The organism is Mesorhizobium sp. M0587, assembly GCF_040320945.1.
GTDB lineage: Bacteria > Pseudomonadota > Alphaproteobacteria > Rhizobiales > Rhizobiaceae > Mesorhizobium.
On the sequence record NZ_JAMYQP010000003.1, the window covers coordinates 1 to 113,934 of the forward strand.

106 protein-coding genes, 2 pseudogenes and 1 riboswitch (1 of these 109 only partly in view) are annotated in these 113,934 nt (G+C 63.5%); of the genes and pseudogenes, 50 read left to right on the forward strand and 58 right to left on the reverse strand.

What is annotated here, in order from left to right:
• Positions 1-216, forward strand: a 216-nt coding sequence (locus NKI49_RS03335; protein WP_352695530.1) for a hypothetical protein, incomplete at its 5' end; no start/stop codon positions are given.
• A 104-nt stretch (positions 217-320) separates the two neighbouring features.
• Here NKI49_RS03335 and NKI49_RS03340 read toward each other — a convergent pair.
• Together NKI49_RS03340 and infC are read right to left on the reverse strand one after the other, a co-directional pair.
• Positions 321-947, reverse strand: coding sequence for a methyltransferase family protein (locus NKI49_RS03340; protein WP_352599773.1), 627 nt, complete (start codon positions 945-947; stop codon positions 321-323).
• A 297-nt stretch (positions 948-1,244) separates the two neighbouring features.
• Positions 1,245-1,781: a translation initiation factor IF-3 gene (infC, locus tag NKI49_RS03345; protein WP_010912915.1), complete on the reverse strand. Its 537-nt coding sequence runs from the start codon at positions 1,779-1,781 to the stop codon at positions 1,245-1,247.
• A 218-nt stretch (positions 1,782-1,999) separates the two neighbouring features.
• On the opposite strand from infC, the gene NKI49_RS03350 reads away from it, so the two are divergent.
• From NKI49_RS03350 to NKI49_RS03365, 4 genes are all read left to right on the forward strand, one after another.
• Positions 2,000-2,764 carry an alpha/beta hydrolase gene (locus tag NKI49_RS03350; RefSeq protein ID WP_352599775.1) on the forward strand — a complete coding sequence of 255 codons (765 nt, stop codon included), beginning with the start codon at positions 2,000-2,002 and terminating at the stop codon, positions 2,762-2,764.
• Between the two features lie 2 nt (positions 2,765-2,766).
• Positions 2,767-3,909 (forward strand): benzoate/H(+) symporter BenE family transporter, encoded by a 1,143-nt coding sequence (locus tag NKI49_RS03355; protein ID WP_352599777.1) that lies wholly within the window; start codon positions 2,767-2,769, stop codon positions 3,907-3,909.
• Positions 3,910-4,026: 117 nt separating this feature from the next.
• Positions 4,027-4,509, forward strand: coding sequence for a DUF2852 domain-containing protein (locus NKI49_RS03360; RefSeq protein ID WP_352599779.1), 483 nt, complete (start codon positions 4,027-4,029; stop codon positions 4,507-4,509).
• Between the two features lie 202 nt (positions 4,510-4,711).
• Positions 4,712-5,470 (forward strand): M48 family metallopeptidase, encoded by a 759-nt coding sequence (locus tag NKI49_RS03365; protein WP_352599781.1) that lies wholly within the window; start codon positions 4,712-4,714, stop codon positions 5,468-5,470.
• Between the two features lie 90 nt (positions 5,471-5,560).
• Here the strand turns inward: NKI49_RS03365 and NKI49_RS03370 are convergent, their stop codons facing one another.
• Complete coding sequence (locus NKI49_RS03370) at positions 5,561-5,779, reverse strand: hypothetical protein (RefSeq protein ID WP_352599783.1); 219 nt, start codon at positions 5,777-5,779, stop codon at positions 5,561-5,563.
• 112 nt (positions 5,780-5,891) lie between these two features.
• On the opposite strand from NKI49_RS03370, the gene NKI49_RS03375 reads away from it, so the two are divergent.
• The 5 genes from NKI49_RS03375 (at position 5,892) to NKI49_RS03395 (ending at position 11,226) form a co-directional block, all read left to right on the forward strand.
• Positions 5,892-6,551, forward strand: a complete 660-nt coding sequence (locus NKI49_RS03375) for a phosphoribosylanthranilate isomerase (RefSeq protein WP_352600132.1) — start codon at positions 5,892-5,894, stop codon at positions 6,549-6,551.
• Positions 6,552-6,637: 86 nt separating this feature from the next.
• Positions 6,638-7,858, forward strand: coding sequence for a tryptophan synthase subunit beta (gene trpB, locus NKI49_RS03380; RefSeq protein ID WP_352599785.1), 1,221 nt, complete (start codon positions 6,638-6,640; stop codon positions 7,856-7,858).
• A 62-nt stretch (positions 7,859-7,920) separates the two neighbouring features.
• Complete coding sequence (gene trpA, locus NKI49_RS03385) at positions 7,921-8,760, forward strand: tryptophan synthase subunit alpha (protein ID WP_352599787.1); 840 nt, start codon at positions 7,921-7,923, stop codon at positions 8,758-8,760.
• A gap of 96 nt (positions 8,761-8,856) precedes the next feature.
• Positions 8,857-9,780 carry an acetyl-CoA carboxylase, carboxyltransferase subunit beta gene (gene accD / locus NKI49_RS03390; protein ID WP_352599789.1) on the forward strand — a complete coding sequence of 308 codons (924 nt, stop codon included), beginning with the start codon at positions 8,857-8,859 and terminating at the stop codon, positions 9,778-9,780.
• 120 nt (positions 9,781-9,900) lie between these two features.
• Positions 9,901-11,226 carry a bifunctional folylpolyglutamate synthase/dihydrofolate synthase gene (locus NKI49_RS03395; protein ID WP_352599791.1) on the forward strand — a complete coding sequence of 442 codons (1,326 nt, stop codon included), beginning with the start codon at positions 9,901-9,903 and terminating at the stop codon, positions 11,224-11,226.
• A gap of 263 nt (positions 11,227-11,489) precedes the next feature.
• On the opposite strand, the gene NKI49_RS03400 is transcribed toward NKI49_RS03395, so the two are convergent.
• The 13 genes from NKI49_RS03400 to NKI49_RS03460 form a co-directional block, all read right to left on the reverse strand.
• Positions 11,490-11,771 carry a cupin domain-containing protein gene (locus NKI49_RS03400; RefSeq protein WP_352599793.1) on the reverse strand — a complete coding sequence of 94 codons (282 nt, stop codon included), beginning with the start codon at positions 11,769-11,771 and terminating at the stop codon, positions 11,490-11,492.
• A 136-nt stretch (positions 11,772-11,907) separates the two neighbouring features.
• Positions 11,908-12,231, reverse strand: coding sequence for a thioredoxin (gene trxA, locus NKI49_RS03405; protein WP_352599795.1), 324 nt, complete (start codon positions 12,229-12,231; stop codon positions 11,908-11,910).
• A 72-nt stretch (positions 12,232-12,303) separates the two neighbouring features.
• The gene (addA, locus tag NKI49_RS03410) at positions 12,304-15,822 is read right to left on the reverse strand and encodes a double-strand break repair helicase AddA (RefSeq protein ID WP_352599797.1); all 3,519 of its coding nucleotides are present in this window, start codon (positions 15,820-15,822) and stop codon (positions 12,304-12,306) included.
• Positions 15,819-18,953, reverse strand: coding sequence for a double-strand break repair protein AddB (addB, locus tag NKI49_RS03415; protein WP_352599799.1), 3,135 nt, complete (start codon positions 18,951-18,953; stop codon positions 15,819-15,821). The genes addA and addB overlap by 4 nt, the downstream gene beginning before the upstream one ends.
• Positions 18,950-19,678: a nucleotidyltransferase family protein gene (locus tag NKI49_RS03420; RefSeq protein ID WP_352599801.1), complete on the reverse strand. Its 729-nt coding sequence runs from the start codon at positions 19,676-19,678 to the stop codon at positions 18,950-18,952. The genes addB and NKI49_RS03420 overlap by 4 nt, the downstream gene beginning before the upstream one ends.
• Complete coding sequence (tsaE, locus tag NKI49_RS03425; RefSeq protein ID WP_352599803.1) at positions 19,675-21,186, reverse strand: tRNA (adenosine(37)-N6)-threonylcarbamoyltransferase complex ATPase subunit type 1 TsaE; 1,512 nt, start codon at positions 21,184-21,186, stop codon at positions 19,675-19,677. Before tsaE ends, NKI49_RS03420 begins: the two co-directional genes overlap by 4 nt.
• An 8-nt stretch (positions 21,187-21,194) precedes the next feature.
• The gene (locus NKI49_RS03430; RefSeq protein ID WP_352599805.1) at positions 21,195-23,750 is read right to left on the reverse strand and encodes a sensor histidine kinase; all 2,556 of its coding nucleotides are present in this window, start codon (positions 23,748-23,750) and stop codon (positions 21,195-21,197) included.
• A gap of 198 nt (positions 23,751-23,948) precedes the next feature.
• Positions 23,949-25,349, reverse strand: a complete 1,401-nt coding sequence (gene ahcY, locus NKI49_RS03435) for an adenosylhomocysteinase (protein ID WP_352599807.1) — start codon at positions 25,347-25,349, stop codon at positions 23,949-23,951.
• A 181-nt stretch (positions 25,350-25,530) separates the two neighbouring features.
• On the reverse strand, positions 25,531-25,827 hold the full coding sequence (locus NKI49_RS03440) for an HPr family phosphocarrier protein (protein WP_352599809.1): 297 nt from the start codon (positions 25,825-25,827) through the stop codon (positions 25,531-25,533).
• The gene (locus NKI49_RS03445) at positions 25,824-26,225 is read right to left on the reverse strand and encodes a PTS sugar transporter subunit IIA (RefSeq protein WP_010912939.1); all 402 of its coding nucleotides are present in this window, start codon (positions 26,223-26,225) and stop codon (positions 25,824-25,826) included. Before NKI49_RS03445 ends, NKI49_RS03440 begins: the two co-directional genes overlap by 4 nt.
• Positions 26,226-26,389: 164 nt before the next feature.
• Positions 26,390-26,854, reverse strand: coding sequence for an HPr kinase/phosphorylase (locus tag NKI49_RS03450; RefSeq protein WP_502899495.1), 465 nt, complete (start codon positions 26,852-26,854; stop codon positions 26,390-26,392).
• Complete coding sequence (locus NKI49_RS03455) at positions 26,851-28,635, reverse strand: sensor histidine kinase (protein ID WP_352599811.1); 1,785 nt, start codon at positions 28,633-28,635, stop codon at positions 26,851-26,853. The genes NKI49_RS03450 and NKI49_RS03455 overlap by 4 nt, the downstream gene beginning before the upstream one ends.
• A gap of 74 nt (positions 28,636-28,709) precedes the next feature.
• The gene (locus tag NKI49_RS03460) at positions 28,710-29,411 is read right to left on the reverse strand and encodes a response regulator transcription factor (protein ID WP_010912942.1); all 702 of its coding nucleotides are present in this window, start codon (positions 29,409-29,411) and stop codon (positions 28,710-28,712) included.
• Positions 29,412-29,756: 345 nt separating this feature from the next.
• On the opposite strand from NKI49_RS03460, the gene NKI49_RS03465 reads away from it, so the two are divergent.
• The 6 genes and pseudogenes from NKI49_RS03465 to NKI49_RS03490 all read left to right on the forward strand — a co-directional run.
• Positions 29,757-31,367, forward strand: coding sequence for a phosphoenolpyruvate carboxykinase (locus NKI49_RS03465; protein ID WP_352599814.1), 1,611 nt, complete (start codon positions 29,757-29,759; stop codon positions 31,365-31,367).
• An 81-nt stretch (positions 31,368-31,448) separates the two neighbouring features.
• A complete protein-coding gene (gene arfB, locus NKI49_RS03470; RefSeq protein WP_352599816.1) occupies positions 31,449-31,886 on the forward strand; it encodes an alternative ribosome rescue aminoacyl-tRNA hydrolase ArfB in 438 nt (145 codons plus the stop codon).
• A 91-nt stretch (positions 31,887-31,977) separates the two neighbouring features.
• On the forward strand, positions 31,978-32,451 hold the full coding sequence (gene lysM, locus NKI49_RS03475) for a peptidoglycan-binding protein LysM (protein ID WP_352599818.1): 474 nt from the start codon (positions 31,978-31,980) through the stop codon (positions 32,449-32,451).
• A 266-nt stretch (positions 32,452-32,717) separates the two neighbouring features.
• A complete protein-coding gene (locus NKI49_RS03480; protein ID WP_352599820.1) occupies positions 32,718-33,347 on the forward strand; it encodes an alpha-ketoglutarate-dependent dioxygenase AlkB family protein in 630 nt (209 codons plus the stop codon).
• A 57-nt stretch (positions 33,348-33,404) separates the two neighbouring features.
• Positions 33,405-34,625: a glycosyltransferase family 87 protein gene (locus NKI49_RS03485; RefSeq protein ID WP_352599822.1), complete on the forward strand. Its 1,221-nt coding sequence runs from the start codon at positions 33,405-33,407 to the stop codon at positions 34,623-34,625.
• A gap of 21 nt (positions 34,626-34,646) precedes the next feature.
• Positions 34,647-34,926: pseudogene (locus NKI49_RS03490) on the forward strand (molybdopterin-binding protein); the annotation flags it as partial.
• Between the two features lie 89 nt (positions 34,927-35,015).
• Here the strand turns inward: NKI49_RS03490 and NKI49_RS03495 are convergent.
• The 7 genes from NKI49_RS03495 to NKI49_RS03525 form a co-directional block, all read right to left on the reverse strand.
• Entirely contained in the window at positions 35,016-36,491 is a 1,476-nt protein-coding gene (locus NKI49_RS03495) for a nucleotidyltransferase family protein (RefSeq protein ID WP_352599824.1), read from the reverse strand.
• Positions 36,488-37,165, reverse strand: a complete 678-nt coding sequence (locus NKI49_RS03500; protein WP_352599826.1) for a glycosyltransferase family 2 protein — start codon at positions 37,163-37,165, stop codon at positions 36,488-36,490. The genes NKI49_RS03495 and NKI49_RS03500 overlap by 4 nt, the downstream gene beginning before the upstream one ends.
• Position 37,166: 1 nt before the next feature.
• Positions 37,167-37,922 carry a glycosyltransferase family 2 protein gene (locus NKI49_RS03505; protein ID WP_352599828.1) on the reverse strand — a complete coding sequence of 252 codons (756 nt, stop codon included), beginning with the start codon at positions 37,920-37,922 and terminating at the stop codon, positions 37,167-37,169.
• Complete coding sequence (locus NKI49_RS03510) at positions 37,919-38,962, reverse strand: serine kinase (RefSeq protein WP_352599830.1); 1,044 nt, start codon at positions 38,960-38,962, stop codon at positions 37,919-37,921. The genes NKI49_RS03505 and NKI49_RS03510 overlap by 4 nt, the downstream gene beginning before the upstream one ends.
• Positions 38,963-39,004: 42 nt before the next feature.
• Entirely contained in the window at positions 39,005-39,436 is a 432-nt protein-coding gene (locus tag NKI49_RS03515; protein ID WP_352599832.1) for a PqqD family peptide modification chaperone, read from the reverse strand.
• Between the two features lie 126 nt (positions 39,437-39,562).
• Positions 39,563-40,663 (reverse strand): FAD-binding oxidoreductase, encoded by a 1,101-nt coding sequence (locus NKI49_RS03520; RefSeq protein ID WP_352599834.1) that lies wholly within the window; start codon positions 40,661-40,663, stop codon positions 39,563-39,565.
• Between the two features lie 100 nt (positions 40,664-40,763).
• Positions 40,764-42,011, reverse strand: coding sequence for an aromatic ring-hydroxylating oxygenase subunit alpha (locus NKI49_RS03525; RefSeq protein ID WP_352599836.1), 1,248 nt, complete (start codon positions 42,009-42,011; stop codon positions 40,764-40,766).
• Positions 42,012-42,123: 112 nt separating this feature from the next.
• A riboswitch (cobalamin riboswitch) is annotated at positions 42,124-42,326 on the reverse strand.
• A 491-nt stretch (positions 42,327-42,817) separates the two neighbouring features.
• Here NKI49_RS03525 and NKI49_RS03530 point away from each other — a divergent pair.
• The 4 genes from NKI49_RS03530 to NKI49_RS03545 all read left to right on the forward strand — a co-directional run bounded on the left by NKI49_RS03530 (position 42,818) and on the right by NKI49_RS03545 (position 43,872).
• Positions 42,818-43,018: a DUF680 domain-containing protein gene (locus NKI49_RS03530; RefSeq protein ID WP_352599838.1), complete on the forward strand. Its 201-nt coding sequence runs from the start codon at positions 42,818-42,820 to the stop codon at positions 43,016-43,018.
• Positions 43,019-43,085: 67 nt separating this feature from the next.
• The gene (locus tag NKI49_RS03535; RefSeq protein WP_352599840.1) at positions 43,086-43,292 is read left to right on the forward strand and encodes a DUF680 domain-containing protein; all 207 of its coding nucleotides are present in this window, start codon (positions 43,086-43,088) and stop codon (positions 43,290-43,292) included.
• 70 nt (positions 43,293-43,362) lie between these two features.
• A complete protein-coding gene (locus NKI49_RS03540; protein WP_352599842.1) occupies positions 43,363-43,572 on the forward strand; it encodes a DUF680 domain-containing protein in 210 nt (69 codons plus the stop codon).
• A 63-nt stretch (positions 43,573-43,635) separates the two neighbouring features.
• On the forward strand, positions 43,636-43,872 hold the full coding sequence (locus tag NKI49_RS03545) for a DUF680 domain-containing protein (protein WP_027023902.1): 237 nt from the start codon (positions 43,636-43,638) through the stop codon (positions 43,870-43,872).
• 76 nt (positions 43,873-43,948) lie between these two features.
• Here NKI49_RS03545 and NKI49_RS03550 read toward each other — a convergent pair whose 3' ends face one another.
• The 5 genes from NKI49_RS03550 to NKI49_RS03570 form a co-directional block, all read right to left on the reverse strand.
• A complete protein-coding gene (locus NKI49_RS03550; protein WP_352599844.1) occupies positions 43,949-45,061 on the reverse strand; it encodes an ABC transporter ATP-binding protein in 1,113 nt (370 codons plus the stop codon).
• A gap of 28 nt (positions 45,062-45,089) precedes the next feature.
• Positions 45,090-46,754 (reverse strand): beta-galactosidase BglA, encoded by a 1,665-nt coding sequence (bglA, locus tag NKI49_RS03555; protein ID WP_352599845.1) that lies wholly within the window; start codon positions 46,752-46,754, stop codon positions 45,090-45,092.
• A gap of 4 nt (positions 46,755-46,758) precedes the next feature.
• A complete protein-coding gene (locus NKI49_RS03560) occupies positions 46,759-47,913 on the reverse strand; it encodes a carbohydrate ABC transporter permease (protein ID WP_352599846.1) in 1,155 nt (384 codons plus the stop codon).
• A 1-nt stretch (position 47,914) separates the two neighbouring features.
• Positions 47,915-48,928, reverse strand: coding sequence for a carbohydrate ABC transporter permease (locus tag NKI49_RS03565; protein ID WP_352599848.1), 1,014 nt, complete (start codon positions 48,926-48,928; stop codon positions 47,915-47,917).
• Between the two features lie 211 nt (positions 48,929-49,139).
• On the reverse strand, positions 49,140-50,495 hold the full coding sequence (locus tag NKI49_RS03570) for an ABC transporter substrate-binding protein (RefSeq protein WP_352599850.1): 1,356 nt from the start codon (positions 50,493-50,495) through the stop codon (positions 49,140-49,142).
• Positions 50,496-50,565: 70 nt separating this feature from the next.
• On the opposite strand from NKI49_RS03570, the gene NKI49_RS03575 reads away from it, so the two are divergent.
• Positions 50,566-50,862, forward strand: coding sequence for a hypothetical protein (locus NKI49_RS03575; RefSeq protein ID WP_352695533.1), 297 nt, complete (start codon positions 50,566-50,568; stop codon positions 50,860-50,862).
• Complete coding sequence (locus NKI49_RS03580) at positions 50,859-51,881, forward strand: LacI family DNA-binding transcriptional regulator (protein ID WP_352599852.1); 1,023 nt, start codon at positions 50,859-50,861, stop codon at positions 51,879-51,881. The genes NKI49_RS03575 and NKI49_RS03580 overlap by 4 nt, the downstream gene beginning before the upstream one ends.
• Positions 51,882-52,023: 142 nt before the next feature.
• Here the strand turns inward: NKI49_RS03580 and NKI49_RS03585 are convergent, their stop codons facing one another.
• The gene (locus tag NKI49_RS03585) at positions 52,024-52,932 is read right to left on the reverse strand and encodes a LysR family transcriptional regulator (RefSeq protein WP_352599854.1); all 909 of its coding nucleotides are present in this window, start codon (positions 52,930-52,932) and stop codon (positions 52,024-52,026) included.
• Between the two features lie 102 nt (positions 52,933-53,034).
• Between NKI49_RS03585 and NKI49_RS03590 the strand changes: the two genes are divergently transcribed.
• A complete protein-coding gene (locus NKI49_RS03590; RefSeq protein WP_352600136.1) occupies positions 53,035-53,547 on the forward strand; it encodes a DUF8737 domain-containing protein in 513 nt (170 codons plus the stop codon).
• Here the strand turns inward: NKI49_RS03590 and NKI49_RS03595 are convergent.
• The 13 genes from NKI49_RS03595 to puuE form a co-directional block, all read right to left on the reverse strand.
• Positions 53,537-54,979, reverse strand: coding sequence for a S8 family serine peptidase (locus NKI49_RS03595; protein WP_352599856.1), 1,443 nt, complete (start codon positions 54,977-54,979; stop codon positions 53,537-53,539). The genes NKI49_RS03590 and NKI49_RS03595 overlap by 11 nt on opposite strands.
• Positions 54,969-55,637 carry an anti-sigma factor gene (locus tag NKI49_RS03600; RefSeq protein ID WP_352599858.1) on the reverse strand — a complete coding sequence of 223 codons (669 nt, stop codon included), beginning with the start codon at positions 55,635-55,637 and terminating at the stop codon, positions 54,969-54,971. The genes NKI49_RS03595 and NKI49_RS03600 overlap by 11 nt, the downstream gene beginning before the upstream one ends.
• Entirely contained in the window at positions 55,634-56,200 is a 567-nt protein-coding gene (locus tag NKI49_RS03605) for a sigma-70 family RNA polymerase sigma factor (RefSeq protein WP_352599860.1), read from the reverse strand. The genes NKI49_RS03600 and NKI49_RS03605 overlap by 4 nt, the downstream gene beginning before the upstream one ends.
• A gap of 221 nt (positions 56,201-56,421) precedes the next feature.
• Entirely contained in the window at positions 56,422-57,261 is an 840-nt protein-coding gene (locus tag NKI49_RS03610; protein ID WP_352599862.1) for an alkaline phosphatase family protein, read from the reverse strand.
• Positions 57,262-57,421: 160 nt separating this feature from the next.
• Positions 57,422-59,092, reverse strand: coding sequence for an ABC transporter ATP-binding protein (locus tag NKI49_RS03615; protein WP_352599864.1), 1,671 nt, complete (start codon positions 59,090-59,092; stop codon positions 57,422-57,424).
• Positions 59,092-59,916 (reverse strand): ABC transporter permease, encoded by an 825-nt coding sequence (locus NKI49_RS03620; protein WP_352599866.1) that lies wholly within the window; start codon positions 59,914-59,916, stop codon positions 59,092-59,094. Before NKI49_RS03620 ends, NKI49_RS03615 begins: the two co-directional genes overlap by 1 nt.
• Before the next feature lie 10 nt (positions 59,917-59,926).
• Positions 59,927-60,886, reverse strand: a complete 960-nt coding sequence (locus NKI49_RS03625) for an ABC transporter permease (protein WP_352599868.1) — start codon at positions 60,884-60,886, stop codon at positions 59,927-59,929.
• 16 nt (positions 60,887-60,902) lie between these two features.
• Positions 60,903-62,489 carry an ABC transporter substrate-binding protein gene (locus NKI49_RS03630; protein ID WP_352599870.1) on the reverse strand — a complete coding sequence of 529 codons (1,587 nt, stop codon included), beginning with the start codon at positions 62,487-62,489 and terminating at the stop codon, positions 60,903-60,905.
• Positions 62,490-62,643: 154 nt separating this feature from the next.
• Positions 62,644-64,629, reverse strand: a complete 1,986-nt coding sequence (locus NKI49_RS03635; protein WP_352599872.1) for a CocE/NonD family hydrolase — start codon at positions 64,627-64,629, stop codon at positions 62,644-62,646.
• A gap of 95 nt (positions 64,630-64,724) precedes the next feature.
• The gene (locus NKI49_RS03640) at positions 64,725-65,318 is read right to left on the reverse strand and encodes a nucleoside deaminase (protein WP_352599874.1); all 594 of its coding nucleotides are present in this window, start codon (positions 65,316-65,318) and stop codon (positions 64,725-64,727) included.
• On the reverse strand, positions 65,315-65,821 hold the full coding sequence (locus tag NKI49_RS03645; RefSeq protein WP_352599876.1) for an ureidoglycolate lyase: 507 nt from the start codon (positions 65,819-65,821) through the stop codon (positions 65,315-65,317). Before NKI49_RS03645 ends, NKI49_RS03640 begins: the two co-directional genes overlap by 4 nt.
• Positions 65,818-66,681, reverse strand: coding sequence for a bifunctional allantoicase/(S)-ureidoglycine aminohydrolase (locus NKI49_RS03650; protein ID WP_352599877.1), 864 nt, complete (start codon positions 66,679-66,681; stop codon positions 65,818-65,820). Before NKI49_RS03650 ends, NKI49_RS03645 begins: the two co-directional genes overlap by 4 nt.
• A 10-nt stretch (positions 66,682-66,691) precedes the next feature.
• A complete protein-coding gene (gene puuE / locus NKI49_RS03655; RefSeq protein ID WP_352599880.1) occupies positions 66,692-68,110 on the reverse strand; it encodes an allantoinase PuuE in 1,419 nt (472 codons plus the stop codon).
• Positions 68,111-68,330: 220 nt separating this feature from the next.
• Here puuE and uraH point away from each other — a divergent pair, with 220 nt between their 5' ends.
• The 4 genes from uraH (at position 68,331) to xdhC (ending at position 73,671) form a co-directional block, all read left to right on the forward strand.
• A complete protein-coding gene (gene uraH / locus NKI49_RS03660; protein ID WP_352599882.1) occupies positions 68,331-68,705 on the forward strand; it encodes a hydroxyisourate hydrolase in 375 nt (124 codons plus the stop codon).
• Between the two features lie 3 nt (positions 68,706-68,708).
• Positions 68,709-70,193, forward strand: coding sequence for a xanthine dehydrogenase small subunit (gene xdhA, locus NKI49_RS03665; RefSeq protein ID WP_352599884.1), 1,485 nt, complete (start codon positions 68,709-68,711; stop codon positions 70,191-70,193).
• Positions 70,193-72,532 (forward strand): xanthine dehydrogenase molybdopterin binding subunit, encoded by a 2,340-nt coding sequence (gene xdhB / locus NKI49_RS03670; protein WP_352599886.1) that lies wholly within the window; start codon positions 70,193-70,195, stop codon positions 72,530-72,532. The genes xdhA and xdhB overlap by 1 nt, the downstream gene beginning before the upstream one ends.
• Positions 72,533-72,594: 62 nt before the next feature.
• On the forward strand, positions 72,595-73,671 hold the full coding sequence (gene xdhC, locus NKI49_RS03675) for a xanthine dehydrogenase accessory protein XdhC (RefSeq protein WP_352600138.1): 1,077 nt from the start codon (positions 72,595-72,597) through the stop codon (positions 73,669-73,671).
• On the opposite strand, the gene NKI49_RS03680 is transcribed toward xdhC, so the two are convergent.
• Positions 73,646-74,566, reverse strand: coding sequence for a LysR family transcriptional regulator (locus NKI49_RS03680; RefSeq protein ID WP_352600140.1), 921 nt, complete (start codon positions 74,564-74,566; stop codon positions 73,646-73,648). The two genes, xdhC and NKI49_RS03680, sit on opposite strands and share 26 nt — an antisense overlap.
• A 139-nt stretch (positions 74,567-74,705) precedes the next feature.
• On the opposite strand from NKI49_RS03680, the gene NKI49_RS03685 reads away from it, so the two are divergent.
• The 4 genes from NKI49_RS03685 (at position 74,706) to NKI49_RS03700 (ending at position 79,136) form a co-directional block, all read left to right on the forward strand.
• A complete protein-coding gene (locus NKI49_RS03685) occupies positions 74,706-75,923 on the forward strand; it encodes a urate hydroxylase PuuD (protein WP_352599888.1) in 1,218 nt (405 codons plus the stop codon).
• 1 nt (position 75,924) lies between these two features.
• The gene (guaD, locus tag NKI49_RS03690; RefSeq protein ID WP_352599891.1) at positions 75,925-77,238 is read left to right on the forward strand and encodes a guanine deaminase; all 1,314 of its coding nucleotides are present in this window, start codon (positions 75,925-75,927) and stop codon (positions 77,236-77,238) included.
• A 76-nt stretch (positions 77,239-77,314) separates the two neighbouring features.
• On the forward strand, positions 77,315-77,821 hold the full coding sequence (locus NKI49_RS03695) for a heme-degrading domain-containing protein (RefSeq protein ID WP_352599893.1): 507 nt from the start codon (positions 77,315-77,317) through the stop codon (positions 77,819-77,821).
• Between the two features lie 49 nt (positions 77,822-77,870).
• On the forward strand, positions 77,871-79,136 hold the full coding sequence (locus NKI49_RS03700) for a glycerate kinase type-2 family protein (RefSeq protein ID WP_352599895.1): 1,266 nt from the start codon (positions 77,871-77,873) through the stop codon (positions 79,134-79,136).
• A gap of 9 nt (positions 79,137-79,145) precedes the next feature.
• On the opposite strand, the gene NKI49_RS03705 is transcribed toward NKI49_RS03700, so the two are convergent.
• From NKI49_RS03705 to NKI49_RS03730, 6 genes are all read right to left on the reverse strand, one after another.
• Positions 79,146-79,817, reverse strand: a complete 672-nt coding sequence (locus tag NKI49_RS03705; RefSeq protein ID WP_352599897.1) for a UdgX family uracil-DNA binding protein — start codon at positions 79,815-79,817, stop codon at positions 79,146-79,148.
• Between the two features lie 62 nt (positions 79,818-79,879).
• Positions 79,880-81,280, reverse strand: coding sequence for a glutamine synthetase family protein (locus tag NKI49_RS03710; protein WP_352599899.1), 1,401 nt, complete (start codon positions 81,278-81,280; stop codon positions 79,880-79,882).
• A gap of 11 nt (positions 81,281-81,291) precedes the next feature.
• Entirely contained in the window at positions 81,292-82,674 is a 1,383-nt protein-coding gene (locus NKI49_RS03715; protein ID WP_352599901.1) for an aspartate aminotransferase family protein, read from the reverse strand.
• A gap of 150 nt (positions 82,675-82,824) precedes the next feature.
• Positions 82,825-83,799 carry a WD40 repeat domain-containing protein gene (locus tag NKI49_RS03720; RefSeq protein WP_352599904.1) on the reverse strand — a complete coding sequence of 325 codons (975 nt, stop codon included), beginning with the start codon at positions 83,797-83,799 and terminating at the stop codon, positions 82,825-82,827.
• Between the two features lie 141 nt (positions 83,800-83,940).
• Positions 83,941-84,129, reverse strand: coding sequence for a type II toxin -antitoxin system TacA 1-like antitoxin (locus tag NKI49_RS03725; protein WP_352599906.1), 189 nt, complete (start codon positions 84,127-84,129; stop codon positions 83,941-83,943).
• Positions 84,130-84,132: 3 nt separating this feature from the next.
• Complete coding sequence (locus NKI49_RS03730; protein WP_352599908.1) at positions 84,133-85,188, reverse strand: CobW family GTP-binding protein; 1,056 nt, start codon at positions 85,186-85,188, stop codon at positions 84,133-84,135.
• A 265-nt stretch (positions 85,189-85,453) separates the two neighbouring features.
• Here NKI49_RS03730 and NKI49_RS03735 point away from each other — a divergent pair, with 265 nt between their 5' ends.
• Together NKI49_RS03735 and NKI49_RS03740 are read left to right on the forward strand one after the other, a co-directional pair.
• Complete coding sequence (locus NKI49_RS03735; RefSeq protein ID WP_352599910.1) at positions 85,454-86,038, forward strand: intradiol ring-cleavage dioxygenase; 585 nt, start codon at positions 85,454-85,456, stop codon at positions 86,036-86,038.
• Positions 86,039-86,371: 333 nt separating this feature from the next.
• Positions 86,372-86,842 (forward strand): MarR family winged helix-turn-helix transcriptional regulator, encoded by a 471-nt coding sequence (locus tag NKI49_RS03740; protein ID WP_015314298.1) that lies wholly within the window; start codon positions 86,372-86,374, stop codon positions 86,840-86,842.
• 16 nt (positions 86,843-86,858) lie between these two features.
• On the opposite strand, the gene NKI49_RS03745 is transcribed toward NKI49_RS03740, so the two are convergent.
• A complete protein-coding gene (locus NKI49_RS03745) occupies positions 86,859-87,731 on the reverse strand; it encodes an AraC family transcriptional regulator (protein ID WP_352599913.1) in 873 nt (290 codons plus the stop codon).
• A gap of 51 nt (positions 87,732-87,782) precedes the next feature.
• On the opposite strand from NKI49_RS03745, the gene NKI49_RS03750 reads away from it, so the two are divergent.
• The 5 genes from NKI49_RS03750 to NKI49_RS03770 all read left to right on the forward strand — a co-directional run bounded on the left by NKI49_RS03750 (position 87,783) and on the right by NKI49_RS03770 (position 91,898).
• Positions 87,783-88,190: a DUF2000 family protein gene (locus NKI49_RS03750; protein ID WP_352599915.1), complete on the forward strand. Its 408-nt coding sequence runs from the start codon at positions 87,783-87,785 to the stop codon at positions 88,188-88,190.
• A gap of 198 nt (positions 88,191-88,388) precedes the next feature.
• A complete protein-coding gene (locus NKI49_RS03755) occupies positions 88,389-89,273 on the forward strand; it encodes a DMT family transporter (protein ID WP_352599917.1) in 885 nt (294 codons plus the stop codon).
• Positions 89,274-89,338: 65 nt separating this feature from the next.
• Complete coding sequence (locus NKI49_RS03760; RefSeq protein WP_352600142.1) at positions 89,339-90,361, forward strand: LacI family DNA-binding transcriptional regulator; 1,023 nt, start codon at positions 89,339-89,341, stop codon at positions 90,359-90,361.
• Positions 90,358-91,356, forward strand: coding sequence for a 2-hydroxyacid dehydrogenase (locus NKI49_RS03765; RefSeq protein WP_352599919.1), 999 nt, complete (start codon positions 90,358-90,360; stop codon positions 91,354-91,356). The genes NKI49_RS03760 and NKI49_RS03765 overlap by 4 nt, the downstream gene beginning before the upstream one ends.
• A 143-nt stretch (positions 91,357-91,499) precedes the next feature.
• On the forward strand, positions 91,500-91,898 hold the full coding sequence (locus tag NKI49_RS03770; protein WP_352599921.1) for a hypothetical protein: 399 nt from the start codon (positions 91,500-91,502) through the stop codon (positions 91,896-91,898).
• Here the strand turns inward: NKI49_RS03770 and NKI49_RS03775 are convergent, their stop codons facing one another.
• Positions 91,899-92,672: a gamma-glutamyl-gamma-aminobutyrate hydrolase family protein gene (locus NKI49_RS03775; RefSeq protein WP_352599923.1), complete on the reverse strand. Its 774-nt coding sequence runs from the start codon at positions 92,670-92,672 to the stop codon at positions 91,899-91,901.
• 263 nt (positions 92,673-92,935) lie between these two features.
• Between NKI49_RS03775 and NKI49_RS03780 the strand changes: the two genes are divergently transcribed.
• On the forward strand, positions 92,936-94,045 hold the full coding sequence (locus NKI49_RS03780; RefSeq protein WP_352599925.1) for a TRAP transporter substrate-binding protein: 1,110 nt from the start codon (positions 92,936-92,938) through the stop codon (positions 94,043-94,045).
• Between the two features lie 206 nt (positions 94,046-94,251).
• On the opposite strand, the gene NKI49_RS03785 is transcribed toward NKI49_RS03780, so the two are convergent.
• From NKI49_RS03785 to NKI49_RS03800, 4 genes are all read right to left on the reverse strand, one after another.
• A complete protein-coding gene (locus NKI49_RS03785) occupies positions 94,252-95,274 on the reverse strand; it encodes a zinc-dependent alcohol dehydrogenase family protein (protein WP_352599927.1) in 1,023 nt (340 codons plus the stop codon).
• A 19-nt stretch (positions 95,275-95,293) separates the two neighbouring features.
• Positions 95,294-97,075, reverse strand: coding sequence for a TRAP transporter large permease (locus NKI49_RS03790; RefSeq protein WP_352600144.1), 1,782 nt, complete (start codon positions 97,073-97,075; stop codon positions 95,294-95,296).
• Complete coding sequence (locus tag NKI49_RS03795; protein ID WP_352599929.1) at positions 97,075-97,659, reverse strand: TRAP transporter small permease subunit; 585 nt, start codon at positions 97,657-97,659, stop codon at positions 97,075-97,077. Before NKI49_RS03795 ends, NKI49_RS03790 begins: the two co-directional genes overlap by 1 nt.
• A 173-nt stretch (positions 97,660-97,832) precedes the next feature.
• On the reverse strand, positions 97,833-98,738 hold the full coding sequence (locus NKI49_RS03800; RefSeq protein WP_352599931.1) for a branched-chain amino acid ABC transporter permease: 906 nt from the start codon (positions 98,736-98,738) through the stop codon (positions 97,833-97,835).
• 145 nt (positions 98,739-98,883) lie between these two features.
• Here NKI49_RS03800 and NKI49_RS03805 point away from each other — a divergent pair, with 145 nt between their 5' ends.
• The 10 genes from NKI49_RS03805 (at position 98,884) to NKI49_RS03850 (ending at position 111,068) form a co-directional block, all read left to right on the forward strand.
• On the forward strand, positions 98,884-99,492 hold the full coding sequence (locus NKI49_RS03805; RefSeq protein WP_352600146.1) for a CGNR zinc finger domain-containing protein: 609 nt from the start codon (positions 98,884-98,886) through the stop codon (positions 99,490-99,492).
• Entirely contained in the window at positions 99,485-100,024 is a 540-nt protein-coding gene (locus tag NKI49_RS03810; RefSeq protein WP_352599933.1) for a hypothetical protein, read from the forward strand. Before NKI49_RS03805 ends, NKI49_RS03810 begins: the two co-directional genes overlap by 8 nt.
• A gap of 181 nt (positions 100,025-100,205) precedes the next feature.
• The gene (locus NKI49_RS03815; protein ID WP_352600148.1) at positions 100,206-103,724 is read left to right on the forward strand and encodes an indolepyruvate ferredoxin oxidoreductase family protein; all 3,519 of its coding nucleotides are present in this window, start codon (positions 100,206-100,208) and stop codon (positions 103,722-103,724) included.
• Positions 103,725-103,867: 143 nt separating this feature from the next.
• Entirely contained in the window at positions 103,868-106,183 is a 2,316-nt protein-coding gene (locus NKI49_RS03820; protein WP_352599935.1) for a putative bifunctional diguanylate cyclase/phosphodiesterase, read from the forward strand.
• Positions 106,184-106,574: 391 nt separating this feature from the next.
• Positions 106,575-107,264, forward strand: a complete 690-nt coding sequence (locus NKI49_RS03825; protein WP_352694224.1) for an N-acyl amino acid synthase FeeM domain-containing protein — start codon at positions 106,575-106,577, stop codon at positions 107,262-107,264.
• 90 nt (positions 107,265-107,354) lie between these two features.
• The gene (locus NKI49_RS03830) at positions 107,355-107,504 is read left to right on the forward strand and encodes a DUF3096 domain-containing protein (RefSeq protein ID WP_081689377.1); all 150 of its coding nucleotides are present in this window, start codon (positions 107,355-107,357) and stop codon (positions 107,502-107,504) included.
• A 148-nt stretch (positions 107,505-107,652) separates the two neighbouring features.
• Positions 107,653-107,877 carry an aa3-type cytochrome c oxidase subunit IV gene (locus tag NKI49_RS03835; protein WP_352599939.1) on the forward strand — a complete coding sequence of 75 codons (225 nt, stop codon included), beginning with the start codon at positions 107,653-107,655 and terminating at the stop codon, positions 107,875-107,877.
• An 87-nt stretch (positions 107,878-107,964) separates the two neighbouring features.
• Positions 107,965-109,239: a Re/Si-specific NAD(P)(+) transhydrogenase subunit alpha gene (locus NKI49_RS03840; RefSeq protein ID WP_352599941.1), complete on the forward strand. Its 1,275-nt coding sequence runs from the start codon at positions 107,965-107,967 to the stop codon at positions 109,237-109,239.
• Positions 109,239-109,664, forward strand: a complete 426-nt coding sequence (locus NKI49_RS03845) for a proton-translocating transhydrogenase family protein (protein WP_032919126.1) — start codon at positions 109,239-109,241, stop codon at positions 109,662-109,664. The genes NKI49_RS03840 and NKI49_RS03845 overlap by 1 nt, the downstream gene beginning before the upstream one ends.
• A 6-nt stretch (positions 109,665-109,670) precedes the next feature.
• Positions 109,671-111,068: an NAD(P)(+) transhydrogenase (Re/Si-specific) subunit beta gene (locus NKI49_RS03850; protein ID WP_352599943.1), complete on the forward strand. Its 1,398-nt coding sequence runs from the start codon at positions 109,671-109,673 to the stop codon at positions 111,066-111,068.
• 56 nt (positions 111,069-111,124) lie between these two features.
• Here the strand turns inward: NKI49_RS03850 and NKI49_RS03855 are convergent, their stop codons facing one another.
• Both NKI49_RS03855 and NKI49_RS03860 read right to left on the reverse strand, forming a co-directional pair.
• Positions 111,125-111,616, reverse strand: a complete 492-nt coding sequence (locus tag NKI49_RS03855; RefSeq protein WP_352599945.1) for a LysR substrate-binding domain-containing protein — start codon at positions 111,614-111,616, stop codon at positions 111,125-111,127.
• 319 nt (positions 111,617-111,935) lie between these two features.
• Positions 111,936-112,181, reverse strand: a pseudogene (locus tag NKI49_RS03860) (LysR family transcriptional regulator); the annotation flags it as partial.
• A gap of 55 nt (positions 112,182-112,236) precedes the next feature.
• Between NKI49_RS03860 and NKI49_RS03865 the strand changes: the two are divergent.
• Positions 112,237-113,082 carry an NAD(P)H-dependent oxidoreductase gene (locus NKI49_RS03865; RefSeq protein ID WP_352599947.1) on the forward strand — a complete coding sequence of 282 codons (846 nt, stop codon included), beginning with the start codon at positions 112,237-112,239 and terminating at the stop codon, positions 113,080-113,082.
• Positions 113,083-113,151: 69 nt separating this feature from the next.
• Here the strand turns inward: NKI49_RS03865 and NKI49_RS03870 are convergent, their stop codons facing one another.
• A protein-coding gene (locus tag NKI49_RS03870; RefSeq protein ID WP_352599949.1) for a hypothetical protein crosses the window boundary here: on the reverse strand, positions 113,152-113,934 show its 3' portion. Its footprint extends 135 nt past the window's final position; the window shows 783 of its 918 coding nt (coding positions 136-918); its start codon lies off the right edge, out of view; the stop codon is at positions 113,152-113,154.

Here is a 113,934-nt window from a genome sequence, read left to right on the forward strand (position 1 = left end):
CGCGTCGTCGGCAACGACAACACCGTCGCCTTCGGCCGCTTGCGGCTGCAACTGCCGCCGAGCCCGATCCGCCACCACTTCGTCAAGGCCAAGGTCAAGGTCAGGCGGTATCCCGACGGCGATCTCGCCGTCTTCCACGGCCCGCGCCGCATCGCAAGCTATCGACCCGACGGATCACCGTATGATCCAGACTCCGAACTCAAAAATGCAGCGTGAACCGCTTCGACGCCAAATCAGAAGCGGACAGATGATGTGCTACCAAAACCGGACATCTTGATTAGCTTCCGACACACCTGCATGGATGCGACCTCTGCCCCCGGTCAGGGCAGCGTGAACAACACCGGCAAAACACCCGACTGCTGGGCGCCGTCGATCAGTTCGAAAGCCGGCAGCGCGACGAGAAACACCAGCCCGTCGAGCATCGTGGTCAACAGCAAGCGCGGCTTGAAGCTGCCGGTATCGCCCTCCTGGTACAGTGAGAGCTTCGGGAAAAAGCGCGGCACCCTCGCCAGGTAGGCCTGGTATGGCGCGCCGAGCGCTTCCTTGAGGAACTTCTCCTCGCGCAGGATCACGATGTGAAAGGCGCCGGCGCACAGCAGCGCGAACAGGATGATGCCGGAAAACGAGCCGATCTGCGCGCCGACGCCGGCCGCGGCCACGGTCGAGAACACATAGAGCGGGTTGCGGGTGATCGAGTATGGCCCGCCCGTCACCACTTCGGAAGATTTGCGCCCGCCTATGTAGAGCGTCGCCCAAAGGCGCCCCACGATGCCGAGAAAAATCAACAGCACGCCGAACATCTCGATGGACTCGTGCACCAGCGTTTCGGGAGGGAAGGCCGATTGCCCGAACAGCAGCGCCGCGAACAGCACCGCCACGAGCACGGCAAGCACGATCCTGCGTATCTGCTGGTAGTTACCCAGCCCGTACTTGAATTCTTTGTCCAAGATTGGAATCCGATCGTCGAGGAGCCTAATGCATGTCGCCCAAAAATGGCCCCGATTTTGGGAGGACGACATGCATAAAAACAGAGCCGGCGATCGCAGCTGTGGCCAGGAAGCGGCGTCCCGCCGATCGCCGGGACGCCGTGTAACACAATTCAGGCGAATTTGGAGCGCGGTGCCACGCCTAACCCTATCGTGATCCAAGCAGATCCGCAAAAGTGCCGCACGGTTTTGCGATGAGAACCTGCGGCACTGAAGAAACCTGCGCGGACGACGCGTGGCGAAGTGAGCGTAGCCTGCTTAGCGCGGTGCCAGAACCATCATCATCTGGCGACCTTCGAGCTTCGGCTCTGCTTCGACCTTGGCGATGGTAGCCACTTCCTCGCGCACCTTGTTCAGAAGCTGCATGCCGAGCTCCATATGCGCCATCTCGCGGCCACGGAACCGCAGCGTCAGCTTGACCTTGTCGCCTTCCTCGAAGAAGCGGCGAACCGCCTTCATCTTGGTCTCGTAGTCATGGCTGTCGATGTTCGGGCGCATCTTGATCTCCTTGATCTCGATGACCTTCTGGTTCTTGCGTGCCTCGGCCGCCTTCTTCTGGTTGGCGTATTTCAACTTGCCGAGATCGAGGATCTTTACGACGGGGGGAACCGCATTGGGCGATATCTCGACGAGATCGAGCCCTGCCTCCTCGGCGAGCAGCAATGCGTCGTTGATGGAAACATCGCCACGGTTCTGGCCTTCGGCGTCGATAAGCTGGACCCGGGGAACCCGGATGTCACGGTTGGAGCGCGGGCCATCCTTGGTCGGCGCCGCTGCTTTGAAAGGTCTGCGAATGGTCGTGGTCTCCTTGGCCGTTTCGTTCAGGATTTGCAAGTTTTGATGCGTGGACGCGCAATGTGGTGAGCGCGCGGGCGGAGTCAATAGCACAGCATTGACAGGAAATCACCTGATCGCTGGCCTGCACCAAACAAAGAATGGATGCGAGCACTTTTCGCCACGCCACCGGCTGTGCCACAAGAGCCCGCACCAAAGGACGGCGCGAGGAAAAAGCCATGACTGCCCCTGCCTTTCTGGATGTCGACGGATCGAGTATCGCGGTGCGCCATATGGCGGGCTCGGCGCCTGGCGTCGTCTGGCTCGGCGGCTACAAGTCGGACATGCTGGGCACGAAGGCCGAGACGCTTGCGGACTGGGCGGGAAAAGAAGGCCGCGCCTTTCTGCGCCATGACTATTCGGGCCACGGCGAATCCGGCGGCGCCTTTGCCGATGGCACGATCTCGAAATGGCTTTCGCAGTGCCTTGCGGTATTCCGGCATTTCACGCAGGGCGATCAGATCCTGGTCGGCTCGTCCATGGGCGCCTGGATCGCGCTGCGCATGGTGCAGGAATTGCGCAAGGCAGGCGACACCAGCGTCGTCGGCCTGGTGCTGCTGGCGCCGGCGCCGGATTTCACCGCTGAACTGGTCGAACCGGTGCTGACCGAGGCGCAGAAGCGCGACCTCGCTGGAAAGGGCTACTTCGAGGAGCCGTCCGACTATTCCGCCGAGCCTTATATCTACACGCGCGCGCTGATCGAGGACGGCCGCGACAACCTTGTGATGACGGGTCCGATCGACACCCATTGCCCGGTTCACATCCTGCAGGGACTGGCCGATGCGGACGTGCCGGCGAGTCACGCCTTGAAGCTGGTCAGCCTGCTGCCGGCCGACGACGTGACATTGTCGCTTATCCCCGACGGCGACCATCGCCTGTCGCGGCCGCAGGATCTCGACATGCTGGTGCGCGTGGTAGGCGACATGGTCGGGCGAGGCAGGTGAGAATGCGCCTTTCCATTCCGGTATCGGCCTTCGTCGCCGCGATCGTCGGCTTCGGCGGCACCTTGGCCATTGTCATCGCCGCCGCCAAGGCGGTCGGCGCGACACAGATCGAGACGGCGAGCTGGGTAACCACCATTTGCCTCGCCATGGCGATCGAATGCCTGTGGCTGTCATGGCGCACGAAGATGCCTGTCATCACCGCCTGGTCGACACCGGGCCTTGCGCTGATTGCGGCATCGAGCGGCTTTTCGATGGGCGAAGCCGTCGGCGCCTTCATCGTCACCGGTATCCTTTTGATCGCCACCGGGCTGTTTCGGCCATTGACGAAACTGATCTCGAGGATACCGCCCTCCGTTGCCTCGGGCATGCTGGCCGGCATCGTCGTCATCTTCGCCCTCAACGCGGTCAAGACCGTTCCGGTCGATCCACGGCTGATCTTGCCGCTGATCGCGGTCTTCTTCGTCATCCGCCTGTTCAATCCGGCGCTTTCTGTGCTGGCGGTTCTGGTCGGCGGCGGCCTCGCAGCCTTCCTGACCGGCCGTGTCGGCGGCCTGCCGGCACCGGAACTGTCGACGCTGACGCTGATTGCGCCTGATTTCACCGCCAAGGCGATCGTCGGCCTGGCGCTGCCGCTCTATCTCGTCACCATGGCCTCGCAGAACCTGTCGGGTCTCGCCGTGCTGCGCGCTGCCGGCTACCACCCGGAGCCCGGCCCGCTGATCGGCGTCACCGGCCTGTTTTCGCTACTGTCGGCACCGTTCGGCGGCTCGACCACCAATCTGGCGGCGATCTCGGCGGCGATCTGCACCGGGCCGGACGTCCACCCCGATCCCGCCGAGCGCTGGAAGACCGGGCCCTTCTATGCGCTCGCCTATCTCGTCTTCGCTATTTTCGGCGCTTCGCTGGTAGCGATCTTCACCGTCCTGCCGCAGAGCCTGATCGTGCTGGTTGCGGGTCTCGCGCTGATGGCATCGCTCGCCAACGCGCTGTCGATCGCGCTGAAGGAAGAGGGTGATCGCATGGCCGCCACCGTCACCTTTGTCGTCACCGCGTCAGGGCTGACGCTGTTCGGCGTCGGCGCGGCGTTCTGGGGCCTGATTGCCGGGCTGGTCGTGCTTTTCCTCGATACGATCAAAAAGCAATAATCATTTCATAAGCTTGTCCGGTTTTAGCGAACATTGTCTTGAATCGCCGTTTTCTCCTTCCCATTTCGATTCCACGCAGCCGGTCCTGGCTGTCTCCAACCGAAGGAATGGGAGAAAATGAACACATCTGCATTGATCCGCCCGGCTTGGACGCCGGCAACCATCGCGCTGATGGTGATCGGCTTCATGGTGTTCTGGCCGCTCGGCTTCGCCATGCTCGCCTACATCATCTGGGGCGACCGGCTCGACGGCTTCAAGCGCGACGTCAACCGCGCGACGGACGGCATCTTCGCCGGCTGCCGCCGCGGGTCTGACAAGGCCGCCCGCTGGGGTCACGGCTCCGCCCGCACCGGCAACGTCGCTTTCGACGACTGGCGCGAGAAGGAGCTTGAGCGCCTTGCCGAGGAACGCCGCAAGCTCGACGACATGCTGACCGAGTTCGACGACTACGCCCGCGAATTGCGTCGCGCCAAGGATCAGGACGAGTTCGACCGCTTCATGGCCAACCGCAACAAGTCGACGGCAGCGACGAAGAGCGGTCCGAGCGCAGGCACGACGCCGACCAAGCGCGGCAAAGGCTCGAACCTGCTTGACGACTGACGCATAGACCCGAAAATCGTATCGAGTTTCGGAAAGTACGATGCGTAGGTTCTAAGGTGTTGGAGCATACTTCGTGCGTCCAATCGGATGCACGTCGCTCTAATGGCCGGGCGACAGGCCAAGATATAATGACGGCGTCGCGCAAGCGGCGCCGTTTCTTTTTTGTTCTATTCGTTTTTCTCGAATCGCGTATCGTCCGGCCATGACCCTCGGATTCTTCCGCAATCTGACCAAGCCTAAACCCACGCCCGTCGTCGAGCGCGAATATTGCGTCGCCGGCCGCACGCTGCCGCTCAAGATCGTCGAGAGCGCCAGGGCGCGGCGCCTGACCCTGCGCATCGATTCCGGCGGCCAGGGGCTGCGCATCACCGTGCCGCCGGGTCTGCGCCGCGGCGAGGTGGAAAAGTTCCTCGACCGCCATCAGGACTGGCTGGAGCAGCGGCTGGCCAAGGTGCCGACGCGGCCGCAGGTGCGGCCGGGCATCAAGGTCCCGGTGCGCGGCGTGCCCCACCGCATCGTCCATGAACCATCGAAACGCGGCACCGTCACCGTGTCGCGCGATGAGCGCGGTCCGCTGCTGATCGTGCATGGCGAGCGCATACACCTGCCGCGCCGCGTCGCCGATTTCCTCAAACGCGAGGCCAAGCGCGAAATCGAGAAGCTGGTGGTCAAACACACCGAGGCGATCGGCAAACGCGCCAAGGCGATCCGCTACAAGGACACTTCCAGCCGCTGGGGGTCGTGCACCTCCGACGGCAATCTGTCGTTTTCCTGGCGCATCATGATGGCGCCGCCGCCGGTCATAAACTATCTCGTCGCGCATGAGGTGGCCCATCTCAAGGAGATGAACCACGGCCCGAAATTCTGGAAACTATGCGAGAAACTCTGCCCCGACACCGACCGCTGCAAGGACTGGCTGAAGCGCAATGGCGGCGCGCTGCAGGCGATCGTGTTCGAGTAGCGTGGGGAAGGCGCGTCGAAGGCTCTGCCCTGCTGCAAACGTGGAGATTGGCGAGGTCACGCGAAGGCGCGGTAGCCGCCCAGGAGAATCTCAATCGTCATTCGCCGCGTTGAGTTCCTCCGGCCGCAGCCCTTCTTCGCTATGGTGCGGCCACGGCAGGAAATTCCGGTCGAACGCATCGCTGCCGAAATAATCCAGCGCCCGATGCGCTTCGGCGCCGTTGAATGCCGCCTTGTCCATCAGATGCGCGATCACCTCGCGCGCTTGCGCGATCTTCTGCCTGAGTTCGGCAACGGTTCTGTCGGCCATGATCGTGCTCCCGCCTTGCATCCAGTCTATCGATAGGTAGGGCCTTTGGCCTTGCCCGGCAAACAGTATGCTTTTTCTCGACTCTGCCTCGATTTCATGCCAATCCCCCGCCATGGCGCTCGACATCAAGATCTGCGGCTTGAAGACCGACCAGGCAATGGCCGCGGCACTCGCCGGCGGCGCCAGCCATGTCGGGTTTATTTTCTTCGCGAAAAGCCCTCGCTTTGTCGAGCCGGTGGAAGCCGGCCGTCTGCGCCAAGCGGCGCGCGGCAAGGCCAAGGCGGTGGCTGTCACTGTCGATGCCAGCGATGCCTTCCTGGCTGAGATCGTCGAAAGAATGCAGCCCGACACATTGCAGCTGCACGGTTCGGAAACGCCGCAGCGTGTGGCCGAGCTGAAAGCCCGCCATGGCCTGCCTGTCATGAAGGCGCTGCCGCTCAGCGAAGCCGCCGATCTCGAACGGATAAAGCCGTTCATCGGCGTTGCCGACCGGTTCCTGTTCGATGCCAAGCCGCCGAAAGGCTCCGAGTTGCCGGGCGGCAACGGCGTTGCCTTCGACTGGCGCATTCTCGCCGGCCTTGACGCCGGCGTCGATTACATGCTTTCCGGTGGGCTCAACGCCGCCAATATCGGCGATGCCCTTCGGCTTGCCAGCCCGCCCGGAATAGACATTTCCTCAGGCGTGGAGAGCGGGCCCGGCGTCAAGGATCCGGCGCTGATCGAGCAGTTTTTCCGGGCCGTCAGGGCAGCACGCGACAATCGCGCCGCCTGACCGGCTCAAACCAGAGCATGCCCCGGAAAGTGGGAACCGGCTTTCCGACTAGGACATGCCCACACATCAAGGCCAGGAGATCGGCGATGAACAAGCCGGCGACACCCAATTCCTTCCGCACCGGACCCGACGAACAGGGCATGTTCGGCATATTCGGCGGTCGTTTCGTCGCCGAAACGCTTATGCCCTTGATCCTCGACCTGGAGCGGCACTGGAACGAGGTCAAGAACGATCCGGATTTCAGGGCTGAACTCACCGACCTTTCGACCCACTATGCCGGGCGGCCGTCGAAGCTTTATTTCGCCGAGGGCCTTACCAGGCATTTGGGCGGCGCAAAAGTCTATCTCAAGCGCGAGGACCTGAACCACACCGGCTCGCACAAGATCAACAACTGCCTGGGCCAGATCCTGCTCGCCAAGCGCATGGGCAAGAAGCGCATCATCGCCGAGACGGGGGCCGGCCAGCATGGCGTTGCTTCCGCCACCGTCGCGGCCCGCTTCGGTTTCCCTTGCGTGGTCTATATGGGCGCCACCGACGTCGCCCGCCAAAGCCCCAACGTGTTCCGGATGAAGCTGCTCGGCGCTGAAGTGCGGCCGGTCACTTCAGGTCACGGCACGCTGAAGGACGCCATGAACGAGGCGTTGCGCGATTGGGTGACCAATGTCGAGGACACTTATTACCTCATCGGCACCGCCGCCGGCCCGCATCCGTACCCCGAACTGGTGCGCGATTTCCAGTCGGTGATCGGCACCGAGGCGCGGGCGCAGATTCTCGAACAGGAAGGCCGGCTGCCGGACACCATCATCGCCGCCGTCGGCGGCGGCTCCAACGCTATCGGCCTGTTCCATCCTTTCCTCGACGACAGGCAAGTCCGCATCATCGGCATCGAGGCGGGCGGCCGTGGTCTCGACGGCATCGAGCATTGCGCCTCGATGAACGCCGGCGCACCGGGCGTGCTGCACGGCAACCGCACTTATTTGCTGCAGAATTCCGACGGCCAGATCATGGACGGCCATTCGATTTCGGCCGGACTGGATTATCCCGGCGTCGGCCCGGAGCATTCCTGGCTGCGCGACTCGGGCCGCGTCGAATATGTGCCCATCCTCGACGACGAGGCGCTGGAAGCCTTCAAGCTGACGACGCGCGTCGAAGGCATCATTCCGGCGCTCGAATCGGCGCATGCCATCGCGCATGCGGTGAAGATCGTGCCCGCCATGGACAAGGACCAGATCGTCATCGTCAACCTGTCCGGTCGTGGCGACAAGGACGTGCATACGGTGGCCTCGATGCTGGGCATGGAGATCTAGGCCCTTTGGACAGTTTCGATTTGGGAGTTGACTATGAGCAAAATTCGTCCAAAGGGCCAAACATGACCACCCGCATCGACCGCCGCATGGCGAAGCTCAGGAACGAAGGCCGCCCGGCGCTCGTCACCTATTTCATGGGTGGCGACCCGGATTACAGCACCTCCTTGTCGATCATGAAGGCGCTGCCGGCGGCAGGCTCCGACATCATCGAGCTTGGCATGCCGTTTTCCGACCCGATGGCCGACGGCCCGGCTATCCAGGCGGCTGGCCTGCGCGCGCTGAAAGGCGGCCAGACGCTAGTCAAGACGCTGAAGATGGCATCGGAGTTCCGGACCGGCGACAACGAAACGCCGATCGTGCTGATGGGCTACTACAACCCGATCTACATCTATGGCGTCGACCGCTTCCTCAAGGACTCGATCGCCAGCGGCATCGACGGGCTGATCGTCGTCGACCTGCCCCCGGAAATGGACGAGGAACTATGCATCCCGGCGCTGAAGGCCGGCATCAACTTCATCCGGCTGGCAACGCCGACCACCGACGACAAGCGCCTGCCCAAAGTGCTGCAGAACACGTCCGGCTTCGTCTATTACGTGTCGATGACCGGCATCACCGGCTCGGCGCTCGCCGATACCGGCAAGGTGGCGGCGGCGGTGAGGCGCATCAAGAGCCATACCGACCTGCCGGTCTGCGTCGGCTTCGGCGTCAAGACTGCCGAGCAGGCCCGCGTGATCGGCGCCAATGCCGATGGCGTCGTCGTCGGCACCGCGATCGTCAATGCGGTCGCCAATGTGCTGGGGCCGAAGGGCGAAAAGACCGCTGACCCGGCCGAGGCGGTCGCCACGCTGGTCAGCGGCTTGGCGCAAGGCGTGCGCTCTGCCCGCCTTGCTGCTGCCGAATAGTTCTCCTAGATCGGGATTGTGCATGCCGTCGTTCCAAAGCCGGGTCCGCCGTTGGACGGTAGGCGCTAACTCTTCGTCAGGACAGGAGCCGAAGCGATGAACTGGATCACCAACTACGTTCGCCCGAAGATCAATTCGATGCTCGGCCGGCGCACCGACATGCCCGAGAATCTCTGGATCAAGGATCCGGAAACCGGCGAGATGGTGTTCCACAAGGATCTGGAATCCAACCAGTTCGTCATCCCGTCTTCCGGCCACCACATGAAGATCTCGGCCAAGGAGCGGCTGAAATACTTTCTCGACGACGGCAAGTACGAGCAGCTCGAAAACCCCAAGGTCGTGCAGGACCCGCTGAAGTTCCGCGACGAAAAGCGCTATACCGACCGCCTGAAGGACGCCAAGGCCAAGACCGGCCTGGAGGATGCGATCGTCAACGCGGTTGGAACTGTCGAAGGCCTGCCGGTGGTGGTGACGGTGCAGGACTTCGCCTTCATGGGCGGCTCGCTCGGCATGGCGGCGGGCGACGCCATCGTCCACGCTTTCGAGGTCGCCTTGCAGCGCAAGCGGCCGCTGATCCTGTTCGCCGCCTCCGGCGGCGCCCGCATGCAGGAAGGCATCCTGTCGCTGATGCAGCTGCCGCGCACCACAATCGGCGTCGACCGGCTGAAGGAAGCCGGCCTACCCTATATCGTCGTGCTGACCAACCCGACCACCGGCGGCGTCACCGCTTCCTACGCCATGCTGGGAGACGTGCACATCGCCGAGCCCGGCGCGCTGATAGGCTTTGCCGGACCGCGCGTCATCGAACAGACGATCCGCGAGAAATTGCCCGACGGCTTCCAGCGCTCCGAATATCTGATGGAGCACGGCATGGTCGACATGGTGGTATCGCGGCTTGAGCTGCGCGAAACCATCGCGCGCCTGTTGAGGATATTGCTCAAGATGCCGGGCGAGCAGAAGCCGGAGCCGGAAATCCTGCCACTGGCCGTGGCCTCCGCGGAAGCACGGCCGCAGGCCTGAGGCGACACGAAGCGCCGCGAACAGCGATTGCGCCAGATCTCCGGCGCGCTGTAGCTTTGATTGGCATGGTTCTCCCCGAAACCGATTCTGGTTTGCGGAACCATGCGTTGGGATTCTGCCATGACCACGCTTGCCGCCGACCGCGAAATCGAAGCCCTGATGGCGCTTCACCCGAAAGGCTTCGACCTTTCGCTCGATCGTATTTCGCGGCTGCTGAAACGGCTTGATAACCCGCAGGACCGGCTGCCGCCGGTGATCCACATCGCCGGCACCAACGGCAAGGGCTCGTGCGCGGCGTTTTCGCGTGCATTGCTCGAGGCGGCGGATTGCCGGGTGCATGTTCACACCTCGCCGCACCTAGTCAACTGGCACGAGCGCTATCGGCTCGCCGCCGACGGCGGCGGCAGGCTGGTCGACGATCGCGTGTTCGCCGATGCCATCGCCCGCGTCGCCCGGGCCAATGAAGGTGAGACGATCACTGTCTTCGAGATACTCACCGCCGTGACTTTCCTGCTGTTTTCCGAACACCAGGCCGATGCCGCGATCATCGAGGTTGGGCTTGGCGGCCGTTTCGACGCCACCAATGTCATCGAGGAGCCGGCCGTATCGGTGATCATGCCGGTGTCGCTCGACCACGAGGCCTATCTCGGCGACAGGGTCGAACTGATCGCCGCCGAAAAGGCCGGCATCATCAAGCCTGGCTGCCCGGTGGTTATCGGCGCGCAGGAAAGCGAGACGGCGCTACAGGTGCTGATCGAGACCGCCGAGCGGCTGGAGTGTCCGACCTTCGTCTATGGCCAGGACTTCCTCGCCTATGAGGAGAATGGCCGCATGGTTTACCAGGACGAGGACGGTCTGATGGACCTGCCGCCGCCGCGGCTGCCCGGCCGCCACCAGTTCGCCAATGCGGCTGCGGCGATCGCCGCCGTCAAGGCGGCCGGCTTCGAGATCAGCCATCGCGCCGCCGAAAAGGCGATGACCAAAGTCGCCTGGCCCGGCCGCATGCAAAAACTGGTGCAGGGCCGGCTGACGGAGCTGGCGCCGAAGGGCGCCGACATCTGGCTCGACGGCGGCCATAATCCCGGCGCCGGAGTGGTCGTTGCCGAGGCGCTGGCCGAGCAGGAAGAAAAGAACCCGCGCCCGCTCTTCCTCATTTCCGGCATGATCAACACCAAGGACCAGAGCGGTTATTTCCGCGCCTTCAAGGGCCTTGTCCGGCATGTCTACACGGTGCCGGTGAGCCAGAGCGATGCCGGTGTGCCGAATGACGAACTGGCGGTCCGCGCCACGGAAGCCGGGCTGACGGCCGAGCCGGTGAGTTCCGTCGCCAGTGCGCTGATGCTGCTGCGCGACACCTGGGATGGCCCGCCGCCACGAATTCTGATCGGCGGCTCGCTCTATCTGGCCGGCGCGGTACTGGCCGAGAATGGCACCCCACCGACATGAGGCGCGGAGCGCCGTAACAGCCCTTGTGCGAGGTGCTTCATAGCGCCCGTCGCCGCCGCCCCTCATTACCCTGCCGGGCATTTCTCCCCGTATAGTGACGGGGAGAAAAGTCGCTGTTGTCTTCGATTTCGCCGATTGTCAGCGTTGCAAAAAAGAGCGGCGAGATGCAGCCAGCCCCCTTCTCCCCGTTCTTCACGGGGAGAAGGTGCCGGTAGGCGGATGAGGGGCAGCGCGGCGTCTGATGTGTGACCGCAGCACGGCTCTCACTTCAACTCGATCTCGATAAAAGCGTATTCGCCTTCATTGGCGTTGATGACGTCGTGCTCGACGCCCTCCTTGCGGAAATACGGCGCGCCCTTCTTCATCTCGGCAATGGATTCGCCGTCCTTGGTCAAGAGCTTCACCTTGCCGTCCATCAGCGGCACCACGACGTAGTCGTGGCCGTGGCGGTGCCAGCCGGTGTTGTCTCCCGGTGCGAAGCGGTATTCGGTGACGATGACACGCTCATTGTCGATGAAGACGGTGGCCTTGGCGGATCCGGTCATATCGCGTTCTCCCTGCTTCTGCGTGCCAACAGAAGACATGCGGTGCCCGGGCGTGAGGGCCAGAGCGCCGCAGCGATGACGCCAACAAAAAGCCCGGCGCGATTGGCCGGGCTTGATATCGGGAATTTCGGAAGGATCAGGCGAGACTGCCATTGATCCAGTGCGACAGCGCGGTCTTCGGCGCCGCACCAACCTTCATGTCGGCCACTTCGCCGCCCTTGAAGATCATCAGGGTCGGGATCGAGCGCACGCCGAACTGTGCGGCGAGCTCGGGATTCTCATCGATGTTCAGCTTGGCAATCTTTATCTTGGCGCCAAGTTCAGTGGCGATATCTTCGAGCGCCGGGGCGATCATCTTGCAGGGACCGCACCATTCCGCCCAGAAATCGACCACGACGGGCACGTTGGCGTTAAGCACATCGGCTTGGAAATTGCTCTTGTCGACCTTGACGGTTGTCATCGGAAATCCTTTCGAACGTTTTGCCGCACCAAATGTGGTGGTGGTCGCGCCCTTCTTCAAGCAGGTCTTGTGTCACGCTCCCGTGAGTCGGGCAAGGGCGTCATCCATAGCCTGGGCCGGCAGCTCGATCAGCCGTGGCGCTTCGGTGAACAGCAAGGCCGCCTTCACCTCCCGTCCGGGATAAAGCGGCTGCAGCAGGGCCCGATAGAGTGCGAGCTGCAGGACATAAGCCGGCGCAACCTCGGCCAGAGCGACGGGCGCCGGGCGGTTGGTCTTGTAGTCGACGATCGATACCGAGTCCGATGTTACCGCCAGGCGATCGATCTTGCCGGAGATGGAGCGCGTTCTGCCTTTCACCTCCAGGCTGCCCATGATGGCGACCTCGGCGCGCGACGATGGCGCAAACAACTGGCCGAAGCGGGGGTCGGCAAGGATGGCGGCGACCGAAGCCAGTGCTCTTTCCCGCTCGCCGCTGGGCCATTGCGCACCGGCGCGGGCGAGATAGCGTTCCGCGGCGCCCTCGCGCTCGGGCTCGGCCATGCCCGGCAACATCTGCAGCAGCTTGTGCAGGGCAAGCCCGCGCAGCACGGCAAAACCAGGCTCGGCATCGGCGTCCAGCACCGGGGAAGCCTTGTCGACCACCGCCTCCTTGCCTTCTTCGATCAAAGCCGAGGCGCCGGAGGGCGACAGCGGCCGCGGCAAGTCCTCGAAAGGCGGCAAGGGCCGGAACAGGCTTGTCGGCACGGGTGCGAAAACGTTCGTCGGTTGCGCCTGCTCGCCTGAGACCAGCGGTGCCGGCGGCAGCTTGGTCACGTGGAAACGATGCACGGGTTCACCGCCGGCGGGATGGGCACGCTCTTCGCTCTCCGGCGCGCCAACCAGCGCGCGGCTGACGATCGAATGCCAGGTTCCGGTGTTCGGCGCCCGCTTGCCATGATAGCCGCAGACGATCAGCCGGTCCTCGGCGCGGGTCATGCCGACATAGAGCAGCCGGCGGTATTCGTCGTCGGCGAGTTCCCGTGCCCGCACGGCCGCCGCCTTCGAAAAGCCGTTGGCGACATCGGTCGCCGAGCGCCAGAGATAGCCCTTGCCGTCCCAGTATCGGCCAGATCCGTCGAAAGGCATCAGGCGCGGCAGATGCTGATCGCTGAATGGGGCGGAGCCGCCATCGACCAGGAACACGACGGGCGCCTCCAGGCCCTTGGCGGCGTGCACTGTCATGACGCGAACCTCGTCGCGCGTCTGGTCCATCTCGCGCTTGATCTCGGGGCCGGCGTTCTCCAGCGTCGACAGGAAGGCCTCCAGCCCCGGCAGGCCGGTTCGTTCCTCTGCCAGGCAGAAACTCAGGAACTCGTCGAGAATATCGCCGGCTTCGGGCCCGAGCCGCGCGATCATCTTCCGGCGAACGCCGTCGCGCGCCAACAGGCCGGCATAGAACTCGAACACCGGCTTGAAAGCGGCTTCGCTCGTCCAGATGTCGAGCTGGGCAATGACCGACGCCAACGCTTCGCTTTCACTGGCGTGCTGGCGCAGGGACGTCATCAGCGATCGACCCGGCGGCCGCTGCGCGGCAAGCATGAAAAGCGTCTCCTCCGGCACGTCGAAGATCGGGCTGCGCAGCACGGCGGCCAGCGACAGGTCGTCCTGCGGCTGGATGAGGAGATGGCCGAGCGCGATCAGGTCCTTGACGGCGATATGCCCCGGCAGGCTCAGCCGGTCGGCGCCAGCCACGGGAATATCCCGGCGTTTGAGCGACCGGGTCAGAGCGTGGACGAAGCTGTCGCGCTTGCGCACCAGCACCAGCACGTCGCCCGGTCGCAGCCGCGTGCCGCGACCCTCGATGATCTCGCCGGCGGCGATCCAGCCGGCAATGGTGGCGGCGACATTCTCGGCAACGCGCACAGCCGGCGCATGGGCATGATCGACGGCCTGGGTCCAGTCGTCCGGCTCGTCGACGACATCGGCACCGATCGACGGCCAGACCTCGACATAACCCGGCGCATCGGTGCGGATCGCCTTGTGGCTCAGCGGATCGGGGTCATGGCTGATGCCCCGCCGCACCGTGGGATCGGCAAAGACGCGGTCGACGGCCGCCAGAACGTCGTCGGTCGAGCGGAACGACCAGGTCAGCTTGAGGTCGGCGAAGGAGGCTTTGGCGTCGCGTACCCGTCCCGCAAACAACAGCCGGCTATCGGCAAAGGAGTCCGGGGCCGCACCTTGGAACGAATAGATCGACTGCTTCTCGTCGCCGACGGCAAAGACGGTGCGATGGACCCTGTCGCGCGCGCCGAGGCCGGCGAAGAACTCCTCCGCCAGTCGCTTCACCACTTCCCACTGATCCGGGCTGGTGTCCTGCGCCTCGTCGAGCAGGATGTGATCGATGCCCTGGTCGAGCTTGTACTGCACCCAGGGCCCGGCGTCGGGCCGTGCCAGAAGATTGACCGTGCGGGTGATCAAGTCGTTGAAGTCGAGAAAGCCGCGGCCGCGCTTCAGCATTTCGTAGCGGGCGATCAGCCAGTCGGCGATGGTCAGCGCGGCGACAGTGCCTTCCAGCATCCGGAACAGGGCCAGCCGGTCGACGGTTTCGATGATCGTGCTGGCCGCCGAGAGATAGCGCTCGGCCAGATCCGGCAAACGGTCGGTCAGCGCCTTCTTGAACGCCTTTGCCGGATCGTAGGGGCCGCCATCGGTCTTGAGGAAGGCTCTTGATAGCAGCCGCAGGCGACCGATGGGGTCGCCCTCTGAGAAGGCCTGGCGCGCATAGGGCAGGATGTTGTTCAGCACCGATCTGGCGTCGGTGGATTCGGCCGCTTGGGCGAAGCCGGCGAAATAATCGGGCAGAAAACCGGGCAGCGGCCAAGCCGAGGCCGCTATGCCTTCGGCGGTCTGGCCGGGATGGAAATGGAATTCATCGAACACGGCCTGGAAGCGCGTGCCGTCGCGGCCGGCGGCGTCGATGAAATTGCGCAAGCCGTCGCGCTTGCGCACGATTTCGCTCAGCAGGGCGTCGAGGCCGGCCTCGCCGCCACGCTCGAGCACGATGGCGAACGCCTCGGCCAGGTCCGCATTGCCGGCACTCGTGCCGGAGATCATCTCGCGGCGGGCGGCGGCAAACAGCGACGCTTCCATCTGGCCGTCGAGCATCTCGAAATGGGCAGGGATGTTGGCTTCCAGCGGGAACTGGTGAAGCACGGATTCGCAGAAGGCGTGAATGGTCTGGATCTTCAGCCCGCCGGGCGTTTCCAGCGCCTCGGCGAACAGGCGGCGGGCACGGCGCATGATCTCCGGATCGGGCCGGCGGCCCTCCAGCGCCTCGATCTTCGCGGCAAGGTCCGCGTCACCAAGTGCCGTCCACTCCGACAATGTCGAGAAGACCCGGTTCGACATGTTGGCGGCCGCGGCGCGCGTATAGGTCAGGCACAGGATCTTCGACGGATCGGTGCCGTTGAGCAGCAGCCGGATGACGCGCTGGGCCAGCACATGGGTCTTGCCGGATCCCGCATTGGCCGACACCCAGGCGGAATTGCCCGGATCGGCGGCGCGGGCCTGGCTGTTCGCGGTGTCGCTCGGGATGGGATAGGCCTTCTTCATGCCTCCCCTCCCTCATCGCCGGCATCGCCGCCGGCGGACCATTCGAGCACGCGGGCAAGATGGTCGTAGTCGCCATCGGTCTCGCCTTCGCGAAACGGCAGCGCGCGCGACAGATAACCGGTCGCCGGATCGGCATAATGGATCAGCAGCTTTTCCAGCCGCGCCCAAGCCTCCTCGGCAAGATCGCTGGCAGTTCTTGGCTGGCGATTGTGTTCGAGGATGGACTCTTCGAACACCTCGCCATTCGGCTTCAGCCGAACGAACGCCAATTGCGACGGCTCGCGCGCGCCTAAATCCTTGAAGGCGCCGCGCCTGAGCAGCGCACCCTCCAGCGCCAGTTGCGGCGCAAGCAGCGTGTGCGCCTGTGCCTTGGAGGGCGAGGAGCCGGTCTTGTAGTCCAGTATGTCGGCCATGCCGCCGGCCAAAAGGTCGACCCGGTCGGCATAGCCCGACAGCGTCACGCCGGACTGGCCGACGACGGTCTTGCCGGCCCTTTCCTCGGCATGCCGCCGCACGACGGCAGCAGCACGGGTGCGCTCCCATTCGATGATGTTGGCGGCGAGTTTCTCGAAGCGCGGCCACCACACCGCCTCGACATCGGCCGGAAGGGCGGCTTCGGCAAAACAGGCGCGGCCGGCTGATATGAGGCCGTCGAGCGCGTCGGGCGTGCGAGGATCGGCCACGCTGCCCGAGAACAGATGCAGGATGGCGTGGAACAGCGTGCCGCGCTCGGCGGCGCCGGGGTCGCGGATGATCGGATCGAGCGGCATCAGGCCTAGGTTCCGCCTTGCGTAAACGGCGTAGGGGTCGCGGCGCAGCGTCTCGATCTCGGTGACCGAGAAATGGGTGGGGCGGACTGGCAGTGGCGGCTTCGGCTGCGGCCGCGGGGCGAAGTCCCGCTTCGGCCCGGTGTCGAGCGCGCGCGCCCAGGCCAGCAGTTCGTCGCCGCGCCGGCGCAGTTGCGCCGCCTGGTCGTTGCCTATGAAGGTGAGCAGGCGCTGCAGCCAGCGCGATGGCACGGCGGGCGCGTCGCCAGCACGCGCCGAGCGGGCCAGGATCACCTTCTTCGCGCCCATCGCCATCTGAAAGTCATGCGCGGCAAGGCCGATGCGCCGCTCTGGCGGTTCGAGATCGATGCCGGTCTTCATCAGCCGCGACATGAAGCGGTCGCTCTCCGGCTTGCGCGGCCACACGCCTTCGTTGAGTCCGCCTATGACCAGCGTGTCGACGCTCTGCAGCCGCGCTTCCAAAGCGCCCCAGATGGCGATGTTCCTGTCGGTGCCCTGGGCCGGCTTGACCGTCTCGGGCGCGATCAGCGCGTCCATCACATCTGGCCATTCGCTCGCCGCGAACGACAGCGGCGCGGAAGCCGCGACCAGCCCGCGCAACAGTTCGGCGAGCTTTTCGCCGGCGTCGCCGGCATAGAGTTCGCCAAGGCCGCCATCCCCGGTGCGTCCGAGATTTTCGAGTGCGATAACGCTGGCTTTGACCAGCGCGGCAAGATCGGCACCCACCTGCCCGCGAAACGCCGTCAGTGGCGCCAGGGCTTGCGTCAGGCGTGCGAGGAGGTTCCGCGCGTCTTCGATGGAGCGCACGGTCAATCGGGCAAACCAGAAGGGCGGCCGGCTGTCATCGCCGAGGCCGGTGAGACGGGTTTCGAATAGTTCCGGCAGCGAAACGATGTCCGGGCGCCCGGTGCCGCCGCGCAGCGCCACCAGTTCGGTCAGTTCCGCCGCACCGCGAACGCTTGCGCGTTCGAGGCCGAGGCCGAGCAGCGGGTGTTTGAGCAGCGACAGCAGGCTAACCGGATCGCCTGGCCGGAACACTGCCTCGAGTGCCAGCCGGAGCAGGCTTGCCGCCGGCGTGTTGGCCAGCGGCATGCCGCCGGAATCGTCGGCAACGACGCCGAAGCGCTGAAGCTCGACCGCGACGCGGCGCGCCAGGGCGCGATCGCCGGTGACGAGGGCAGCCCTTTGGCCGGGTTGCTCGACCGCGCGCTTCAGCGCGACAGCGATCGCGACGGCCTCATTGCGCTCGCTGGCCGCTTCGAGCAGCGTCACGTCGGCCAACGCGTCGGCGACATCGGGCGCTGAAAAACTGTTCCGCGTCTCGGCCCACAGCTCGGTGGTCTCGGCCGGCCGGAGCGCTTCGCCGACCAGGGCCGCGCGAAGCGCAAGCCGCGGTTCGGCCGCGCCGACTTCCTCGACATCGCCGCGTAGCACGCCGATCTTGTTGATCAGTTTGGCCAGGCCATATTGCGGATGGCCAAGCACCGCCGGACGTGCGCCAGGCGCGGCAATGGCCTGGAAGGACGCTTCGTCCAGCGTCCGGTCGAGACCAGGCAGCACGATGGCGCCTGCGGGCAGGCGGGCGATCGCGGCAAGCAGTTCGGCCGTGGCGGGTATCGAACCGGTCGATCCCGCGGCAATGACTGGCCCGGCAGGCGGATTACACCGCAGCCGCGCCGCTTCGGCCCGGATCAGCGCGCTGCGATGCGCGGCCGGATTGGAACGGTCGCGCTCCTCGAGAAATCGCGGCCAGGCATCTGTGACGATGCCGAGGAATTCGAGCGTCACCTGCCACCAACCGGCAAGGTTGCCGGTCACCAGCGCCGTGAGCCTGGTCCAGTCCGAACCTTCCGTCTCGATCTCGTCCATCAGCGCCGCGAGATCGCGCGCCAGCCAGATCGCGTCGGCGGTAGAGGCCGGGATGACGATTTCCTCCGAAAAAAGGGCCTCGACATGTGCCGGCAACCGGCGTTTCCAGGCTCGCACCAGCGGCGTCAGCAGCAACAGGCGTTCGGTCGCCGCGATCGGCGGCGCAAGATCGATTGCCGCCGATGGTTCGGTCTCGAATGCGGCCTCATCCTCATCGAACTCGCCGAGCGGACGAATGACCGGCAGGATCGCCGAACCGCCGCCGCCTCGCGACGCCAGGCTGTCGACGAAGACACCGCGCAAGGCACGCGCGGCCCGTCGCGTCGGGACGTAGATGGTGACATCGGCCAGGGCGAGCGGATCGCCGTCGAAACGAAAACCAGGAATCAGGCGGCCGGCAAGCAGCGCCTCGGCAAGCGTCGGCAGAAACGGCGCTCCAGGGGGAATTGAGAAAACGCGGCTTGAGCCGCTCATTGTGACTCGGCTAGCGCGCCGGCGACCGCCGCTTCCGCGAGCGCAATGGCGTCGGGAGTGCCGACGGTGATCCAGTGGCCATGCATCGGCATGCCGAACAGGCGGCCGGCGGCAATGGCTGTGTCGAAATAGGCATTGAGCGAGTGCGGTCCGGCCGGTGCGGCCCCGAACAGGTGCGGATGGATGATTGCCGCCCCGGCATAGATCAGCCCCGCCGGATCACCTTTCGAACGGCGCAAGGCGCCATCCGGCGCCACCAGGAAATCGGTGCTGCCGCAGTGTCCGGTCGCCTGATGGAGATCCGCCAGCATCAGCAGAATATCCATTTTCGTCGCGTCCCATGCAAGGGCGAGGCGCTTGAGATTGAGAGGACCGTGGTCGATCCAGAACGTGTCGGCGTTGAGGATGTAGAAGGGCTGTTCGCCCAGTTCCGGCAATGCCTTGACGATGCCGCCGGCGGAATCGAGCAGCTGTGCACTCTCGTCGGAAATGATGATCCGTGGCGCGCGGCGCGCCGCGACATGGGCGACGATCTGTTCGGGAAAATAGTGGACGTTGATCACCGCCGTGCCGACGCTGGCCGCGGCCAGGCTGTCGAGGCTCCAGTCGAGCAAGGTCTTGCCGGCGATCCTGACCAGCGGCTTGGGAATGGTGTCGGTGATCGGCCGCATGCGCTTGCCAAGCCCGGCGGCGAGCACGATCGCGGTGTCCGGTCCTGCTGTCACAGCGCGCGCTCCTCAAGCAATCCATGCGCGTTGTAGAAATCCCGCAGGCTGGCCAGAGACGGATGGGACAGCGCCCGCCGCAGATAGTCGCGGATGCGCGGCAGGTGCTTCAGATAATAAGGCTTGCCGTCGCGCTTTTCGAGGCGGACGAAGATGCCCAGGATCTTGGAATTGCGCTGCGCCGCCATGATTGCATAGGATTCCAGGAAACCTGCCTGGTCGAAAGCCCCCGCTGCGTGGCGCGCCTCCATGTAAGCGTCGAGCGTCTGCTTTTCTATCTCGGGCGATATGGTGACGCGGGCATCCATGGCCAGTGATGCCACGTCATAGGCTGACGGGCCGATGAGCGCGTCCTGGAAATCGACGATGCCGAGGCGGTCATGCCCGGAGCGATCGCCGCGCCAGATGATGTTGGGCGAATGGAAATCGCGCAGCATCAGCGTGTACTCGCGGCCTTGCAGCCGATCGAAAAGCGCGTTCCATTCCTTGGCGTAGCCAGTCCGTAGATCATCGCTCGCTGGATTACCCGATATGGCCGGCACGTACCAGTCGACCAGCAGGTCGGCCTCGATCATCATCGCGTCACGGTCGAAAGGCGGCACATCATGGAAGCGCCCCGGTCGCGCTTCCAGGCGTTGCGGCCATGTCAGGCCATGCATCATGGCCAGCAGTTCGGCCGCCGCGGCGTAGCGCTTCGCCAGCGGCTCGCCGTCCTTGCCGAGAAACCCTTCTGAACCAAGGTACTCGAGAAGCAGGAATCCCTGGTCCTGGTCCTCGGCGTGGATTTCCGGAACGCTGACGCCGCCGGCCTTCAAGGCACGGTCGATGGCGACGAAGGCGGACACCGATTGCGCGGTGTGGGCGATCACGGCATAGGGTTTGCCGTCGCGGACCGGCGGCCCGAGCACCAGCCGCGGCGAGTTCATCAGCACACGCTGTCTATGACCGGCAAGCGATACGATTTCGTACGATCGGGCCGAGGCATCGCCGATGAAATGGCGGCGCCGCGCTTCGCCCCAGCCGGCGCCCTCGAGAAAGCCGCGCATCGCCAGCGAGCGCGCCGCGCGCTCGAAGGCAGCGCCTTGCCCCGATACTCTCGCCAGCCGGCCCTCGCCTTGCTGGACGAGTTCGATGAGAACGGTCGTCTTCGGCAGATAGGCCTCTGCCCGCTCCGGCCATTCGACCAGGGCCGCGCCTTGCGCCAGCGCTTCGTCGAAACCCAACTCGTCGATCTCGCTCGCCGAGCCCAGGCGATAAAGGTCGAAATGATGGACCGGGATGCGCGTGTCGTAGCTCTGCACCAGCGTGAAAGTCGGGCTCGGCACGTCGAGGCCGGCCTCGTCGGCCAGCGTCCTGATCAGCGCGCGCGCCAGCGTCGATTTGCCGGCACCGAGATCGCCCTTGAGCGCCAGCACGTCGCCGGCGCGCAACGACAGCGCGAGATCTTCGCCCAGCCGCGCTGTCTGTGTCTCATCAGTGAGCAAACGCTCCAGCACAAAGCTCGTCATCGAACGCGCTACTCGGCCGCGGCGCGGATGCCCGGCATGTCGGGGAAGGTACAGATGACGGTCGTGCCCTTGTCCTTGCCGGTTTCGATGCGAACGCCGCCGCCATGCAGTTCGACAAAGCTCTTGACGATCGACAGACCGAGGCCGGCGCCGCGCCTGCGGCCGCCATTGGCGCGCGGCTCGAAACGGCGGAACACCGAATCGAGCACATCAGGCGGCATGCCGGGGCCGTCGTCGTGAACCGAGAATTCGACACCGTCCGCCAATTGGCGGCATGCGAGCCGGATGGTGCTTGCCTCCGGTGCGTAATTGGCGGCGTTGCTGAGCAGATTGTATAGGATTTGGCGGATGCGCGTTTCGTCGCCGTGGAAAGTCTTCGGCGCCGCGGCGGCGTCGACTTCAAGCCGGATCGAATGCTCCTCCAGCCGGTCGGCTATCAGTTCGGACGCGGCGGTTATGGTGCGGTCGACATGCACCTCGGAAATTTCCAGCTGCATGATGCCGGCATCGACGGTGGCGAGGTCCAGAATGTCGTTGACGATGGTCAGCAGCACCGAGGAGGACGAGCCGACATGCTCGACATACTCACGCTGCTTCTGCGTCAACGGACCGGTCGTCGGCAGCGAAAGCAGTTCGGTAAACCCGATGATGTTGGTCAGCGGCGAACGCAACTCGTAGGACACGTGCTGGACGAAGTCGTTCTTGAGCTGGTCCGACTTTTCCAGCGCCTCGTTCTTGTCCTTGAGCGCACGCTCGACATGGACGCTGTCGGTGACGTCGACGAAGGTCATCATCACCTGCCCGTTGGGCAGCGGAATCACGGCGTAACGCAGCACGGTGCCGTTGTTGAGCTCGGTTTGGCCGTGGCGGTCGCGGCGCTCATCGTCGAACCCGGTTATGGCGGCGACGAAACCGGGCCAGGGGCTGTCGGCAGCCTGCCGGTCGCAAAGATCGCGTATCGTGGAAACGTGCACATTGGGCTTGGCGGCTTCCGCGCCCAGCCTCCACAGCGTCGCAAAGGCCGGGTTGGATAGCCGCAGCCTGCCATCGGGGCCGAACACCGCCACGCCTTCGGCGAGATTGTCCAATGTTTCGCCCTGGACCCGGACTGCGGTCTGGTAGCGGCTTTCGAGGTCCATCTTCTCGGTCAGGTTCTCGAACACCCAGGTAACGCCGCCCTTGGGCTGCGGGTTGGCGACGACGCGAATGGTCTTTCCATCAGGCAGATGCCACCAGTGCTCCTGCGATTCGACCGCGCGGTAGGCGCCGAGTAGGCCTTCCTTCCAGCGGCGCCATTCGGGCTGCTCGGCGATCTTGCCTTCGCTGCGCAGCCGGTCGAGCAGCAGGGCGTTGTCAGGCCCGCTGTGCAGGAAACCGCTGTCGAGCCCCCATAGTTTCTGGAATGCCTGATTGAAGAAGCGCAGCTTCTCGTCGGTGTCGAAAATGGCGACCGCGGTGTTGAGCTGGTCGAGCGTGTCGGCGTGGCTTCGCACGGTCCGCTCATATTCGCCGCGGATCGTCTCGATGGCGCTGGTGTCGCTGGCAAGGCCTGCCGAGCCGTCCGCGCCGGCGAAATCGGTCACCGCGAACACGCGGCGGTCGCCTTCGATCACGGTGGAAAGCGACTGCTCGAATACCGGATGCGATTTGTGTTGGGCGGCGATTGCGTCGCGCGCCTGGCCGCCGAGGAATTCCTTGGCGTCACGGACGGCGGCTTCCGCGCTTTCGGCTTCGACCGCGTCGGCATAGGCGCGGTTGACCCATTTCAGGCGCCCGTGCTCGTCACGCAGCCATGCCGGCATCTTCAGCGCCTCGAGCAGGCCGATCATGGTGTCGTGCTCGGCGGCCAGCCGCTGGTTATCGAGTTTCAGCCGGGCCTGGCTGCGCTGTGTTTCGGAAAGCGAAACGAACCGCACCAGCACATGGGCAGCGCTCTTGCGGCCGTGCACTTCGAGCGGAGCGCCGGCCTGCGATTCGATGACGAGATCGAACGACCTGGCATTTTCCCGCAAGGCCGCAATGGCGTGCTCCAGCGCCGCCGCCGAGCGCGGCATCAGCCAGCGGCCGAAGGCGAGAAATGCAGCCCGCTCCTCCGGAGCGCCGCTTTCGACGGGCAATGTGCCGATGAGTTCGGGCTTCTTGTTCTCCGAGGCCCAGACGACCACGCGCTGGTCGCGCAGATTGAGCAGCGCCTCCGAACGGCGCAGCGCCGCGTTGACATCGGCGATGCGGCTCCTCAGTTCGACATTCTCGGCCGAGGTGCGGGCCCGTTCGCGGATCAGGACGATGGCCGACAGGAATGCCGCGCCCATCACCCCGACGAAGACGGCAAGCTGCATGACCTCGACCGTACTGACCGAAGGGTTCGGCGCCGCTACGCCGGCGTTCTGAGCATGGGTCACCGCACAAAGGAACGGACTGGCCAGCGTGGATCCGGCAAGCAACAGGCCCGCACGGCCGCGCCATGAAAGGCGCCCGCCCTGGGTGGCGGAGCCAATGGTCTCCGAATCGTCATGGCCGCCGGAAACGGCCCGTCCCGCTCTGTGCGGGTGTTGCCCCGGCATGTCTTGGTCCTCTCCGCCGCCTGAATGCAAGACCGCCCTGACACGCGCTTTTCGGTTCCCTTTCGGGCCGGAAGCGTCGCGAATCACCTGACAATAAACCCTCGCCGAATCGCCGTGAAGGCTGATCGCGCGCAAAAATAAAGCCGGGCGAAAAGTCAATCGCCCGGCGTCAATATCTAGTGGCAAATGTACGCTTGGTTAATAGCGGTAGTGTTCCGGCTTGAACGGGCCCTGGGGCGTGACGCCGATATAGGCGGCCTGTTCACCCGACAATTCGGTCAGGCGGGCACCCAGCTTGTCGAGGTGCAGGCGCGCGACCTTCTCGTCGAGATGCTTGGGCAGCACATAGACCTGGTTCTGGTACTGATCGGACTTGGTGAACAGCTCAATCTGGGCCAGCACCTGGTTGGTGAAGGATGCCGACATGACGAAGCTCGGGTGGCCGGTCGCGTTGCCGAGGTTGAGCAGGCGGCCCTCGGACAGAAGGATCATCCGCTTGCCATCCGGGAAGGTGATCATGTCGACTTGCGGCTTGACGTTGGTCCACTTCAGGTTGCGCAGCGACGCGACCTGGATCTCGTTGTCGAAGTGGCCGATATTGCCGACGATCACCATGTCCTTCATCGACCGCATATGGTCGAGAGTGACGACGTCCTTGTTGCCGGTGGTGGTGATGACGATGTCGGCGGTCGGTGCCGCGTCTTCCAGCGTCACGACCTCGAAGCCGTCCATTGCCGCCTGCAATGCGCAGATCGGATCGACCTCGGTAACCTTGACACGTGCGCCGGCGCCCTTGAGCGAGGCCGACGAGCCCTTGCCGACATCGCCATAGCCGCAGACGACCGCGACCTTGCCGGCCATCATCGTGTCGGTGCCGCGGCGAATGCCGTCGACCAGCGATTCCTTGCAGCCGTACTTGTTGTCGAATTTGGACTTGGTGACCGAGTCGTTGACGTTGATGGCGGGGAAGGGCAGCAGGCCCTTCTTCTGCAGCTGGTAGAGCCGGTTGACGCCGGTGGTGGTTTCTTCGGTGACGCCGCGGATGGCTTCCTTCTGCTTGGTGAAGAAGCCGGGCGAAGCCTTCAGGCGCTTCTTGACCTGCGCGTAGAAATACTCCTCCTCCTCGCTCTGCGGATTGGACAGTACGTCCTCGCCGGCTTCGGCGCGGGCGCCGATCAGGATGTACATGGTGGCGTCGCCGCCGTCATCGAGGATCATGTTGGAGAGGCCGCCGTCGGCCCACTGGAAGATCCGGTCGGTGTAGTCCCAATATTGTTCGAGGCTCTCGCCCTTGACGGCGAAGACCGGGATACCGGTCTCGGCAATGGCCGCGGCCGCATGGTCCTGGGTCGAAAAGATGTTGCAGGAAGCCCAGCGGATGTCGGCGCCGAGCGCCTTGAGCGTCTCGATCAGCACCGCCGTCTGGATGGTCATGTGCAGCGAGCCGGTGATGCGCGCGCCCTTGAGCGGCTTCTTGGCGCCGAATTCCTCGCGGCAGGCCATCAGGCCCGGCATTTCGGTCTCGGCGATATCGAGTTCCTTGCGGCCCCAGCCGGCAAGCGAGATGTCGGCGACCACATAATCCTTGGTACCCGTCATGGCAGTGCTCCGATGCGATTGTTCTTGCTGCGAACTGGTTGCGGATGCGCCCGCGCCAACAGGCACGTCAAAGGGCGCGAATTGCCGGCCTGACTAGCAGATCACGCTTGGGAGGACAATGGGATATAAAGAAATCTTTATCCCTGCATGTCTCTCGAAGATGCTTTGGCGGTGCAGGAAGTCAGCTTTCCTCGCCGAAGCGGGAGGCTACCAGCTGCTCCAGGGCGTCCATGACCTCCTGGGCCTCGGGCCCGCTGGCGGTGACGCGAATCGAGTAGCCTGGGCTTGCCGCAAGCATCATCAGGCCCATGATCGAGGTACCGCCTACCCTGACGCCATCCTTCTCGACATGGACCGAGGCGTTGAAGCCGCTGGCGAGCTGGACGAACTTCGCCGAGGCGCGCGCATGCAAGCCGCGCTGGTTGACGATTGGAAACTCCCGGACGATCTGGTCTTTTTCCGGGGGCAGTGCGTTCATTTGCTGCTCAGAAGCTGGCTGGCGACGTTAATGTATTTACGGCCCGCGGCCTGCGCCTCGTCGAGCGCGGCCGCCATGTTGTCGCCCTTGCGGATCGAGGACAGCTTGATCAGCATCGGCAGGTTCATGCCGGCGATGACTTCCGTGCGGCCGGACTCCATCACCGAGATGGCAAGGTTCGAGGGCGTGCCGCCGAACATGTCGGTCAGCACGATGACGCCCGCCCCGGTATCGACACGGGCGACGGCATCGACGATATCGCGCCGACGCTGCTCCATATCGTCATCGGCGCCGATCGCCACGGTTTCGAAATTGTCTTGTGGCCCGACGACATGTTCGACGGCATGTCGGAACTCGGTGGCCAGTTGACCGTGCGTTACAAGCACGAGTCCGATCATTCTTTAGTGGCTCCCGTCATCGCCGCTTCACAGGCGCATTTTATGCTCGCCAGCCATTCCAGGCGGCGGGAGCGCTATCTTGTCGACGCGCGGCCCGTTGACAAGCCCAAAATTGCGCCCGCCCACGCCATTTTGACGCATTGCAGCAAAAAACCCCGGGCGGATCATAGAAAAGGCGCCATCGGCAGCCGCGCCATCACTGCTGGCAAGGCAGCAGTGACATTGCGTTGCACCAGGTCGATGCGTTGCACCGCGTAGCCGGCGATGCTGTCGCTGGCATCCTCCTGAAAGCGTGCGGTTTCATCCGCCGGCAGCAGGCGCACATGCAGGTCGACGACGCAGGCTGGTTCGAACGGCAGGCGCCGCGGACCCAGCCCCGGCACCTCGATGAGGCCTTCGATCGTAGCGGGCGCGCGGCACACCAGCCGCCCTGCGTGCGCCTCCACGAAAAGCTGATCGTCGCCGACCAGCCGCGCGAACAGTCCCTGCCGGTGGCAATGATCGATAAGTGCCAGCGCCAGCGTCGTCTTGCCCGAACCGGATGCGCCGGTGACCAGAATGCCGCGCTCGCCGATCAGAAGCGCCGTTGCATGGATATTTTCAGGCCGCACGACTGGACTGGCGATCACGCTTCGGCCGGCAGCGTCACGACAAAGCGCGCACCCTTGATCTCGCCGGGCTTGGTACCGGGTATGTTTTCGGCCGTCAGCGTGCCGCCATGGGCCTCGACGATCTGCCTGGATATCGACAGGCCAAGGCCCGAATTCTGGCCGAACGCCTCGCCGGCCGGCCGGTCGGTGTAGAAGCGCTCGAAGATGCGATCGATGTTGTCGGCCCGGATGCCGGGACCATTGTCGTCGACGGTGAGGATGTTGAACTTCCCGGCGCGCGCCAGCGACAGCGTGATGTGGCCGTGGTCGTCGGGAACGAAGGAGCGGGCGTTCTCGATCAGGTTGGTGATGACCTGGCCGATGCGCAGATCATGGCCGACGACAAAATAGCCTTTGACGCCCTGCGGCAGCTTGGCGACCCTGAGTTCGATCTCGACGGCCTTCTTGTGCCGGGTCGTCTCGCGCGACACGGCGACGAGATCGGTGACGAATTTCTTCAGATCCACGGTTCCCGCGTCTTCGCGCGCCAGCTCCGCGTCGAGACGGGAAGCATCGGAAATGTCGGTGATGAGACGATCCAGCCGTTTGACGTCGTGCTGGATGATCTCCATCAGACGCGCGCGGGAAGTATCGTTTTTCGCCAGCGGCAAGGTTTCCACGGCGCTACGCAGCGAGGTCAGCGGGTTCTTCAATTCATGCGAGACATCGGCGGCGAAGCTTTCGATCGCCTCGATGCGAGCGTAGAGCGCGTTGGTCATGTCACGCACGGCGATCGACAAATTGCCGATCTCGTCCTGCCGGTCGGAGAAATCAGGGATTTCCTCGCGGTTCTTGACGCCGCGCCGTACGCGCACCGCCGCCGCCGCCAGCCGCCGCAGCGGGTTGGCGATGGTGGAAGCCAGCAGCATGGACAGGATAGCGGTGACCAGAGCCGCGATGCCGAAGACCCGCAGGATCGCCTTGCGCTCGGCGGCGACGATCTTGTCGATGTCGCCGCCTTCGGTCGACAGCATCAACACGCCGAGAACGGCACGGAAGCGCTGGATCGGCACCGCCACCGAAACAATCTGCTCGCCTTGCTCGCTGATCCTGACGATGGTGGACGGGCTGCCGGTAAGCGCCTTGACCACTTCCGGGAAGGCGGCGCCGGTGCCGCCCGGTTGTTCGTGATAGACGGGCAGGTCGGTGTTGCGGAAGAAGTCGAAGATGAACTTCTGGATGCGCTCGACAAGGTCGGGTTCTTCCTCCTCGACCGGCGGCAGGTCGTAGCGAAGGATCTGGCCGCGCGAATAGAGATGGCGCGAATCGAGCAGCAGGTTGGCATCGCGGTCATAGATGCGCGCACGCGTCCTGGTCGGCGAGATAAGCCGCCTCAACACTGGCGCGACGCGTTCCGGATTGATCGGAAAATCCAGATTGTCGAGCTGATCGGAGCCGGGGCCCAGGCTTTCGCCGGCTTGCAGCTCGAGCAGTTTTTCAGGATCGATGCTGATCGAATCGGTTTCGACCGTCGCCGATGCCGCGATCGCCCCGGCGATGATCTCGCCCTGGGTCATCAGGCTTTCGACGCGGGCGTCGATCAGCCCGTCGCGGAAGGTGTTCAGATAGAGAATACCGGTGACCAGGACGGCCAGTCCGGCAAGATTGAGGAACAGGATGCGCCGCGTCAGGCTGGAAAAGATGTGATGGCCGAGGAAGCGGCGCATCGGCACCGTGATCTTCGAAACGAAGGACGGCATGATGCGCGACGGCCGCCTGGCAGCGCCCGCCGGTCTGCTTCGCTGTGCTTCAACTGCCATCGAATAGCAGCTCCCGCCTAGTCTTCGTTATGATACATGTCGTTGTCCCGAAACCAGGGGTGACATGCATCAACTCACGCTTCGCGGAACCGATATCCGACTCCGTAAAGGGTTTCGATCATCTCGAAGTCGTCGTCGACGGCCTTGAACTTCTTGCGCAGCCGCTTGATGTGGCTGTCGATCGTGCGGTCATCGACATAGACCTGCTCATCATAAGCCGAATCCATCAGCGCATCACGACTTTTTACGACGCCGGGCCGCTGCGCCAGCGAATGCAGGATCAGGAATTCGGTGACGGTGAGCGTCACCGGTTCGCCTTTCCAGGTGCAGGTATGGCGCTCCTGGTCCATGACGAGTTGGCCGCGCTCGAGCGAGCGTGCCTGCTGGCTGGGCGCCTTTGCCGCAGCCTCGCGGGCGCTGGCACGGCGCAGTACGGCGCGCACCCGCTCGACCAGCAGGCGCTGCGAGAACGGTTTGCGGATGAAGTCGTCGGCGCCCATCTTGAGGCCGAACAGTTCATCGATCTCGTCATCCTTGGAGGTCAGGAAGATCACCGGCAGGTCGGACTTCTGGCGCATCCGGCGCAGAAGCTCCATGCCGTCCATGCGAGGCATCTTGATGTCGAGAATGGCCAGGTTTGGCGGTCGCGCCGCCAGGCCTTCCAGCGCGGACGCACCATCCGTATAGGTCTCGACACGGTACCCCTCGGATTCAAGGGCGATCGACACCGATGTCAGAATGTTGCGGTCGTCATCGACAAGCGCGATTGTTGCCATTTCTAGCGGCTCCCTCATGAGCTGTCCCTTCTTTCGTCGAGAAGGGGCTTTTGCAGGACAAATTAGGTACAAAATGTGGCATAGGCCTTGCCCGGTGTCACGGGCGGTGTGCCGGCGGCCACAATCCTACCTCGACACGGATTGGACGAACGAACGCTGCCAATCCTTTGGGCAACCGCGAAACTTTTCGCACATATAAACGATTTAAACAACTTTCAAAATATTTAAATCGATTAATGATTTGATATCATTTGCCTTTTCTGGTTCTGACCATCTTAGCTCGCTTGGTGGGCATGCTGGAAATGCGCCGGCAAAGATGCGGCAAATCGAAGAAAGGGGACACCAATGTCGGAAGTCGGCAAACGCAATTTGGCTTGCGCGATCGATCATATCGGCCTGAAGACCACCGGCGTGGTGCGCTACAATTTCGGTGCGGCGGCCCTTTACGAGGACTCGATCCGGCGCGGCGAGGCGCGGTTGACCGCGCACGGCGCGCTTGTCGCCGAGACCGGACAGCACACCGGCCGCTCGCCCAAGGACAAGTTCGTCGTCCGCGACGCCGCCACCGAGCCGCATGTCTGGTGGGACAACAACAAGGCGATCTCGCCGGCCCAGTTCGATACGCTGCTCGCCGATTTCGGTGCCCATGCCGCCGACAAGGATCTTTACGTGCAGGATCTCATTGGCGGTGCCGACGAGGAGCTGAAGCTCCCCACCCGAGTGGTCACCGAATTCGCCTGGCATTCGCTGTTCATCCGCAATCTGCTCATTCGTCCCGACGCAGCCGAACTCGAGCGGTTCGTGCCCGAGATGACGATCATCGACCTGCCGTCCTTCCGCGCCGATCCCGCCCGCCACGGCAGTCGCACCGAAACGGTGATCGCCGTCGATCTCATGCGCAAGATCGTGCTGATCGGCGGCACCTCCTATGCCGGCGAGATGAAGAAGTCGGTGTTCACCATGCTCAACTATCTCTTGCCGCAAAAGGGCGTGATGCCGATGCACTGCTCGGCCAATGAGGGGCCAAATGGCGACGCAGCCATCTTCTTCGGCCTGTCGGGCACCGGCAAGACAACGCTGTCGGCCGATCCGTCGCGCACGCTGATCGGCGACGACGAGCATGGCTGGGGACCGCACGGCATCTTCAACTTCGAAGGCGGCTGCTACGCCAAGACGATCAAGCTTTCGGCCGAAGCCGAGCCCGAAATCTTCGCCACCACGCAGCGCTTCGGCACGGTGCTGGAAAACGTCGTGCTCGACGCCGATGGCGTGCCGGACTTCAACGACGGCCGGCTCACCGAGAACACGCGCTGCGCCTACCCGCTCGACTTCATTCCCAATGCCAGCAAGACGGGACAGGCCCATCATCCCAAGAACATCATCATGCTGACCGCCGACGCCTTCGGCGTGATGCCGCCGATCGCCCGGCTGACCCCGGCGCAGGCGATGTATCATTTCCTCTCGGGCTACACCGCCAAGGTGGCTGGAACCGAAAAGGGCGTGACCGAGCCCGAAGCGACGTTCTCGACCTGCTTCGGCGCCCCGTTCATGCCACGCCACCCGTCGGAATACGGCAATCTGCTGCGCGAGCTTATTGCCCGCCATGGCGCCGATTGCTGGCTGGTCAACACTGGCTGGACTGGCGGTGCTTACGGCACCGGCAGGCGGATGCCGATCAAGGCGACGCGCGCCTTGCTTGCGGCCGCGCTCGACGGCTCGCTGAACGCAACCGAGTTCCGCACCGACGCCAATTTCGGCTTCGAGGTGCCGGTGGCTGTTCCGGGGGTGGACAGCACCATTCTCGACCCGCGATCGACCTGGGCCGACAAGGCTGCCTATGACCGTCAAGCGGCAAGGCTGGTCGGCATGTTCGCCGTCAATTTCGAAAAGTTCGAGAGCCACGTCGACGCCGTCGTGCTGGGGGCAGCGCCGCGCATGCAGGAGGCGGCGGAGTAATCGCCACGCCGCTCAGCACTATTGGGGGCCCGGTTTCGATCGGGCCTTTTCTTTTTTGATCCGCCGCGCCATGACTGCGCCATGACCTCGGACGACAAGATCATCATTGCCGACGACGCGGTGATCCACCCAGGCGACCTGCACGAGGATTTCATCCGCTCGTCGGGTCCCGGTGGCCAGAACGTCAACAAGGTGGCCACGGCCGTGCAGCTGCGCTTCGATGCGCAGAACGCGGCCGGCCTGTCGGAGCGCGTGCGCGCCCGCACGATCAAGCTTGCCGGCCAGCGCGCCACCAAGGACGGCGTCATCGTCATCGAGGCCGGGCGCTTTCGCACACAGGAGCAGAACCGGGCCGATGCGCGGGCGAGGCTTGCGGCGCTGGTCGCCAAGGCCGCGGAACCGCCGCCACCGCCGCGCAAGAAGACAAGGCCGTCGAAAGGCGCGGTGGAGCGGCGACTGAAGAGCAAGGCCGGACGCGGCACGATCAAGAAGCTGCGTGGCCGGATAGAGAACGATTAAGCATCGCGAAGGCTGCACTGGGCGGGTGCCTTCCAATTCTGGGTTGCAGGTGGCAAGCTGGCGGTACCCACCACAGCAACGGAGATCGCAGATGGGAATGTTCGATTTCGTCAAGAGCGTCGGCAAGAAACTCGGCATCGGCGGCGACGAGGAAGCCGCACCCACGGCCGACACGCTCAAGAAGGAACTCGATTCACACAAGCTCGGCACCGATGGCGTGCAAGTTGTGGTTCAGGGTGATACGGCGGTGCTAAAGGGCGTGGTCAAGGACCAGTCGATCTTCGAAAAGGCGGTCATCGCTGTAGGCAACACGCTGGGCGTCTCCAAGGTGCAGGCCGACGAATTGCAGGTCGCGCCGGACGCCGGCAAGGCGGCAAGCCCGGCTAAGGAGCCGACCTTCTATACCGTGCAGAAGGGCGACAATCTCTGGAAGATCGCCGAGAAGAGCTACGGCAAGGGTCAGGGCGCCAAGAACACGGTCATATTCGAAGCCAACAAGCCGATGCTGACCCATCCCGACAAGATCTATCCGGGCCAGGTCCTGCGCATTCCCGAACTTGGCTGAAGCGGATCGCACCGAAGCAGCGAAATCGACGCGCCGCGCATCCGAAAGGACGCGCGGCGTTTTTGATTTTACCGCGGGCGCTTCGACAAAGCGGTGATGTTGCGGTCCTGACCCATGTAGCAATAGCCGCTGTTGCACGCCGTTGCGCGCTCATAGCGCCGATCCCACGTCAATATCTCGGTGAGACCGGCGAGTGCTTTCGGGTCGCCGTTTTCCTTTGATGGTGGCATGTTGCGGCCCGAACCATTCGCGAGGTGAGCCAACCCATGCTCGTTCTGTCCAAGGGCGTTCGCCACATGCCGGCCTATCTGTCCCGCACTGCCCAGGAGGGGCTGGTCGAGAACGTGAGAAGCATTGTGCAACAGGCGCCGCTGTTTGTGCCGGCCATGCCGCGCACCGGCAAGGAAATGAGCGTGCGCATGACCAATTGCGGTCCGCTCGGTTGGGTCACCGACAAGGAAAGAGGCTACCGCTATCAGCCGACGCATCCGCTGACCGGACTGCCATGGCCGCCGATCCCGGAGAGCCTGCTAGATCTCTGGCGGCAGGTGTCGGGCTACCAGCATCCGCCGGAGGCATGCCTGGTCAATTTCTACACGGCGGACGCAAAAATGGGCCTGCATCAGGATCGCGACGAGACCGATTTCTCAGCCCCCGTCGTCTCTGTCTCGCTGGGTGACGAATGCCTGTTCAGGATCGGCCAGACGACGCGCGAGGGCGGCACCAAGTCGTTCAGGTTGAAAAGCGGCGACGTGGTCGTGCTCGGTGGCGAGGGCCGCCTCTGCTTCCACGGCGTCGACCGCATCTACCCCTCGACCTCGGCGCTGCTGAAAAATGGCGGGCGGATCAATCTCACATTGCGGCGGGTGACGAAGCCGGACGAAGGCTCCGCATAAGCCGATCTTAACGCGCATCCCTTATCAGGGCCGGCAGGGTTTTTGGAAAACACCGCAATGGCACTGGTCAATCAGACTGCCCCCAGCCAATCCGATCTGCGCTTCGGTGCCTTGGTGCTGTGCACCGGAATCCTGATTGGGTTGCGCTACCACCTCGCTTTGTGGACCTTCGACGAGCACGGCTTCTCCGAACTCAGCGACCGCCTGCCCTACTGGGATTTCTCCAACCTGTGGGCCGGTGGACGCATGGCGCTCGACCGTCATGTCGCGTTGCTGTTCGACGTCGACGCCTACCGCGCGACGCTGCGACAGATGTTCTCGCCCGACCTTCCCAATCAAGAATGGAGTTATCCGCCCAGCATCCTGATCTTCGGCATGCCGCTCGCCTTACTGCCAATCTTTTCGGCCTATTTCGTCTGGACGTTCGGTACCATCTTTTGCCTGTGGCTGGCGGTGCGGCCGCTGAAACTGGCCACATTTGCCGAAGCGGCCATCCTTGTGTGCCCGGCCGTGTTCATCAATGCCATCTTCGGCCAGAACGGCGCCTTGACCACCGCGCTTCTCATCGGTGGCTTGGCGGTTGTACCAAGGCGGCCGATCCTGGCCGGGGTGCTGTTCGGGTTGTTGACGGTCAAGCCGCATCTCGGCATTCTGGTTCCGTTCTGCCTGCTGGCGAGCGGCAATTGGCGCGCCATCGCCGCCGCTGTCCTTTCATCGGCTGCGCTGTTCGTCCTGACCGGCGCCATGCTCGGATTTGACGTCTGGCGGCTGTTCTGGACCGAAACCCGTCCCTTGATGACCGCAATACTGGAGGCGCAATATCCCCAGTCTTACCAGTCCAATGCCGCAACCATGTTCTTCCTGGCGCGCGCATGCGGGTCGAACTTGACGGTGGCTTACGCGATGCAGGCTGTCGCGACAATCGCCGCGATCACCGCCGCCATTTGGATCTGGCTGCCCCGGCGGCAAGTCGACCATGGCGAAAGGGTGGTCCTTACCGTCGTGCTGGCGACGGTGGCGACGCCTTACGGCTACAGCTACGACACTGTAGGCCTAGCCATTGCGGTCGCTTATTTGTTCTCGACACGCGCCAATATACCTCGGCTTTTCCTGGCGTTTATTTGGCTCTATCCTGCCATCGCTCATCTGGTGAATGGTGCCGGGCTGGGGATTGGCGTGCTGGTGCCGTTGTCCCTGTCGGCATGGATGCTCGTCGGCATAAGTGCCCGCGAACGTGGGAACGTTGTTTCAGAGGCGCCGGGAAGCCACACACGCTAGTTGCAGCGAGGAATTACCGCAATGGTCCCCCGAGGCTTCTTTTCGGGACGGCGTCCGCCAACGGATAGCGATGCGCGCATCCCGCCCGGCCAACATCTCGAGCAGGGATTTCCGGTGCTGTCGGCGGGACCGACGCCACATCTGCCCACCGAGGATTGGACGTTCACGTTGAAGCACGGGCCGAGACCGGTCAGGAAATGGAACTGGGCCGAGTTCAACGCTTTGCCGCTGACCAGGATGACGCGCGACATCCATTGCGTGACCGCGTGGACCAAAGTTCGATACGGCATGGCAGGGCGTCTGAATGGAAACGGCTGGTTCGGGAGACGTGTCGCCGCCGCTTTTTTCACAATCGCGCGGCACGGGTCGGGATGCGGCGGCGCGGCGTTGTCAGCGCAGCGGTGAAAAGATCGCCGAGACCAACTGGAACGGCAGTGCGCCGTAGGCGGCGACGGTCGCCTCATCGTGCCATTGCCGGAATTGCCGGGAGGGTCTCGCCTCAAGAGTCAAGGCGTGCTTCTCGCCGTCAAGCGTCACCTTGCCGCGAAAGTGCAGCACCCGTTCTCCACCGGACCGGCTGATGGCCATGGCGCGCAGGCGCGCAAAATGGTGATCATCGGCGTTGATCTCCATTTCGATGCGGCGGCGGACCGGTGGAACGCTGATCCTGACCGTGATGTCCAGCATCATGTCTCCTGCCGTCGGCGGGCAGGGCATGGCTTGTGAGAACACCGATAGCGACGCTGCTTCGGCTGGCTCGTTGCGGGCTGGCCTGCCGCGCCAGGCCTTGGCTGGCGGATCCTGCCGCAGCCGGCCGCTCTTTCGCCGCAGCCGCAATTGCTTGGCAAGGCCACGCGACAGCCAGACCAGCCTGCCGAAATCGGTCCGTGGCTTGGCTTGCAGCACTCCCGACCAGCGCGAAAGGCCAGCGTGGTCGGCCATCTCGATGACCGTGACCAACATCGTCTCCGGCACTGGAACACCGATCTCAAGCGCCAGATAGGACAACGCCACCGCTGCCGCGACGGCTAGGCCGCGCCTGGCGACGACGTCAAGGAACACATCCCAGTCGACATCGCCGCCGCGCAGGGCCACCGCGCAGTCCACCAGCCAGTCGCTATGCGTGTGGGCGTCGAGCCCGCCATGCCCGATGGCCAGCGCGATGCGGTCGGCCGGCGACGGTACCAGCACGTCGACGCCGCTGAACTCGGCTGCAACCGCCCGCCGCCAGATCGCCAGGTCGTCTTCGTGGCTTTGCTGCGACCCGTCATAAGCGAGCTGGTGCAGGTCGATGTCGCCAAAATTGCTCTTGAAAAAATTCATCGAGCGTAGCGACGCCAGTCTTGTCCGCAGATATTGCGGGCTGACACCGGTGGCGATCTGCCACTCGCGGTCGCGCAGGACGTCGAAGGCCGTTTGCAGGTCCTGCGGGCGCACCAAGATGTCGATGTCGTGCGCCACCCGGCCACGCTGCGCCGCTGTGTCGAGGGCGATCCGGCTGGCGCCCTTGATCAGCATCACCATGCATCCGGCGTCCGCCATTGCCTTCAGCGCCGGTTCGGCTTCACGCATCGCCATGCGGGATCTGGTCCACAGCATCTTCTGCAGGCCGACGAGACGCGGGTAGGCGGTATGGCCGGCCAATTTCCTGCCGAACCTGTCGGAGACGGCAGCCAGCAGCCGGTGTTCCCGGAAGGAGACGAGATCGATATCGTTCGCGTCAAGCCAGAGCGTGGCGTAACTTGCGGCGGCGTCCTCATTGGCAAGCAGCGCCGCCTTGAGCAACTGGTCGAGTCCACCCGTCGGCCAGGACCAGCCATAGTCCGGAAAGCGGCGGCCGATGCGGCGAATTGGCTTGGCCTTCAACGGGTGCCTGCCTTGTTCTGCGCTCGCCGCTGCATGGCGAGCCTTGCTACCTGGAGGTAGCCGCGGTCGCGTGCCGGATCGCGTCCGTATGACAGGCTGCCTGGCCTTATGCGCCGCAAGGCCAGCACCTCATCCATCATGCCGAGAACGAAGCCTGCCTCCCTGGCGCGGGCGATCCAGTCGATCATCTCGCCACGGCCCCCTGGCGGATCGACCACGGGGCCGATGGCGTCGGCCACGTCACGGCGGATTACCATGGTCGTCCGCGCCCAGCCGGGCAAGGCGGCGGCCTCGGCCGCGTCGGGCCGATCGTCGCGGAAGGTCCGCCAGTGACAGAAAACCGCCGACGTTGCCGGAGCTTCTGCGAAATGCGCCAGCTGCCGCTCAATCTTGTTCGGCAGCCACAGATCGTCCGCATCGAGCGTGGCGATGAACGGCGTCGACAGGGCCGCGATGCCTCGGGTCGTGGCGCTGCCAGGTCCGGCGTTTTCTTGCCGCAGCAGGCGTATTGGCATACCGAGAGCATGGATCATCCCGGCGAGATCATCGGTCGAGCCGTCGTCGACGATGACGATGTCATCGGGCTTCACCGTTTGCGCCATCACCGAGGCCAGTGTCTCGGCAATGGTTGTGGCCGCGTTGAAAGCTGGAATGATGACGCCATAGCCAGGCATGTTACATAAAGCGCCAGTCTGCGAGTTCCTTGAAATCGAAGATACCCTCGACCCTGTGCAAGGAAGGATCGGCCTTGCGCCGTTTCATCGACTTGTGAATGGCACGCATGAATTCCCGCAGTGCCGTATCGGCTTGCTTGGTCATGTTTCCCGGATGACGTCTGTAGTAAAGCGCGACCGTATCGGGCATGACGAATTTGGGGCCGCTTTCGAAGACGCGCAGCAGAAAGTCGGTGTCCTCGGCCTGCTTGAACGCCTCGTCGAAGGCGCCGATGCGCTCGATCAGCTTGCGGCTGAAGATGCCCGCCGCCGACAGGTGGATTCCCCGCACCGTCATGCAATGGCTGTCGGCGGCTGGTTGCAGCGTGTCGTCGTCGATGCCGTCGACCAGCATCATCCGCGAGTAGGTCAGATCGAGGCCGGGATCGCCGGCAAAACAGGCAAGGTCCGCCCTGAAGCGCCCGGCCGGCGAAATATCGTCCGAATCGAGGAAAGACACGAAGTCTGCGTGCCGCGGCAATTGCAGCAGACCGGCGTTGCGCGCCTTTGTCACTCCGCCATTGGTTTGCTGGACAAGACGGATGCAGGGAGCCTCCTCGATCAGCGACCGGATAACCGCGGCCGAGCCGTCGGTGGAACCGTCATCGACGACGATGATGTCGAGGTCGGCTGCGTCGCGTTGCCTGAGCAGGGAGCGCAACGCCGGGCCGACATGATCTTCACGATTGTAGACCGGCATGATCACGCTCAGCTTCATGCTGTGCCCCGCATCATGAAATCCGCGATCGTACCGGCTATCTCCTGCGGCTCTGTCCCCAGCGACAGCTGGTAGCACGGCAGAAGGCGCGTTAGATCGCTGAAAAATCGGAAGCCACTTTCGCGCTCGCCCGGCATCTGGGCGATACCGGACGGTGCCAGTGCAATCATGGCTTCCTTTCGCGACAGCGGCATGATCGAACTGATCCTGCCTCCGCTGATATGTGGCACCACCAGAGCGGTGATGTCCAGATTTGACGGCATCGGCCGGGCCGCTATGTCGCCAATGTGGAACTGATGCTTGCCTTGCCAGTTGAGCGGGCCGTACGACGTCAGCCTCCGGTCCAGTCCCAGGCGACGAAAACCGTCCGGATCCTGTTTGAGCGTGGCGAACAGGGGATAGGCGGTCACTGCCGCGGCCATGCCGATCAGCACATAATCGTCGCCGACACTGTCCAGCCCGTTGAGCAGCCCGGCGACGACCGTTCCCGATTTTCCGGCCCCACCCGAACCGGCAAGCAGGATGCCCTTGCCATCGATGCCGAGCGTTCCTGCATGGGCGAGCCGCATGCCGCGGGCCGCATATTCCCAATGCAGGAAGGCCCGCAGCGGCGCACCCGGCTCCCAGGGTGGGAAGGCGTCGGCCGAGGCCATCAATTGCACGCCAACGCCACGTTGCGGATCGTAGAACTGCCAGAAATCCAGATCGTGAAAATAGTTACCACGCAATCCTGCCTCGGCCAGCCGGCCGGCGAAAGCATGAGGAGTAAAAAACGCCCGGCCCCAACCTGCCGGTGCGGGGACGCCCTCTATTTGCGGATCGGCGACGAAAATGCTGCATTTGCCGGGTCCGGCAACCGGCGCCCGAACGAAGGCCTGTTCGACGGCGCTCGCCAGGACTCCCGCGCCCATATGTGCCGTCATCTCCAGCCGGGGCAAATGAACCTTGCGAGTGACGTGATAGCCGCCGGCCGCGCTTTCCGCTGCCGCCAGCACGTGGCGCGCATAGTCGGGCAGGGTTTTCAGCGTGATGCTAGACATGATCGCCCGGCCCCCGTGGTCGCCTGACAAGGCGTGAGCCGTTCAGGTTGCCTGCTTGACCGCCGGCCAGCCGACGGGCTCTTCCACCTCGTGGATGGGGTCGACCAGGATCAGGTCGGCGAGGTCGTCATGGATCTCGACATGGAGCGGGTCGCCGGCACGGGCCAAGTCGGCGAGCAAGGTCTCGGAAGGCATCTGCGCCGGTGCATCGGCGGCAAGTGCGAGCAAGCCGAACTCGAGGAGTTGCGCAACGAACCGGCCGATCTCGGAGGCGGTCACCTCTCCAACTCGGGTCGCCGCTCCGATCAACTGAACGGGCGGTACGCCGGATGACAGCGCCTCCCAGATCCTGCTGCCGGAATCGGAGAAACCAAAATACTTGCCATTCGAGAGGTCGAGCACCACGGCTTCGCCGTCGAAAGATTCAAAGACGATGTCGCTGCTCGCGACCGTGTAGACGTCGGAATGACCCATCGGTGTTGTCCCGCCCTGCAATTGCCACCGCCAACCCGCCGGCTGGTGCGACTGCTTCCCCTACAACGCCTGTAAACACCGGGTTCTTTCTTGGCAAGGCACGGGCTCGGTTCGGGTGCTCGCCGCTTACGCCTCGATTTCCAGCGCCGACAGCGGCTTCGAGCAGCACGCCAGGATGAAGCCATCGTCGACCTCGTGATCGAGGATGCCGCCATTGTGGCTCATCTCGACAGCGCCGGAGACTTTTTTCACCTTGCAGGTTCCGCACAGGCCGAATTCGCAGGCGGCGGGAATTCGCACGCCCGAGGCGCGCGCCGTCTGCAGCACGGTCTGGCCGGCGACGCAGTCCGCATCGACATCCGAAAGCGTGAACCGGATCGGCGTCACGGCCTCGACAGGGCCGGCAGTACCGTCTTGCGCCGGTGCTGTGAACGGTGCCGGGATTTCCTCCACCATCGGCGCGGCAAAGCTCTCCTGGTGATATTTCGTCATGTCGAAGCCGGCTGCCTCGAGCATGCCGCGTACCGCACGCATGAAGGGGTCGGGACCGCAGCAGAAGATTTCGCGCTCACGGAAATCGGGCGCCAGCAGCGGCAGCCGGATCGCGTCGATCCGGCCCATATGCCCGTACCAGCCCTCGCGGCTAGACCGCTCTTCGATCATGAAGCCGAGTGACAGGCCCGGCATATGCCCGCCGAGCAGTTCGAGCTCCTTGCGAAAGATGATCTCTTCCGCGCGCCGCGCGCAGTTGACGAAGCCGACGTCGGTCCATGGCGCGCAGTCGTTCAACCAGCGCAGCATCGACATCATCGGCGTTACGCCGGAGCCGGCCGAGATGAACAGATATTTGGCCGCCGGATGGCTGTGCAGCGAAAAGTCTCCGGCCGGCCCGTAGGCCTTGACGTGCGAACCGGGCTTCAAATGCTCGAACATCCAGCGTGTGCCGACGCTGCCGGCCTGCGCCTTTACCGTCACCGCGATCGAGAACGGCCGTGACGGTGAAGACGACAGCGTGTAGGTGCGCATCAGCGGCCCATCGGCGGTCGGCAGCTCCAACGTCACGAACTGGCCCGGCTTGTAGCGGAACCAGGTCTGGTTGTCGGAACGGAAGGTGAAGGTCTTCACGTCAGGCGCCTCGTCGCTGACGCCGATCACTTCCAGCACCTGCAGCCGGTCGTTCCAGGGTGCCATCTGGTGGAGATGACGATAGAGGCCAAGGTCCGTCATCGCATTCATCCTCTTGTCCCTTGTGTTCCGTGCATCGCTTGATCCCAAGACGCTGCGTTTTTGCAGCCAAGCGTGTCCGCTTGGCTCCAAAAAAAATGCTCTAGGCGACGCTACGCAGGGCCGGCCTGCCATCGCCGGCCAGGCGCGGGCCGATGAACGACGAATACCATTCGACGAACTGGATGACGCCACCTTCGTGCAGTTCCGAATAGGGACCGGGCTCGTAGGCCGGCGACAGAATGCCGAAGGCGTTTTCCTCGACGATGCGGCGGTCCTGGTCGTTGGTCTCCGTCCAGACATGGGTGAGTTCGGCGAGATCGTAGTCGACGCCTTCGACCGCATCCTTGTGCACCAGCCATTTCGTCGTCACGGCGGTTTCCGTGGCACTGATCGGCAGCACGCGGAAGGTGACGGCGTGGTCGCCGAGGATGTGGTTCCAGGTTGTCGGATAGTGGTAGAGCAGCAAGGAACCGATCCGATCGGTGGCAACGCTGTCTGACAGGTTCTTCTTGACCGCGCGCTTGCCCGTCATCGTGTAGCTGACGGCATCGCGCAGCAGCGGCGCGCGGGTGGCGCGGTATTGCCCGGCCGGATCGATGCGGAACTTGCTCGGCAGGCCGGCCGCCTCGCATTTCGCCCAGTGCGCCAGCATTTCCGGGTCGCTGTCGGCGCCTTGCACGCCGGTCACCGTAGGCGCTTCCGGAAACGTCTTGCAGAGTTCGGGATGGTTGCCGGCGCAGTGGTAGCACTCGCGGTTGTTTTCCCAGACCAGCTTCCAGTTGCCTTTCTCGACGATCGTACTCTCGAAGGCGACTTTTGCTTCGCTGAGCCGGTGCGGCTTGAGATAAGGCTCTATCATCGCCCGCATCGGCGCGAAATCCGCCGGCTCCTTGGCCAGGCAGATGAAGATGTAGCCGGCCACGCTCTCGCAGGCGACCGGCTTCAGGCCGAACTGGCTCTTGTCGAAACCGTCGGCCATCTGGCGGGCGAAAAGCAGGCGCCCATCCAACTCGTAGGTCCACTGATGATAGGGGCAGACCAGCTTGGCGGCCGTGCCTTTGTCGGAGTTGCAGACGCGGCTGCCGCGATGGCGACAGGAATTGTGGAAGGCGTTGATCTTGCCTTGCTGGTCGCGGACAAGGACGACCGGGTAGTCGCCGATCTGCGCGGTGATATAGCTGCCCGGCTTCGGCAGTTCGCAGTCATGGCCGATGAACAGCCAGTCGCGATACCAGATCAACTCCATGTCGAGCTTGAAGAAATCGGGGTCGGTGTAGAAGGGCTGCTCGAGCGAGAAACCGCCTCTGCGGTTCTCCAGCAGCCTCAGCATGTCGTTGCGCACATCCATGTCCTGTCCTCGCGTTAAGGACTGACTATGGTGGTGATGGAGGAAGGATTGGACGCAGGCCAGGGGCGAGCCGGCATGAATCATCCGCCTCTTGACCGCCCACCGCGATCAGTCGAGTCTAGAAATCTCGGCTGGTTTCCGGGCTCTGGAGTTGTCCTTGCGGACGATCGCGACACCTTCCCAGGCTTGCACCCAGTGGTCTCCCGTTGCGATTTGAACTCCACCACCGTTGCGGGGGCAGCGCCGGATTCTGACCGGCTTCCCAATTCTCCGCCCCGTCGTCACGAAGCGGCACCTGAGATGGCGCGATCTAATCACGACACGCGTCTTGGCGTCGGCACGAAAACGACATCGCATCCATGCGGCGCGACACGCATAAGCGATAGTTCGATCGAGGATCGGGGCTCTTGAAATCGTCTCATCGCCGCCCCGCCGGGGGGTCGGGTTTCGATCTTTGGCAGAAGCAAAAAGGGCTAACGGTTTCGAAAAGTGACTATTAGCAGCGCCTAAAATCGAACCGAACGGTTCGTTTCTGTTGACGGTGCGTGCAGGACGGTGTGAACACTCGGCCTCCGACACAGTTGGTGATGGGAGTGGAGCTTTCATCTAATCATCTGATATTTAACCGAAAAAATCGCAAGTAGAAGGTTTTGGCCCAGTTTCAAGAGGTGGATTCATGGTCCAGTCGGAACAACTTCGTGATTGGCAATGACCAGATGACTTTCCCACATCGGGGCTGTCCGAACGACGCGATTTCCTCCCAAGACACGCCGCTAGACGGACGGGAAAATACTGGAGTACCTAAAATGAAAAAAATTGTCCTCACTGCCGCCGCCCTTCTGGCCATTTCCGGCAGCGCCTTCGCCATTGGTAGCGACCACTATGGTTCGAACGCCCCGGCAGCCACTGCTGTCGACAGCTCGTACACCGCTTCGGTCAAGAAGTCGGAACCGGCTGCTCAGACGCCTGCTCAGGGCAGCGACCGCAACCTCTTCGGCAACAACTAACAACCGATTCCCAGCAGGTGACCGGCTCGCCCGCCGCCCTGGTGAAACCAAATTCAGGAGACTTGAAATGAAGAAGATCATTCTTGCTGCCGCCGCCGTTCTGGCGATCTCCGGCAGCGCCTTCGCCGATGGCGGCAATTATGGCTCGAACGGCGCCAACCAGCCCGCGGTTACTTCGACCGACAGCTCGTATACGGCTTCGACTCAGAAGTCGGCTCCGGCTGAAAAGCAGCCCGTCCAGGGCGCCGATCGTAACCTCTTCGGCAATAACTAACAGCCAACTCCCCGTGGACGGCGTGCTTTGCCCGCCGCCCCGGTGGAACTTGAAATTCAGGAGACTTGAAATGAAGAAGATCATCCTCGCTACCGCCGCCGTCCTGGCTATCTCGGGTAGCGCTTTTGCCGGCAGCGACAACTTTGGCTCCAATGGCGCCAACCAGCCTGCCACAACCGCTGTCGACAGCTCCTATACGGCTTCGACCAGCAAGTCGGAGCCGGCCACGCAGGCGCCTGTCACCCAGGGCAGCGACCGCAACCTGTTCGGCAACAACTAACATCTGACCGCAAGGCGGCGGCTTTGCCGCCGCCTTGGATTAGCGAATACGGAGTATCAAAAAATGAAAAAGATTGTTCTCACTGCCGCCGCTCTTCTGATTGCCGCCGGCAGCGCCTATGCCCGCAACGACAACGTTGGCGGCACCGACATCAACAAGCAGGCGACCGTCAACGTCGACACCTCGCACACGGGCTCGATCCGCAAGAGCGAGTCGCCCGTCTACAAGCTGCTCAATTCGGCGGGCGACGTACCGAAGTCCGCCCCTCAGGGCAGCGACCGGAATCTCTTCGGCCGCTAACAGCCGAAGCTGATTTCCAAAAAAAAGCGGCGGGCCTGGGCTCGCCGCTTTTTCGTTATCGGGACGTGGTTCCGTCTCAGGCCGCTTTCGCTTCCGCTTCATGAAGCGCGAAGGACCGCCCCTCGGTGTCGAATATATGCAGGTCCTCGCCATTGGCGCTCAGCCGCAATGTCGAGCCGCGCTTGACCTCGACATTGCCAGGCAGCTTGGTCACCAAGGGCAGATCGGCGCGGCCGATATCGATGTAAACGAGCTGAACCTCGCCGAGCTGTTCGACATAGTCGACCGTCCCTTCGAACAGATAATCGCCACCGCTGGCGATGATCAGATCCTCCGGCCGCACGCCGAAGCTTACCGCCGTCCCCTTTGCCGAAGCAGGCGTCGAGATCGGCACGGTTGCCTTGCGACCGCCGACATGGCTGACGATTGTCGCGTTTCCGGTCCTTTCGATGGTCGCCGGCAGGATGTTCATGGCCGGTGAGCCGATGAACTGGGCGACAAACAGATTGCCTGGCTTCTTGTACAGATCCATCGGCGTGCCGACTTGTTCGATATGGCCATCCTTGAGCACCACGATGCGATCGGCCAGCGTCATCGCCTCGACCTGGTCGTGGGTGACGTAGATCATCGTCGTGTTGGGCATCGATTCCTTGAGCTTGGCGATCTCGATACGCGTGGCGACGCGCAGTGCCGCATCGAGGTTCGACAGCGGCTCGTCGAACAGGAACACTTTCGGATTGCGCACGATGGCGCGGCCAATGGCGACGCGCTGGCGCTGGCCGCCCGACATCGCCTTGGGCAGGCGGTCGAGATATTTGGTCAGCTGCAGGATTTCCGCCGCCTGGCGCACGCGCCGGTCGATCTCGGCCTTGCTCTCCTTGCCGATCTTCATCGAGAACGCCATGTTGTCATAGACGGTCATGTGCGGATAGAGCGCATAGGACTGGAACACCATGGCGATGCCCCGCTTCGAAGGCGGCACGTCGTTCACCACCTCGCCGTCGATCCTGAGTTCGCCGGAGGTGATCTCCTCGAGGCCGGCGATCGAGCGCAGCAATGTCGACTTGCCGCAGCCCGACGGGCCGACGAAGACGATGAACTCGCCAGATTTGATATCGAGGTCGATGCCGTGGAGAATGTTGAGATTGCCGTAGGACTTCTTCACTTGTCTTAGCGTGACATCGGCCATGATTTCCCTCCGAGTGATTTCCTCAAATTCAGTCGATACGCCCGAACCAGGCGCCGTAGCCGCCGAGGCGGACGGAACCGCCGCCGGACTGTCCCGGGAATCCATGCCCGGACAAAGGTTGCAGCGATCGGCCGCCAAGGTCAACCTCGGCCGGCCTCGCGCCAAGGTTGAAGACGCAGACGACCTGTTCATTGCCCGCCTGGCGGGTGAAGGCAACTGTATCGCCCTCGCTTTCGAAGAAGGTGATATCGCCCTTGGCCAGCGCTGGATGGGCGCGCCGGAAGGTCAGGAAGCGCCGGTAATGTTCCAGCAGCGACGCTTCATCGCCCTGCTGGACATTGACCGCTTGCGACAGATGCTTGGCAGGCACCGGTAGCCAGGGCTTTGCCGAGGAGAAGCCGCCATTCGTGGCGCTGCCATCCCACACCATCGGCGTGCGGCAGCCGTCGCGGCCCTTGAATTCCGGCCAGAAGCGGATGCCATAGGGGTCCTGCAGATCCTCGAAGCGAAGGTCGGCTTCGCCGAGCCCGAGTTCTTCGCCCTGATAGATGCAGACCGAGCCGCGCAGCGACATCAGCAGCGCCGAGATGACCTTGAGATAGGCGGCCGGGTCGGCCTCGTTAGCGGCCCAGCGCGAAGCCGGGCGCATCACGTCATGGTTGGAAAAGGCCCAGCAAGACCAGCCGTCGCTGGCCGCCTTGCCGAACGCCTCCAGCACCGAGCGGACCTTGGCCGCGCTGATCTTTTCCGGCGCCAGGAAGTCGAAGGCATAGCACATGTGGACCCGCTTGCCGCCGGCGGTGTAGGCGGCCACCACGTCCAGCCCGCGTTGCGAATCGCCGACCTCGCCGACCGCCGCCGCCGCCGGATACTCGTCGAGCAGGGCGCGAAACCGTTCGAGGAAGCCGAGGTTTTCCGGACGGCTCTTGTCGTAGATGTGGTCCTGGTAATTGTAGGGATTGACCGCGGGTGCGGTCTGGTCGTTGCGTTCCTCGGGCGGCAGCGGCGGGTTGTTTTCCAACCCCTGGCTGTGGAAGTAGAAATTGATGGTGTCGAGCCGGAAGCCATCGACGCCGCGCTCCAGCCAGAAGCGGGTGACGTCGAGCAGCGCGTCCTGGACCTCGCGGTTGTGGAAGTTGAGGTCCGGCTGCTCGGCAAGGAAATTGTGCAGATAATATTGCTGGCGGCTGGTGTCCCATTGCCACGCCGATCCGCCGAAGATCGACAGCCAGTTGTTGGGCGGCGTACCGTCCGGCCGGGCGTCCGCCCAGACATACCAGTCGGCTTTCGGATTGGTGCGGTTCGACCGGCTTTCCTTGAACCACGGATGAATGTCGGCGGTGTGCGACAGCACCTCGTCGATCATCACCTTGAGGCCCAGCCTGTGCGCTTCCGCCGTCAGCGCATCGAAGTCGGCAAGCGTGCCGAACATCGGATCGACATCGCAATAGTCCGAGACGTCGTAGCCGAAATCCTTCATCGGCGACTTGAAGAACGGCGAAATCCAGATGGCGTCCGCGCCGAGCGCGGCGATGTAGGGCAATCGCCCGATAATGCCCTTGAGGTCGCCGATGCCATCGCCGTTCGAATCCTGATAGCTGCGCGGGTAGATTTGGTAGATCACCGCACCTCGCCACCAGTCGCGGTCGACGGCGAGATCGGGCTTCGAACTGGCCTTCAAAGCGGATTGCATTGTCTCAGCCTCCTTTCACCGAGCCGGCAAGCAGCCCGCGAACGAAATAGCGCTGCAGCGAGAAGAACACGAGCAGCGGCACGATGATGGTCACGAAGGCCGATGTCGTCAGGATCTCCCAATCGCCGCCGCGTGAGCCAAGCAACGCATTGAGCTTGGCGGTCAGTACGATCTGGTCTGCTTCCGTACCCAGGAAAACCATCGCCACCAGCAGATCGTTCCATACCCACAGGAACTGGAAGATGGCGAAGGAGGCCAGCACCGGGAACGACAGCGGCAGCACGATCTTGACGAAGATCTCGAAATCGCTGGCGCCATCAATGCGCGCCGATTCCATGATCTCTCGCGGCAGCCCGGCAATGTAGCTTCTGAGCAGGTAGATGGCGAAGGGCAGGCCGAAACCGGTATGCGCCAGCCATATGCCGAGATAGGTTTTCGACGGCATGCCGAAGAAGGCGCCGACGCCGTTGTAGAGTTTCAATAGCGGGATCAGCGACATCTGCAATGGCACCACCAGCAGGCCGATGATGACCGCAATCAGCAGCGCGCGGCCGGGAAAGCGCATCCAGGCCAGCGCATAGGCGGCAAAGGCCGCGATCAGGATCGGGATGACCGTCGCCGGTATGGTGACGGTCAGCGAATTCATGAACGAGCGGCCGATGCCTTCGGAAAACAGCACCGTGCGGTAGTTGTCGGTGGTGAATTTCGGTGGTGCCGACGAGGCATAGTAGACACGCTGGCCGCGATCGCCTTCGAATGCCTTGGGCGATTGCATGACGAAGCTGCCGTCGGCATTGAGCTGCAGGGTCACGCCGTCGCCGAGATCGGCTGACGTGCCGGCGGAATACTGCGTTGGCGCCGCCGACTTGACGCCGAAGGCGCTGATGTCGCGCTTGGCCCCATCGCCGAAGATATTGCCCTCGAGGACGAACTTGCCGTCCTTCTCGACCTGCGCCGAGGCAGCGGGCAGGCGGCCGGCTTCCGTCTGGGTGGAACTGGCGAACGAGTTCCACCAGCCCGAGGCGATGATCTGGTTCTTGTCGCGCAGCGAGGAGACCAGGATGCCGAGTGTCGGGATGGTCCAGATCGTAACGAAGACCAGCACCGCGATGTGGACGCCGAAGCGGCTGGCAAAGGAATTTCCGGTCGCGACGGCCATCTCAGTGTCCCCCCGTCTCTTTATTGGCCTGGCGGATATTCCAGACCATGATCGGAATGACCGCGATCATGATGATGATGGCGATGGTGGCGCCGCGGCCGAAATCGCCGCCGCCGCGGAACATCCAGTCGAACATCAGATTGGCCAGCACCTGACTGTTCCATTGGCCGTTGGTCATGGTCAGCACGATGTCGAACACTTTCAGCACCAGAATGGTGATCGTGGTCCAGACGACGGCGATGGTGCCCCAGATCTGCGGCACCATGATCTTCCAGAAGATCTGGAACGGGTTGGCGCCGTCGATGACGGCGGCTTCCAGCGTTTCCTCGGGAATGCCGCGAAGCGCCGAGGACAAGATGACCATGGCAAAGCCGGTCTGGATCCAGATCAGGATCACCATCAGGAAGAAATTGTTCCAGAACGGCAGCGATATCCAGACCTGCGGCTGGCCGCCGAAATGCTGGATGACGGCATTGAGGATGCCGATCTGCGTCTGGCCTTCGCCGCGGTACTCGTAAATGAATTTCCAGATGACGCTGGCGCCGACGAACGAAATGGCCAGCGGCAGGAAGATCAGGCTCTTGGCGATCGTGCCCCACCAGATCTTGTCGGTGAGCACGGCAATGATCAGGCCGAGGAACGTGCAGGCGGCAGGCACCACCGCCAGCCAGAGCACATTGTTGAGGATCGAATTGCGGAACTCGCGGTCGCCGAACGCCCACCGATAGTTGGCCAGGCCGACGAAGCTGACGCCGCCGCGATCGAGGAAGGACAGCCGCAACGTCTCGACCACCGGGTAGATCAGGTAGATGGTCAGGATGATCATCGCCGGGCCGACGAACAGCCAAGGTCGGATCAGGCCTTGCCGGCGCAGATTGTCGACGGCGGCAGCACCAGAGACGCCGCGCGAGGGAAAGGTGATGTCGAGCAGTTTGTTGGCGCCCCAGAAATAGGCGACACAGCCGCCGACGCCGATGATGATGACAAATATGGCCGAGAAAATCTGAGCCGCCATGGGTCCCTCTCCCTGCGCATGACCGGCCAGGCCGAACAATCCTGGCGATGGATGATGCGCCGATTCAGTTAGTCGGAACGATCGAACGCAAAGCCGGTCCGGCGTCGCTGCCGGTCGGATCCGGGCCGGCAAGGCCCGGATCCAGTATAAGGATCAGGAAGTTCTGAAGTGCGGCCGAGGCCAGCTGCCAGACGTTTTACTACCCGAGCTTTTACTTGATGGCGTCCCAGCTCTTCTGGATGTCGGTGGCGACGTCCTGCGCGGACTTGCCGCCGACCAGGTCGATCATGCCGGTCCAGAAGGAGCCGGCGCCGATCTTGCCTGGCATCAAGTCGGAACCATCGAAGCGGAAGGTCGAGGCATTGGCCAGGATTTCGCCCTGCTTCCTCAGCGCATCGCTGGCATAGGCCTCTTTGTTGACCGTCTTGAGCGGCGTCACGAAGCCGCCTTCAGCCATCCAGATCTCGTGCGCAAGCGGCATCTTCAGGAATTCGATGAACGCGCGAGCACTCTTGCTATCTTTCGTTATCATGGCGAGCGTGCCGGCGCCGAGCACCGGCGTGCCGAGGTCAGGCTTGGACGCGTAGGGCGGGAAATAGAAGAAATCCGCGTCCTGGCCGATCTTGGTTCCTTCCGGGAAGAAGGTCGGGATGAACGAGGCCTGGTGGTGCAGGTAGCATTTCGGCGGCACCGAGAAGAGGCCCTTCGGGCTATCGCGGAAATCGGTCGCCGCCACCGCCTTGGCGCCGCCATCGACCATCTTGTCGTCGGTCGCGATCTTGCCGAAGATGTCGATGGCGTTGACCACCGCCGGATCGTTGAACGGGATCTCGTTCTTCACCCATTTGTCGTAGACTTCCGGCGACTGCGTGCGCAGCATCAGGTCTTCGACCCAGTCGGTTGCCGGCCAGCCGGTGGCGCCGCCCGAACCAAGCCCGATGCACCATGGCGTGCCGCCATCGGCAATGATCTTCTTCTCGAGGTCGGCGAGTTCTTCCTGCGTCTTCGGCACCTTGTAGCCGGCTTCCTCGAAATTATCCGGCGAGTACCAGACCAGCGACTTTACGTCGGCCTTGTAGGGGAAGGCGAAGAAGCCCGGCTTGCCGTCCTTGTCCTTGAAGGTGCCGAGGTCGACCCATGACTGGCCGGCGCCGTAATTGTCCTTGATCCATTTGGCGGTATCGTCGCCGAGCGGTGTCAAAAGACCCTTCGATGCCAGATCCTGGATCAGGCCCGGCTGCGGCAGCACGGCGATGTTGGGCGGACTGCCGGCTTGCGTGTCGATAACGATCTGCTGTTCGTAATTCTCCGAGGAGGAATATTTTATTTCGACGCCGGTGGCCTCCGAGAAATAATCGAGTACACCGCGCACCAGGCCTTCGTCCTCGCCGCGCCACGGCCCGAAGATCGACAGGGTCTCGCCCTTGAGGTCGACTTTCTTGAGCTCTTCGTAATTTGCCCAGTTGAAGCGCTTGTCTTCGCCCGGCTTGAACTTCAGTTCAGCCTGCGCGGGCGTGTTCAGGGCGAGCGTGGCAAGCGCGGCGCCCAGCAAAAGTATTTTCTTCATCGGTATTCCTCCCAGTGGGGTCACAAACACCGGACGGAACCTCCATTCCGCCCGCCGACGCCGCAGGACTGTGACTCAGTCGGAAAGGAACCGCAACCTTTCGAAGAGCCTTCCAAAGCGCTTTGGCTTTTCTGATCTCGCCATTGAATCACTCGGGAGTCAAGAGGCGCTCGGGTTAATCGATTTAATTCCAGGCATTTGGTGCTCGAAAATGTGCGCTGCAGCACGTTTTTTCGGCGGTGCAGCAGAAATTCTTGTTTCAAACCCGTCCCGTCCGCGCTTATGGTCGCTGCTGGATGAGCGCGCCTTTGTGGCGCTTGGGTCGATTCAACTTAAAAGCGCTTTGGGGCGTGGAGGCCTCTCGTGAACCTCAAGCAGCTCGCGCATATGCTGGCGCTTTCGCAGACCACGGTAAGCCGTGCGCTGAACGGCTATCCCGAGGTCAACGAGGAAACCCGCCGGCGGGTGATGGACGCCGCCAAGCGCCACGGCTACCGCCCCAATCCGAGCGCGCGCCGGCTGGCGACCGGCAAGACCGGAATGATCGGCTATGTCCTGCCGACGGGAGCCGCCGTCGACATCGATCCGCACTTCGTCGAGTTTCTGTCCGGCCTTGGCGATTATGCCCGCGCGCACGAACTCGACCTGGTGCTGTCGCCGGCCGACGCCGACGACCAGGAGACCACCTACCGGCGCATCGTCGCCAACCGGCAGGTCGACGCCGTCTACATCTCCTCGCCAAAACCCGAGGACCGGCGCGTGGCGCTGGTCAACACGCTCGGCATTCCCTTCATCGTCCATGGCCGCAGCGAAGGCTTCGATTTCGACTATCCCTATCTCGACATAGACAATGAGGGTGCCTTCCACGAGGCGGCCAGGCTTCTGATCCAGCTTGGCCACCGGCGGCTGGCGTTGATCAACGGCGACGACCGCGAGACCTTCGCCGTCCATCGCGAGCGCGGCGTGCGCCGGGCGCTGGCCGCAAGCGGGATGACGCTGGGCGAACATCATGTCTGCTCGGTGGTCATGACCGAAGAGAATGGCTATCGCGCCACCAGGCGTTTGCTGGAGGCGAGCGACGCCCCGACGGCGATCGCCTGTTCCAGCCTGATCATGGCATTGGGCGTCGTGCGCGCGGTGCGCGACCTCGGCCTGGCCATTCCCGGCGACGTGTCGCTGATCGCCCATGACGACGTCTTTCCCTGGCTGAGGCCGGAGAATTTTTCGGTGCCGCTGTCGACGACGCGCTCGTCCATCCGCCTTGCCGGCGCGCGCATCGCCGAGCGGCTGGCGGCACGGATCTCCGGACTGGAGGAGGGCGCCCGCAGCGAGGTCTGGCCGGTCGACCTGGTGGTCAGGGGTTCGGTGGCAGGTGCGCCTGCCTAAGGCAATTCCAGGAAAAATGTGAAACGGTTTCCCCGCAAAAGCGCGTAGCGCTTTCCCCAGCAAATTGCCTAGAATGAAGGGATAGAGCGTTCGGCGCTTCCGTGAAACGGTGAGCCGCTTGGGATCAAACCCATTTGTCGTCTCAGTCCGTGGATTTGAGATGATCGATGAAGGCGCGCAGTTTCGGCAGGACCTGGCGCTTGCCGGGATGATAGAGATAGACGCCCGGCGTCGTGGTGGCGATGTGATCCAGCACCGCCTTGAGTTTTCCTTCGGCTATCGGGCCTTCGGCGACAGGTCGAGGCGTCTGCGCCAGCCCGACGCCTTGCATCGCGGCCCCCAGCAATGTCGGATAGTCGTGCGCGATCAGCGGGCCTGACACCATCGCCTCGATCGACCCGTTGCCGTCGACAAATGACCAGGGCGCTATGGCGCCGTTCGACCGGCGCAAGCGCAAGCAGGCGTGGTGGCGCAAATCGTCGACACGTTCGGGGTGGCCGTGGCGCTCCAGATAGTCCGGGCTGCCGACGACCACGAACGTGAAGGGCGGCGTCAGCCGCACCGCGACCATGTCGGGTGCGATGAACTGGCCGAGGCGGATGCCGGCGTCGAATCCGCCGGCCGCCAGATCGACCATCTCGTCGCTCGCGGCGATCTCCAGCTCGATCTCGGGATAGGTTCGGCAGAACGACGCGATCATCGGCTCCAGGATCAGCGGCACGACGGCGCGAGGTACGGACAGGCGCAGCAGGCCGGTCGGCCGTTGCCCGACGTCACGAGCGGCTTCGCCGGCCGCGACGATCTCCTCGAACGCAGGGCCGGCGCGGTCGAGGAACCGCTGGCCGGCCTCGGTCAGGCCAACGCTCCGCGTCGTGCGAGCAAACAGCGCCGCACCCATGCGCGCTTCCAGCGCACGCACCGCTTGACTCACCGCGGACGGCGTCACGCCGAGATCCGCGGCCGCACGACGGAAATTGCGGCGCTTGGCGACGGCCAGGAAAACCTCGACGCCTTCCAGCGCGCCGTGCCGGATTGTGTAGCTCTGCTTCATAGGTTGTTTCGATTACAGCGGATGGTCGAATTATGGAAGCGAGATTATGAATCGATGACGCTCCAACGCAGCGTGAAAAACAACCTCTTGAGAGGATGCCAGATGTCCACGGAAGTCCTGTTCCAGATCCAGCTTGTCCTAGGCTATGTCGCGTGGCTGCTTTGCTTCGGCGCTTACGGTCTGCCATGGCTGAACTCGATGGACGGGGTCGCGGCGCAACGCGCCATTGCCACCTTGCATAGCTTCCGCTTCTTCGGGCTAGTCTTCATCCTTCCGGGCGTCGTCGGCCCCGATCTGCCCGCTGGCTTCGCCGTATTCGCCGCTTATGGCGATTTCGCAACAGGAGTGTTGGCCATACTGGTGCTGCTCATGGTGAGGATACCTCGGCTCTTCTGGCCGCTCGTCGTGGCGTTTAATCTCGTGGGGACGGTCGATCTCATCGCCGCCTATTACCACGCCATCCAACTCGGTCTTCCTGCGCACGCGGAGCAGTTGGGCGCCGCCTATGCGATCCCGATCATCTACGTGCCGCTGCTGATGGTCACGCACATCGCCGCATTCTACCTTCTGGTACGGGCTGGGAAAAAACGTGACTTGCAGCAGGTCATTTCTTAGCCGCCCCAGCCGCCTTGATGTCTAGCAGCCCATAGCCGAAGTCGTTGTCACGCCCCTTTGGGCCGAGATCCCTAGCCGTTGCCGCCAAGGCTTTCTCGATATCGTCGGCCGAACGATCGGGCGCGGCATGGATGAGATTGGCGATGGCGCCGCTCACGATCGCCGCCGCGAACGAGGTGCCGGTGACGACGTCCGAGCCGGCGCCGCTTGGTGCCACCATCTCGACGCCGGGCGCCGAGATGAAGACATAGGCGCCACGATTGGCCTGCGGCATCAGCCCGTCCTTGGCGTCGGTGGCGGTCACAGCGATGACGCCGTCGAAGGCGGCCGGATAGCCGTAGGGCGCTTTCGGCCCGTTATTGCCGGCGGCGGCAACCAGCACCATGCCGAGCGCCCTTGCATTGCGGCAGGCGACCCCGAGCAGGTCGTTCTTCGGACCGACGAAGCTCATATTGATGATGCGCACGTCCTGCTCCGCCGCCCAGTCGAGCGCCGACAGGATGACGTCCATGGTAGACTTGCCGCCCTCGAACGCGCGGGCGTGATAGATCCTGGCGCCGGGCGCCATGCCCTCCAGCGCGCCGACACCGGCAATCAGCCCGTCGACCGAGGTGCCATGATCGCGTTTTTCGATCGGCACGCCGGGCATGGCGTCGAACTGTCCGGCGATGACGCCGGCCAGCGCCGGATTGGTGTCGTCTATGCCGGTATCGATCACCGCGATGCGGACGTCTTGCCCGCTGGCCGCCTTGGAATCGAGCGCTATGCGCTCGAACGCATAGTTGACGATGCCTGCGGCCTGCTGCAGCGAATAGACATGGTTGGCCTCGCGCCGCTGGGTGCGGCCGTCGGCGGCCAGTTGCGCCAGCACGACGCCAACGGGGCGGCCGTCGGGAATGCCGAAACGCGCCAAAGTGGTGCCAAGCAGCCGCGATTGGCGCTGCGAGCGCACTTCGAGGCCGAAGGAGGCAGCGATCTGCTGCACGGCGCCGGCATCGCCGTCGACGGTCACCAGCACCTCGTCGGGCACGAAATCGCCGACCACGGCGCGCAGCGGCTGAACGGCGATGAGATCGGTCGGCGAGACGGTCGGCCCGCCGACCGAGCTTCCGGGTTGCGAGGGCGCAGCCGGCGCCGGGTCCTGGCGTGGGGCGGGCGTCGGCAGGGGCACCGGACTTTGGGCCGGATTGGGGAAAAGATCGACGATCAGGGCAGGCAAAAAGACGGCGCCGGGCTGCGCCGCCCCCGGTCCGCCCTTCGCGTCACCGCCGCCCTCGGCGCAGTCCACTCCCGCTGCATTGCTTTCGTCGCGGCAATCGATTTTCGTCCGGTCGGGATTGGGATCTTCTGTCTGCGCCGATGCGGGCATGGCGGCGACTGTCATCGCCGCCGCAACAATTGCCGCAAATCGAATGGCCGCTTCAGCCGCCATCAGCAGGTTTCCTTCCCTCGATCACGGTCTCGGTGAAGGGCTGGGCGGCAATAAGGCCGATTTGCTTGGCATAGTCGGCCGCGTTTCCGGTGGGGATGCCAAGTCGGAACACGCCGTCGGCGGTCGGCCCGCCGATGATCTTCATCCCGTTGCCGCCTAGGAAAGCGGAAATGTCCGACATGTTGGCATCCGGTTTGAACTTCACCAGGGCGAACGGCATCTTCGCCAGATCGTCCTGCGCGCCGGCAATCTCGAAATCATTGCTCTTGCCGCCGGGCTGCACGAACGACTGGACCATGACCAGCGCCAGCAGCACCGCGGCCGCCGCCCAGGCGACGCCCACCGGCACCGCCATGAAGCGATCCCAGGCCTGCGCCAGCCAGGACGAGCCCGCAGGCGCCCGCGCCGGTCCGGCCTCGGCGTCGAACGCCTTGGCGAAACGGCTGAGCGCATCGGCCGGCGGGCGGATGACCTCGTTGGCGGCGGCGGTGCTCGAGAATTCGGCTTCCGCCTCGCCAAGGGCGGCAAGTGCAGCCGGATCGCTGGCCAGCCATTCCTCGACGGCTTCCAGCTCCGAACCTTCCAGCGAGCCGTTCAGGTAGAACGGAAGCAGCGTTTCCATTTCGTCGCGGCGCGACATTTTTTCAGCGGCGCTCATGGCCACCCCCTGTCGTATCCAGCGGCTTTCAACGCCTCGCCGAGTTTCTTGCGGGCGTAGAACATCCGGGTCTTGACGGTTGCGACAGGGATGCCGAGCACCTCGCCGATCTCTGTCACCGACTGTCCATGATAATAGGCAAGGTCGATCACCGTGCGATGTTCTTCCGGCAAAGCGTCGATGAGACGGCGCAAGGCTGCGGCCTTGTCCTCCTTCATGGTGACGACCTCGGGCGTGTCGGCGCTGTCGGGCACCGCGGCGGCCGCCTCGTCGTCGATCCAGTCTTCCTTCTTCTTGCGCAGCAGGGACAGCGCCTTGAACCGGGCGATGCCGAGCAGCCATGTCGAGACTTCGGACCGGCCCTCGAAGCTCGGCGCCTGGCGCCACAGTTCGAGAAACACTTCGTTGGCGATATCGTCAGCCATCATTTCCGATCCCGTCTGGCGTGCCACGAAGCGGTAGACCCGCGCGTGGTGACGCATGAACAGGAGCCGCACGGCGGCCCGGTCGCCTTTCGCGACCCGGTCGACAAGCGCGCGATCGGTCTCCATCGCCGCCGTCATGGCCGGTCGAGCCGCCTGGCTCCTGACTGCTCTGTCGCTGGTCGGTCCAAAAAGGTTCATCCTCCGCCAAGAAATTTGAAAGCTAACCGAAGAGCGGGGTGGTTGCCAGAGTGTCTCCCTTCTCCCCGCCCTAAACGGAGAGAAGGTGCCGGTCCCCCTCCGCAGCTGCTGCGGAGGACGGGCAGGCGGATGAGGGGCGGCACCAGCGTTGCGCTACTCCATCACCCCAAAAACGGCTTCGCCTTCATCGTCGCGGGAATAGCCACCCCAAGGCGGCTCAGTACTGTCGGCGCGAGCTGCAGCTGGTCGAGCAGCGTGTCGGCCTGCGGTCCCTTGCCCGGGCCGAAATAATAGAGCGCGAAATCCTGCATCTCGTCGTCGTGGCCGCCATGATGGCCGCGGTCGGTCTGGCCATGATCGGCGGTGACGATGACCTCGTAGCCGGCTTCGATCCAGCGCGGCAGAAAGGCCGCCAGCATACCGTCCATCGCATAGACGGCATGGTCCATCTCGTGGCAGTCATGGCCGAAGCGGTGGCCCATCGAATCCAGCGTGCAGGTGTGCAGGATGCCGTAGTCGATGCCATGGCGTTTGGTCAGCATGGTCAGCGTCGCGAACAGGTCGACGTCGCTCGGCGTCATCTGGTTGCGGGCGTTGTAGCCGGTCATGGTGTGGAAGCGGCCATGCGTGATCGGCCCGCCTGGCTCGTCGAACTCCATGTCCTCGACCAGGTCGAACGGATAGGCGCGGAAGAATTCCGACCAGTAGGAGTGCGTCACGGCGCCTGTCTTGCCGCCGGCCTTGCTGACCTCGGAGAAGATATCGGGCTGCTCGACGCGGAACCGGTTCTCGTTGGACAAGATGCCATGCATCTGCGGCGACACGCCGGTGTGGATCGAAGCGTAACAGCAGGCGGAAGTCGACGGCAGCACCGAGCGCATCTTCCAGACCCGCGCCTCGCCGGATTGCACCCAGCCTTCGAGATTACCCATCAGCCGGCGCCAGTTCCTGTAAGGCACGCCGTCGAGGATGATCAGCAAAAGCTTGGACTTGAGCGCCATGGTTGGCCCCTCTGAGCTGTCGCCATGGATCGTCCGATGGCTGCCGCATCGATGAACTGATTGAATTGAAGAAGGACACGATCAGGCCTCTTCGTCGCGCATCAGTACCGCCAGGTCGCGGTAGATCGCCTTGCGGTAGTCGTCCCTGACCAGCCGGTAGCTAGTTTCCCGCGCTCTCCATGCGCCGTCCCTTGATGGCCTTTTCCAGCCAGCCGATCTCCATCTCGGGGACCGATGACAACAGGAGATCGGTATAGGCGTCGAAAGGCGGGATCAGCACTTTGCTCTTGGAGCCGTAGCGGACCACCTCGCCGCGATACATCACCGCGATCGAATCGGCGATCGACTTCACCGTCGCCAGATCGTGGGTGATGAACAGATAGGCGACGCTTTCCTCCTGCTGCAGGTCGAGCAAAAGCTTCAATATGCCGTGCGCCACCAGCGGATCGAGTGCCGAGGTCACCTCGTCGCAGATGATCAGCTTGGGCTTGGCGGCGAGCGAACGGGCGATGCAGACACGCTGCTTCTGGCCGCCGGAAAGCTCCGCCGGGTAGCGGTCGATGAAGCCTTTGCCCATCTCGATCTTGTCGAGCAGTTCGGCGACGCGGGCATCGCGCTGCCTGCCCCGCATGCCGAAATAGAACTCCAGCGGCCTGCCGATGATGGTGCCGACGGTCTGGCGCGGGTTCATCGCCACGTCGGCCATCTGATAGATCATCTGCAGCTGGCGAAGGTCCTCCTTCGGCCGGTCGGCGAGCCGGTTGGCCAGCGGCCGCCCGTCGAAGGTGACGGTTCCTTGTTCTGGCGGCAACAGACCGGTGATGGCGCGCGCCAGCGTCGACTTGCCGGAGCCGGATTCGCCGACGACGGCCAATGTCTGGCCCGGGTAGATATCGACCGAGACGTTCTTCAGCACCTTGACGTGGCCGCCGCCATAAGCCGCGGTGACGTTCTTCACCGACAGGAACGGACTGGTACCCGGCTTCTGCTCGGCATGTTCGATCTCGTGCACCGACACCAGCGCGTTGGTGTATTCCTGGCGCGGCTCCTTGATGATCTGGCGGGTGCCGCCCCATTCGACCAGCCTGCCATGGCGAAGCACCATGATCTCGTCCGAAACCTGGGCGACCACGGCAAGGTCGTGGGTGATGTAGAGTGCCGCCACATGCGTGTCGCGGATGGCGTCCTTGATCGCCGCCAGTACGTCGATCTGCGTCGTCACGTCGAGCGCGGTGGTCGGTTCGTCGAAGACGATGAGGTCCGGCTCGGAACACAGCGCCATCGCCGTCATCACGCGCTGCAGCTGGCCGCCCGAGACCTGGTGCGGAAACCGCTCGCCGATAGTTTCCGGGTTCGGCAGGCTGAGCTTCTTGAACAGCGCGACCGCGCGCTTCTCGGCCTCGGCCCGCGTTGCCGTGCCGTGCAGCAAGGTGGCTTCCACCACCTGGTCCATCAGCCTGTGCGCCGGGTTGAAGGCGGCGGCCGCCGACTGCGCGACATAGCAGACCTCGCGGCCGCGCAATTTGCGAAAACCTTGCTTGCCGCCCTTGAGGATGTCGCGGCCGTTGAGGATCACCTCGCCGCCGGTGATGCGCACGCCGCCGCGGCCATAGCCCATCGCCGACAGGCCGATGGTCGATTTGCCGGCGCCGGATTCGCCGATCAGGCCGAGCACCTTGCCTTTCTCCAGCGTCAGCGAGACGTCGTGGACCAGCACGATGTTCTTCGGCGGCTCTCCGGGCGGATACACCGTGGCCTCGATGCGCAGGTTGCGGATGTCGAGCAGCACGCCCGGTTTCGCTTGCCCGGGCTTCGCTTTGCTGTCAGCCATCACCCGCGTCCTCCCTTCAGGCTCGTCGTGCGGTTGAGTATCCAGTCGGCGACCAGGTTGACCGAGATCGCTAGCGCCGCGATCGCCGCGGCCGGGATCAGCGCGGCGGCTATGCCGAACACGATGCCGTCCTTGTTTTCCTTGACCATGCCGCCCCAATCGGCATCCGGCGGCTGCACGCCCAGCCCCAGAAAGGACAGCGTCGACAGGAACAGCACGGCATAGATGAAGCGCAGGCCGAGTTCGGAGACCAGCGGCGACAGCGCATTGGGCAGGATCTCGCGGAAAATGATCCAACCGCTGCCTTCGCCGCGCAGTTTGGCGGCCTCGACATAGTCCATGACGTTGATGTCGACGGCGACGGCGCGCGACAGGCGATAGACGCGGGTCGAGTCGAGAATGCCCATGACCAGGATCAGCGTCACCAGGTTGGTCGGCAGAACGGAGAGCACGACCAAGCCCATGATCAGCGTCGGGATCGACATCAGGAGGTCGACAAGGCGCGACAGAAGCGTGTCGAACCAGCCGCCGAATACTGCCGCCGAGAAGCCGAGTATGGCGCCGAGCGAGAAGGACAACGCGGTGGCCAGCACCGCGATGAACAGGGTGATGCGGGCGCCGTAGATCATGCGCGATAACAGATCGCGGCCGAGATTGTCGGTGCCCAGCCAATGCATCGCCGACATGGGTTCCCAGACGTCGCCGACGATCTCGCCATTGTCATGCGGTGCGATCCATGGCGCGAAGACTGCCGCCAAGACGAACAGTGCCGTCAGTACGATGCCGATCAGCGCCGGGATGGGGATGCGTTTTATGTCGAGCATGACCGCCCCCTCACTTTGGATGCCGCAGGCGCGGATTGGCGACGATGGCAGCTATGTCCGCGATGATGTTGAGGCTGATGTAGACGGCGGCGAAGATCAGGCCGACCGCCTGCACCACCGGCACGTCGCGTTTGGTGACATGATCGACGAGATACTGTCCCATGCCGGGATAGACGAAGATCACCTCGACCACGACGACACCGACGATGAGATAGGCGAGGTTGAGCATGACGACGTTGATGATCGGCGCGATCGCATTGGGGAAGGCATGCTTGCGGATGACGTTGAACGCCGACAGGCCCTTCAGTTCCGCCGTCTCGACATAGGCCGACTGCATGACGTTGAGGATCGCGGCCCGCGTCATGCGCATCATATGCGCCAGCACCACCAGCGTCAGCGCGGCCGCAGGCAGGGCGATCGCCTGCATGCGCTCGCCGAACGGCATGCCGTCATAGACGGTCGAGATGCCCGGGAAGATCTGCCATTTCACGGCAAAGAAATAGACGAGCACATAACCGATGAAGAATTCGGGAAAGGAGGTCGACGCAAGCGCCAGTCCGGAGATCAGCTTGTCGACCCAGCCATTGCGGTAGCGCACTGCGATCAGGCCGAGGATGATCGCCAGCGGCACGGCGACGACCGCCGCCCAGAAAGCGAGAAAGAGCGTGTTCCACAGCCGGCCCTTGATCGACGTGGCGATGTCTTGGCCGCTCGACATCGCGGTGCCGAGATCGCCGGTCAGCACACCGCCGAGCCAGTGGAAATACCTGATATAGGCCGGATTGTTCAGCCCGAGCTGTTCACGCAGATTGGCGAGCGACTCCGGCGTCGCCGCTTGTCCGAGAATGGCTTGCGCGACGTCGCCGGGCAGGATTTGGGTGCCGGCGAAGATCAGGACCGATATGGCCAACAGAAGGAGGATGCCCAGCGCGATGCGCTGGGCAATTAGTTTCAGGATGGGTGAAGACATATCCGCAAAGCCGGACTCAGGCCTGCAGCCAGCACTTCGCGAGGGCGTAGCCGTTCATCAGTTCCTGGTGTGGATCGTCCACCCAGCCATCGACCTTGGCACCGGTCGCGTCGATGAATTGGTTGAACATCGGCAGGATCAGGCCGCCTTCGTCGCGTACCAGGACAGCCATGTCGTGGTACATCTGCTTGCGCTTGGCCTCATCGAGTTCGGCGCGGGCGGCCAGCACCATCTTGTCGAAGTCCGGACGCTTGAAGCGCGTGTCGTTCCAGTCAGCGGTCGACAGATAGGCTGTCGAGTACATCTGGTCCTGCGTCGAGCGACCGCCCCAGTAGGAGGCGCAGAAGGGCTGCTTGTTCCAGACCTCGTTCCAATAGCCGTCGCCGGGCTCGCGCTTGAGCTCGATCTTGATGCCTGCCTTTGCAGCGCTCTGCTGGAAGAGCTGGGAGGCGTCCACCGCGCCCGGGAAAGCGACGTCCGACGTCCTCAGCAGCACGGCGCCGTCGTGACCGGACTTCTTGTAATGGAACTTGGCCTTGTCGGGATCGTACTTGCGCTGCTCGATCTCGGTGAACAGCGGATAGGACGAATTGATCGGGAAGTCGTTGCCGAGCGAGCCGTAGCCGCGCAGCACCTTGTTCAGCATCTCCTCGCGGTCGATCGCCAGCTTCAGCGCCATCCTGAGGTCGTTGTTGTCGAACGGCGCCGTGTTGCAATGCATGATGAACACATAGTGGCCGGGACCGGCGTGATTGCGGATGGTAACGCCAGGCACACGCTTGATCAGGTCGACGATCTTCGGCTCGACGCGGTTGATCATGTTGACCTGACCGCCCTGCAGGGCCGCCGTGCGCGCCGTCGCATCGTTGATGACGATGATCTCGATCTGGTCGGCATGGCCCATCTTGTCGCCCTGCCAATAATTCGCGAAACGCTCGCCGCCGTGGCGCACGCCGGGCTCATTGGTGGTGACCTTATAGGGGCCGGCCGAGATGCCGGCATCGGCTTTGTCCTTGCCGCCGTTGGGCTGCACGATCAGGTGGTAATCGCTGAGCAGGTAGGGAAGGTCGGCGTTGGCCTCCTTCAGCGTCAGCACCACTTCCTTGCCGTTGGCCTTGATGGTCTCGATGCCTTTCATGTAGCCGAGCGCGCCCGATTTCGACTTCTCGTCCGAATGGCGCTCCAGCGTGGCGGCCACGTCCTCGGCTGTCACCGTCTTGCCGTTGTGGAATTCGACCCCATCACGGATCTTCAGCGTCCAGACCTTGGCGTCGTCCGACGAGCCGATCTCCTCGGCGATGCGGTTCTCGAGCTTGCCCTCAGGCGACAGCTCGACGATCAGTTCGCCCCACATCTTGCCGAAGGCGAACGGCACCTGCGTCATGAACAGCGCGGGGTCGAGGCTGTTGGTGGATTCGCCGCCGACAAGGCCGGCCTTCAACGTGCCGCCCTTGACCGGTCCCGCCGCGCGTGCAGCACTTGAAAGCAGCGAGTTGGCGAAGGTCGCGGTGACGCCGAGCGCTGCCGCCCGACCGAGAAAATCACGACGGCTCAGTTTGCCGGACGCAACGCGCCGGCTAAGGAATTCCAGTTCGTTTGACATTTTGAGTTCCTCACTCTGTTGGTTCGACTCTGCGGTCGATTTTCTTGCTTCTTGTAAGGGGAATAATGACCGCAAGGGAAAGCGGTAAGCAAGACCGAATGCGACATGCCGTGGCGTAAATCGTACGTCGCAATTGGACCAACGGCTTCAGCACTCAAAGAAACGCACGCGGAATCTTTTCTTCGAAAATGCGCTCAAAAACGAGCGTTTCGCCCTCGAAGGCTTCGATTCTGGCACTGACGATGAAGTTTTGCACATCCGATCGCATTTCGGCGGTTGTTTCGGTGCGCACGGACCATCCATTTCGCGACAGGGTCTGCGTCCAGTGCGTCTTTCCCGTGGCTGACAACGGATCGTCGGGATGGATCGTCCAGATCTCGCGCGCGATGCTGCCATTGGCCAGCCCATGGTCGAGATCACGCACTTCGCCGAAATCATCCGTTATGGAAAGCGTCACTATTCCTGTCTTTTCGTCGCGATCGACGTGGCGTTCCGAACTGGCAGGCCGGATCGTTTTCGTCGCCCAGGGAGTGGCGCCTTCGGGCTCGGCGAACGTCGCTTCGTCGCCTGTCGCCATGGGCCGCAGCGGCAGAGCTAGAGTCGCTGTCGACAGGGTGAGTTGGACTGGCTCCGGCGAGGGCCAGATCATCGGCCAATAGGCATTCAACACGGCGATGCGCAGGCGGTGGCCGGCCGGCACGCGGTAAGCGCATTGGTCGAGCACCACGCGCGCCGATATGGTTTCGCCGGGCACCAGGGCTTGCGGGAATTCATGCGAGTTGCGGTGTGTCAGGTTGAGCACGCCGTAGGAAATCAGTTCCGAGGCGCCATCGGGGTGCACGTCGCAGAGCCGGACCGCAATGTTGGCCTGCGGGCGGTCGGAGGAGACCCGCACCTCGACTTCCGGCGCGCCGACGATGTCGATCGCTTCAGTGAGTTCCGGCTGGTCGAAACAAACCGACAGCGCATCGTCGGGGCGCTGGTCGCCCGGCAGTTCGGGGCCGAAGGTGAACGGGAAATACTCGCCGCCGGCCAGCCCACAATTCTGCGGCGAGGCGACGATGGCGGGCTTGCCGCCTGCCGGGATCAATTCGATCGCTTGCGCCTTGATGTGGGGTGACGGCCACTCCTGCTCCGCCACCCAACGGCCCGGCCGCTCCGGGTGCCAGCGAGCAGGACGCACGCTGTCCATCACATAGGCACGGTAGGCAGGATCGGCCTCGACGCCGGTGTCGATACCTTTCAACCAGCGGTCCCACCAGCGCAGCGCTTCCTGCAGAAAGCCGATGGCGGGCTTGGGCGCCGCATAATGGGGGTATTTGTGGATCCAGGGGCCGACGATGCCCTTGACCGGTGCACCGATGTTGCTGACGAGATGCGAGATGGTGTTGCGGTAGCCGTCATGCCAGCCGCCGATCGACAGCACGGCGGCCTTGACGGCGGAAAAATCCTCGCAGATCGAGCCGCGTTTCCAATAGGCGTCGCGGTGCTGGTGGCTGAGCCAGAGTGGAGCCAGAAAAGTCTGGTTCTCCAGCCGGTTGAGCCACAGGTCGCGCCAACGGTTGTCGCCGGCAATCAGCGGGTCCGGCGGTCGTGACGAATAGGACAGCATCGTCGAGGCCCAGCCGAAATTCTCGATCAGCAGGCAGCCGCCCTTGTAATGGATGTCGTCGGCATAGCGGTCTACCGTCGAGCACAGGCTGATCACCGCCTTCAGCGCCGGCGGCTGCTTGGCCGCCACCTGCAGGCAGTTGAAGCCTCCCCAGGAGATGCCCATCATGCCGACATTGCCGTTGCACCAGGGCTGGCTTGCAGCCCAGGCAATCACGTCGCAGGCGTCCTGCAATTCCTGCTCGGAATATTCGTCGTCCATCAGCCCTTCGGAATCGCCGTTGCCCCGCATGTCGACGCGGATCGCGGCGTAGCCGTGGCCGGCGAAATAGGGATGCGTCAGCTGATCGCGAAAGATGGTGCCGTCGCGCTTGCGATAGGGCAGGTGCTCGAGAATGACGGGCACCGGGTCGTCGCCGGCATCCTCCGGCATCCACACCCGCGCCGACAGCCGGCAGCCGTCGGGCATGACGATGCCCATGTCCGGGAATTCGACGACCTTGCGGGGAAATTCGGTGACGGTTTTCATGGTCAGCATAACGCCCCGCGGCAACGCCACTTTCAATCGCCATTCGCGACTGGAGCAGCGAAAAATGCGACCTGTGCCCAGTCCGCTCCACACCCTCAATTCAGCGGAATGTCGTTGTCGGCCTTGCTCTCCTGATAGGCCTCAGACAATTCATCGTAGCGCGCCGAAATCCTGCCGATGCGTGCTTCCAGCCGTTGGCGCTCGGCCTCGGGCAGCGCCCGCACCAGCCGGCGGATCGAAAAGCTCTTCCAATAGGCGTTCTCGGCATTGTAGCCGCCGGGATCGAGAGTGAAGACCTCTTTCAGGATCTTCAGATCGTGCGGGATGGCGAAGCTGTCGCGCGAATCCTCGTGGCTGAACAGATAGTAGAAATTGTCGAAGCCGGTCCAGGTGATCGCCGACAGGCAGAGCGAGCAGGGTTCGTGTGTGGCGAGAAAAATGGCGTCAGCAGTGTCGACGCGCTCCGCCTTAGGCATTTCGTAGAAGCGTTTCAGGCAATGCACCTCACCGTGCCAGAGCGGGTTCTCCATCTCGTTGTTGGTTTCGGCCAGCACCAGCGAACGGTCGTCCTTGCGCAGGATCGCCGCGCCGAACAGCTTGTTGCCGAGGGCGACACCATCGGCCGTTTTCGGCACGATGTCGTGCTCGATCACATCGAGCAGGCGGTCGATCAGCGAAATGTCGGTCATGACCGGGTCTCGTCGGAGAGATGGATCTCGTAGGGGTGCGAGAAATGGAACTCCTCGAGATTGGAGCCGTCGCCGCCACGGTCGACGATCACAAAATCCTGAGGCTCGCCGAGCGGCATCAGCACGCCGTGCCAGAGATTGCGGCGATAATTTATCCCTTGTCCGGGCGCAGTGATGAAGGCATGCGGGTCGCCCGGCCCCTCGGCGCCATCATGGCAGACGACGACCAGGAACGGCCGCGGCGATAGCGGGATGAAGGCCTGGCTGCCGAAGGGGTGCCGCTCGACCATCGTCAGATTCAGCGGCAAATCGTATGGCGTGCCGCGCACCATCGAGATCAGCACGCGCCCGTTCGGCCCCGTCGCTTCGGCGGTGGCGAGATCGTGGTAGCGCTCAGCCTTGCCGCCATTGATCGGGTAGTGGTTGTCGCCGCTCATGTCGATGACGTCGCCGAATGCGGCAAAGCTCTCGCGGGTCAGCGGCCGCGCGACGATGCGGGTCACGGCGCCCGCCTTGCGATGCCGGCGCCGCCGAGCTTGGCGTGGCGGTTGACGTCCTTGTAGAGCAAATAGCGGAATTTTCCCGGGCCGCCGGCATAGCAGGCCTGCGGGCAGAAGGCGCGTAGCCACATATAATCGCCGGCCTCGACCTCGACCCAGTCCTGGTTGAGCCGATAAACCGCCTTGCCCTCCAACACGTAGAGGCCGTGCTCCATGACATGGGTCTCGGCGAAAGGAATGACGGCGCCCGGCTCGAGCGTAACAATGGTCATGTGCATGTCGTGGCGCATATCGTTCGGATCGACGAAACGCGTCGTCGCCCAGCGGCCCTCGGTACCGGGCATCGGTGACGGTGCGATCTCCTGTTCGTTGGTGAAGAAGGCTTCAGGCGCTTCTATGCCGTCGACGGCTTCGTAAGCCTTGCGAATCCAGTGGAAGCGGACATCGGCCTTGCTTTCGTTGCGAACCGTCCAGCCGCTCGCCGGCGGCAGGAAGGCAAAGCCGCCCGGCCTTAGATTATGCTTTTTGCCGGCAACCAGGACCGTCAATTCGCCTTCGACCACGAACAGTGCGCCCTCGGCCCCTTCATCGGGCTCCGGCCGATCGCTGCCGCCACCGGGCGCGACCTCGACAATATATTGCGAAAACGTCTCGGCGAACCCGGACAACGGCCGCGACAGGATCCAGACGCGGGTCTTGTCCCAGAACGGCAGAGCGCTGGTGACGATGTCCTGCATCACGCCCTTGGGGATGACGGCATAGGCATCGGTGAAGACGGCGCGGCCTGTCAGCAGTTCGCTCTGTCCGGAATGGCCGCCTTGCGGCGCATAATAGGTTCGCTCGGGCATCCTGATCGTATCCATGGGTTCAAACCTATTGCGGTAACATATCCCTGAGGCGGAGCAGCGCGATGCGCTCGACCTGTTTGCAGGCGGTCTCGAATTCAACGCTGCGGCTGTTGCCGATGCGCGCCTCGAATTCTGCCAGGATCGCCTCCTTAGTCTTGCCCTTCACCGCGATGATGAAGGGGAAGCCGAAAGTGGTGACGTAGGCGGCGTTGAGCTTGGAGAACAGTTCGCGCTCCTTGTCGGTTAACGCGTCGAGGCCGGCCGAGGCCTGTTCCCGGGTCGATTCCGCCGTCAGCCGCCTGGCGCTGGCCAGCTTGCCGGCAAGGTCGGGATGGGCGTTGAGCACGCCGAGCCGTTCGGTCTCGCTGGCGGAGCGGAAGACGCGGCAGAGCGCATTGTGCAGGCCACCCGAACTGTCGTGCGCCGGGCCCAGTTCCAGCTCATAGGCGCGTTCGGCGATCCACGGCGAATGCTCGAAAACGCCGCCGAACGTGTGGACGAACGTCTCGAACTCCATCTTCGAGGGCCTGAGCGCCGGCGGCTGGTAGGGATGGTTCTCTTGCCAATGGTGGGCGATGTCGATGCGTCGCGCGAGCCAGACCCTGTCGTGCGACTTCACATAATCGACGAAGCGCTTCAGCGCCGCCACGCGGCCCGGGCGCCCGACCAGCCGGCAATGCAGGCCGATGTTCATCATGCGCGGCCGGCCTGCCTTGCCTTCGGCGTACAGCGTGTCGAAACTGTCTTTCAGGTAGGCAAAGAACTGGTCCCCCGAGTTGAAACCTTGCGGCGTGGCGAAGCGCATGTCGTTGGCGTCGAGCGTGTAGGGGATGATGAGCTGGCTGCCGCCGGCATGCTCGAACCAATAGGGCAGTTCGTCGTCATAGGTATCAGACACGTAGTCGAAGCCGCCTTCTTCGGCCACCAGACGCACCGTGTTGACCGAAGTGCGGCCCGTGTACCAGCCGGTCGGGCGCTCGCCGGTCACTTCGTAATGCAGGCGGATCGCCGCTTCGAGATCACGGCGTTCGTCCTCGGGGCTGTGGTCCCGGTAGTCGATCCATCTTAGCCCATGCGAGGCTATTTCCCAGCCGGCTTCCTGCATCGCGGCGACCTGGTCTGGCGAGCGCGCAAGCGCGGTGGCAACGCCATAACAGGTCACCGGCACCTCGGCCTCGCTGAACAGGCGATGGAGTCGCCAGAAGCCGGCGCGGGCGCCGTATTCGTAGATCGATTCCATGTTCCAGTGGCGCTGGCCTACCCAGGGCGCGGCGCCGACGATCTCCGACAGGAAGGCCTCAGAGGCCTTGTCGCCATGCAGCACGCAGTTCTCGCCGCCCTCTTCGTAGTTGACGACGAATTGTACGGCGACATGCGCACCGCCAGGCCATTTCGGATCCGGCGGATTGGCTCCGTAGCCGCGCATGTCCCTGGTGTAACGCATCGTCTCTCCCGCCGGGCATCGCCCCCAATTTTGATCAGGATATCGAAAGGAACGCTCGCGCATTCCCCCGAAAATTTTTGAAAGTGTTTTTGTCGCACTCCGCTCGACCGGGACTTATGCATCGCCTTTAATTGGCGCACAATTCATCAGTGTTGTTCACTGTAGCGGGCAGTTCATTCGTATTGGACCAGTTCGTTCGCATTGGAATGGGAGGCGGCCAATGGCAGAAACGTCGAAAGCCGATGGCGGGCGCCTGACGACCCATGTTTTGGACACGGCGACCGGCAAGCCGGCGGCCGGCCTGTCGATCGCGCTGTATCGCCTCGATGGCCATGCGCGGACACATCTGAAGACCGTCGTCACCAATGCCGATGGCCGTTGCGACGCGCCGTTGCTGGCGGGAGGCGAGTTCCGCATCGGCGAGTACGAACTGGTATTTGCCGCCGGCGACTATCTGCGAGGTTTGGGAACGGATTTGCCGGAGCCGGCCTTTCTCGACAGTGTGCCGATCCGCTTCGGCATGGCCGAGCCGGTGCACTATCACGTACCGCTGCTCGTTTCGCCCTATGGCTATTCGACGTACAGGGGGAGCTGAGGCATGGCCAAGGTCAAGATCCGTAACGACATCCGCTTCATTCTCAATGGTGGGGACGTCGTGCTTTCGTCGGTGGCCCCGGATGCGACCTTGCTCGACTGGCTGCGGCTCGACCGCTCGCTGCGCGGCACAAAGGAAGGCTGCGCCGAGGGCGATTGCGGCGCCTGCACCGTGCTGGTCGGCAAGCTCTCGGCCGGTGGCGGGCTGGTCTATGAAAGCGTCAACGCCTGCATTCGCTTCCTGGGTTCGCTCGACGGCACCCATGTCGTCACCGTCGAGCATCTGCGTGGCGAGCCAGGCCAGTTGCACCCGGTGCAGCAGGCGATGGTCGATTTCCACGGCTCGCAATGCGGTTTCTGCACGCCGGGCTTCATCATGTCGCTTTACGGTCTGTGGATGAAATCACCAGATCCGTCGAACGAGGCGATAGAAAAAGCCTTGCAAGGCAATCTCTGCCGCTGCACCGGCTATGAGGCAATCATGCGCGCCGCCCGCGCCATTTCCAGCTACGGGAACGCGGCGAAGGACCCGCTGGCCGCGGAGCGCAAGGCGATCACGGCCAGGCTCGAGGCCATGCATGACGGCGCCCGTGTCGAGATCGGCACCGGCAAGGCGCGGTTCGTCGTGCCGGCTGACGTTGATGATTTCGCCGCCGTGCTGGAGAAGGAACCTGGCGCCACCATCGTTGCCGGCTCGACCGACGTCGGCCTGTGGGTGACCAAGCATATGCGCGACATCTCGCCGGTGATCTTCATCGGCGATCTCGACGGGCTTTGCACCATTTCCGAAGACAAGGACGTCATCACCATCGGCGCCGGCGTTACTTACTCCGAAACCTTCTCGACGCTCGCCAAACGCATCCCGGCGCTGGGACCGTTGTTCGATCGCATCGGCGGCGAACAGGTGCGCAACATGGGCACCATCGGCGGCAACATCGCCAATGGCTCACCGATAGGCGACACGCCGCCGCCGATGATTGCACTAGGCGCACGGCTGACACTGCGCAAGGGCAACAAGCGGCGCACGATCCCGCTGGAAACCTTCTTCATCGCCTATGGCAAGCAGGACCGGCAGCCTGGCGAATTCGTCGAGGCCGTTCATGTACCTGTACCGGCAAACGAAACGAAGTTCGCCGTCTACAAGATCACCAAGCGGCGCGACGAAGACATCACGGCGGCGCTCGGCGCCTTTTTCCTGACCTTGGCCAAGGACGGCACGGTCGCGGACATCCGGATCGCCTATGGCGGCATGGCGGCAACGCCGAAGCGGGCTGCGGCCGTCGAAAAAGCGCTGCTCGGCAAGCCGTGGAGCGAACAGACGGTTGAAGCGGCGATGGCAGAGTATCCCAAGGATTTCACGCCCCTCACCGATATGCGGGCTTCGGCGGAGTACCGGGCGCTGGCGGCGCGCAACCTTTTGCTGCGCTTCTTCGCCGAGACCAGCGGCTCGAAAGAGCCGATCCAGGTTTCAAGGCACGAGGCGGCGTGATGAACAAGCACGCCACGTCAAACCTCAAGGCTGAAAAGATCGCCGGCGGTGTCGCCACCGACCAGCGCCATGATTCCGCGCATAAGCATGTCAGCGGCACGGCGGTCTATATCGACGACATGCCGGAACCGGCAGGCACGCTGCATGGGTGCCTCGGGCTTTCGACTGCAACGCATGCCACGATCGTCAAGATGGACCTGTCGGCGGTGCGTACTGCCGCCGGCGTCGTTGATGTGCTGACGGCAAAGGATGTTCCTGGCGAAAACGACATTTCGCCGACCGGCCGTCACGACGAGCCGGTGCTGGCCGACGACAAGGTGCAGTTCCACGGTCAGCCGATCTTCTGCGTCATTGCCGAAACCCGCGAGCAGGCACGCCGCGCCACCAGACTGGCCCGGGTCGAATACAAGGAATTGCCTTTCGTCACCGATATTGGCGAGCTTGATCCGAAGGAGCACAAGCTCGTCACGCCGCCTCTGACCCTGAAGCGCGGCGATGCGGCCGCTGCGATCAAGGCAGCGCCGCGCCGGCTGAAAGGAAAAATGCGCATCGGTGGCCAGGAGCATTTCTATCTCGAAGGCCACATTGCCATGGCCGTACCCGGCGAGGACCAGGACGTCACCATCTATTCCTCGACCCAGCATCCGAGCGAAATCCAGCACATGGTCAGCCATGCGCTCGGCGTGCCGAGCAACGCCGTCACGGTGGAAATCCGCCGCATGGGTGGCGGCTTCGGCGGCAAGGAAACGCAAGGCAATCAGTTTGCGGCATTGGCAGCGATCGCCGCCAAGAAGCACCATCGCGCGGTAAAAATCCGTCCCGACCGCGACGACGACATGATCGCCACCGGCAAGCGACACGATTTCCTCGTCGACTACGAAGTCGGCTTCGACGATGACGGCAATGTTCTCGGCGTCGATTTCATGTTCGCGGCGCGCTGCGGTTTCTCGGCGGATCTGTCCGGACCCGTCACCGACCGCGCTCTGTTCCATTGCGACAACACCTATTTCTGGCCGGCGGTGCATGCGCAATCGGCGCCGCTCTACACCAACACCGTGTCGAACACCGCTTTCCGTGGTTTCGGCGGCCCGCAAGGCATGGTCGGCGCCGAACGCGTCATCGATGAGGTTGCCTTTGCCGTCGGCAAGGATCCGCTCGAAATCCGTAAAAAGAATTTTTACGGCACCAGCGACCGTAACGTCACGCCCTACCACCAGACGGTCGAGGACAACATCATCCACCGCATTGTCGCCGAACTGGAGCAGAGCGCCAGCTACGCGCGGCGGCGGCGCGAGATATCGGCCTTTAACGCCAACAGCCGTTTCATCAAGCGCGGCCTGGCGCTGACGCCGGTCAAGTTCGGCATTTCGTTCACCGCCACGCATTACAATCAGGCCGGTGCGCTGGTGCATGTCTATACCGATGGTTCGGTCCATCTGAACCATGGCGGCACCGAGATGGGCCAAGGCCTTTATGTCAAGGTCGCGCAGGTGGTGGCGGAAGAGTTCCAGATCGACCTCGACCACGTGAAGATCACCGCGACCACCACCGGCAAGGTGCCGAACACCTCCGCCACGGCAGCCTCGTCCGGCACCGATCTCAACGGCATGGCGGCACGGAACGGTGCACGGCAAATCAAGGACCGGCTCATCGACTTCGCCGCCGAGAGATACCAGGTGCCGCGCGACCAGGTGCTGTTCCTGCCCAACCGGGTCCGCATCGGCAATCAGGAGATTGCCTTCGCCGACCTCGTCAAGCAGGCCTATATGGCGCGCATTCAGCTCTCGGCGGCCGGTTTCTACAAGACGCCGAAAATCCACTGGGATCGCGACAAGGGCGAAGGCCGTCCCTTCTACTATTTCGCCTATGGCGCCTCGTGCTCTGAAGTCTCGGTCGACACGCTGACGGGCGAATACATGGTCGAGCGCACCGACATCCTGCACGAGACCGGCCGCTCGCTGAACCGCGCCATCGACCTCGGCCAGGTCGAGGGTGGCTTCATCCAGGGGATGGGCTGGCTGACGACGGAGGAATTGTGGTGGGACACCAAAGGGCAGCTGCGCACACATGCGCCGTCGACCTACAAAATCCCGCTTGCCTCCGACCGGCCGAAAATTTTCAACGTGACGCTGGCCGACTGGTCGGAAGCGGGCGAGCCGACGATCCACCGCTCCAAGGCGGTCGGCGAGCCGCCATTCCCGCTGGCAATGTCCGTGCTGCATGCATTGTCGGACGCGGTGGCAAGCGTCGCCGATCACAGGATCTGCCCGCGTCTCGATGCCCCGGCAACGCCGGAGCGGGTGCTGATGGCGATCGAGCGCCTGAAAGCCGAGGCCTGAGTCCGGCAAAACGTGCAAACCGGGCTGAGAAACTCTATATTTCCCGCACGGGAATGCGAATGATGATGTCGAAAGTACAAAGCCTGAAAGCCTTTCTAGGCCAAACCGGTCGGGTTGCCCTGGTCGAGGTGGCCGGCACCAAAGGCTCGACGCCACGCGAGAAGGGCGTCTTCATGCTCGTCTCGCAGGCTGGGCTTTTCGGGACCATTGGCGGTGGCCAGCTTGAGTTTATGGCCATCGACAAGGCGCGGGAAATGTTGAGCGCTTTGTCTTCTGACGTTGGCACCGCCCCTCATTGTCCTGCCGGACATTTCTCCCCGTATAGGGACGGGGAGAAAGGGGCTGGCCGCAACCTTGGCTCCCATATTGGAACGTCAACAATCGGCGAAACCATCGGTGCAGCCTCTTCTCCCCGTCACTATACGGGGAGAAGTGCCCGGCAGGGCGATGAGGGGCAGCGCGAGCCTGCTAAGACCGGCACCACGTTAGACATTCCTCTCGGCCCCGAAATTGGCCAGTGCTGCGGCGGGCGTGTCGAAGTGCTGATCCGTCTCGTCGATGCGAAGTTGGCGCAGGAACTGATTGCCGCCGCGGAAGCGGAAGAAGCCCACCTGCCGCGTGTCTACATCTTCGGCGGCGGCCATGTCGGCCAGGCACTAGCCACGGCGGTGTCGCTTCTTCCCGTGCATGGCGTCGTGATCGAGACGCGAGCCGAGGCGCTGGAGGGCATGCCCGAAACCGTCGAGACGCGGCTGACGCCGATGCCCGAGGCCGAGGTGCGAAACGCTCCGGCCGGCACGGCGTTCGCTATTCTGACGCACGATCACGCACTGGATTTCCTGATCGTCGCCGAAGCGCTGAAACGCGGCGATGCGGCCTATGTCGGCATGATCGGCTCGAAGACCAAGAAAGCGACGTTCAGGAACTGGTTCCTGAAATCGGCGGATGGCAGCGAAGCGGAATTTGCCCGTCTCGTCTCGCCGATCGGCGGCGACGCCGTTAGGGACAAGCGCCCGCAAGTCATCGCGGCGCTGGCCGCCGCCGAGATCATGACGGCTCTGGCCGTTCACGCCGCAGCGTCAAATGCCGACCAGCCCTATTTGCCGGCCAGCCCTATTTGCCGGCAAGAATATCGTTGATCAGCCGCTGGCAGCGCTCGGCCATGAAGTCGAGCAGCAGCCGCACCTTGGGGTCCTGCAGCTTCTTGTGCGGATAGACGGCTGCGAACTGCACCGGCGTCGGCGGCGTGTTGCTCAGGATCACCTTCAGCCGCCGGTCTCGGATGAACGGCTCGACCTCGAAGCGCGGCTTGTTGATGATGCCGCGGCCCGATAGCGCCCAGCCGGTCAGCACATCGCCATCGTCGGTGTCGTAGGGACCGTGCACTTCGAATTTCTGCGGGCCGGCCGGGGTTTGCAGCGTCCATACATATTCGCGCGCACCGGAATAGCGCAGCATCAGGCAGTCGTGCTTCTTGCCGATCAGCTCCTGCGGCTCGACCGGTTCGCCGCGCGCCTCCAGATACTTCGGCGCCGCCACCAGCACGCGTTCGCATTCCATTATGCCGCGCATCCTGAGACTGGAATCCTCGATGATGCCGAGCCGGAAGGCGACGTCGATCCCTTCCTTCATGATGTCGACATTGTGGTCCGAGAGCCTGAGCCGTACCTCGATATCAGGGTATTTGTCGTGGAAATCGGGAATGCCCGAGGCCACCAGCCGGCGGCCGAGGCCGAGTGGCGCCGTTACCCGGATGGTGCCTCGCGGCTGGCCGGAAAGTGCTGAAACCGCCGCCTCGGCCTCGGTGATCGCCTCCAGCACCTGCTTGGCGCCTGAATAAAAAACCGTGCCATGTTCGGTCGGCATCAATTGCCGTGTGGTGCGGTTGAACAGCCGCACGCCAAGATGCTTCTCCAGTTCCTTGATCCGGTTGGAGGCGACCGCCGGCGAAATGCGCATGTCGCGGCCCGCCGCCGACAGATTGCCGAGCTCGACGACGCGGACGAAGACGGCGATGTTGTCGAGATAGGCCATGCGGCGTTCCGTGGCTTTCATGCGGCTGCGTGGAACTACCCTAGTATTTTCCATTTTTTTTTGAAAGTCCTGGTGCGCCTCGCCTCTTTCCGTTTGCGCTCCAGCCCGTAAAGTCACCCAATCGGCAGGGACGACTTCAATGATGGATTTCGCGATTTTCTGGGACTGGCTGAACTTCGCCATGCGCTGGCTGCATGTCATCACCGGCATCGCCTGGATCGGCTCGTCGTTCTACTTCGTCGCGCTGGATCTCGGCTTGCGCCAGCGTCCGGGCATGCCCGCCGGTGCCTTCGGCGAGGAATGGCAGGTGCACGGCGGCGGGTTCTACCATGTCCAGAAATATCTGGTGGCGCCGGCCGAAATGCCCGAGCACCTGACCTGGTTCAAATGGGAATCCTACGCCACCTGGCTGTCCGGCTTCGCCATGCTGTGTGTCGTCTACTATGCCGGTGCCGATCTGTTCCTGATCGACCCCAACGTGCTGCCAATGTCGGTGCCGGTCGGCATCCTGCTGTCCCTGGCGACGATCGGCGTCGGCTGGGTGGTCTACGACCTGTTGTGCCGCTCGCCGCTTGGCAAAAGCGACACCGGCCTGATGCTGGTGCTCTACTGCGTGCTGGTGTTCATCGCCTGGGGGTTGACCCATCTGTTCACCGGCCGCGCCGCTTTCCTGCATCTGGGCGCCATTACCGCGACGATCATGTCGGCCAATGTCTTCATGGTCATCATTCCCAACCAGAAAATCGTCGTCGCCGACCTCATCGCCGGCCGCAAGCCCGATCCGAAATACGGCAAGATCGCCAAGCAGCGCTCGCTCCACAACAACTACCTGACGCTGCCGGTGCTGTTCCTGATGCTGTCGAACCATTATCCACTGGCCTTCGGCACCCAGTTCAACTGGGTCATCGCCTCGCTGGTGTTCATCATCGGCGTGCTGATCCGGCACTATTTCAACAGCATCCATGCGCGCAAGGGCAACCCGACCTGGACCTGGATGGCGGCGCTTGTGCTTTTCGTCATCATCATCTGGCTATCGACCGCGCCCAAGGTGCTGACAGGAGAGCCCCGGGAAGCCGCCTCGGCGCAAATCTATGTCGCCTCGTCGCATTTCCCGGCCGTGCGCGACACCGTGCTCGGTCGTTGCTCGATGTGCCATGCGCAGGAGCCGGTCTATGAAGGGATCTACCATGCGCCCAAGGGGGTGATGTTGGACACGGACGCCGATATCGCCAACCACGCCCGCGAGATCTATCTGCAGGCGGGCCGCAGCCACGCCATGCCGCCGGCCAATGTTTCGCAGATTACCGACAAGGAGCGGGCGCTGCTGGTGGCCTGGTTCGAAGGCGCGGGGAAATAGCATGACCTCGACACTTCTGCGCGGCCGCACGCTGTCCTTTGTGCGTTGGCCCGAGACCATCGACGACCACTCTGCCTGGCGTTACGAGGAGGATGGCGGTCTGCTGATCCGCGATGGCAGGATCGCCGCCGCCGGCGCCTATGCCGATGTCGAGAAACAGGCTGGAGAGGACGCAAAAAAAATCGACCACCGGCCGCATCTTCTGCTGCCGGGCTTCATCGATGCCCATGTGCATTTTCCGCAGATGCAGATCATCGCCTCCTATGGCGCCGAACTGCTCGACTGGCTCAACACCTACACTTTTCCGGAAGAGACGAAGTTCGCCAACGCGCAGCATGGCCGCCGCATTGCCCGGCTGTTCCTCGACGAAATGGTGCGCCACGGCACTACGACGGTTGTCGCCTATTGCTCGGTGCACAAGGCTTCCGCCGAAGCCTTCTTCGCCGAATCGCACGACCGCAACATGCTCAACATCGCCGGCAAGGTGATGATGGACCGCAATGCGCCCGACGGCGTGCTCGACACGCCTCAATCCGGCTATGACGATACTAAGGCGCTGATCGCGGAATGGCACGGCAAGGGCCGGCAGCACTATGCCATCACGCCACGCTTCGCCATCACTTCGTCGCCCGAACAGATGGAGATGGCCGGCGCGCTCTGCCGCGAACATGCCGACCTGCACATGCAGACGCATCTATCGGAAAACCACGCCGAGATCGCCTTCACCCAGGAACTCTATCCGCGGTCGCGCGACTACACCGACGTTTACGAACACTACGGGTTGTTGGGCAAGAAGAGCCTGTTCGGCCATTGCATCCATCTATCGGAGCGCGAGGCGGATGCGCTTTCGGACAGCGGCTCGGTGGCCGTGTTCTGCCCGACCTCGAACTTGTTCCTCGGCTCCGGCCTGTTCGATTACCAGCGCTACCGCAGGCGTGACAAAGCGCTTCGGATCGCGGCCGCCACAGATGTCGGCGGCGGCACCAACTACTCCATGCTGCGCACCATGGACGAGGGCTACAAGGTGATCGCGCTGAATGGCGAGAAGCTCAACCCGTTCCAGTCCTTCTGGCAGATGACACGCGGCAATGCCGAGGCGCTGTCGGTGGCGGAAAAGATCGGCACGCTGGACGAAGGCACCGATGCCGACATCGTCGTGCTCGACGCCAGGGCAACGCCGGCGATGCGGCTCAGGATGGAGACCGTCGAGACGCTGGCGCAGGAACTTTTTCTCCTCCAGACGCTGGGCGACGATCGCGCCGTGCGCGAGGTTTATATGGCGGGTCGGCCGGCCAAGACCGATCTAGCAATTTAGAACGCTACGGCGTTCCTTGCTTGACCAGGCGGCGGCCATCGGTCAAAGCGTGCAGCGAAGTTGACAGAGGAACGACATGGCCGTTGCCGAAGACATCGCTCTGATCAAGAGACAGGAAGAGACCCTTGTCTTCCCGGCCTTCGATGAGGCTGTCGCTTTCAAGATCGGTTCGGCCATCCGCGACCGGGCCCTCGCCGAAAACATGCCTGTTATCGTCGACATCAGGACCTTCGACCGGCCGCTGTTCTATGCCGCCATGCCGGGCTCGAACGCTTCCAATCCCGACTGGGCGCGGCGCAAGACCAACGTCGTCAAGCGGTTCCTTAAAAGCACCTACCGCATGGTGCTGGAACAGCAGCGCCCCGACCGCACTTTCAAGATCGGTGAAGGCCTGGATATTGCCGACTACGTGCTTGCTGGCGGCGGCTTTCCGGTTGCGGTCAAGGGCGTCGGCGTCATTGGCGTCATCGCCGTCTCCGGGCTGCCGGAGCGCGAGGATCACGGCGTGGTGGTCGATGCGATCTGCGATCATCTGGGCGCCGACAAGCGCACGCTGGTGCTGCCACCGGAAACAAAGTCGTGACGTTGGCGCTGCCCTGCAAGAACACGCGCGACGCTGATAGCGGCCAGATATGACCATTCTCGATCCCAAATCCTTCCTCATTTCCATCTTCAACGCAGCCGTCGCTGCCGCCGATCCCGAAAGAACCATCCGGGATCATTTGCCGGCCAAGCCCAAAGGCCGCACCATCGTCATAGGCGCGGGAAAAGGTTCGGCGCAGATGGCGGCGGCTTTCGAGAAAGTCTGGGACGGTCCGATCGAAGGACTGGTCGTCACCCGCTATGGCTATGGCGCGAAATGCAAGCGCATCGAGATCATCGAGGCGGCGCATCCGGTGCCTGACGCCAAAGGGCTCGAGGCCTCGCGCCGCCTGCTCGGGAAAGTCCAGGGCCTGACAGCGGATGATCTGGTCGTGGCGCTGATTTCCGGCGGTGGTTCGGCGCTGCTGCCATCGCCTGCCGATGGCCTGACGCTGGCGGATGAGATCGCCGTCAACGAGGCGCTGCTTGCGTCCGGCGCGCCGATCACGGCGATGAACACCATCCGCAAGCATGTCTCGACCATCAAGGGCGGCCGGCTGGCTGCCGCCGCCTGGCCGGCCAAGGTGGTGTCGCTGGTCGTTTCCGACATCCCCGGCGACAATCCGGCGCTGGTCGCCTCCGGTCCGACAGTGCCCGACACAGGCAGCCGCGAGGACGCGCTGGCGTCGATAGCAGCCTATGGCATGAACCTGCCGGCCCCGGTCATGGCGCACATCAATTCGCCGGCCGCCGATGCGCCAAGTCCGGGGAATAAGCGCTTTGCGCGCAACGAGGTGCATCTGATCGCCTCCGCCGGCGTCTCGCTCGAAGCCGCGGCAGCCGAAGCCAGGCGACAGGGCATAGAGGCCGTCATTCTCTCCGATGCCATCGAAGGCGAAGCGCGCGAGGTCGGCGGCGTGCATGCCGCCATCGCACGCGAAGTGGCGACACGCGATCGTCCGTTTCGCAAGCCGGTGCTGATCTTGTCGGGCGGCGAGACCACGGTGACGCTGCGTGCGAAGGGCAAAGGCGGCCGCAACTCGGAATTCCTGCTTGCCTTCGCCCTAGGCATCAACGGCACGCAAGGCGTTCACGCGCTGGCCGCCGATACCGACGGCATCGACGGTTCGCAAGACAATGCCGGCGCCTTCGCCGATGGCTCGACGGTGGCGCGCATGCGAGCGGCTGGGGCCGATGCCAAGGCGATGCTCGCCGGCAACAATGCCTGGAAGGCTTTCAACGCGGTTGGCGATCTGTTCGTTCCCGGTCCGACCGGCACGAATGTCAACGATCTCAGGGCGATCCTGATCCGGTAGGCGCTCGGATCAGGCGGCCATCAGTTGCTTCACCTGCTTCATGTCGTGCAGGAACCGCTCACGCTCGGCTTCCTTGTCCGCACGCTCGCGGATACGCAGAATGAAGGAGGGATGGATGGTAATGAACACACGCATGCCATCCGCACGCTCGATCGCCTGGCCGCGCATTTTCATCACCGGAACCGCCTTGCCCAGCAGCGACAATGCCGCTGTCGCGCCGAGCGCCACGGCCAGTTTCGGCTTGATCAGCTCGAACTCCTGGTCGAGCCACCAGCGGCACGCCTGAACCTCGCCGGCATTCGGCTTGGAGTGAATGCGCCGCTTGCCGCGCGGCTCGAACTTGAAATGCTTGACCGCGTTGGTGACGTAGACCTTCTGGCGGTCGACCCCGGCGTCATCCAGTATGGCGTCGAAGATCCTGCCCGCCGGGCCAACGAAGGGGGTGCCGGCGAGATCTTCCTGATCGCCGGGCTGCTCGCCGACGAAAATCACCCTGGCGCGGTCAGGTCCTTCGCCGAATACGGTCTGCGTCGCATCGCGCCACAAGGGGCAGCGGTGGCAAGCCTTCGCTACCTCGCGCAGCTCCGAAATCGAGGTGACGTCCGGCAACAGCTCGTCGGTCGGCCCGGAAACACGCCTGGCGGGCCTTTTCGCCTCATGCGGTTGGCCTGTCGTCACCATCATCCTGTCCTATCGGTTCTGACACTGAAATGGACGGGACGGACGATGGTTCCTCCGAGGTCTCAGACCTCGTGCAGATAGAGGTGATAGTCCAGTTCGCTGACCGTGCGCGCCACGCGCAGATATTCGGACTGCTTGATCGCCACGAAGGTGCGGTGCAGATCCTCGCCGAGCGCGCCCTTGAGGAAGCTGGATGCCCTGGCCGCTTCGATGGCGGCGCGCCAGTCGACCGGCATGGTCGTGCGCGTCACCGCTGCCTCATAGCCGTTTCCGGTCGTTTCGGGGCCGGGATCGAGGCCTTCGTCTAGGCCTTTGACGATACCGGCGAGCACCGTTGCCGCGATCAGATACGGATTGGCGTCGACGCCCGACGGCCGATGCTCGATGCGCCGGTTCCTGGCGTCGCCCGCCGGCACGCGCAGCGCCACCGACCGGTTGTTGACGCCCCAGCTCGGCGCCACCGGCGCATAGGATTGCGAGACGAAGCGTCGCCAGGAATTGGCGTGCGGCGCAAACACCAGCATCGATTCGGCCATCGTCTGGATCAGTCCGCCGAGACCGCGCAGCAGCGGCAACGACCAGCTTTCGCCGCCGGCCTCGGCAAAGACGTTCTTGCCCGCCTTGTCCTGGAGCGAGACGTGGAAATGCATGCCGGAACCAGCATATTTTTCGATCGGCTTGGCCATGAAGCAGGCGGTGACGCCATGGCGGCGCGCCTGCGCCCGCACCAGCCGCTTCAGCATGACCAGATCGTCGGCCGCCCGCATCACGTCCTTGCGGTAATTCAGCGTCAATTCGTACTGGCCGGGCGCATATTCGGAAATCACCGTCTCGGCCGGAATGCCTTGCGCTTTGGCTGCTGCATAGATGTCGGAGAACAGCGGCTCCATTCCGTGCAGATGGTCGACGGAATAGACCTCGGTCTTGCCCGAGATACGTCCGTCGAGCACGGCGCGCGCCGGCTGCACCTTGCCGTCGGCATCGCGCTCATTGGCAAGGAGAAAAAATTCGAGCTCGAAGGCGCCGGCCGGATAGAGACCCTTGGCCGCAAGGATGTCGACTTGTCGCGCCAGCGCCAGGCGCGGATCCGACGACATCGGCTGGCCGTCGAGGTGATACATCGCCATCAGGAGCTGGCCGCGCGGCGGGTTCGTGCCGTAGAGCGGCACCAGCGTGCCCGGGATCGGCCATGCCCTGAGATCGCCGTCGCCTGTGGTCCAGATCAGTCCGGTCTCGTGCACATCCTCGCCGGTGATGTCGAGGCCGAGGATCGAGATCGGCATATGCCGGCCGCCTTCGAAAATGCTTTTCAGCTCGTGCCGGCGCACGATCTTGCCACGGCCGACGCCATTGGCGTCGGTCAGCACGATATCGAAAGCTTCGATCTCGGGATGAGCGTCGAGAAAGGCTTGCGCCTCGGTGGGCGAAGACCCCGAAGGGGAGGTCACGATGGCGTTGTCCATGGCCGCTTGTCTCATGCCGCAAGCTTCGCCGCAACCGCAGCGAAGGCGGTGATCAGCCGGTTGACCTGAGCGCCTGTGGTCGCCGGCGAGATCAGCATCATGTTGTGAAACGGCGCGATCAGCACGCCGCGATTGACCAGCGCGACATGGATGGCCGCCTCCAGTTCCGGCGCATGCGCCACCTCCGCTTCGGCGCCGTTGCGCAAGGGGCCGGGTGCGCAGATGAACTCGACACGGGCACCGACGCGGGCAACATGCCAGGGCAGGCGGTAGCGGTCGATCACGCCGGTCAGCCCGGCATCGAGCCGCCGCGCAAGATGGTCCATGCGGTCATAATTCTCCGCCGTCATCACCTCTTCGAGCGTGGCGCGCATCGCCGCGAACTGGAGCGGATTGGCCGAGAGCGTCGTGCCCATGCCGGAATAACCGGGCTCTTTCGCTCTGTTGTAGGCGCCGTAGCGCGAGGCGACCTCGTCGCTCATGCCCCACACGCTTGCCGGCACGCCGCCGGCGATCGGCTTGCCCAGTACGAAAAAGTCCGGATCGAGCCCGTGTTTCCTGGTGTAGCCGCCGGGGCCGGTCGAGATCGTGTGCGTCTCGTCGATCAGGAGCAGTGTGCCGGTTTCGCGCGTCAGCTTGCGCAGCGCGTCGTGGAAACCAGGATCGGCCAGCACCATGCAGGAATTGGTCAGCACCGGCTCGGCGATGACGCAGGCGACATCCCCGTCCTTGAGCGCGGCTTCCAGCGCGGCAACGTCGTTGAATTCGATGACCTTCGCCGTTTTGGTCAGGTCGCGGAATTCGCCCGCCAGTCCCGGCCGGTTGACCGGCTTTCTGTCGATCAGCCGCACCATAGTCTCGTCGACGGAGCCGTGGTAACAGCCGTTGAAGACGAGAATCTTTTCCCGCCCGGTAATGGCGCGCGCAACGCGCAAGGCAAAGCGGTTGGCGTCGGTCGCCGTCGTCGCGATCTGCCAGAACGGCAGGCCGAAACGCTGTTCCAGCAACGGCCCGATGGCGAGCGCATCTTCCGAAGGCAGCATATAGGTCAGGCCGCGCCCCGCTTGGCGGCGGATCGCGCGTGCCACCGGCGGTGGCGAGTGGCCGAACATCGAACCGGTGTCGCCCAGGCAGAAATCGTCGAGCTTGATACCGTCGATGTCGGTGATGGTGGCGCCTTTGGCGCTGTCGACCAGGATCGGAAACGGCGTCGGCCAGTCGTTCATCCAGTGCATAGGCACGCCGCCGAAGAAACCCGGCAGGCCGTTGCCGGCCTTGGCCTGCGATTTCGGCCGCGCCTTGCGGAAGGCTGCCCCCTCGGTCTCGCGCAATTCGGCAATGCGGCCGCGGCCGATGCCGCCGATGGACGTCTGTGAAGTGCCGTTGCCGTGCATGAAAGCCCCCGTCGTCGGTCACTCTTAGCCAATGAGTGGCCGCAACCGCAATTGGCCGCGCGTCTACTCTGCGTTGGCTCAGACGGGAGTAGGGCAGTAGGGCAGTGTTCAGGCGCAGGTCTACTTTGCCCTTCCTACTGCCTTATTCCCTTACGCCGTGATGTCGATGACGCCGCAGTCGCCGGCAGCACTGCCGAAGGCGACGCGGCGTTCTTCCTTGTCCCACATCATCGAGGTGATGGCGCCCTTGCCCGGCCGGCGCAGCAGCACCTCCTTTGCGTCGGAAAACCGCACGGCCATCACCATGCCGTCATCATAGCCGACGGCGACGACATCCTGGCTCGGGTGGCAGGCGACTGATGTCACCATGGCGTTGCCGCGCGTGCCGAGCTCGAGCGGCGCTTTGCCCATCGGGCCGTCCTTGCCCGAAAACGGCCAGACGATCGCGGCCGGCGCGCCTGAACTCGCCAGCCATTTGCCTTTCACGCTCCACGACAGGCTTTTGACCTTGCCGGGATAGCCGCTCATGCGCATGTGCTTGCCGTCGGCCAACTTCCAGCCGTGCAGCGCGTTTTCCTGCATGGTGGTGACAACGAAGGCGCCATCGGGCGAGAAGGTGATGCCGGTATGGGCGCCGGCCCATTCCAGTTCGACCGGCTTGCCCTCGGCCGCCGGGAAATGCAGCGTCGCGCCATTGTAGCGAGCAACACCGAAACGCATGCCCTTGGGCGAGAAGGCCAGCCCCTCGACCGAACGCGGATGCACGAACTCCCTGGTCTTGCCGTCGGCAAAGCGCACGAAGGCGGTCTTGCCCGTCGCATAGGCGATAGCGCCTTGCGGCCCGGCGGTGACGCTGGTGATCCACTTCTTTCCGGTACTGGTCAGTTCGGTGGCCTCGCCCCCGGCCTTCACGGCAAACACCTTGCCGTCCTCGCCGCCAGTGATCAGCCGGTCGTTGGCGACATCATGGAAGGCGGCGAGCAACCCGTCATTGGCCTGCATTGTCTTGTGGCCATGATCGAGCCGGTGCACGGCGCCGTCGGCCAGCGCGAAATGCGGCACGTCACCGAGGAAGACGGCGGTGACGCAATGGCCTTCGAGATCAAGCGGGGCGACGGTTGGCATGGTTATCTTTGCTTGGCTGAACGGGATTGCAGACGCGGCTCGGGCTTACTCGACGTTTGCGGTTCCGGCAACCGTGCTGACAATCGGAGGGATCGGCATCCAAGGAGATCCAATCGCGCTGTTTCGCGATCATGGAGAACGTCACAGCGTGTTAGGCAACGTCGCCATCGCCTTGCGCAACTTGGCGTTGGGTTTGGGCGTGCGCCGCAGTAGATAAAGGATGCGCGCGAAATCGCGAGCAGATACCTTCACGGGCTCGGCCGCATCGATCGCGACCTGCTCGGTTTTGCCATCGGTAGATCTGGGCATCACCTGCTCCCCGCCGAACAACCACTACGCCTGGCAGGCGTCGAAGCTCTTCTTCAGCCGCTCGGCGTCGAGTTCGCGGCCGATGAACACCAGCCGGCTCTCATGTTTCTCACCGTCTTTCCAGGCGCGCTGGTGGTCGCCCTCGATGATCATGTGCACGCCCTGGATGACATAGCGCTCGTCGTCGCCCTTGAGCGCGATAATGCCTTTCAGCCGCAGGATGTTCGGGCCTTCCATCTGGGTGACCTTCTCGATCCAAGGGAAGAATTTCTTCGGATCCATCTCGCCGCCGCGCAGCGACACCGACTGCACCGTCACGTCATGGATGTCGGAAGGATGCGCGTGATGGTGGTGGTCGTGCCCGTCATGATCATGGTGGTGATCGTGGCCGTCATGGTCGTGGTCATGATGATCATGATCGTCATGCGCCTCGAGAAAATGCGGGTCGTTCTCCAGCGCCCTGGACAGGTCGAAGGCGCCACGGTCGAGCACTTCGGACAGGGCGACGCCGGCACGAGTGGTACGATGGATCCTTGCCGCCGGATTAATGGCGCGGATCGTCGCTTCGACCTTGGCGAGTTCTTCGGGGGTGACGAGGTCGGTCTTGTTGAGCACGACGACGTCGGCGAAGGCGATCTGGTCCTCGGCTTCCCTGGAATCCTTGAGCCGCAGCGGCAGATGCTTGGCGTCGACCAGCGCCACCACTGCGTCGAGCCTGGTCTTGGAGCGCACGTCGTCGTCCATGAAGAAGGTCTGCGCCACCGGCACCGGATCGGCGAGCCCAGTGGTCTCGACCACAATGGCGTCGAAGCGGCCCGGCCGGCGCATCAGGCCTTCGACGACACGGATCAGGTCGCCGCGCACCGTGCAGCAGACGCAGCCATTGTTCATCTCGTAGATTTCCTCGTCGGACTCCACGATCAGGTCGTTGTCGATGCCGATCTCGCCGAATTCATTGACGATGACGGCGTAACGCCTGCCGTGGTTTTCCGACAGGATGCGGTTCAGCAGCGTCGTCTTGCCGGCGCCGAGATAGCCGGTGAGAACGGTTACGGGGATCTGCGTCTGTGCGTCGCTCATGGCTTGCCTCGAAGTGACTGGGCCGCCAGAACGGCCCTCGGAAAAGGGATTGTCGGCTCCATATAGGATGTGCGTCGGGCTTTTGCACGAGGCAAACCGATGGTCCAAACAGGCTTGCCGACATTACCGAATTCATTGGCGAGAGCCGCCATCCTCGCCTAGATGAGAGAGCGGGAGGCAATGCGACGCCAATCGAGAGGCACGAAATGTCCGACAAGCCATCCTCCTTGCGTTGAGCCGGCGCAGCGCGCTTGGCTTTATAGCGGTGACCGCCAGCGGCGGTGTCTTCCTGCCGGCCGCGGCACCAGCCGCCCAGTCTTCGGCCACTCGATCTTCGCCCGCCAAGGCCTCGCCCTACGCCGGGCTGGCTTTGTTCGAATCCGGCGCCGGCATCTGTGCCATAACGCCCGAGGTGACCGAGGGACCGTTCTACTTCGACCCGAAGCTCGAACGTGCCGAAATTACCGAAGGCAAGAAGGGCATAGCCCTTGACGTCCGGCTGCAGGTCGTCGACGCGGCCTGCCACCCGCTCGCCGGCGTTCGCGTCGACATCTGGCATTGCGATGCACAAGGCGCCTATTCGGGCTACCCCGGACAAGGTGACGGCAGGGATGTCGACACGTCGGGTCAGACGTTTCTGCGCGGCTGGCAAAGGACTGACGCCAGCGGCATCGTTTCCTTCGACACCATCTATCCCGGCTGGTATCGCGGCCGAACCACTCATATCCACTTCAAGGTCTTCCCCGACGGCAATTCGGTGATGACCGGCCAGTTGTTTTTCCCCGACAGCCTCAGCGAGCAGATCTTCACCGCCGTCGCGCCCTACGATGACCGGCCCGCTATGACGTGACACCTCGAACGCCAGCGACGGCATCGCCAGCCAAGCCGGATCGCTGTCGCAGGCCGCACTGCGCGAGGTGGAGGACGCTTACCAGGCGCTGATGATTGTCGCGGTGAAGCCCGGCTGAAAGGTTCACGCTCGTGCTCGCCCGCGGCGAAAACCCCCAGCCGCGACAACTCGTTTGTCATCTAACTGAAATAAACATCTGGCATTAGCCACGGCGGACACCACAATGCTTGCCGGCAAAGCTGTTTGGGCGCCGGAAATCTTTTCTATCGTCGATTGCCAACCGGCCGGCTGCGTCTATGCTGTACGCACCGGTACGGCCGAAGAGGGATGACCATGGCCAAGGCGGACAAGACTGCGACAATGAGCCGGCTGCATTCGGCGGCAAGGCTGGCAAGAACGGCGCTGGCGGCGCGGCTTCTGGCGCACGGCTTCTATGCCGGCCAGGACCAGATCATGCTGGCGCTCGACCGCGAAGACGGCCAGACGCCGGGTAATCTTGCCGGTCGTCTCGGCGTGCGCCCGCCGACCATCACCAAAACCATCAACCGGCTGCAGGCGCAGGGTTTTCTGGAAAAGCGCGCCTCCGATTCCGATGCGCGCCAGGCGCACATCTTCCTCACCGATACCGGCCGCGAAACCATCCGCGCCATCGAGAAATCGGTGAAGAAGACCGAAAAGCAGGCGCTGAAAGGTCTCGACAAGAAGGATCAGAAGGCGCTGTTCAAGCTGCTGGCCCGCATCGAGGCCAACCTGTCGAACGAGGAACTGGTATTGATCGACGACGACGCCGAGTCGGACGACTGATCGTCGGCACGAGCGATCAGGCCGCCATAGCGGCCGGCCGGCCGACCAGCGAAGACCAGCGTCCCGGCGTCATGCCGAATGCCTTCTTGAACTGCCTGTTGAAATGGCTCTGGTCGCTGAAGCCTGTCTCGGCGGCGATCTGCGCCAACGGTTCCCCGGTCACGATCATCCGCCGCGCGCTCTGAAGCCGGCGCATCAGCAGGAAACGATGTGGGCTGGTGGAGAAGGCGGCGCGGAAATGCCGCGACAAGCCGTAACGGTCCAGCCCGGTAATCGCCTCCAGTTCGCCGGAACGCACCGGGCGAGTGAAGTTTTCCGTCAGATAGTCCCGCGCCAGCGCAGCCGCCCGCCATGCCGTCCTGGGCATCGGCTTTGCCGGCTGGCCGGCATGGTGGGCGAGGCCTTGCATCAATTGTGCGAGGAAGTCGGCCACGAACAGTTCATCGAGTTCCTGCTGCAAAGGCCCCAGCGCCGAAAGCAAAATCGTGCGCAAGCGTCCATCCGTCAGCACGGCATCCCCGACGAAGGGCAGCGACGCGCGGCCGAGGCAGTCGAGCATCATCGACGGTTCGAGATAAAGCATTCGGTAGCGCAGCCCATCCTCGGTGCCCGCGCCGCCGTCATGCAGTTCGTCGGGATGCAGCACGATGATCTGGCCAGGCAAGCTCTGGCGCGCAGCGCCGCGATAGCGAAATGTCTGCACGCCTCGTAGCGTCACTCCGATCGCATAGGTGTCGTGACGATGCAGGTCGAACGCGTTGCCGCGGAAGCGCGCCTCGATCCGCTCCATGCCGACAGGGTCGGGAGCGGAGATGATGCAGTTTTCCGCCGCATCAGCGCACAAACGTCCAAGACCCTCGAAGGCTTGGCTGCCTAGATCGTGCGGCATGTTCTCCTTCAGCCTCGCATTGGGGCGCAACCTCGAATTGGCCAGTGTCTCATGTTCGATACGAAATTTGCAATCGTGCTCAGGGATGATCTGCCGGTCTGGCAGAAGCTCAACGTCACCGCCTTCCTGACCAGCGGCATCGTCGCCCAGTTTCCCGATATCATCGGCGAGCCCTACCGCGACCGCGCCGGCAATCTCTACAATCCGCTATCGGTCCAGCCGGTTATCGTGCTGTCGGCCGACCAGGTCACGCTCGGCACGATCCACCGGCGCACGCTGGAGCGAGGCGTGATGACATCGCTCTACGTCGAGGAGATGTTCTCGACCGGATTTGACGCGGCCAACCGCGCCGTCTTCGCCGAAGTCGCGCCTGAAGACGCCAAGGTGGTCGGCATCGCGCTTCGCGGCGAGAAGAAGGTCGTCGACAAGATCACCAAGGGCGCCCGCATGCACGCCTAGCACCAGCAGACGGACTGAGCCTGCCGACAACTGTTGTTGTGCCAGCCGGCTCTGGCGTTTCGGCGGGCGACAATTGGCTTGCCGGCATGCAGCATTTCCCGCAAAGGTGGGCCTCAGCCCAGCTTTCCATCCGGCCTGCAAGTGAGTGCTTCCCAAAGATATCCAGAAAGCGCAACGCCCCCGGTGGCGATCCTGTGCATGCTTTCCACTTATGTCTTCTTCACCTTCCTCGACACCAGCAGCAAATATCTCGTCCTTGCCGGCATTTCGGCGCTGATCGTCGCTTGGGTGCGTTTTGCCGTGCATGTCGTACTGGTAGGCGCGCTGCTGCGCGGCTGGCGCGAACCGGCGCGGTTTCGCCCGGTCAACCTGCCGGCGCATATCCTGCGCGGTGTATTCCTGTTCGGGTCGACCATGTTCAACGTTTTGGCGTTGCGATCCCTGCAATTGGCCGAGACGACCTCGATCTATTTCTTCGGGCCGATGGTGATAACGGCCCTCGCCGGGCCGCTGCTCGGCGAATGGGCCGGTTGGCGGCGCTGGCTGGCGATCCTGGCCGCCTTTGCCGGCGTCCTGATCATCACCCGGCCAGGCGTCGGGGTCTTCGGCGTCGGGCACCTTTTCGCGCTCGGCTCGATGCTGTCGAACTGCTTCTACGTCATCATGACGCGCCGCATGTCGACGACCGAGACCTCGGAGAGCCTCATCCTGTTTTCGGCGTTGGCGCCGGCGGTGCTGCTTTTGCCCTTGCTGCCGTTTTCGGTTTCGGTGCCGCATGACGGCTGGCACTGGTTCGTCCTGCTCATGCTTGGCGTGTTCGGCGTCGTCGGCCACTGGCTTCTGGTCCAGGCCTATCGGCTGGCAACGACCACCGCACTGGCGCCCTATCCCTATTCGCAGATGGTGTGGATGATCCTTTCCGGCTGGGTCGTGTTCGAGCAGTTTCCCGACCGCTGGACTTTGGTCGGCGCCGCCATCATCGTCGCCAGCGGCCTCTACATCGTCCATCGCGAGCATCGGCTTCGGCTGCGCAGCCGCGCGGCCTCGGATGTCGAGGCGCAAGCGCTGGCAAAAAAACTTTGATTTGGCCTCGATCGATGGCATAAGGCCGCCCTTAAACAGTTTAAAAAAACGACGGGGAGCGAAGGCTGGCACAGAAGATCAAGCTGTCGACGATCGCGGACGCGCTCGGCGTATCCACGGCCACGGTGTCACTGGCGTTGCGCGACAGTCCGCTCGTGGCGGGCTTGACGCGCGACCGCATTAAGGAACATGCCCGCGCCATCGGCTATATCTATAACCGCCGCGCCGCCAGCCTGCGCACCTCGCGCTCTGGCATCGTCGGCGTGGTCGTGCATGACATCATGAACCCGTTCTTCGCCGAGATCCTGCGCTCGATCGAAAGCGAGCTCGACCGCAGCCGGCAGACCTTCATCCTGTCCAACCACTACGACCAGCTCGAGAAGCAGCGCACCTTCATCGACACGCTTTTGCAGCTCGGCGCCGATGGCGTCATCATGTCGCCGGCCATCGGCACACCGGCGTCCGACATCCTGATGGCCGAGGAGAACGGCTTGCCGGCGGTGCTGATCGCCCGCACCGTCGAAGGCGCCGACGTGCCGGTCTTTCGCGGCGACGACGCCTACGGCACCGGGCTCGCCACCAACCATCTGATCTCGCTTGGCCATAAGCGCATCGCCATGATCGGTGGCACCGACCAGACCTCCACCGGCCGCGACCGCTACCAGGGCTATGTCAACGCCATGGAGGCGGCCGGCCTTGAAGTCAGGCCGGCCTGGCGCATCGCCGGCCCGCGCACCAAGCAGGCCGGTTTTGAAGCCGCCGGGCAGTTCCTGGCGCTGAAGGACAGGCCGACGGCCGCCTGCTGCTGGAACGACCTCGTTGCCATCGGGCTGATGAACGGCATTGCACGTGCCGGCCTCGTGCCGGGCGTCGACATCTCCGTCACCGGCTATGACGATCTCGAAGAAGCGGCCATCGCCACCCCGGCGCTGACCACCGTCTGGAACGGCCAGCGCGAAGTTGGCCGCCGCGCCGCCAGCGCGCTGCTCGACAAGCTTAACGGGCAGACGGTGCGGCCCTCGCAGGAATTGATCAAGCCGGAACTGCATGTGCGCCAGTCGACCGGCAAGCCGGTGGAGCGTGCATGACCAAGGCCGAACAACTGCAAACCGTCGCAATTCTGGTGCCGGGCGATTTCAATGATCATGCGATCGCCCGCATCGACCGCACATTCAGGCGTGTCGGGATCGAGCGCGCCGATCCGGCGCTGGTCACCGATGAAATGCGCCGTGACGTACGTGGCATCGCGTCGTTTGCCGGCATCAACGCTGCGATGATGGATGCACTGCCCAATCTCGAACTTATCGCCTCTTTCGGCGTCGGTTATGATTCGGTCGATGTCGGCCATGCCGCCGCGAAGAACATCATGGTCACCAACACGCCGGACGTGCTGACCGAGGAGGTCGCCGACACCGCGATCGGGCTGCTGATCAACACCGTCCGCGACCTGCCGCGCGCCGAGACCTGGCTCCGCGACGGCAGTTGGGCGCGCAAGGGCAACTATCCGCTGAGCCGGCTGACCTTGCGCGGTCGCAGCGTCGGCATTTTCGGCATGGGCCGCATCGGGCAAGCCATTGCCCGCCGGCTGGAAGCCTTTGGCTTGCCGGTTTCCTACCACAACCGGCGCCGTGTCGAAGGTCTTTCCTACCAATACCATTCGACGCTGAAGGGCCTTGCCGAGGCGGTCGATACACTGATTTCGGTGGCGCCCGGCGGCGCCTCGACGGAGAAGGCCGTCAACGCCGAAATCCTGTCGGCGCTTGGCGCCAACGGCGTTTTCGTCAATATCGGCCGCGGCAGTACGGTCGACGAGCCGGCGCTTGCGGCAGCGCTGGCCGACGGCACCATCGCTGCTGCCGGACTCGATGTCTTTGCCGACGAACCGAACGTTCCCAAGACCCTGCTCGACGCGCCGAACACTTCGCTGTTGCCGCATGTCGGCTCGGCGTCGGAGCATACACGCCGCGCCATGGCGGATCTCTGCGTCGACAATCTGGTCTCCTGGTTCAGCGAACGCCGGCCGCTGACGCCGGTGCCGGAGACGGCGAATGTAAAGGCCAGCGTCATTCCAGGAAAAGTGTGAAACGGTTTTCCGTTCTGATTTCCGTCAAGGCAAAGAGATCGAGCGGTTCTGCGGCTTGAGCCGCGGGTTGCCACGCTTGTTAACTTCAGCTTAACCCTTTGAAATCATTTTTCATCCTACCCGTGTAGTGGATGAAGATCAGGATGAGGACACTTTCCGCATTGATCGCCGCAATCGCGCTGTTCGGCGGCGTTCAGCTGTTTCATGACGGCAGTGGTGAAGGTGCTGCCGATGAGGCAGCACCGCCTAACACCTACAGGTTGGCGGCCAATGGCGACGAGGCGGCGTGCGCGGTCAGCCGGGGCACCGAAATTTCCGATGGCTTGTCGCTGCTCACCCTGGCTCCGACATGCCGCCGGCTACTGCCCGGCATCGAGCAGGCGAAATTCTGGCGCGAACAAAACGACGGCACGGTCGCCTTCAGTGCCAACGGCGTCGATCCGATCGTCACCTTCGCGGTTGCCGACGGCGAAGGCTACGAATCCTATGCGCCGGCGCTGCCGCTGCTGTCGCTGGCGGCCACCGGTGACTTGAGGGATTGATTATTCCGCTGCGGCGCGCGCGCCGGCCTTGGCCGCCGCGTGCAGCCGCACCGCATCGCCGAAGGCACCGAAAATCTTGGCCGAGTTGCTGTCCGAATTGACCCAATATTCCGGATGCCATTGCACGCCGACGGCGAAGGCGCGGGAGTTGCGCACCGAAACCGCCTCGACCGTGCCGTCGCCGGCAACCGCCTCGATCTGCAGCTTCGGGCCGAGCCGGTCGATTGCCTGGCGGTGCAGCGAGTTGACCTTGATGTCGCCAGCACCGAACACGCCGGCCAGACAACTGCCTGGCTTGATCGAAATGGTCTGGTGGATGGCGAAGCGTTCGTCCTGTTTGTCACTCACCGGCGCGCGGTGGTCGAGCGAACCCTCTCGCTCCTGGATCTCGGTGCCCAGCGTGCCGCCCAACGCCACGTTCATCTCCTGGATGCCGCGGCAGATGGCGAGCAGCGGCACACCGCGCTCGATCGCCCGACGGATCAGCGGCAGCGTGGTGGCGTCGCGCGCCGGATCGTAGGGGCCATTGGCCTCGCTGGCGTCGCCGCCGTAGAGCGAGGGGTGCACATTGGATTTGGAGCCCGTCACCATGACGCCGTCGACCGACGACAGGAGTTCGTCAAAGTCGAGCCTGTCGCCGAACGAGGGCACCAGCAGCGGGAAAACGCCCGCACCCGCGATCGCCGCTTCCAGATATTGCTGCGGAGCTGCATGCCAGGTGTAGTTGTCGAACTGACGGACGTCGGTCGATATGGCGACGAGCGGTTGATGCATTTTGGCTCTGTTTTCCATCTGGGCAAGAAATGTCCTGCCTTCAAAATAGGCGATCCCTAGGCATTTTTCCATGCCAAGTTTCGGCATGTCGCATGGGCCAGCAAACGTCTTGTTAGACTATAGTTGCAGGGTCGCATGGCGTGCCCATCAAATCCGGCCGCTGTGCTGGACTCGACTTCTTGCCCGTGTATTGTTTCGCTAAGCCGATACGGGAACAGAGGATTCCCGGAGTTCGGTCAGTGATCCAAAAAGGGAGGAACTGCATGGATCGTCGTTCATTCATTCGCAAGGCCGGCGTCACCGGTGTCGGTGCTGCGGCAGCGGCGGCCACGCTTGCCGCACCCGCCATTGCCCAATCCAATCCCAAGGTGACGTGGCGGCTTGCGTCATCCTTCCCAAAGTCGCTCGACACCATTTATGGCGGCGCCGAAGTGTTCTCCAAGATGCTGTCGGAAGCCACCGACGGCAACTTCCAGATCCAGGTGTTCGCAGCCGGCGAACTTGTCCCTGGCCTGCAGGCCGCCGACGCCACCACGGCCGGCACGGTCGAGGCCTGCCACACGGTGGCATATTATTACTGGGGCAAGGACCCGACATGGGCGCTCGGGGCCGCGGTTCCTTTCTCGCTCAACGCACGCGGCATGAACGCCTGGCACTACCATGGCGGCGGCATCGACCTGTTCAACGAGTTTCTCGCCACGCAGGGCCTTTTCGGCCTGCCGGGCGGCAACACCGGCGTGCAGATGGGCGGTTGGTTCCGCAAGGAGATCAACACGGTCGCCGACCTCGCCGGCCTCAAGATGCGCATCGGCGGCTTTGCCGGCAAAGTGGTGCAGAGGCTCGGTGTCGTGCCGCAGCAGATCGCCGGCGGCGACATCTATCCGGCGCTGGAAAAAGGCACCATCGACGCCGCCGAATGGGTCGGTCCCTATGACGACGAGAAGCTCGGCTTCTACAAGGTCGCGCCCTATTACTACTATCCCGGCTGGTGGGAAGGCGGCCCGACCGTCCATCTGATGTTCAACAAGGCGAAATATGAGGAGCTTTCGCCGACCTACAAGTCGCTTCTACGCACCGCCGCCCAGGCCGCCGATGCCAACATGCTGCAGAAGTATGATTACCTGAACCCTCCGGCGGTGAAACGGTTGGTGGCCGGCGGCGCCAAACTGCGGCCGTTCAGCCAGGACATCATGGCCGCCTGCTTCGAGAAGGCGAACGAGGTCTATGCCGAAATGGAAGCCTCCAACGCGCCTTTCAAGAAGATCTGGGATTCGATCAAGGGCTTCCGCAAGGAGCACTATCTCTGGGCTCAGGTAGCCGAGTACAACTACGACACCTTCATGATGGTCCAACAGCGCAACGGCAAGCTCTAGGCTCTGCAACTGCTTGCGCCGGCTAATGATCGAAGTCTGCGCCGCCCCTCATCCGCTGCCAGCTCACTTCTCCCCGTCACTATACGGGGAGAAGTGCCCGGTCCACCCTCCGCAGCTGCAGCGCAGCTGCTGCGGAGGACGGGCAGGGCGATGAGGGCAGCGCAAACGCTCTTAGCTGACAATCCGCGAAAGCCAGCACCTCAGCCTCAGCCCGGCACCACCAGCACCTTGACCTCGCCAGGAGCCGGCGGATTGGCGATCACCGTCGCCGCCTCTTCGAGCGTCACCTGCCGTGAGATCAGCCGGTCGATCTCGATTGCACCAGACGCAATAAGATCGGCGGCGCGGCGATGGGTGTAGGGATTGAGGAAGGAGCCCAGCACTTTCAGCTCGCGGAACAGCAGGTCGAAAGGCTCGAATTCCGCTTTCATGCCTTGCGGCGTCACGCCGACGATGACGACCTTCCCGCCGGCCCGCGCCAGCCGCATCGACTGCTCGACGGTCTCTCGCACGCCGGCGCACTCGAACACGACATCGGCACCGCCCGGCACGAGGCCGGCCGGCCCGGCAACGGCATCGACGACATCGGCTGCGGTTGGATCGATCGTCGCCGTGGCCCCGAGATCCTCTGCAAGCGCGCGCCGCGAGGCTTGACGCGTCGACAAGATGATGGTGGTGGCGCCGGCCAGCCGTGCCAGTTGCACCGTAAGGAGCCCGATCACGCCGCCGCCAAGCACGACCACCGAGCTGCCAGCTGTGATTTCGGCAAGGTCCACGCCGTGCAGGCAGCAGCCGAGCGGCTCGCAGAACGCGCCATGGGTGGGCTTCAGGCCGGCCGGAAGGATGAAAGCCTGTTTCTGCGGCACAATGACATAGTCGGCGAAGCCGCCGTCGCGATGGATGCCGATGGCGCTGAGATTGCGGCACAGGTTGACCCGGCCGGCATGGCACTGCGGGCAACGTCCGCAGGCGATGTTGGGATCGCCGGTGACGCGGTCGCCGATTGCAAAACCCGAAACGTCCGCGCCGATCGTTTCGATGATGCCCGAGAATTCGTGCCCGGGCGTCACCGGCGGTCTGCAGGGAAACTCGCCGTGGAAAAGATGCCGGTCGGTGCCGCACACGCCGCAGGCTTCGATCCGCACCAGAAGATCGTCCGGTCCGGGGACAGGTTTGCGTATTTCGCGCAACGCGATGCTGCCCACCGCTTCCAGCCGCACTGCTTTCATGGTGTTGCCAGCTCCGGCATCAGTTGAAGCTCGGCGGCTGCGACAAGTCCGGCTGGGGGGCTGCCGGCTTGGCGGGCGGCGTGTCGCCGAAATTCGGCGGCTGCGACAGATCGGAGCCCGGCTGCCCGCCGCCATTGGCCGGCGCGGTGCCGGTATCGGCAGGCGGTGCGCCGAGCGGCGTCAGGCCGGGTATCTCGGGCACCTTGTAGTCGATCGTGCCGGAGTCGGCCGCCGTACCCTTGTAGTGCATTACCATTTGCGGGAAGGCGATGGTCAGCCCGATCATGATCACCTGGATGCAGACGAAAGGCACTGCGCCCCAATAGATCTGGCCGGTGGTGACCGGCGCGACCTGCTTGCCAGTGAGGCGGTCGAGATAGGGCACGCGGGCTGCCACCGAGCGCAGGTAGAACAGCGCGAAGCCGAACGGCGGATGCATGAAGCTGGTCTGCATGTTGACGCCGAGCAGCACGCCGAACCAGATCAGGTCGATGCCGAGCTTGTCGGCTGCCGGCGCAAGCAGCGGCACGATGATGAAGGCGAGTTCGAAAAAGTCGAGGAAGAAGGCAAGAAAGAAGACGAGCAGGTTGACGCCGATCAGGAAGCCGGTTTCGCCCCCCGGCAGCGAGGTGAGCAGATGCTCGACCCAGATATGCCCATTGACGCCGTAAAAGGTCAGCGAGAACACCCGCGCGCCGATCAGGATGAACAGCACGAAAGACGACAGCCGGGTCGTGGAGGTCAGCGCCTGCTTGATGACGTCCAACGATAGCCGTCCCTTGACCGCCGCCATGATCAACGCGCCGACCGAGCCCATGGCGCCGCCCTCGGTAGGCGTTGCGATGCCGAGGAAGATGGTGCCCAGCACCAGGAAGATCAGCGCCAACGGCGGGATCAGCACGATGATCACCTGCTGCGCCAGCCTGGACATCATATTGATCTTCAGGCCTTTGTCGGCGATAGCCACGATGTAGATGAAGATGACGCCTGCCGTGGCGCCGAGAATGTCGGCATTGTCGCCATGGGCCGGCGCGAGATAGCGATAGGCCGCGTAGGAAACCGCGGCTGTCACCAGCAGCGCCGCCATCAGCGACAGTACGCCGTGGCCGAGCGTGCGGGCCTCGAGCGGCAGCGCCGGCATCGATTTCGGCCGGATGATCGACATGATCAGGATGTAGAGCATGTAGAGGCCGGTGAGCACGATTCCCGGGATCAGCGCGCCCGCGTACATGTCGCCGACGGAGCGGCCGAGCTGGTCGGCGAGCACGATCAGCACCAGCGATGGCGGGATGATCTGCGCGAGCGTGCCCGAGGCGGCGATGACACCGGCCGCAACGCGGCGGTCATAGCCATAGCGCAGCATGATCGGCAGCGAGATCAACCCCATGGCGATGACGGAAGCCGCCACAACGCCGGTGGTGGCGGCCAGCAGCGCGCCGACGAAGATCACCGCATAGGCAAGGCCGCCGCGAATCGGTCCGAACAGTTGGCCGATCGTGTCGAGCAGGTCCTCCGCCATGCCCGATCGTTCGAGCACGATGCCCATGAAGGTGAAGAACGGGATGGCCAGCAGCGTGTCGTTCGACATCACCCGGCTGCCGTAGAAATTGTCCGGCAGCGCGTGCAGCAACGGCCAGGCTAGATTGATCGATCCACCGGAATAAGGCGAGAGGAGCACGCCGATGAAGAAGAACATCAAGCCGTTGGCGGCCAGCGAGAAAGCGACGGGGTAGCCGATCAGCAGGAAGATGATCAGCGAGGCGAACATGATCGGCGCCATGTTCTGGGCGATGAACTCGATCACGAGCGCACCTCGTCGGCCAGCGCCTTGGCTTCGAGCTCGGCCTGCTCATGTACCGATATAAAAGGATTGGGATCGTCCATGTCGCCGCGCATGATGGCGATCTTCTTGATGATTTCGGAGATGCCCTGCAGCGCGAGCAGGAAGAAGCCGGCCAAAAGGATGGCCTTGGCCGGCCAGATGATCAGCCCGCCGGAGTTGTTGGACATTTCGCCGCTGCGAAACGACAGCGACACATAGGGAACGAAATAGATCACCATCAGCGTCACGAACGGCATCAGGAAGAAGAGATGGCCGAGAAGGTCGATCCGGTGCTGCACGCGGCGCGAAAACATGCCGTAGACGACGTCGATTCGGATATGGTCGTTCTGCTTCAGCGTGTAGGCGGCGGCCAGCATGAAAGCGGCGCCGAACAGGTACCATTGCAACTCCAGCCAGGCATTCGACGAAATGTCGAACACCTTGCGTATGATGGCGTTGCCGGCGCTCACCAAGATGGCCAGCAGGATCAGCCACGATACCCATTTGCCGATGAATTCGTTGGCGCGATCTATGGTCCTGGATAGAGCGAGAAGCCCTGCCATGCATTCCTCCCTGGTATTGGAGGCGTGTCGGCTCCCCTTATCCGTCACGCCGCCTGGCCCAACCGTATGCCGCGCGTGGCAGCACGGGTCAACAAGGGATAGAGCCAGCAAAGCATCACCAAGCGAATGGCGTCGGGATATCCCCGCGTCATGCGACCAAAGTCTGATGAGGGTCAGGCGATCTTGCCCGTGTCGCGGCCGGCGCCGATCAGGATCAGCATGGCGACCAGGAACAGATACATCCACGCATCGCGCCATTCGACCGGGAAATAGCCAGCCCACAGCGATTCGGCCATGCCGAAGGCGGCCGCTCCCAGCGCCGCCCGCGGCGGCGAGAGATAGCCGCCGACCGCCGTCACGAACAGGATCTTCAACCCGTAGACGAGCCCGGACCCGAAGCTGACATTGCCGTAATAGAGGCCGGCCATGATCCCGGCCAGCGCGGCGCAGAAGCCGCCGAACAGCACCGCATGCCGGAACACGCCGCGCACGTCGACACCGCACATGGCTGCGGCCTTGGGGTCGTCGGAAACGGCGCGCCAGCGGCGACCGAAGCTCGAGCGGGCGAATGCCCAGGTGGCCAGCAGGATTGCCGTCAGCACCACTGCGCAGTCGAGCAACTGGATCAGCGTCAGCGTCGCCTTGAAGCTTGGGCCTTGGGCGAAGACGATCGGCTGCGCCAGCATGGGAGGCAACCACAGATCATGCGTGTCGGCGGCGATGCGGCTGGCCTCCGACAACAGCAGCAGGATGCCTAGCGTCGTCACCACAATGGCATTGGGCGAGCGGTCGGCCAACGGTTCGAAGACGCTGCGCGACAAGACGTGGCTGACCAGCCCGGCGTAGAGGAAGGCGGCGGCTATGCCGAGCGCCACCGCCGCGAGCAGCGTCAGCCACAGCACTTGATAGCCGAAGGCCGCGGTGAGGATCATCGTCTGGCCGCAAAAGGCGAACAGCGCGCCATAGGCAAGGTTGGTGCGGTGCAGGATGCCGTTGGTCAGCACATAGCCGAACGCGAGCAGCGCATACAGCGCACCCGAATGCAGCCCGTTCAGCACCTGCTGGAAGAAATAGAGCATGCCAGACCCTCGGAGCACGTCGACCAAAAGTGCGCAGCGGTTTGGCGGCGTGCTCAAGCCAGGGGTAGTGGATACCGCAACCGAAGGCGAGATTTGCATTGCTGAATCTAACTTGTCAAATGCGATTTATCGGTTAGTTTCGGGCATGACCGTATCCTGGACACCGCACCGGTTCACCGGCGGCCTGCTCGCGCTCGACACCGCGAACACCGTCGTGCTGCGCGGCGATCCGGAGAAGACGTTCGACCGCTTCGATGATCCGGTCGAGATCGCTCGCTTCGCCGATGCCGCTAGCGGCTTCCGGGCCTCCGAACTCGGTGGCAGGCCTCTGGTGGTGTCCTCACCCGTGGCGATCGCACCTGTGGTGCTGTCGATCCGCGAGACGACGGACCGGCTGTTCCGCGGCGCGGTGTCGAACGGTGCGGTCGCCACGGCGGATCTCCCTGGGTTCCTGAGAGCCTGTGCCGACGGCCTGGCGGGCAGCCGGACCGGGATCGGCGCGCCGGGGAGGCCTTTCGGCGACCCGGCAACGCCGATCGCCTTCGAGGCGGCGCTCGCGGTTTCCGCCCTGTCGCTGCTGCGCGACGACACCATCGCGAGGCTGAGGATCTGTCCCAACTGCACCTGGCTGTTCGTCGACAGGAGCCGAAATGCCAGCCGCCTTTGGTGCGACATGGCGGTGTGCGGCAATCGTCAGAAGGCAAGTCGCCATTATCGCCGCCGCATGGCGGCCAATGAGGTCAAACATGCTTAGAGGATTTTCCCGTTCGGTCGTCGTCGGTGCCGCACTGGCTGCCGCCGTCGCGCTCGGCGCTTGCCGCGACGCCGGCAAGGAGGGCGAGGGGAGGCTGTTCGAGATTTCGGGCAAGATATTTGTCTTCAACTACCGCCTCGCCCGGGCGACCTATGTGGTCACGCTGCGGCCGCTGAAGCCGATGGGAGAGGGCCAGGTGGCGGTCGCCAGCTTCCAGAATCCGGCCGGCGGCGCGCCGCTGGTGGTCGAGCAGAAGGTCTGGCCGAAGCTCGACAAGGTTACGCTGGAGAGCCCGGCGCTGACTTGCGTCGTCAAGAACAAGCCCTATGCGATCGCCATCAGCATCAAGGGTGCCGACGGTGCGGTCCTCCAGAAGATCGACACCACACTGATGTCGACGGAAGACCAGTCGGTGCTGCCCGACCGCCCGCTGGTCATCGACCAGCTCTATACGCCCAATCCCGATCTCGTCGGCCATCCCGACGGCAAGCTGCCGGGCGAACCGAAGCCGGATTGCTCGAAGGGGACCTGACGCGTCGTTGCCGGACTGGTCGCGGCGAAATTTTCGTTCGCCGGGCGACGTTAGCAGGCCGGTTTCGTACCGGATTCGGAAATGGCGGCGGACGTTCGTTGCGCGCCGCCTGGCACCTGCGATTTTGTTTGACCTCACTTGCAAGGGAAGAAAGGATGCGTCATCCGACTCCCGACGTTGGCTGCCTGCCCCCGCGCCGCCTTCGCAGAGGAAATGCCTGATGACGCTGCATGATGTCGCGCTCGACGACAAGTTCGATTTGGGGAAGGAGCGCATCTTCCTGTCCGGCGCGCAAGCGGTCATCCGCATGCTTCTGATGCAGCGCGAACGCGACCGTCGTGCGGGTCTGAACACGGCCGGCTTTGTCTCCGGCTATCGCGGCTCGCCGCTAGGCGGCCTCGACATGCAGCTGTGGAAGGCACAGAAGCAGCTCGCCCAGGCCGATATCGTCTTCCAGCCCGGCCTTAACGAGGAACTGGCGGCAACCGCTTGCTGGGGGGCACAGCAGACGGAACTGCTGGGCGAGGGCACCCATGACGGCGTCTTTTCGGTCTGGTACGGCAAGGGGCCTGGCGTGGATCGCTCGGGAGACGTCTTCCGTCACGCCAATCTCGCCGGCTCGTCCAAACATGGCGGTGTGCTCGCTCTGATGGGCGACGACCACATGGCCGAATCCTCGACCAATGCGCATGCCACCGAATTCCTGTTCGTCGACACCATGGTGCCGATCCTCAATCCGGCCGGCGTCCAGGAGATCATCGACTACGGCCTCTACGGCTTTGCCATGTCGCGCTTTGCCGGCACCTGGGCGGCGATCAAATGCGTCAAGGACAACATCGAATCGACGGCCTCGGTCGATGCCGCGCTCGAACGGCTCGATATCGTCGTGCCGGATTTCGCCATGCCGCCGGGCGGCCTCAACATCCGCCATGAGATCGACATGCTCGGTCAGGAGGAGCGGCTGCATGAATACAAGCGCGCCGCGGCTTCCGCCTTCATCCACGCCAACGGGCTGAACCGCATCGTCTATTCCGGCGGCCGCAACCCCAAGCTCGGCATCATCACGCTGGGCAAGAGCTATCTCGACGTCCGCCAGGCGCTCGAGGACATTGGTGTCGACGAGGCGGCCGCCAACCGGATCGGCGTGCGGCTGTTCAAGGTCGGCTGTCCGTGGCCGCTCGATCTGCAGCATATCGCCGAGTTTGCACGCGGCCTGGACACCATCGTCGTCGTCGAGGAGAAGCGCTCGCTGATCGAGGTGCAACTGCGCGAGAGCCTCTACGGCACCGCCACGCAGCCAATCATCGTCGGCAAGAAGGATGAGCGAGGCGACTGGCTTTTTCCGGCCAAGGGAGCGCTCGATCCCAACGAGATCGCCATCGCGCTTGGCGAGCGGATCGTCAGGACCATCGGTCCGTCCGAGGAGATCTCGGCGCGGGTGGCCAAATTGCGCCAGTTCCAGGCGTTGCTTGCCGACGCCACCGACATCGGCTCGCGCACGCCCTTCTTCTGCTCGGGCTGCCCGCACAATTCCTCGACCAAGGTGCCGGACGGCTCGATCGCCGCGGCCGGCATCGGCTGCCATTTCATGGCCCTCTGGATGGACCGCAACACGCTCGGCTTCACCGCGATGGGCGGTGAGGGCGCGCAGTGGGTCGGCCAGGCGCCCTTCTCCAAGCGCGATCACATTTTCCAGAATCTCGGCGACGGCACCTACAACCATTCCGGCACGCTGGCGATCCGCTTCGCGCTGTCGGCGGGCGCCAACATCACCTACAAGATCCTCTACAACGACGCCGTCGCCATGACCGGCGGCCAGCCGCACGAGGGCGGCCTGACGGTGGACATGATCGCCCGGCAGGTGCGGGCGGAGGGCGTCGAGCGCATTGCCATCGTCACCGATGAGCCCGGCAAATATGCGGGGAAGGCGGAATTCCCGGCCGGCGCCACCATCCACCACCGCGACGACCTCGATCTCGTCCAGCGCGAGTTGCGCGGCATCAAGGGCGTCTCGATCCTGATCTATGACCAGACCTGTGCCGCCGAAAAGCGCCGCCGCCGCAAGCGCGGCACCTTTCCCGATCCCGACAAGCGCATCTTCATCAACGAGCTGGTCTGCGAGGGCTGCGGCGATTGCGGCGTGCAGTCGAACTGCGTCTCGATCCAGCCGGTCGAGACCGAATTCGGCCGCAAGCGCAGGATCGACCAGTCGAGCTGCAACAAGGATTTTTCCTGCGTCAACGGCTTCTGTCCCTCCTTCGTTACCGTGCACGGCGCCAAGATCCGCAAGGCCGAAGGCCTGGCGGGCAAGACCGATCCGCTCGAAGGCGTGCCTGTCCCTGCCGAATTCCCGCTTGGCGAGCAAGGCTGGGCGGCGATCATCGACGGCGTCGGCGGCACCGGCGTCGTCACCGTCGGTGCGGTGCTCGGCATGGCGGCGCATCTCGAGGACAAGGGCTGCGGCATGATAGACATGGCCGGCCTCGCCCAGAAGGGCGGCTCGGTGTTCACCCATGTCCGCATCGCCCGCACGCCTGACGACATCCACGCCATCCGTGTTTCTGCGGGCAAGGCCGACCTCGTGCTTGGCTGCGATCTCGTCGTGTCGGGCGCCAAGAAGGTGCTGACCGCGGTGCGCGAGGGCCACACCATCTTCCTCGCCAACACCGCTGAGATCATGCCCGGCGAATTCGCCCGCTCGGCCGATTTCTCGTTGCCGGTCGAGCGCCTGAAGAAGGCGATCCGCGCTGCCGCCGGCGACGACAAGGCACATTTCTTCGACGCCACCCGCACCGCCACCGCCCTGTTCGGCAATTCGCTCGGCGCCAACATGTTCATGCTCGGCTTCGCCTTCCAGCATGGCGGCCTTCCCCTTTCGGCCGAAGCCATCGAAAAGGCCATAGGATTGAACGGCGAAGCGGTGGCTATGAACATTGCCGCCTTCCGCTGGGGCCGCCGTGCCGCGCATCAGCCGGATTTCGTGCGCGGCCTCGTCGCCCAGCCGGGCAAATCAGGGCAGGCCGCGCCTGTCGCCGAGACGCTGGACGACGTCATTGCCCGCCGCGTCGCCTTCCTCACCGCCTATCAGAATGCCGCCTACGGCAGGCGTTATGCCGACAGGCTGGCTGTCCTGCGCGCCGCCGAGGCCAAGGCCGTGCCAGGTTCAACCTCGGTGACCGTGGCGGCGGCCAGGAACCTGTTCAAGCTGATGGCGATCAAGGACGAGTACGAGGTGGCACGGCTCTATACGGACGGCTCGTTTGCCGCCGAGCTTGGCAAACAGTTCCAGAGCTACGAGAGACTCGAATTCCATCTCGCGCCGCCGGTCATGGGCCGTCGCGGCAACGACGGCAAACCGAGGAAATCGAGCTTCGGCCCCTGGATGATGAAGGGTTTTCGCCTGCTGGCGGCGATGAAGGGCTTGCGCGGCACGGCCTTCGACCTGTTCGGCTATACCGATGAGCGGCGCATGGAGCGCCAATTGCTGGCGCAATACGAGGCCGATCTTAGGCTTGTCGCCAACTCACTAGCCCCCGGCAACGTCGATGCGGCGATCGCCCTTGCCTCGGTGCCGGCGCTCATCCGCGGTTACGGCCATGTCCGGCAAGCCAGCGCCGAAAAGGCCGCCGGCGAGCGCCAAAGGCTTATCGCGCGCCTGTCGAACACGCCTTCGCGACCGGAGCTTCAAGCCGCTGAGTGATCGGCACGCGTCATTTGCCCGAAGCCTCGATTTTCCCACTCTGTCCTGGATCTCCGCGCCCTCGGCAGCCGAGCCGGCCCCACTGTTCTAAGCTTTTCTTAAGGCGGGTGTGGCATGACAGGGCCTAGCGTTGGGCCGACGATATGGGCAGAACAAAGACCGAAAACATCCCGGCGGATGTTTATATCCAGTTTGTGCGGTCGTTGTTCGACAACGCCCACATGCTGGTGATCGGCGGCGCGTGCTACTGGATCCTCGGATTCATGATCTTCTTGCATACGCGCAATCCGTTGTTCCTGGCTTTTTCGTTTGTTCTGCTGTCCATCAGCCTTTTCCGCTATTTCGGCATTCGCGGCTTCCAGAAGGCGGGCGGCGTAATAGCCGATGTCGAAGAGGCGCAGCGGTGGGAGCGTAACTACATCCTCAAGGGCAGCCTGCAAGGGCTCGGGTTGGGCGCACTATGCTTCATATCGATCTATGTGTATCCCGATCCGTTCGCCGAAATGGTGGCGACGTCGCTGAGCTTGGGAACCCTGGTCACGGTTGTCGGCCGCAATTACGGATCCCCGCGCATGGTGCGGATTTTTTCCGTGACGTTCATCGGTCCGGCAGCTCTCGCACTCTTGCTGCGTATGGATCTTCCCTCGGTCGTTTTCGGGTTGATGATCATCCCGATGACTTTCATCACGATCAACAGTGCCGACCACGTCCGCAACGTGCTTTTCTCGGCGGTCATCGGCCATAAGGAAGCGAAGAAGCTCGCGCACAGGTTCGATCGCGCCCTCAACACAATGTCGCACGGCCTGGTCATGCTTGACCCGGATGGCAGGGTGGCTGTGGCCAACGCCGAGGCCGCGCATCTGATGTCGCTGAGGTCGCCCGATGAGTTGCTCGGGCGCTCGATCCACGGCCTGCTGATGCGCGGCGTCGCGGGTGGCATGCTGGCGCCGAAGGACTGCCGCTATATCGAGGCGCAACTGACGCGGGCGCTGCGCGAGGGCCGCGACCGCAAGGTGTTGGTTTCCCTCGCCAACGGCCAGCATTACGAATTTTCGGCCCGAGAAGGCAGCCAGGATCTGGGCGTCATCACCTTCGAGGACGTCACCGCACGTGTCGAGGCGGAAGACAAGATCCGATCCATGGCGCGCTACGACAATCTTACCGGCCTGCCCAATCGCGCCTATTTCCACGAACTGGTCGGCGAGGCCATGGCCTCAGGCGACCGCGACCGTCTGTGTGGCCTGGCGGTGCTCGATCTCGACGACTTCAAGAGCGTCAACGACACGCTTGGGCATCCGATCGGCGACGGCCTGATCTACGCGGTCGCCGAACGGCTCGCCGCCATTGCCGGGCAAGGCATCACCATCAGCCGTTTCGGCGGCGATGAATTCATGGTCTTCTTCGACCGTGTCGAGGACGAGAGCCATCTGGCCAGCCAGACCGACGAGATCTTCGCCGCGCTGCAGGGGGAAGTGGACGTCGCCGGCCACGGGTTACGGATCCAGGCCAGCGGCGGCGCCGTGCTGTCGCGGGTCAGGGACAGCGATGTCGACGCCATGATCGTCAAGGCGGATCTGGCGCTCTACAAGGCCAAGGAGCTTGGCAAGAACGGCTGGCGGCTGTTCGAAGCCGCCATGGATGCCGCGTTCCGCAACCGTCAGTCGATGAAGGCGGATCTGCGCAGCGCGGTAGAAAGCAAGGCCCTGCGCGTAGTCTATCAGCCGATCGTGGCGATGAGCACCATGCGCATCGCCAGCTGCGAGGCGTTGTGCCGCTGGGACCATCCCGACCTTGGGCCGGTTTCGCCCAGCACCTTCATTCCGCTGGCAGAGGAAATCGGCATCATATCCGAGATCAGCACCTTCGTGCTGGAGGCGGCTTGCGCGGAATGCGCCAAATGGCCGGACCAGACCAGCGTCTCGGTCAATCTCTCCGCCAAGGACTTCCGCAACCGCGACGTCGTCCAGAAGGTTCGTGATGCGTTGGCCAGTTCCGGCCTCGCCGCTGGCCGGCTGGAGATCGAGGTCACCGAAACGGCGTTGCTCGACGACAAGTCGCTGACGCGCCAGTACATCGAGGAGCTGAAACAGCTCGGCGTGCGCATTGCGCTCGACGATTTCGGCACCGGTTATTCGAGCCTGAGCTACCTTCACAAGCTGCCGCTCGACAAGATCAAGATCGACCGCTCGTTCCTGATAGACGTCACCCAGAACCCGCGTTCGCTGGAACTGCTCAAGGGCATCGTCAACCTGTCGCGGCCGCTGGGACTTTCCGTAACCATCGAAGGCGTCGAGACCTTCGAGCAGCTCAAGATCCTGGCCTTGCAGGTCAAACCGGATCTCGTGCAAGGCTTCCTTTTCGGAGCCGCGCTTAGTGCGTCGGGTATCGAGACGATGTCGAATGTCATCTGGCCATTCGCAGCTGACCTGCGTCGCACCGGCAAACGGACAGCCAGTTAGTGTTCGAAGCTCGCTTGATTTAGATCCCGGTTTCTTTCGATTATCGCACTGCCCTTGATGTCGAACTCGTGAACTTCAGGATACCAGTCCTGCCGCGATTCTGCTTCGCGCAACGCCGTGAAAAAGGGTCTTCCTCAGAGCCCGCTTGAAGGGTGAACGCAGGCGCGGGCGCCCGGATGATCCCAAGGCTGTAGACATTCTCAGGCGCCCCCCTCGTTAAGGTTAACGAAAGGTAAATCAATAACTTCCAAATTTCAGCTTGTGTCTCATTTCAACTCGAATAGCCTATTCGTAGGCGGAATTTCGAGGACAGATAATGAATGCTGCAGGGGCTGCAAGGGATACGGCTGGCGCGGTCGGATCAGCCGGGGATTCGGTGCTGAATCGATCGATGATGCAATTGCTGGAGCATGTCGATTATCGCCTCATTACCGGGGGCGAGGATTTGGAGGCGATTTATCGACTTCGCTATAAATCCTATCTGCGCTCAGGGATGTGCGGCCCAATCGCCAGCGGAATGTTCGAGGATCGCTGGGACAATCTGCCCAATTCCTACCGGTTCGGTGTCTATTTCTACGGCGAATTGGTCAGCACCATCCGCTTCCATTACATTTCTAGCGAGCACCCGAATTCGCCCTCCGTCGATGCCTATCCGGAAATACTGATCGAGCGACTTGCCCGCGGCGAAACCTTCATCGACGGAACCCGGTTCGCAACCGATCCCGACGGCGCGCCGGCGCCCGGAGTGCTGCCCTTCCTGACGCTCAGGCTTGCCATGGTGGCCTCGCTCTATTTTGGCCAGAACTCGGTGCTGACGCCGGTCAAGGTCGACCATTCCAATTTTTACGCCCGTTACTTCAATGCCGTGCAGAGGACCGAGGCTAAAGAATTTCCGGGCGTTCTCACCCGGATTGCCCTGTTCGAAATCCCTGCCGGCGAAAATATGCGCCGGACACTCGAACGGTTCCCATTCTTCAGGTCGACGCCGACCGAACAGCGGCTGATGTTTGCCAATCCGGCCATCAACCGGCTGACACCCCTATCCATAGTGCCGACGGCGAAATATCATCGCGCTGCCTGAATGGAGTTCTGCCCTCGCGCCGCGGAGCTTCCCCGCGCGCTGCCGTAGCCCCGCGCTTCGCCCTGATCGTTCATCCGAAAGGAACCCGATATGACTGTTTCCACGCTCGCGCTCACTCCGCTTATCTCGTTGATCGCCGGCGTGCTGATCCTGGTGATGCCCCGGCTGTTGAACTATATCGTCGCGCTTTACCTGATCGTCGTCGGCCTGCTCGGGCTTTTCCCGCACCTCGCTGGCTGAGGCCAGGAGCAGGCCGGGCGCCCTGACGTCGGCCGCAATTTCAAATTTCCCTTGAGGCAGTTGTCGGCTGCGATGCGGCAATAGCGCCATTGCTCTCGGCCCGGCTTTTCGCTATGTGCCTGAAAGATGTCTTCGAAGGGGTATTCCTATGGCTGACCACACGCCGACCGGTCCTGTAGAACTGGGCGCGAAGATGGATTACGCCGAGCATGATCGCACCTATGCGGGCTTTCTCATGCTGGCCAAATACGGATCGCTTTTCTGCGGCGCCATACTTCTGGCTATGGCTTTCGGCTTCTTCGCGGGCGGCTTCTTTTCAGCGGTCATCCTGTTCGTCCTGATCATGGCCGTTGGCGCCTTCATTCTGCGGTAGACCTTCCAAAAACCTCATTGCCTTTGACGTCGCCGGGCCCCCGGTCGACATTTTGCGCAAGCAGGTTCCAGCCGAAAGGATCATGCGGTGGGACAGACGGTTTTCATCCCTCGTGAGCTCGACGCGAACGAGCCGCGCGTCGCTGCCTCGCCCGACACAGTGAAACGGCTGGCGGCGCTGAGCTTCGAGATCGTCGTCGAGACCGGTGCCGGCACGAGGTCGCGCATCCCCGATGAGGAATTCGCCAAGGCCGGCGCCACAATCGGCAAGGCCGGCGATGCCGCCAAGGCCGATGTCGTGCTGAAGGTTCGCCGGCCGACGGATGCCGAACTGAAGGGCTACAAGCCCGGTTCGGCTGTGATCGCCATCATGGATCCCTATGGCAATGATGCCGCCGTGGCAGCCCTGGCTAAGGCCGGCGTCACCGCCTTCTCGATGGAATTCATGCCGCGCATCACCCGGGCGCAGTCGATGGACGTGCTGTCCTCGCAGGCCAACCTCGCCGGCTATCAGGCGGTGATCGACGGGGCCTCGGAATACGACCGGGCGCTGCCGATGATGATGACGGCGGCGGGTACGGTTCCGGCGGCGAAGATCTTCATCATGGGTGTCGGCGTCGCCGGCCTGCAGGCAATCGCCACGGCAAGACGGCTCGGCGCGGTCGTCACCGCCACCGACGTTCGCCCCGCCGCCAAGGAACAGGTCGCCTCGCTCGGCGCGAAATTCCTAGCGGTCGAGGATGACGAGTTCAAGGCCGCTGAGACGGCGGGCGGCTACGCCAAGGAAATGTCCAGGGAATACCAGGCCAAACAGGCGGCATTGACCGCCGAACACATCGCCAAACAGGACATCGTCATCACCACAGCGCTGATCCCCGGCAGGCCGGCGCCGAAGCTGGTGTCCGCCGCCATGGTCGCCTCGATGAAGCCGGGTTCGGTGATCGTCGACCTTGCCGTGGAGCGCGGCGGCAATGTCGAAGGCGCTCAGCCGGGCCAGGTGGTGACCACGGCCAATGGGGTCAAGATCGTCGGCCATCTCAATGTATCCGGTCGCGTCGCCGCATCCGCCTCGCTGCTCTACGCCAGGAACCTGTTCGCCTTCCTCGAGACGCTGGTCGACAAGACGACGAAGACGCTGGCCATCAATCGCGGCGACGATCTGGTCAAGGCGACGATGCTGACCGACGGCGGCAAGATCGTCCATCCCGCCTTCGCCAGGGCCGAGCAGCAGCCCCATGTCGAGCCGGCCGCCATCCAGGCCACGACCATGGTCGCCGACGCTTCGGCCAAGCCGAAGAAGGCCGCGCCCAAGAAACCGGCCGCACCCAAGTCGCCCTCGTCCAAGTCGAAAGGCATTGCGTGATGGACCAGACCTTGCAGAAAGCCCTCGACCAGCTCGACCAGGCAAGCGCTGCCGTCCGGCTCGCGGTGCAGAATCTCGCGAATGCTCCAGGCGGTGCCGAGGCGGCCGGTGACGCCGCGCATGCGCTTTCCGGCGGCGCCATAGATCCTTTCGTCTTCCGCTTCGCCATCTTCGTGCTGGCGATCTTCGTCGGCTATTACGTCGTCTGGTCGGTGACCCCTGCTCTGCACACGCCGCTGATGGCCGTCACCAACGCCATCTCTTCGGTCATCGTCGTCGGCGCGCTGCTTGCCGTCGGCATCGCGGCTTCCGGCGTTGCCGCCGGCTTCGGCTTCGTCGCGCTGATGCTGGTGTCGGTCAATATCTTCGGCGGCTTCCTCGTCACTCAGCGCATGCTGGCCATGTACAAGAAGAAGGACAAGTAGAGCGCCATGAACGCCAACTTCGCGTCCTTCCTCTACCTGGTTTCCGGCGTCCTGTTCATCATGGCGCTGCGCGGCCTGTCGCATCCGACCACCAGCCGCCAGGGCAACCTCTACGGCATGATCGGCATGGGCATAGCCATCGCCACCACCCTGGCGCTGGCGACCCCGTCAGCCGGCCGCTTCGGCCTGATCGCGCTCGGCCTCGCCATCGGCGGCGGCGTCGGCGCCGTCACCGCGCGACGCATCGCCATGACCTCGATGCCGCAGCTGGTAGCTGCCTTCCATTCGCTGGTCGGCCTCGCCGCCGTCATGGTGGCGGCCGCCGCCATCTATGCGCCGGAAAGTTTTGGCATCGGCACGGTCGTCGACATTCACGCCCAGGCCCTGATCGAGATGAGCCTTGGCGTCGCCATCGGCGCCATCACCTTCACCGGCTCGGTGATCGCCTTCCTCAAGCTCGATGGCCGTATGTCCGGCAAGCCGATCATGATCGGCGGCCGCCACTTCATCAACGCGGCTCTCGGCATCGCCCTGATCGTGCTGATCGTGCTCCTGGTCACAACCGAATCGAAGCTGGTCTTCTGGCTGATCGTCGCCGCTTCGCTGGTGCTCGGCATCCTCTTGATCATCCCGATCGGCGGCGCCGATATGCCGGTCGTCGTCTCGATGCTCAACTCCTATTCCGGCTGGGCGGCGGCGGCCCTCGGGTTCACGCTCGGCAATCTGGCGCTGATCATCACCGGTGCGCTGGTCGGCTCGTCCGGCGCGATCCTGTCCTACATCATGTGCAAGGGCATGAACCGAAGCTTTATTTCGGTCATCCTTGGCGGCTTCGGCGGCGAGACGGCGGCGGCGGCCGATGACGGCATCGAGCGCACGGTCAAGCAAGGCTCGGCCGACGATGCCGCCTACCTGATGATGAACGCCCAGAAAGTCATCATCGTGCCGGGCTACGGCATGGCGGTCGCCCAGGCGCAGCATGCGCTGCGCGAAATGGCCGACAAGCTCAAGGCCAATGGCGTCGACGTGAAGTATGCCATTCATCCTGTGGCGGGCCGCATGCCTGGCCACATGAACGTGCTGCTGGCCGAGGCCAACGTGCCTTACGACGAGGTGTTCGAGCTCGAGGACATCAACTCCGAATTCGCGCAGGCCGACGTCGCCTATGTTATCGGCGCCAACGACGTCACCAACCCGTCCGCGCGCGACGACAAGTCCTCGCCGATCTACGGTATGCCGATCCTCGACGTCGACAAGGCGCGCACCTGCCTGTTCGTCAAGCGCTCGCTCGGCTCCGGCTATGCCGGCATCGACAACACGCTGTTCTACAAGGACGGCACCATGATGCTGCTCGGCGACGCCAAGAAGATGACCGAAGAAATCGTCAAGGCCATGGATCACTGATCCGGATGGGCGACGAACACGGCTGGCAATGAGGGGCGCAGTCGGCCCCTCCGTCGTCACCGCTGGTCGGCGTTCGCGGCGACACCGCCGCGCTCCCTGGCCCAGGCGTTGATCATCGAGACAATGGCCTCCCGGATCCAGCGCTGGCCGCTGTGTCCATGACCGCGTTCGTGCCACACCATGCCCACCGCAAACCCTTCCACGGGGAACGGACACTCGATCAGCTTCAGCTCGTCGGTCCGGTCGTGGACCAGCCGTTCCGGGACCAGGGCCACGAAGTCGGACTGTGCCACGATCTCGGGAACGAACAGGAATGAAGCCGCCGAGAGCACCACATTGCGGCTGTGTCCAAGTGCAGCCAGGGCGGTATCAACCGGAGTGACGAAGTCGCCTCCGATCAGGGACACGATCACATGCTCCATTCGAGCATATTCCTCGACCGTGATCCGGTCCCGCAGCCGCGGATGATCGCGACGGCCGATGAGTACATAGCGCTCGTCCAACAGGTGCCTCATGCGAAGGCTTGGCGGCGCGGCTTGCGGCGTCATGAGCGCCAGATCGATATCGCCGCGGCCCCATTTGCGCTGCGAGCTGCGGCAGATCGAGATTGCGCATCGCCACACGCACCCCGGGCGCGCTCATCCTGAGTTTCATGACCAGCGGCCTGACCATCGCTGCCTGCAGGTAGTCCGTGCAGGCGATGGTAACCGTCAGCCTTGCCCTTGAGGGGTCGAAGTTTCTGTTCGTGGTGACGGTGGCGCGAACCTGATCGAGGGCGTGGCGCAAGGGATCGAGCAGTTCGATCGCCTTGGCGGTCGGCGTCATTCCGCGCTGCACCGGGATGAGCAGCGGATCGTCGAACACATGCCTGAGGCGATTTAGCTGGGCACTGACCGCCGGTTGACTGAGGTGGAGGCGTGCGGCCGCCTTGGTCACGTTCTGCTCCACCAGCAACGCTTCCAGTGTGATCAGAAGGTTCAGGTCGAGGCGGTTGCTATCCATGGCTTGGATGGTAGCCGAATACTTTTGCGATTTCCAATATAGCTCCCGGCAAAGCAAAGTCCGCCGGTCGAGAGGGAAGGGCGGCCAGAACCGTTGCGCCGCGGTAGCCATGGCTGTGCGCTCCGGCTGGAGCGCATGAGACGGGCTCCTCTTATCCCGGTCTCAAATGGAGAATGAAATCATGACGAAGACAGTTCTGATCGTTCATGCACAACCTGAACCCACATCGCTGACGCACACCCTTGTCAATGCCGGTGTCCAGACACTTGAGAAGCAAGGACACAAAGTCCTGCTGTCCGACCTGTACGGCATGAGCTGGAAGGCCACGTTCGACGAACATGATTTTCCATCGCGACTCGACCGCAGCCGGCTCGGGTTCATTGCCGAGTCAGAGCATGCCTATGGCAACGGGCTGCAGACCGTGGATGTCGAAGCCGAGCAGGAAAAAATCCTCGCTGCTGACGCCGTCATTTTGCAGTTTCCACTTTGGTGGTTCGGCATGCCGGCGATCCTCAAGGGCTGGGTCGACCGCGTCTTTGCCTATGGCCTGGCGTACGGTTTCAAGGGCGCCGGCAACAAATATCGGTATGGCGATGGTGCCCTGAAGAGCAAGCGGGCAATGCTGTCCGTGATGGTCGGCGGCCCGGAGAAAGACTATTCCCCGCGAGGTATCAACGCGCCGCTCGAGCAGTTGCTCTTCCCCATCACCCACGGCACGCTGTTCTTCCCTGGCATGGACGTGCTGCCCACCCATGCGGTCTACGGCGCCGCCGGCGTCACCGCGGAAGGCGTGGCGGCGGCGCGGGAGAGTTGGCGCCTTCGTCTCGAAGGTCTTTTTGAGGACCCGCCTATTCCCTTCCGGCCGCAAAACGGCGGCGACTATCCGAACGGCCACATCCTGGCCAGTCATATTGCCGTCGGCCAAAGCGGATTGCTGGCGCATATAGGCGACAGGCAACCTGCCCCGCGGTCCGTCGAGACGGCCCCTCAACCTGTCGGCAATGAAGCGTGATGTGAAGACCGAAAGCATCGAACAAGAAGCCCCGCTGCCGGGCCTCTTGTTCGATGCGGGGTAGTCAATTCAGCGGCTGCTCAGGAACACCGCTTCCTCGTCGTCGCGCTGCTTGCCGCCAAGGGCTGCCGCGGCACTGGCGATGAAAGCGCCGACGACCAGCGACAGAGCGCCAAGCAGTGCGAAGGTCGCGCTGGCTTTCCTGGCGGTGTCGGCCGCTTGCTGGGCCTTCACCTTGGCGTCCTGTGCCTTTGCGAGCAGCGTATCGACGCGCGTCTTGGCGTCTGCTTCGGAAAGCCCGGTGCGGGCGGCCACCAGCTGCGCAAGATAGGTCTTGTCGTCAGCCGAGACTTCTCCCGCCGCGGCACTTGCGATCAGGATGCGCGATGCCTGCGCGGCCGCTGCCGCATCGGTTTGCGGATTGGCGGCCGCCAGCCTTGCGGCATCCGCCGGCCTGAACAAGGAATCCACCAGGTAGGATGTAGCATTGTCGGTCGATGCGCCGCCGGAATTGGCCGATGCACCGGCCGAAGCGCCCAGCGCCGCGCCGGAAGCCACGGTGGAGACAGCCTGGACGCCTGAACCGACCGCCGCTGACAGGGCCGAGCCGAGGACGCCGACGACCAGCAATGTTGCCAGTGCCCAGGCGAGAAAGCCATGCGCCGTGTCGCGGAAATAGATCTCGTCGGTGTGGACGCCCACCCATTTGGTGCGCAGCCGCCCGGCAAGATAGCCGCCAACGCCGGCTGAGAGCCATTGCACGACGATCAGCCAGATGGCCGTGGAAACCGCGAAGGTGGTGACTGAGGCGCTTGAACCCGCCCAAGGCGATACCATGCTCAGCCCCAGGCC

Coding starts and splice junctions, on each gene's coding strand:
- NKI49_RS03350 (WP_352599775.1), top strand. CDS start 2,000: ATGACTGCCCCTGCCTTTCTGGATGTCGACGGATCGAGTATCGCGGTG.
- NKI49_RS03355 (WP_352599777.1), top strand. CDS start 2,767: ATGCGCCTTTCCATTCCGGTATCGGCCTTCGTCGCCGCGATCGTCGGC.
- NKI49_RS03360 (WP_352599779.1), top strand. CDS start 4,027: ATGAACACATCTGCATTGATCCGCCCGGCTTGGACGCCGGCAACCATC.
- NKI49_RS03365 (WP_352599781.1), top strand. CDS start 4,712: ATGACCCTCGGATTCTTCCGCAATCTGACCAAGCCTAAACCCACGCCC.
- NKI49_RS03370 (WP_352599783.1), bottom strand. CDS start 5,779: ATGGCCGACAGAACCGTTGCCGAACTCAGGCAGAAGATCGCGCAAGCG.
- NKI49_RS03375 (WP_352600132.1), top strand. CDS start 5,892: ATGGCGCTCGACATCAAGATCTGCGGCTTGAAGACCGACCAGGCAATG.
- trpB (WP_352599785.1), top strand. CDS start 6,638: ATGAACAAGCCGGCGACACCCAATTCCTTCCGCACCGGACCCGACGAA.
- trpA (WP_352599787.1), top strand. CDS start 7,921: ATGACCACCCGCATCGACCGCCGCATGGCGAAGCTCAGGAACGAAGGC.
- accD (WP_352599789.1), top strand. CDS start 8,857: ATGAACTGGATCACCAACTACGTTCGCCCGAAGATCAATTCGATGCTC.
- NKI49_RS03395 (WP_352599791.1), top strand. CDS start 9,901: ATGACCACGCTTGCCGCCGACCGCGAAATCGAAGCCCTGATGGCGCTT.
- NKI49_RS03400 (WP_352599793.1), bottom strand. CDS start 11,771: ATGACCGGATCCGCCAAGGCCACCGTCTTCATCGACAATGAGCGTGTC.
- trxA (WP_352599795.1), bottom strand. CDS start 12,231: ATGACAACCGTCAAGGTCGACAAGAGCAATTTCCAAGCCGATGTGCTT.
- addA (WP_352599797.1), bottom strand. CDS start 15,822: ATGAAGAAGGCCTATCCCATCCCGAGCGACACCGCGAACAGCCAGGCC.
- addB (WP_352599799.1), bottom strand. CDS start 18,953: ATGAGCGGCTCAAGCCGCGTTTTCTCAATTCCCCCTGGAGCGCCGTTT.
- tsaE (WP_352599803.1), bottom strand. CDS start 21,186: ATGACGAGCTTTGTGCTGGAGCGTTTGCTCACTGATGAGACACAGACA.
- NKI49_RS03430 (WP_352599805.1), bottom strand. CDS start 23,750: ATGCCGGGGCAACACCCGCACAGAGCGGGACGGGCCGTTTCCGGCGGC.
- ahcY (WP_352599807.1), bottom strand. CDS start 25,349: ATGACGGGTACCAAGGATTATGTGGTCGCCGACATCTCGCTTGCCGGC.
- NKI49_RS03440 (WP_352599809.1), bottom strand. CDS start 25,827: ATGAACGCACTGCCCCCGGAAAAAGACCAGATCGTCCGGGAGTTTCCA.
- NKI49_RS03445 (WP_010912939.1), bottom strand. CDS start 26,225: ATGATCGGACTCGTGCTTGTAACGCACGGTCAACTGGCCACCGAGTTC.
- NKI49_RS03455 (WP_352599811.1), bottom strand. CDS start 28,635: ATGGCAGTTGAAGCACAGCGAAGCAGACCGGCGGGCGCTGCCAGGCGG.
- NKI49_RS03460 (WP_010912942.1), bottom strand. CDS start 29,411: ATGGCAACAATCGCGCTTGTCGATGACGACCGCAACATTCTGACATCG.
- NKI49_RS03465 (WP_352599814.1), top strand. CDS start 29,757: ATGTCGGAAGTCGGCAAACGCAATTTGGCTTGCGCGATCGATCATATC.
- arfB (WP_352599816.1), top strand. CDS start 31,449: ATGACCTCGGACGACAAGATCATCATTGCCGACGACGCGGTGATCCAC.
- lysM (WP_352599818.1), top strand. CDS start 31,978: ATGGGAATGTTCGATTTCGTCAAGAGCGTCGGCAAGAAACTCGGCATC.
- NKI49_RS03480 (WP_352599820.1), top strand. CDS start 32,718: ATGCTCGTTCTGTCCAAGGGCGTTCGCCACATGCCGGCCTATCTGTCC.
- NKI49_RS03485 (WP_352599822.1), top strand. CDS start 33,405: ATGGCACTGGTCAATCAGACTGCCCCCAGCCAATCCGATCTGCGCTTC.
- NKI49_RS03500 (WP_352599826.1), bottom strand. CDS start 37,165: ATGCCTGGCTATGGCGTCATCATTCCAGCTTTCAACGCGGCCACAACC.
- NKI49_RS03505 (WP_352599828.1), bottom strand. CDS start 37,922: ATGAAGCTGAGCGTGATCATGCCGGTCTACAATCGTGAAGATCATGTC.
- NKI49_RS03510 (WP_352599830.1), bottom strand. CDS start 38,962: ATGTCTAGCATCACGCTGAAAACCCTGCCCGACTATGCGCGCCACGTG.
- NKI49_RS03515 (WP_352599832.1), bottom strand. CDS start 39,436: ATGGGTCATTCCGACGTCTACACGGTCGCGAGCAGCGACATCGTCTTT.
- NKI49_RS03520 (WP_352599834.1), bottom strand. CDS start 40,663: ATGACGGACCTTGGCCTCTATCGTCATCTCCACCAGATGGCACCCTGG.
- NKI49_RS03525 (WP_352599836.1), bottom strand. CDS start 42,011: ATGGATGTGCGCAACGACATGCTGAGGCTGCTGGAGAACCGCAGAGGC.
- NKI49_RS03530 (WP_352599838.1), top strand. CDS start 42,818: ATGAAAAAAATTGTCCTCACTGCCGCCGCCCTTCTGGCCATTTCCGGC.
- NKI49_RS03535 (WP_352599840.1), top strand. CDS start 43,086: ATGAAGAAGATCATTCTTGCTGCCGCCGCCGTTCTGGCGATCTCCGGC.
- NKI49_RS03540 (WP_352599842.1), top strand. CDS start 43,363: ATGAAGAAGATCATCCTCGCTACCGCCGCCGTCCTGGCTATCTCGGGT.
- NKI49_RS03545 (WP_027023902.1), top strand. CDS start 43,636: ATGAAAAAGATTGTTCTCACTGCCGCCGCTCTTCTGATTGCCGCCGGC.
- NKI49_RS03550 (WP_352599844.1), bottom strand. CDS start 45,061: ATGGCCGATGTCACGCTAAGACAAGTGAAGAAGTCCTACGGCAATCTC.
- bglA (WP_352599845.1), bottom strand. CDS start 46,754: ATGCAATCCGCTTTGAAGGCCAGTTCGAAGCCCGATCTCGCCGTCGAC.
- NKI49_RS03560 (WP_352599846.1), bottom strand. CDS start 47,913: ATGGCCGTCGCGACCGGAAATTCCTTTGCCAGCCGCTTCGGCGTCCAC.
- NKI49_RS03565 (WP_352599848.1), bottom strand. CDS start 48,928: ATGGCGGCTCAGATTTTCTCGGCCATATTTGTCATCATCATCGGCGTC.
- NKI49_RS03570 (WP_352599850.1), bottom strand. CDS start 50,495: ATGAAGAAAATACTTTTGCTGGGCGCCGCGCTTGCCACGCTCGCCCTG.
- NKI49_RS03585 (WP_352599854.1), bottom strand. CDS start 52,932: ATGAAGCAGAGCTACACAATCCGGCACGGCGCGCTGGAAGGCGTCGAG.
- NKI49_RS03590 (WP_352600136.1), top strand. CDS start 53,035: ATGTCCACGGAAGTCCTGTTCCAGATCCAGCTTGTCCTAGGCTATGTC.
- NKI49_RS03595 (WP_352599856.1), bottom strand. CDS start 54,979: ATGGCGGCTGAAGCGGCCATTCGATTTGCGGCAATTGTTGCGGCGGCG.
- NKI49_RS03600 (WP_352599858.1), bottom strand. CDS start 55,637: ATGAGCGCCGCTGAAAAAATGTCGCGCCGCGACGAAATGGAAACGCTG.
- NKI49_RS03605 (WP_352599860.1), bottom strand. CDS start 56,200: ATGACGGCGGCGATGGAGACCGATCGCGCGCTTGTCGACCGGGTCGCG.
- NKI49_RS03610 (WP_352599862.1), bottom strand. CDS start 57,261: ATGGCGCTCAAGTCCAAGCTTTTGCTGATCATCCTCGACGGCGTGCCT.
- NKI49_RS03615 (WP_352599864.1), bottom strand. CDS start 59,092: ATGGCTGACAGCAAAGCGAAGCCCGGGCAAGCGAAACCGGGCGTGCTG.
- NKI49_RS03620 (WP_352599866.1), bottom strand. CDS start 59,916: ATGCTCGACATAAAACGCATCCCCATCCCGGCGCTGATCGGCATCGTA.
- NKI49_RS03625 (WP_352599868.1), bottom strand. CDS start 60,886: ATGTCTTCACCCATCCTGAAACTAATTGCCCAGCGCATCGCGCTGGGC.
- NKI49_RS03630 (WP_352599870.1), bottom strand. CDS start 62,489: ATGTCAAACGAACTGGAATTCCTTAGCCGGCGCGTTGCGTCCGGCAAA.
- NKI49_RS03635 (WP_352599872.1), bottom strand. CDS start 64,629: ATGAAAACCGTCACCGAATTTCCCCGCAAGGTCGTCGAATTCCCGGAC.
- NKI49_RS03640 (WP_352599874.1), bottom strand. CDS start 65,318: ATGACCGACATTTCGCTGATCGACCGCCTGCTCGATGTGATCGAGCAC.
- NKI49_RS03650 (WP_352599877.1), bottom strand. CDS start 66,681: ATGGATACGATCAGGATGCCCGAGCGAACCTATTATGCGCCGCAAGGC.
- puuE (WP_352599880.1), bottom strand. CDS start 68,110: ATGCGTTACACCAGGGACATGCGCGGCTACGGAGCCAATCCGCCGGAT.
- uraH (WP_352599882.1), top strand. CDS start 68,331: ATGGCAGAAACGTCGAAAGCCGATGGCGGGCGCCTGACGACCCATGTT.
- xdhA (WP_352599884.1), top strand. CDS start 68,709: ATGGCCAAGGTCAAGATCCGTAACGACATCCGCTTCATTCTCAATGGT.
- xdhB (WP_352599886.1), top strand. CDS start 70,193: ATGAACAAGCACGCCACGTCAAACCTCAAGGCTGAAAAGATCGCCGGC.
- xdhC (WP_352600138.1), top strand. CDS start 72,595: ATGATGTCGAAAGTACAAAGCCTGAAAGCCTTTCTAGGCCAAACCGGT.
- NKI49_RS03680 (WP_352600140.1), bottom strand. CDS start 74,566: ATGGCCTATCTCGACAACATCGCCGTCTTCGTCCGCGTCGTCGAGCTC.
- NKI49_RS03685 (WP_352599888.1), top strand. CDS start 74,706: ATGATGGATTTCGCGATTTTCTGGGACTGGCTGAACTTCGCCATGCGC.
- guaD (WP_352599891.1), top strand. CDS start 75,925: ATGACCTCGACACTTCTGCGCGGCCGCACGCTGTCCTTTGTGCGTTGG.
- NKI49_RS03695 (WP_352599893.1), top strand. CDS start 77,315: ATGGCCGTTGCCGAAGACATCGCTCTGATCAAGAGACAGGAAGAGACC.
- NKI49_RS03700 (WP_352599895.1), top strand. CDS start 77,871: ATGACCATTCTCGATCCCAAATCCTTCCTCATTTCCATCTTCAACGCA.
- NKI49_RS03705 (WP_352599897.1), bottom strand. CDS start 79,817: ATGGTGACGACAGGCCAACCGCATGAGGCGAAAAGGCCCGCCAGGCGT.
- NKI49_RS03710 (WP_352599899.1), bottom strand. CDS start 81,280: ATGGACAACGCCATCGTGACCTCCCCTTCGGGGTCTTCGCCCACCGAG.
- NKI49_RS03715 (WP_352599901.1), bottom strand. CDS start 82,674: ATGCACGGCAACGGCACTTCACAGACGTCCATCGGCGGCATCGGCCGC.
- NKI49_RS03720 (WP_352599904.1), bottom strand. CDS start 83,799: ATGCCAACCGTCGCCCCGCTTGATCTCGAAGGCCATTGCGTCACCGCC.
- NKI49_RS03730 (WP_352599908.1), bottom strand. CDS start 85,188: ATGAGCGACGCACAGACGCAGATCCCCGTAACCGTTCTCACCGGCTAT.
- NKI49_RS03740 (WP_015314298.1), top strand. CDS start 86,372: ATGGCCAAGGCGGACAAGACTGCGACAATGAGCCGGCTGCATTCGGCG.
- NKI49_RS03745 (WP_352599913.1), bottom strand. CDS start 87,731: ATGCCGCACGATCTAGGCAGCCAAGCCTTCGAGGGTCTTGGACGTTTG.
- NKI49_RS03750 (WP_352599915.1), top strand. CDS start 87,783: ATGTTCGATACGAAATTTGCAATCGTGCTCAGGGATGATCTGCCGGTC.
- NKI49_RS03755 (WP_352599917.1), top strand. CDS start 88,389: ATGCTTTCCACTTATGTCTTCTTCACCTTCCTCGACACCAGCAGCAAA.
- NKI49_RS03765 (WP_352599919.1), top strand. CDS start 90,358: ATGACCAAGGCCGAACAACTGCAAACCGTCGCAATTCTGGTGCCGGGC.
- NKI49_RS03770 (WP_352599921.1), top strand. CDS start 91,500: ATGAGGACACTTTCCGCATTGATCGCCGCAATCGCGCTGTTCGGCGGC.
- NKI49_RS03775 (WP_352599923.1), bottom strand. CDS start 92,672: ATGCATCAACCGCTCGTCGCCATATCGACCGACGTCCGTCAGTTCGAC.
- NKI49_RS03780 (WP_352599925.1), top strand. CDS start 92,936: ATGGATCGTCGTTCATTCATTCGCAAGGCCGGCGTCACCGGTGTCGGT.
- NKI49_RS03785 (WP_352599927.1), bottom strand. CDS start 95,274: ATGAAAGCAGTGCGGCTGGAAGCGGTGGGCAGCATCGCGTTGCGCGAA.
- NKI49_RS03795 (WP_352599929.1), bottom strand. CDS start 97,659: ATGGCAGGGCTTCTCGCTCTATCCAGGACCATAGATCGCGCCAACGAA.
- NKI49_RS03800 (WP_352599931.1), bottom strand. CDS start 98,738: ATGCTCTATTTCTTCCAGCAGGTGCTGAACGGGCTGCATTCGGGTGCG.
- NKI49_RS03805 (WP_352600146.1), top strand. CDS start 98,884: ATGACCGTATCCTGGACACCGCACCGGTTCACCGGCGGCCTGCTCGCG.
- NKI49_RS03810 (WP_352599933.1), top strand. CDS start 99,485: ATGCTTAGAGGATTTTCCCGTTCGGTCGTCGTCGGTGCCGCACTGGCT.
- NKI49_RS03820 (WP_352599935.1), top strand. CDS start 103,868: ATGGGCAGAACAAAGACCGAAAACATCCCGGCGGATGTTTATATCCAG.
- NKI49_RS03825 (WP_352694224.1), top strand. CDS start 106,575: ATGATGCAATTGCTGGAGCATGTCGATTATCGCCTCATTACCGGGGGC.
- NKI49_RS03830 (WP_081689377.1), top strand. CDS start 107,355: ATGACTGTTTCCACGCTCGCGCTCACTCCGCTTATCTCGTTGATCGCC.
- NKI49_RS03835 (WP_352599939.1), top strand. CDS start 107,653: ATGGCTGACCACACGCCGACCGGTCCTGTAGAACTGGGCGCGAAGATG.
- NKI49_RS03845 (WP_032919126.1), top strand. CDS start 109,239: ATGGACCAGACCTTGCAGAAAGCCCTCGACCAGCTCGACCAGGCAAGC.
- NKI49_RS03850 (WP_352599943.1), top strand. CDS start 109,671: ATGAACGCCAACTTCGCGTCCTTCCTCTACCTGGTTTCCGGCGTCCTG.
- NKI49_RS03855 (WP_352599945.1), bottom strand. CDS start 111,616: ATGACGCCGCAAGCCGCGCCGCCAAGCCTTCGCATGAGGCACCTGTTG.
- NKI49_RS03865 (WP_352599947.1), top strand. CDS start 112,237: ATGGAGAATGAAATCATGACGAAGACAGTTCTGATCGTTCATGCACAA.